Raw genomic sequence first — 98,319 nt, forward strand, 5'->3', positions numbered from 1 at the left:
ATGCCGATGTTGATGGCATTGGTGATCACATCAAATGTGTCGTGCGGTTTCGGGTAGCGGCTGACATGGCTCAGATCAATGGCCACGGTAATACCCGCGCCCATGCTCTCCAGTGGCGAAATCGGGACATTCTCAACCAGCCCTCCGTCCACCAGGGTCCGGCCATCCACTTCCACCGGCACAAACAGACCAGGCACCGCCATGGATGCGCAGACGGCGTCTGCCAGGTTCCCCTTTCTGAAGACCAGCTGTTCACCGGTTTCGATGTCCGTCGCGCAAATGGCCAGCGGAATCCTGGCATCCTCGATCCGGCAATCCCCCAGATCCCGATGGATCATCGCCCGGATGTTATCGGTACTGAACAGGCCGCCGCGTTCGAAGGTGAAGTTGATGATCTTCGACAGGTTCAACGTTGAACAGATCGACAGTATGGACTCTGCCGGGCGGCCGAAGGCGTAGTAACTGGCAATCAGCGCTCCGGCACTGGTGCCCGAAATGCAATGAATCGGGATCTGCTCTTCCTCGAACGCCTTCAGGACGCCAATGTGGGCAATACCCTTGGCCGCACCGCCTCCGAGAGCCAGGCCAATGCGAGTGTTGAAGGGGTTGAGTTTCATGTGCGAGTGCCTGTGAATATGGTGGAGAGAATGTCGATCATGATCGTGTTCGGACTTTGCTATGGTTCGGGAGTTTGTTCAATACTATGCCGGTGATCAAGGAGCGGACTCCACACCCTTTGCATTGATCGGATGTTGGTTACTCGCGCTCTTAAGGGTAAGATCTCAGGCTGCATCGTCAGGGCGCGGATCGCCCGGTTGACGGTGATGCAGTATCAAGGATGACAGCTAACGCAAAGGATGCGACATGAGCAAAGCGATTGTTCTGCTCGGAGACATGGGCTCCGACCACGAGGGTTTTCCTCCCACTCCGGTGATTGCCGGCTCCCCCGATGTTCTCATTAATGGCAAACCCGCTGCCCGTGTGGGGGATCCGTTGGCACCTCATTCCAAACCGAAACACCCCCCGCATCCGCGCACGATTGCCGGTGGCTCCAGTACGGTGATGATTAATGGCAAGCCTGCAGCGATAACCGGCGGTGCGATTTCTTGTGGCGGGGTGACTATTGGTAGCGGCAGCGTTGTTGTTGGTGATTAACTTATGCTGATGACTCACCGGCCAGGGCGGGACTCGATGTCCACAACCTGCCCGTTTCGCAGGGTGACCACCTGCCGAAACTGATTGTCCGAGAAATCATATAACCACTCCTGAATCAGCACCGATTGCAGGGTTTGCCAGGTTTCCGAGCGTTTGCGGAGCGGAGGCGCCTGCCATTCCAGGCGTTTGGATATCGGCTCACCACATCGGGCGATCAGCTCGTGTTCGGTTTTGATATGCCTGAGCATGTTGGGGGTGCATCTGGGGGATTCGGAAGCGTGGAATCCGTACCCGAGGGTATCAACCCGGGCGAGCTTGCCGTTGCGAAAGACCAACCGTTGCATGAAGCGCTGGGGGCCGTGGTTGTAGTACCAGTGCGCCTCGGTTTGCACCACGCCCAGGCCGGGCACCGTCGCGCTGGGGTATTCCGCGACATAGTTCGGCGGCCCGCAGCTTTCCTCCACCTCGATGGGCCAGGCTCCGTCATTGACCAGGGAGCTGCCGCAGCGAAGCGCACCCTGGCTGGCCTGGGCCAGGGTGGCGAGGATGAACAGGGCGAGTAGTCGCTGAAGATTGATCATGGTCTGACTTTGCGCTGGTTCAGCCTTCCGATGCAATGTTACTTGCCCAACGGTTGAATGCCACAGAGCTCTGGCCCTGTTGTTTGTTGACTGTCTACTCAGGCAAAGTCGTATTCTCCACCTTTTTCGAGAGCACGTTGGTACGCCGGTCTGGCGTGCACCCGCTCAACCCAGGCGGTGATGTTAGGCCGGTTCTTGCCGACGATACCCCGAGCCACGGAGGCTTCCAAAGGAAAGCTCATCTGAATATCTGCCCCGCTGAGGTTCTCCCCGAGAAACCAGCTGTTTTTCGCCAGGTGGGCTTCGACGAAATCCAGGTGTGTCTTGATCATCGGACCGATGAAAATCTGATTGGTTTTGTCGGAGATGCCTTTTGCCACTGGCTTGATGAAAAACGGCATGGGGCTGGTTTTCACTTTTTCAAACACCAGGCGCATGACCAGAGGAGGCATCAGGGAACCCTCGGCGTAGTGCAGCCAGTAGGTGTAATCCAGCCAAGCCTGGCCACCGCCTTCCGGCAGCATAGTGTCTTTGCCATAGGTGTGGGCCAGGTATTCGATAATAGCGCCGGACTCGGCCACGACCAGATCACCATCGGTAATCACAGGTGATTTGCCCAGCGGGTGTACCTTCTTGAGGCTTTCCGGCGCCAGCATGGTTTCGGGGTCGCGCTGGTAACGCTGGATCTCGTAGGGCACGCCCAACTCTTCCAGCATCCAGAGTACCCGTTGTGAGCGGGAATTGTTCAGGTGATGAACCGTAATCATGCGCAAACTCCGTTCGCATCAAAAGAATGGATAGCCCTGAAGAGTAGTCTGCAAATGGCTTTTTGGTTCACCGCCATCGTGCTTTGAGTCGCATTTTGGGGAACCTGGATGCTCCTTTATGCTCTACGATTGAACCGGCAACGGTTTTCCGTTAAACCTTCCTGTCTTTCGAATTGGAAGTCAGCCCCCTTAACCCACAGAACCGGAGGTCAACCATGGCGGAATCATCTCTCAAGGAGCAACTGAGCAACGCGGTAAAAGACGCTATGCGGAGCAAGGATAAAATCCGGCTTACCACCCTTCGCATGGCCCAGTCTGCGGTCAAACAGATCGAGATTGATGAGCGTCGCGAGCTGAGTGACGAGGATGTTCTCAAAGTGCTGGACAAGATGCTCAAGCAGCGCCGGGATGCTGCCAGCCAGTACGATGACGCCGGTCGCGAGGAGCTGGGCGACAAGGAGCGGGCGGAAATGGTGATCCTTGAGGAATTCATGCCTGCCGCCCTGAGCGAGGATGACCTGGACGCCCTGATCCGAATGGCCATTAGTTCAACCGATGCCCAGGGCATGCAGGATATGGGGCGTGTCATGAACGAGCTGCGCCCGCAGGTACTTGGCCGGGTCGACATGGGGCATCTGAGCAAGAAGGTGCGAGCGGCGCTGGCGGCCTGATCGGTCGAGCCTGTGAAATGCGTTGTCTTTGCCCTAAGCTTTTAGCGAGATAGTTGCCAGCCCTGGCGGTTCGAGAAGCCTATGTCCGACAAAGAGCTACGCACCAAGTCCGATAAGCAGTCCATCGACCAGTTCATCAACGAGGTCCGCAAGCTGCCCAAGCATGGTGGCGGGCAGGGCAGGCTGATTTTTGCCCTGGATGCCACCGCGAGCCGGGAGGCGACCTGGGATCAGGCCTGCCATTTGCAGAGCGAGCTGTTCCAGGCGACCCGGGACTTGGGTGGGCTGGCCATTCAGCTTTGTTACTACCGTGGCTTTGGCGAGTTCAAGGCTACGAAGTTTGTGACCGAGACCGGTCAGCTGCTGAACCTGATGAACGGCGTTTCCTGCCGGGGTGGCCTCACCCAGATCAGCCGGGTGTTGGCCCACGCCGTTAAGGAAACCCGCGCAAAGCCCGTCAGGGCTGTGGTTTTTATCGGGGATTGTTGCGAGGAGACGGTGGACGAACTCTGCCATACCGCTGGAGAACTGGGCCTGTTGCGAACCCCGGTGTTCATGTTTCACGAGGGCGCAGATCCTCATGCAAGGGCAGTGTTCCAGCAGGTGAGCAAGCTTTCCGGAGGAGCCTACGCGCCCTTTGATCGTAATAGCCCTCAGGTTCTGAAGGATCTTATGGCCGCGGTTGCGGTCTATGCTTCCGGGGGAGCCAAGGCCCTGCAGGACTTCTCGAGCCGCAGCTCCCCGGAGGTCAAGCGCCTGACCCGGCAGATCAGATAGTGCTTGTCATCATCCACCGATGGGCTAATGGGTCCGGGGTATCTGAGTGCCATTAACACTTCTGGTTATTGTGGTGTCGGTTGTTGCCTGGCTCTGGCTGCGCAACCAGCCGGCCAGCCAACGCAAACCGGCCATTCTCAAGCTCGCGTTGATCGCGGGTATCGGGATCGTGGTTCTGCTGGCCGTTACCGGTCGACTGCACTTTGTGTTTGCCGCCTTGGCTTTTCTTTATCCGCTGCTGCGCCGGGTACTGCCGTCGCTGCTGTCCGGGGCCGGTAATGGGGGTGCAGAGGGCAAGTCGGGTAACCAGTCCCGTGTGTCCAGCGAGATCCTCGAGATGAGCCTCGATCACGACTCCGGAACCATGAGTGGAAAGATCCTCAAAGGCCCCATGGCTGGCCGGGAACTGGCGGATCTGAGCGAGAGCGAATTTCTCGAACTGCTACGGTACTGTCGGGCGCAAGATGAGGATTCTGCCCGGCTGCTGGAAACCTATCTGGACCGCCGGTTCGGTGACTCGTGGCGGGCGGACGACGAGGCCAGCAATGACGATGGGGAGTCCCGCGAGCATGCCAGTGCCGGCGGCCCTTTGACCGAGAGCGAAGCCCTGGACATCCTGGGCCTGGCCCCCGGTGCCAGCCGGGAAGAGATCATCCGGGCTCACCGCCGGATGATGCAGAAAGTGCACCCGGACCATGGTGGCAGTAACTATCTGGCTGCCCGGATCAATGAGGCCAAAGAACGTCTGCTAGGCTGATTGAATAAACATACTCCGAACTCCGCTCATTCGACTGAGTCACTTCCACTTAAACCTGTTAAGGAGGATTGGATGAATGTCTCCTTCATCGGCCTCGGCATCATGGGCAGCCGCATGGCCAATAATCTGCTCAAGGAAAACGGGATTTCGCTCACGGTCTTTAACCGCTCTCCAGAGGCAATGACCGCACTGGGAAAAGCTGGCGCAAAGACCGCCGAGTCTGCGCGGGCGGCAGTGGCTGATGCCGATGTTGTGTTCACGATGCTGAGCGCGCCCGAGGTGGTCGAAAAGGTTGCCTTTGGAAGCGACGGGTTTATCGATGCCATGGGTGAGGGAGCACTGTGGGTGAATTGCTCCACCGTGAATCCGTCCTACACCCGCGAATGTGACGAGCGGGTCCGCGGCCGGGGCTTACGATTCCTGGATGCGCCCGTGGCAGGGACGAAAATGCCGGCGGAAACGGGAGAGCTGACTTTTCTGCTCGGCGGTGAATCCGCCGATGTGGAGCAGGTTCGGTCATTGCTCGAGTACATGGGGCAGAAAATTCTTCACGTCGGTCCTGCCGGCCAGGGCAGCGCCTTCAAGATGCTGGTTAACGCCCTGCTGGCCCAGAGCATGCTGGTGTATTCCGAAACCGCGCTACTGGGAGAAAAGTTGGGTTTCAGCCGGGATTTTCTGATGGATACCCTGCCAAACCTGCCGGTGACCGCACCTTTCCTGAAAGGAAAGGCCGGGCTTATCAAAGATGGCGATTATGAAGCCCAGTTTCCGCTGGAGCTAATGCTCAAGGATCTGCACTTGCTGGATATGACCGCATACGAGGAGAAGCAGCCGCTGTTCCTTGCGGGTCTTGCGAAATCCATTTATGGGCAGGCCAACAGCGCCGGTCATGGACGGGATGATTTTGCCGCGGTATTCAAACATCTCGAAAAACCTGGCTAACCTCAACTCCTGTGAATATTGATCAAATTACCTCCGCTTTGCGCCAGCGCCCGTGGTTGAAGGGTTTGCACCGGGTATCCTGTCGTTGCCAACAAAGTTATCCACAGATCCTGTGGGTAATGTCGAGGAGATTTCATGAAGCAACAGCCCAGCGAAGCCCAGAAGCGGGCAACGCTCCTTCGCCTGGAGAAGTTCAGTCGCTTTACGGATAGCAGCATCGGTATTCCGTTTACCCGATTCAAAATAGGGGCAGAGGCTATCATCGGTCTGCTGCCGGGGGTGGGTGATATGGCTGGCCTGGTGTTGTCCGCCTATGTCCTTGTCGAGGCACAGCGCGTGGGCGTAAGCCGGGCGGTGAAGCTGCGAATGTTGCGCAACATGGGCATCGATTTTCTCGGTGGCTTGCTGCCGGTAGTAGGCGATGCCTTTGATGCCATCTACAAGGCCAACACCCGTAACACCCTGTTGCTGAAACGCTATCTGGAGGAACAGCTGGCGGTTGAGCCGCCTCCGCCACCGTTCCCCTGGAAGTTGCTGATGGGGCTGTCTCTGCTGTTTGCCCTGATTACTGGCGGTCTGACGCTGATCTTGTGAAAGCTCACCTGCCGGGTTTACGGTAGACTCCATCATCAACATCCAACTTTCCGGTGGAACCTTAATGAGTGATAACCCGTTAACTGAAGCCCTCAATATGGACGGTGAGGAACGCTATGACTACTTTCTGGACGCAGTAGGCGAGGAGCGTGAGATCTGGATTCTGGTCAATGCTGACAATCACTTTCTGAAGATCGTCTCGGAAGAAGACGGTGTGGCCTATCTGCCAGTCTGGCCAAGCGCGGAATTCGCAACCGAGTATGCCAAAGGCTCAGGCGATCTTTCTCCCAAAGCGATTTCCCTGCCGGACTTCTTCAAGAAGTGGGTGCCGGGATTAACCCGGGACGGGCTCGAAATCGGAGTGTTTCCCGGTGGGCAGGGGGAACTCTGGATCACTGCGCCGGACGAGTTGAAGCGCGACTTAACTGATTTGCCATTCTAGTGTATGCCATCCCTGCCGTTCTTGAGACTTGAACCAATAACAAGAAGGAGAACTGATCAATGAAGGTACTGCGAACCCCTGAGAGCCAGTTTGCGGGGCTGTCCGGTTTTGATTTCGAACCCCATTACCTGCAAGTGGATGACTTCGAGGGCGGAGAGCTGCGCATGCACTATCTGGACGAGGGCCCGCAGAATGGCCAGGTGGTATTGCTGATGCATGGTGAGCCATCCTGGTGTTATCTCTACCGCAAGATGATTCCCATCATTACAGCAGCTGGCTATCGGGCGATCGCGCCTGATCTGATCGGTTTTGGCCGCTCCGATAAACCTGCCGATCGGAACGATTACACTTACGCGCGCCATGTCGATTGGATGCAGTCTTTTCTGGACCAGTTGGATCTCAAGGAGATCAACCTTGTCTGCCAGGATTGGGGTGGCTTGTTGGGATTGCGGCTGGTAGCAGAGAATCCGGATCGTTTCACCTCGGTGGTTGCTGCCAACACTTTTCTGCCTACCGGAGATAATAACCTGGGATCGGCCTTTGAGAAGTGGCGCCAGTTTTCCCAGGAAACACCGGAATTCCATATTGCCGGCGTCATCAAGGGAGGGACCGTCACTCCTTTGTCCGAGGAGGTCATCAAGGCCTACAATGCTCCTTTTCCGGATGAGAGTTACAAGGAGGGAGCCCGTCAATTTCCCATGTTAGTGCCGGCGACCCCGAACGACCCCGCGTCGGAAGCCAATCGAAATGCCTGGGAAGTTCTCCGCCAATGGGACAAACCCTTCCTGACGGCATTCAGTGACTCAGATCCGGTTACGGCCGGTGCAGAAAAGTACCTGCAGAAATTCATTCCCGGCGCGAAGGGGATGGACCACGTAACGATCAAAAATGGCGGCCACTTCCTGCAGGAGGACCAGCCGGAAGCCCTGGCGGAAGTTGTCGTCAGGTTCCTCAAGGCGCAGGTGCCGGCTTGACGATCCACAACCACGATCAACAGGGCATCGGATAATCATCAGGAGCCACCATGAACAACATGCAGATCGACATTGTTTCCGACATAGCCTGCCCCTGGTGTGCCATCGGTTACGCCCGCCTGGAGCGGGCCATGGAACAGTTGGCGCCAGAGTATGATTTCACGGTTCAATGGCACGCATTTGAGCTGAATCCGGACCACAGCGGCCAGGGTGAACCTATCCTGCCGGCATTGGCCCGCAAGTACGGGCGAAGCGAGGATGAAATGCGAGCCGCCCAGAATCAGATGATGACCATTGCGAAGGATCTGGGCCTCAATTTCGAGAAGATGCAGGAGCGATTCACCTGCAATACCTTCGATGCCCACAGACTGGTGAAATGGGCGGGTGAGCAGGGCCGGCAGACGGCCATGAAACAGGCACTGTTTGATGCCTACTTCGGCCGGGCCGAAAACGTCTCGGACCGGGACGTATTACTGAGTTGCGCCGAAAGTGCCGGGCTGGACTCTGCGGAGGCCGCAGAGGTGCTTGATTCGGACCAGTATGCGAAGACTGTGCGCGAAGACGAAGCAACCTACCAGCAGGCAGGCGTTTCGGCGGTGCCTGCCTTCATTATCAACAGAAAATATCTTATATCCGGCGCCCAGGAGCCGGATGCCCTGGTTCAGGCGTTCCGGGAGATTGCGGCAGAATCCGACTGAATGGCGCCTGATTCCGGCTACTCGTTTTAACGGGTAGTTGGAACACGTGATGAGCACGGGACCCAAATGGATCGACGGCGGAGTCTATATATTCGTAATTCTCAGGCACCGACTTGCCTGGGCGGGCAACAATGAAGTGCCTCGGTATAGCTTTCCGCGACCTTACCGGAGACTGCTCTACCCAGAGGTACACGCCTTTGGCGCCGACGAGATATTCGCAAAGCACCACCCGGAAATCCGGCATCAGCATGAGCTCTGTGGGCTCTTGTCCAAAACACAGCAGGTACTTGCTGGTAGTCTTCATACGCCTTCCCTCCATGTGGTCTCAATGCCATATTTACGGGTTGGCGTGGTAAAGAACATCAGGGTTTTTGGTTTTTTTGTTCCGGTTTTTTCGATCAAAACAGAACCGGGATGGAATCACGTGTAGCTCGTTCAGTGTGTGCCATACCGATTACATTCGTAAACCGGCAAAGAAGAGATCCGCGTATGCTCAAAGACCTCACGCTCCACAACCGGGATCAACAGGTCATCCAGGCGATCACCGAGAACAATGCTGATCTGGATGCCGCTGCCCGGGACAAGAAGTTCGCCGCCATGGCCGAGTCCGCGTACCGGTTCTTCCGGGGCACCAGCCATCTGTTCTGGCGGGACATGTACAACGACTGGCGGTTTGCACTTTTTGGCGGTGTGTCGGGAACCCAGACCTGGATACAGGGCGACGCCCACGTGTACAACTTCGGGGCCTTTGCCAACCACGACGGTGAGGTGATCTACGGACTGGATGATTTTGATGATGCCGTGGTATCGGACTATCAGTATGACCTGTGGCGCCTGGCTGTTAGCCTGGTGCTCGACACCCGGGCAAATGGTATCTTCGATGATTCAGCCTGTACCAAGGCCCTGGAAGCACTGGTGAAGGGCTATTTGGGGACCGCGACAGGGTACCAGAAGGATGACCTCACGCGGGAAGTCCACTTCACCGCGGACACCTCTGGCAAGCCGCTGAAGAATTTTTTGCAGAAGGTCGGCAAGAAGAAAGGCCGCAAGCGCATGCTGCGGAAGTGGACTCGCGTCCAGAAAAACGGAAAACGGGTCTTCGACGCCACCCATCCGAAGCTCAAGCGACTTTCGCCTGGTGCGCGGAAACGGTTCATGGAGGCTTTCGAGGCCTATCGCCAGGAACGGGAACAGGAGGGAGCGGATTCCGCCTTCTACCGAATCAAGGATGTGGTGCGCCGTATCAGTGCCGGTACCGGATCGTTGGGTACCCTGCGTTTCTATGTCCTGATCGAGGGTGAGGGCGGGGCCCAGGATGACGACATCATCCTGGATATCAAACAGCAGGGTGGGCCGTCCTTGCTTGATGCCATGTCCGAGGCCGAGCAACAGGCGTACCGGCGGGTCTATCACAACGAGGGCATCCGTCATGAGGCGGCGTTCAAGGCGCTGGCAGAACACCCGGACCGCTACCTCGGCTGGCTGGAATTCGACGGGGTAGTGTTCTCGGTGCGCGAGCGGTCGCCTTTCAAGGACGACTTCCCCACCGATAAACTGGAGAAAAAGAACCACCTGCGCAAGATGGCGGCCATCTGGGGCGAGGTGCTGGCGACGGAGCACAAGCGCGCCAGTCGTGCCCTCAATACAGACCAGCCTTTCCTGTTTGAACAGTCCCTGAATCAACTGACCGAGGGCAGGGAGAGCGAGTTTGTCACTCTGGTGGTGGCCATTGCCACCCACTATGCCGAGTGTGTGGAGCGGGACTTCCAGACGTTTCTGGAAGTTTTCTGATCTGGTCTGTTGTTTCCGGATCACCCGTTCCCGGGCAGCGAGAAACCTGAATACCCTTTAATGCCGGGAAGCTGGGCATTTGACTTGATAGCGGCCACAATCACGCCACGGAACTCACTTGTATGGATCACTAGCCGAGCCGAACATGCCACCACACATGCCCCACGCCCAGCCCTCGGGTGTTCAGGAAGACAAACGCGCACTCTGGTCCTGGGCGCTGTATGACTGGGCCAACAGTGCCTTCTTCACAATCATTCTCACGTTTGTCTTTGCCCAGTACTTCAGCGTTTCTGTGGTGCAGGACGAAGTTGCCGGCACCAATGCCTGGGGCAACATTGTGGGCATCTCCGGTGTGTTTATTGCGATCCTCGCGCCGATGCTGGGGGCCATTGCAGACCAGTCAGGGCGCCGCAAACCCTGGTTGATCAGCTTTACCCTGTTGTGCGTGGTGTCATGTGCCATGCTCTGGACCGTTACTCCGGATCAGGACCAGTTCTGGAACGCTGCGCTATGGGTAGGGTTGGGCACCCTGGGCGCCGAGTTCGCGTTCATTTTCTACAATTCCATGCTGCCGGATATGGCCAGCCAGGAGCGTACAGGCCGTTGGTCCGGCTGGGCCTGGGGGCTGGGTTACGCGGGTGGTGTCACAAGCCTGGTAGTCGCGCTGTACGGCTTTATCGAGACTGACGCAAACCTCTTCAACCTGGACCGGGATCAGGCTGAGCACGTGCGCGCGACCTTCGTGCTCGTGGCTGTCTGGTATCTGGTGTTTGCGCTGCCGGCATTTATCTTCACTCCGGACCGGCCATCTACTGGCCTGAGCCTGACGGCAGCCACCCGTGCCGGGTTCGTACAACTCAAGGAGTCCATCGCCCATGTCCGCCAGTACAAGGACATTGTGCGATTCCTGATTGCCCGCATGCTCTACACCGACGGCCTGGCGACCATTTTTACCTTCGGGGGCGTCTATGCCGCCGGTACCTTCAATATGAGCCCCACCGAAGTGCTGCAATTCGCCATTGCCCTGAACGTGACGGCAGGCCTGGGTGCACTGGGGTTTGCCTGGATTGACGATGCCCTTGGCGGGCGCAACACCATTCTGCTGGCGTTGGTGGGACTGGGTAGCAGTGCTCTGGCCATCCTGCTGGTAGACAGCGCGACGGCCTTCTGGGTTTGGGGCATGATCCTGGGTATTTTTGTCGGGCCTCTGCAATCGGCCAGCCGGTCACATCTGGCCCGGGTGGCTCCACCACACCTGCAGACCCAGATGTTTGGCCTGTTTGCCTTTTCCGGAAAGGCTACGGCTTTCGCAGGCCCCTTGCTGGTCGGCGCGGTGACCGCACTGACCGATAGCCAGCGTTGGGGCATGAGCACCATCCTGGTCTTCCTGTTAGTGGGCTTTGTGCTGATGCTGAAGGTTCCGGCGACCGAGGCCCGGAAAGCTCGCTGATTAAACTTTCCTGGCTTAATGCAAGTCCCGGGAATCACCGCGTTATTCCGCGGGTTGGTTTTTCCTCTTCTGGCTATTCTGGTACCGCCGGTGCAGCTCGCGGATGACCTCCGCCAGTGCCGGGAACGGTCCTTCTGTCGGTAATCCGGGTACAACCTGATTGATTGGCAGGGTTGCCACCGGCGGGGGCGTCAGGTGTAGCTCATCCAGCCAGGCGGACAATTGCTTTGAAGAGCTGGCATAGACAATCCGCCCCAGGCCGACCCAACCATGGGCTGCTGCACACATAGGGCAGTGTTCGCCGGAGGTGTATACCGTCGACGCTGCCCGTTCATCCGGCGTCATATTTGCCGCTGCCCATCGGGCAATCGCGAATTCCGGGTGCCGGGTATCATCTCCGTCGGCGGTCAGGTTATGGCCTTCGTATCTTACCGCTCCTGTTTCATCCACCAGGACCGAGCCGAAGGGGGGATTGCCGGTTTCCAGGGCCTTGGTGGCCAGTTCAACGCAGCGGCCCAGATGCTTCATGTCGGTCTCGTTGATCATGGGAGCCTCCGTCGATATGAGATCAGGGAACTTCCTCAAACAAACGCCCCAGTGCGGCCTGTGGTGTCAGCTTCCCGCATAAACGCAGAGCCTCCCAGAAACTGACCTGGTTCGCTGTCAGCACCGGTTTGCCGGTGGCTTGCTCCAGATCGGTCAGCCAGGCGGCTGAATGGAGGGCGGTGTCGGGAATCAGCAGTGCGTCCGCGTCCTCGCGGGCATTCGCCATGGCGAAGTCGATCACTTCCTCTTTTCCAAGAGTGCCAACCTCGGCGGCGGTCACAATGCCACGGCTGGAAAGATGCACTACGTCGATGTCAAAGTGATTGAGGAGCTGGCGGAATCGCAGCGCTACGTCTTCCGGATAGGTGGCCGCAATGGCAACTTTCTTCGCGTCGATTGCGGTGATGGCCCGGGCAAACGCCATGGCCGTTGTGGATGCCGGAACGCAGAGGGTTTTCTCAAGAGCGTCGATCTGTTGGCGGATGCCGTCCAGTCCAAGTACGAAGCTGGCGCTGGTGGACGTCCACATGACGGATTCAATCCCTGAGCCGGCCAGGGCTTCCGCACCTTTAGACAGCCGCTCGATACTGCCCATTTCACTAAGTGCCTCGATGGTATGGGCGTCTTCAAGAAATTCAGTGTGGATCAGGTGGACCTCGGCTGGTGGGTCGATCATTCCGCCCATCAACGGGTAGTCTTCCTCGGCTGCATGGCCGGGGTAAAGAAAACCGAGTCTTGCGGGAGGTGGTGTCTGGTCCATTGCTGCCATGGCATGCGTGTCGGCGCAGAGCTGAATGTATTTACCAGTTTGCGCGACTGCCTGTGCGGGCGTCAATTCTGTCTTTTCAGGCCTTTGTCCTGGCAGATTGGAACATAATTCAGTCTGCCACGTTGTTCCGGGTTGGTTTCTGATGAATAAAACAAGGAGAAGAACAGATGCCTTCCCTGAAGTGTCCCGGGGTGTTCAGCCCTCGCCTGATTACCGTATTTCTTGCTCTGGCTGTTGCCGGATGCATTGAAACGACGTCTGAAAGCTCACAACCTTCCGCCCAACAAAACCGGGTGTCCCCGGACCAGGCCTGTGCAAATCCGGGCAATGGGGCACCTCCTCAATGTGAGGCTCCACCCGTGTCCTGCGCCGACGATACCCCCAGGGACGGCGGCCGAAGTTACCCGGTAATGCTGACCTCGGCCAGTGGTGAAACCATTGCCTTTCAGGTGCTCGAGCCGATTGGCGGAATTGACTGCAAACAGGGCCACCCGTTGGTACTGCATGGTCATGGTTTCGGTGGGTCACGAAATACCGAAGGGTTTGAAAACTACCGTGAGGCCGGTTTTGCAGTCATCTCGATCGATCAGCGGGGCTTCGGTGAAAGCACCGGCACTGTTCGCGTGATGGATCCCGAGTTCGAGGGGCGCGATCTGATCCAGATTCTCGATTGGGCTGAGGAAAATCTCGATTATCTGCAATACCGTCAGGAGCCTGACCTTCCTCGGGAATTGAGCCCAAACCTTGTGGCCGGCGCGATCGGCGGTAGTTATGGCGGTGGCTTCCAGCTCCTGCTGCACGGACAGGATCCGCGCCAGAGGCTTGATGCTCTTGTTCCGGATATTACCTGGCACGATCTGCGTTACAGCCTGAATCCCGGCAATGTCATCAAAACCGGCTGGGATCTGGCACTTGTTGCCGGCGGCGAAACTGGCTCAACCGGGAATGGTAACGGAGGCCTGGATCCGATCATTCGTGAGATCCTGGCGCAGGGCGCCACACTGAACCGTTTCCCGGAAGCGGGTCTGGACTTCTTCTACTACCATAGCCCCGCATATCGCTGTACGGGAGAACCGGTGTCGGTATCCGAGACCCCGGACTTGCTGAACTATCAGATCAACCCACCAGCATTTGACGTCGAACCAACACCGTACCCGAAAGTGGATGTATTGCTGACCCAGGGTATGAAAGACACGCTGTTCAATTTCAATGAAGCCTGGCGTAACTTTGAGTGCCTGAAAGCGCTGGGCGGGGATGTGCGCCTGCTGACCCACCAGTCCGGTCACATCCTGCCCGTGGAGGCGCCCGACGAGTTGCAGCCAGCTGACTATGTGGATCCGACGGCAGGTTTGCTGGAAATTCCGGGCTTCCAGGGCGCAGCTGGTCAGTTTGCCTGTGGCGATATCTCGATTTCGGACGCTACCCTGAACTGGCTGGAGCACCATCTTCAGGGTAAACCGTTGGCAGGTTACTTTGAGGGAACCGACTCTAAAGTCTGTCTTTCACTGGCTGACGGCGAGTCTGTCATGGTGCCCATGGACGACTTCCCCGCTCCAGACCTTGAGGGAGGAGTGCTCCGGGGTGCGACGGTAGTCGAGCGGAGCGTGGCAACCGAGCTGCCCGTGGCCTCCGGTTACGAAGCCGTCGCAACCGCTACTCAGCCGCCTGCGGCACTGGTTCTTGGCCAAGCAGGAGAGAGTGGAGCGACACTTGGCGGGATTCCCACTGCTACACTCACGGTGTCTGATCTGGCAGGTCGTTCAACCTGTGAGGTAGAACTCGATCCCTACGCTGCCGTTTGTGATCCGATGGTGTTTGTTGGTCTTGGCAAGCGTGCTGGTGGCGAGAGTCGCTGGCAACTGATCGACGATCAGATCAAACCGGTGCGGGGGCTCAAGGACCGGGAAGTCATCGAGCTGGTCGGGGTGGCTGAGGCTCTGGCGCCCGGAGATGAGCTCGCCTTGTTGATCTATGGTTTCCACCCCCAGTACCCAGCGAGCTGGTCGCGGGATGCGCTCGTGCCCTTCGTCAATGTTGAGGGGACGGTGCAGTTGCCGGTGTTGCAGGGAGCGCTGTAAGGCACGATGTGCAGGGGGCCAAGGCGGGACTGGCTTGGCCCGAAGGCACGGAGTCTTTATGATCGCGGACTATCCTCAAAAACCTGGGAGTCCGCCCATGAAGTTCCCGATGGTCACTGTCGCACTGGTTTCTCTTGCGCTGATTTTTGTCCTCTGGGACCAGACCCGGGAAAAGCCCGAGCCGGTAGATGCCAGCCGCTTCTCAAATCTGGCGTCCGATCCGGTTCAGCGGAGCGTGGTCGTAGACTGGCTGGTCACCCAGGTTCCTGCTTTCTGTGAGCAGGCCACCGGCCAGCCTGCGGGCACAGATCTGCATTCAGGTTGCGTGAAGGAGGGCAAGGCACGTAGCTCTTCCTGTCGGCGGGCGATGAACGACCGGTTCCCGAGTATTGTGGCGTCTGATTCCGTCTTTCGGGATCTGTCAATCACCATGATGAATTGCCTGGTGCCGCAGTCTGGCCTGGTCAAATGATGTTTTAAATTGGAAAGATGGAGCTTTGTGGTGTTGAATTAGCTTACCGGGTTTCATAGGGATTTATGGGCCGGTTCTATCCATGTACACGGACTGTAACTGAGAAAATGACCTTGTACAGCCTTTGCCGTGTCTCTGTCTTTCCACTACTTATCGGGCTACTTTACTATTCGGGCGCCTATGTGGGAGTACATTTTGCTGCTCTCGAGAGTGGAATCGTTGTTCTCTGGCCTCCGAATGCAGTCTTGTTGGCTGCTTTACTCAGCCGTCCACCGCGTTACTGGTGGCCTTTGTTGGTGGCTGTCCTGTGCGCGGAAGTTCTTGCAGACGTTCCGGTATTCACCGTTACCCAGGCGCTGCTGTTCGGCGCTATTAACATCACAGAGTGTCTGTTGGCGGCTAGCCTGATTCGTTATTTTCTGAATAGGGAAATGGACTGGTATGAGCCCAAGGACCTCAGTGTTTTTCTGTTTACTGTGTTTTTCATCGCCTCTCCGGTCGCTGCCCTGGGGGGAGCGTCGGTCTATTATTTCCTGTTAACCAACGATACCTCCTTCCTCACGTTCTGGCGTCTTTGGTGGATCGGCGATGCAACTGGATTGATTATCCTGACCCCGTTTCTTCACATGCTGTTCAGCGCCAGGTTTCGGCGACAATCAGCAAACGGGAGATGGCCCCAGCGACTTGAACTGGCGGTGGCGTGGATCGTCAGCCTGATGGCATGTTTTCTGGTTTTCGCCGGGAACCTGCATTCGGAGGATTATCTGGCTTTAACTCCTATTGTGGTCGTTGTAGCGCCAGTATGGGTGGCCATTCGCTTCGGCCCCCTGGCAGGTTCGTGCCTGGCGACTGCGGTAGCCTTGTATGTTGCCTTCACCACGGCTGCGGGGGCGGGGCCGTTTATCCGTGAGTCTGAGTCGCACAGCGCATTGCTCACTCAGGAGTTTACGGTACTTTTTACCGTAATGGTGCTGTACATCGCAGCGTTTGTGCATCAGAACCGTCGGAAATCGAACGAACTTCGCGAGGCTCTCTCTGAGGTTAGGCAACTGAACCAGGCCTTGGAAGAGAGGGTGCGTCTCCGGACCGAGGAGCTGTATGAGGCCAACCAGCGTCTGCAATCACTGGCGCTGACCGATGAGCTGACCGGCATTGCGAATCGTCGAAAGATGAAACTTCTTGGCGAGGATGAAGTAAAACGAAGCGAACGTAGTCAGCGGGCCTTTTCTGTCATATTGCTGGATATAGATTATTTCAAAGGCGTAAACGACCAATACGGACATGCTGTTGGCGACCGTTGCCTGCAAGAGTTTGTGCGGGCCATCGCGTCATCCCTCCGATCGGTGGATCGCTTTGGTCGTTGGGGAGGAGAGGAGTTCATGGTCATCGTGCCCGATTCGGACCATGTAGACCTGGCACACCTGTGTGAAAAGCTCCTTGGATGTGTGCGTGGTGTGGCGGTGCCGATTGATGATCACCACATTACACTGACCGCGTCCGTAGGTGTCGCAGAGTGGGATGGTGCCAGCTTCGATAAACTGGTTTCAGAGGCGGATGATGCGCTATACACGGCTAAGGCGCAGGGCCGGGACAGGGCAGAGTTGAAACGTCGTGGTCTCCTCCCTACCGGTGGTGGAACTCTGGTTTGAGGGGCGCAAGCCCGAGACTAAGGGGTAACAGAGGTTCCCGCCCGGCGTTCAAGAATTGCCAGGGCATCCTCGAGCCTGCCGATACCACTGATACCACCGCTTTCGACGAAATTGCCCGCTGCCGCCATTTTGGGCCCCATGGAGCCGGCAGGCAGGTCCAGCTCGCGGGCCTCGGTGAGAGTGAGTTCATTGATAGGCGCGGCAGTGTCTTTGCCAAAGTCCCGGTAGATGGCATCCACGTCAGTGAGCAGCAGTAAGGCATCTGCCCCCAGTTGTCGGGCCAACAGCGCGCTGGCGGCATCCTTGTCGATGACGGCCTCCACGCCAACCATGCTGCCGTCATCACGGCGAAGAATCGGAATGCCGCCGCCTCCGGCACAGATGACGACGACGTCCTGGTCCAGCAGGAGTTTGAGCACCCGAATGTCTGGTATCTCCAGGGGGGCGGGCGAGGGCACGACCCGCCGCCATTTGTCGCCATCCCGTGCAATCTGCCAGCCTGCGGCGTCGGCTTTGGCCTCTGCTTCCTTCCTGTCGTAAACCGGCCCGACGAATTTCGTGGGCTTTTTGAAGGCGGGATCATCCTTGTCCACCAGTACCTGGGTGAGCAGGGTCGCCACTGGCCGGTCATGGCTCAGGACATTTTCCAGCTCCTGCTCGATGATATACCCGATCATGCCTTCGGTCTCGGCGCCCAGTACGTCCAGCGGGTAGGCTTCGTCCGGCTTGTAGGCGGCCCCCTGCAGAGCCAGCAGACCCACCTGCGGCCCGTTGCCGTGGGTGATGACCAGTTGATGACCGGCCTGGATGATGCCGGCCAGCGCCTCTGCAGCGATCTTCACATTGGCTCGCTGGGCTTCGGCGGTCAGGGGTTCACCGCGCCGCAAAAGGGCGTTGCCGCCCAGGGCTGCTACTACAAGCATGTCAGGTTCCTCCCATCAGCTGCCCAGAGTGGCGACCAGCACTGCCTTGATGGTGTGCATCCGGTTTTCCGCCTGGTCGAATACGATGGATGCCGGGCTCTCAAAGACGTCGTCGGTGACCTCCATGGCCTCAATGCCGAACTCTGCCTGAATTTCCTTGCCGACGGCGGTTTCGGTATTGTGGAACGCCGGCAGGCAGTGCATGAATCTCGCCCGGGGGTTGCCGGTTTTCTCCATCAGGGAAGCATTCACCTGAAAGGGCTGCAACAGTTTGATCCGCTCGGCCCACTTTTCCTTGGGTTCGCCCATGGACACCCACACGTCGGTGTAGACAAAATCCACGCCCTTTACGGCGGCATCAATGTCTTCCGTGATCAGGATTCTGGCGCCCGTGGCACTGGCAATTGACTGGGCCTCGTTCTGAACCTCTTCTCCGGGCCAGCAGGCTTTGGGGGCACACAAGCGCACATCCATACCCATCTTGGCGCCACCAATGAGCAGGCTGTCGCCCATGTTATTGGCGGCGTCCCCGATGAACACAAAGGCCACGTCCCGCAGGGGTTTCTCCACGTTTTCCTGCATGGTCAGGAAATCCGCCAGGATCTGCGTGGGGTGGAATTCATTGGTCAGGCCATTGTAGACCGGTACACCGGCATACTGCGCCAGTTCCTCGACAACCGCCTGGCCGAATCCCCGGTATTCGATGGCGTCATACACGCGGCCCAGCACCCGGGCGGTGTCCTTGACGGATTCCTTATGGCCGATATGAGTGCCAGTCGGCCCCAGATAGGTGACTCGGGCGCCCTGATCGAAGGCTGCAACCTCAAACCCCACCCGGGTTCGGGTGGAGTTCTTTTCGAAAATCAGTGCGATGTCCTTGCCCTTTAGCTGTGGCACTTCGGTGCCAGCGTATTTGGCGGTTTTCAGATCGGCGGAAAGCTTGAGCAAGAAATTGATTTCCCGGGGCGTAAAATCCCGCAGGGTCAGGAAATGCCGGTTCTTGAGATTAAAAGCCATGACTCTGCTCCTTCCTCGTCAGACTGCGTCCCGTATTGTCGGGCAGCTCATACACCGCCCGCCGCCCCGGCCCCGGCCAAGCTCAGCGCCGGGTATTGGAAGCACCTCGATGCCAGCGGCTTCCAGGGCGGCGTTGGTATCGTCATTGCGGTCGTAGCCAATAACCACGCCAGGGCTCAGGGCCAGCACGTTATTGCCATCGTTCCACTGTTCCCGTTCCCGCTCCGCGGGCGTATCGCCACCGGTGGCGATCACCTCCAGGGAAGGGTAGCCAAGTACATCGGCAACAACGTCAAACAGCGGCCGGGGATCCTGTTCAAACGACAGATGCTTGTCGCCCTTGCCCGGGCGCAGGTCGTAACACACCACTTCATCGGCGACTTCCTTGAAGCTGGTCACCACGTTGCCGCCACAGAAGGTGAATACGGTATCGAGGTGCATGGCGGAGCGGGTTTTTGGAATCTGGCAGGCGATCACGCGCTCCGCGGTTCCGCTATCAAAGAGGGCCTTGGCCAACTGGCCGATGGCCTGGGGTGAAGAGCGTTCCCCCATACCAACCAAGACTGCGCCATTGCCCACCGGCATGACATCTCCCCCTTCCAGGGTAGCCAGGGCATGGTCCTTGAGGGGATCACCCCAATGAACGTTAACCTTGCCTGCGAATGCCGGGTGATAACGGTAGATTGCGCTCATCAACAAGGTTTCCGGTTTGCGTGCGGGCCAGTACATGGGGTTCAGGGTGACACCGCCATAAATCCAGGCGCTGTTGTCCCGGGTGAACAAAAAGTTCGGCAGCGGTGGAAGTACGAAGCCGTGAGGCCCCAGGTGGTTGCCAAACAGCCCGGACGGGTCGAAGGGCAGATCTCCCACTTCCAGCCCGCCAATCAGGAACTCCGCCAGGGTCTGGCCCGGAAGTTCATCCATCCAGGCGCGGAGGTCCGATACCATGCCCACGCCGATATGATTCCAGGTAATCCGGTGGTCCAGAATCCAGGCCCGTGCCTCGGGAATATCAAGGGTTTCTGCCAGCAGTTCGTTAACGTCCAGGACGTCCACGCCCCGGGCACGCATCAGCCCGGCGAATACGTCGTGGTCTTTCTGGGCCTGCTTGACCCAGAACACATCGTCAAACAGCAGTGCATCGCAGTTGGAGGGTGTCAGCCTTCGATGGGCAAGTCCCGGGCGGCAGACGATAACCTGCCGGAGGGTGCCGGTTTCGGAGTGAACGCCAAGTGTGTGCTCAACCATGTCGCAGTCTCCTTTGCCGTAGGTCAGAGAAACGCACCGATACTGATTACCGCACTGATGAACACCGTGAGGATCAGCAACAGGGGCCAGATAAATGCCAGCCAGCGGTCATAGGAGACGCGACCAATGGCCAGGCCACCAACCACCACGGCGAAGGTCGGATTGATCAGGTTCACCAGCCCGTTGGCTGACTGGAAGGCGGTCACCACCAGATCTCTGCCCACATTGGCGAAGTCCGCCAGCGGCGCCAGGATGGGCATGGACAGCACCGCAAGGCCGGAGGAGGACGGCACGAAGAAACTCATGCCCACTTCCAGCCAGAACATCACGTTGATGAAGGCCAGTTCCGGCAGGCCACCCAGCGTGGTTTCTGCACTATGGAGAATGGTATCGGCGATCATGCCCTGTTCCATGATCACCACAATGCCCCGTGCCAGGCCGACGACCAGTGCCACGCCCAGCAGGTCGCGGGCGCCGTCGACAAAACTGCCGGTCAGCTTTTTCTCGCCCAACCGGGCGATCAGGCCAATCACGATGGCCGACCCCAGGAAGAGCGCACCCATTCTGGCCATCCACCAGCCCTGGGAGGAGACACCCCAGATCATTACAGCGAACGTCAGTGCGAAAATAACCAGGGCGATTTTCTGGGTACCCGTCAGGGTGAAATCTTCAATCTCTTCATGACCACGAAGAAATATCTTGCGGTGAGCGTCTAGCTGTTTGGCAACCACGGAGCGGGATGGATCCGCCTTGACCCGCTGGGCATAACGCATAACGTAGGCGGCACAAATGACCAGGCCACCCACAAGCAGCACAAACCGCAGTACGATGCCGTCAGTAAAGGGAATCTCAGCGGCATTGGAGGCAATAACGGTGGCAAACGGGTTGATAGTTGACCCTAACACTCCGATACCGGCACCTATGAGGATGATGGCAACCCCAGTGACCGCGTCATACCCCGCCGAGATGATCACCGGAATGAGAATGGCATAGAACGCCAGGGTCTCCTCGGCCATGCCGTAGGTTGTACCTCCGATCGCAAAGAGCGTCATCAGGATCGGGATCATCCAGATCTCCCGACCCTCCAATCTGTGCATGGCACTGCGGATGCCTGTGTCGATGGCGCCGGTGGCATTCATGACACCCAGAAACCCGCCGAGGAAGAGAATGAAGAGGGCAACATCAATAGCGTTGGCCGTGTAACTGTCCGGATCGTAAAAGCCGGCCACCGGCGCCAGCATCACATCCACAAAACCCTGTGGGTTGGGATCTACCGTTTCATAGGTGCCGGGCACGGCAACTTCACGCCCGACCTCTTCGTTCATGACCCGTTCATACTGGCCCGCGGGGATAATCCAGGTGAGCGCTGCAACCAGAATAATCAGTAAAAACAGAATGGTATAGGCGGTGGGAAATCGAGTGGCCAGATCTTCTTCCGGATTCGATGCGGGTTGCTTCTCGTCAGTCATGTTGCCTCCCCTGGCTTCGTGATAAGACTGTCAACCACACCCAGTATAGACGCCAACGTGACTTGCACAGTCGCAATCAGGCTTTAACTTTACCGCGCAGAGCCTTGATCTTCCCCTTCTGGGTTTTTCGGTCCACCCTGCGCCGCTGTGAGCCCTTGGTCGGGCGGGTTGGCCGGCGGGCCTTCTGCTGTTTTACCGCGCCCTGGATCAGCTCCTTCAGGCGCTCGAGAGCATCTTCCTTGTTCTGCTCCAGGTTACGGAAGGATTGCGCCTTGATCACCACGATGCCGTCTTTGCTGATGCGCTGGTCGGATAACGCCATGAGCCGCTCCTTGTAAAAGGGCGGCAGGGTGGAGTGCAGGATATCGAACCGCAGGTGAACCGCCGTGGCCACCTTGTTCACGTTCTGGCCACCGGCACCCTGGGCGCGGATCTGGGTGATCTGGATTTCCCAGTCTGCGAGTTCGACGGCGTTGGAGATTTTCAGCATGGTGTGGTGATGAAGCCTGTTGATGGTTTGAGTGTTTTAGATTTCTGCGCACCAGCGAGCCGAGCTAGCGCCGGAACAGCCTCGGGTTACGCTCGATAAAACCGTCAATCCAGCGCTCAAGAAAGGATTTTGCATCCGGCCTTTTCAGGTAACGCCAGCCCAGAAAAGAGATCACGAGCGCGCCTATCCCATCGACGATCAGGTCCCACATGGTATCGGTAAGCCCGGAGGGATCATCCAGCATCGGTTTCTGCATGTTCATACCGAAGAGAGAGTCCATGGCAAACTCGAAGATCTCCCACATGGCACCGACACCCAAGGCAAACAGGAAGGCGAAAAATGCTACAAAGCCGGGCTTCATGTGGACATGAATCTTTTCGGTTTCGTTCATGATGTGCACCAGCAAAAAGCCAATGATGCCCAACAGAAACCCGGACATGGTGTGAAGCGCCATATCCCACCACCAGAACCGGGTGTAGTAATCCCGAATCTCGCCCAAAAACAGCGAAGCAAATACAAAGGCGATGGCCGCCAACTGCAACTCCGGCGGAATGTGAATCCGGAAGCGTCGCTCGAACAGCACCGGGAAAAAGGTGATCAGGATGATCATCCCGGTCAGGAATGCCGTGAACCAGCGTTGGCCCCAGACTGCAAAAATCGCTTCAGCCAGCAGGACCAGTTGCAGGGCAACAGTGATTCTCTGATGGGTAATTCTGATTCGCATCTGCAGAAGGCTCCCGTGCTCGGTGGAGTTACCCTAACACAACAGCTTACAGAAATGACTTCGGGCCAGGTTGTTGCTCTCAGCGGTCGCTATACTTGAAGCAAGCATGCCTGGTATCAACTTATAAGATCTGAGGTGGCAAGTTCGTGAGTGATGGACGGGCCGTAAATTTCATTCGCCTGCGCCTTGATAGCATCTCCCAGTTGTTCAATTCCCTCGATCCCTCGCCCTTCGTCGGTCGGGACCTGGATGCCAATGCGGAGTCGTTCATCATGGAGTGGGCCGAGGAGCACCCGGCCCACGGGGACTTCCGGTTGGAGATTCTGCTGAACCATTGTGAAGACCTGGCAGCCGCCCGGGACCGGGTACTGCGGGCGGTCCGGACTTATTTCTCGGAACGAGAGCAGTTTGCCCGCCGGGAATTCCGAAGGCTGATGCATGAAGGACGGCTGAGCCTTGTGATTGGTTTGGCGTTCCTGTCCGTGTGTCTCGGGGTGAGTCGCGTGATTGAAAATCAGGTCCCGGACAGTGGCCTGATGATGCTGATCAGCGAAAGCCTCTGGATCGGCGGGTGGGTAGCCATGTGGCGTCCGATGGAGATTTTTCTCTATGACTGGTGGCCCCTGCTTCGTCGTATTCGGCTGTTGCGGAGGTTGGCGGTGATGGAGGTTGAGCTTCAGCTGAGTGGAAGCCCGTGATAGCGATGAATGGCTGAGCCATCGTGGAGCCGATCAGCCAGGATTCCCGGACGCTGATATCGGCAACATCACAGACACTCGCAACCCCCGGCCTTCCGGGCCGGTGTCCAGCTGGATCTCTCCACCCATGCCCCGGATCAGGGTCCGGGCGATGGCCAGTCCCAGGCCGGCTCCGCCGGTGTCGCGGCTGCGGGACTGTTCCAGGCGGTAGAAGGGCTGGAACACGCGGTCCCGTTCCGCCTCCGGGATGCCCGGGCCCTGATCGGTGATGGTGATGATGGCCTCTTTTTCAGGGGCTTCCAGTTTCACGTCGGCTCTTTGCCCATACTTGACGGCGTTCTCGATCAGGTTGCGCAGGGCGCGCTTGACCGCCTCCGGCTGGCCCTGAAGAACGCACCGTGGGCTGTCTTCATAGTCCACCGCCAGTCCCATTTCCCGGAGATCCTCACAGAGGCTTTCCAGCAGGGTAGCCAGGTCATATCGGCGGTGTTTCTCGGTGGTGCTTCCGCGAATGAAGTCCAGAGTGGCTTCCGCCAGATGCTGCATTTCTTGCAGGGAATCGAGCAGCCGGTCCCGGTCCTCACCCTCAGGTAGCATTTCCACCCGCAGCCGCATGGAGGTAATAGGGGTTCGCAGATCGTGGGCCAGGGCAGCCAGCAGACGTTCCCTGTCTTCCTGCGCCCGGCCGACCTGGAGCTGCATCTGGTTGAACGCCCGCGTCACTTCTCGAATATCCTCGGGGCCGCGCTCCGGAATCCGGATTTTCTCACCACGTCCGAAGGCATGGGCGGCCCGGCTCAGTTCGTTCACCGGTTGCAGAATGCGTCGGATTGCCAGCAGAACCGTGAGGATCAGAAGCACTGCAGTAATGCCCACGCTGGTGAGGGTCGCTTTCAGCCAGAGCCAGGAAGGTGCTGGCGGCTGGGCTCGGGCGTTGAACCACTGGCCTGATGACAAGGCCAGGGAAACCCCCAGGATGGGTGGGCACTCGTGCCGGTCCTCCCGGTGCTCGCGGCGATCCTCATCGTCGTGATGCTCGTCGTCATCGTCGTGTTTCTCGCGGTCTTCGTGGTCATCGCCATCCGGTTCCCGGCCCGGCAAGCACTCTGCTTCATCCGCTGCCATGGCTGACCGTATCTGTTCACCGGTCAGGCCCAGTTCCGTAGCCAGTTGCCGGGTCATGACTGAAGCTTCGTCGGCGGGCAGGTGAGGTGCGGGATCAATGGAAAGGTGCAGGGAAGAGCTGGAAAGCGCCCGTAGTATGCGCTCCTGACGCCCCGGGTCTGTGGTGTCGAGCAGGGTGTAGGCGTCGGCTATCCGCTCCAGAACATGCTCAAGGCTGGCACTGCGCAGGGCGCCCTGGCGCTCTCCTGCCAGAATCGCGATGGTAATGATCTGTGCGGCCACCAGCACCAGAATCAGTAACAGGGCGAGCTGTCCGCCGGCACGGCGGGGCCAGAATCTCACTCTCCGCCCCCCTCCACGCTGGCAATCCATTGGTAGCCACCGCCCCAGATGGTCTTGATCAGCCTGGGGTTGCGGGCATCCGGATCGATCTTACGGCGCAGTCGGCTGACATGGTTATCGATACTGCGGTCGAAGGCATCCGCTTCACGGCCCAGGGTCAGGTCCATCAGCTGATCCCGTGACAGCACACGACCGGCATGCTCAAGGAACGCCAGCAGCAACTTGTACTCGGCGGTACTGAGGGACACTTCCACTCCTTCCGGATCGACCAGCTGATGGCGGTTGACATCCAGGGTCCAGCCCTCGAATGACAGGCGTTGCCCGGCCATGGGGCTGCGTTGGGGTGGTAACGCTGTGGTGCGGCGCAGAACAGCCTTGATGCGGGCCAGAAGCTCCCGGGGGTTGAAGGGTTTGGTCAGGTAGTCATCGGCGCCCATTTCCAGGCCGACGATGCGGTCGGTCTCCTCGCTCATGGCGGTCAGAAGAATGACGGGCAACTCGGTGTGTTCCCTGAGGTAGCGGCAGAGGGTGAGGCCATCCTCTCCCGGCATCATGATGTCCAACACGACCAGATCCACAGAGTGGGCTCTCAGCTGCCGCTTCATGGCATCCCCACCGTCTGCCAGCAGCACTCGAAGGCCGTGCTCCTGCAAATAGCGGCCGACCAGATCGCGAATGTCCCGATGGTCGTCGACTACCAGAATGGTGGGAGAAGTGCTCACTCGTTACTCCGTCTGCTTGGCTGTTGCCCCGATTATAGGGGACCTGCCGCGGCACTTGGGCACGATGTTGTCAAAAAACATCCCGATTCCGGCACTTGCGACAATTTGCGACAAAGTCGCCGTCTGACCGAGACAATTCTGCGACGTTTCCTTGGTGCAATGATTCCCGACCAGCAATGACATTTCGTCATGGGTTTCATCAAGCAAGGAGTTCTACCATGAAAAAGACCACCACGATTGCCGCTTTATCCGTCGCCGCTTTGCTCAGTGCCGCACCGCTTCTGGTATCCGCAGACGATGACTACTGGGACGACGACCGCTATGAGCATCGCCGCGACGGTAAGCCCATGAACGCAGATCTCAAGCAGTACAGCACTGAGGAGATGCGCATCATGGCTTATGGCCAGGCGCTTCGCCGGTTTGGTCCGGGAGTGGACGTCTCCGTGGAGGAGACCAAAGACGGTACCTATCTGGTGCAGTTGCGGGATGCCGAACAGAACCTGATCCGGGAGCAGGAGTTTAACCAATATGGCGCACCGGCTCGTGATGCACGCCGGAACTGAGAGTCGATAGTCAGTGCGAGGGCCCCGGGGAGGGCTCTTGCCACCCTGCTGAAGGAGATTGATGATGACGTTGATGGATGCTGAAAACCGTTATGGAGCCGTTTCCCGTGCCGTGCACTGGATTATGGCGGTGTTGCTGTTGCTCATGCTTGCCAGCGAGGTCTGGTTCGAGGCCCTGGAACATAGTCTTTCGGAAGCCTCCTTGATGGCCTGGCACCAGAGCCTGGGCCTGGCATTGTTCGGGCTTGTGCTGTTTCGTGGGCTGTGGCGATGGCTGAACCGTTCGCGCCTCACTCCGCCTGCCCACTGGGCGACCATGGCCAGGTTAGGGCATGTCGCGCTGTACGCACTGATGATTCTGATGCCGTTGTCCGGACTTGCGACGTCGCTGGGGGAAGGGGACCCTGTCACCTTCTTTGGCTGGACGCTGTCTGGCTCGGGCCCGGAGGTGGAATGGCTGGAAGAAAGCGGGGAGGACGTCCATGAGGTTCTCGCCAACGTGCTCTGGCTGATGATTGGCATTCACGTGGCAGCAGCACTGGCGCACCAGCACCTGCTGGGTGACCGTATTCTGAAGCGCATGGCCTGAGTGTCCGGTATCTGTTTCCTTGACTATGCTTTGATCAGCGGTGCCGAGTGCCCGGATGGCAGCGGCACCCCCTGAACGAATGCATGGAGCTTGCTGTGACAGAGCGAAAAGATGTCACCGTTTTCTACGACGAACGGGTGCTTAATCACGCCCCCGATGTGAATGCGGCCTTTCTTCCCGGGCGCCTGGACAAGCGCGTCCGGGCGATCCTGGCGGGCCTGAACGTCCAGTGGAAATACCCTGAACACCCTGGGCGCATTCATGCCATCCTGGATTTGCTCAGGCGTGAGCCGGTGGAAGGTGTTCGGTTTGCAGCGGGTAAAGTCGCCACGAGGGAGCAGCTGGCCCGTGTTCACACCACGTCCTATCTCGATGATGTATTTTCCCTTCGTAACAAGAATGCCTGGCTGGATGTGGATACCACCGCTGTATCTCCCGGTAGTATCGAAGCTGCCGAGGTGGCGGCGGGAACAGCTATTGCAGCGGTTGAGGCCGTGGTTTCAGGCAGTACGCGAAGCGCCTTTGCGCTCGTCAGGCCCCCTGGCCACCATGCAGAACCGGTGCGCGCCAGAGGTTTCTGCCTGTTGAACAACGTAGCCGTTGCGGCCGCCCACGCACTGGCCGAGCTTGGCTGCGAGCGGGTGCTGATCGTCGATTGGGATGCCCACCACGGCAATGGTACCCAGGATATTTTCTGGGCTGACCCGCATGTCATGCTGTTCGATATCCACCGCGCATCACCTTTTTATCCGGGCAGTGGCAATTTGCAGGAGGTAGGGGCGGGGCTGGGCGAGGGTGCGACGGTGAACGTTCCCATGCCGGGCGGTGCCGGTGATGTGGCTTACCTCCGGGCCTTCAACGAGATTCTTGTGCCGGCCGCAGAGTACTTCAAGCCGGATCTCATTCTGGTGTCCGCGGGATTCGACGTTCACTGGTACGATCTTGCGATGAATGTGTCCTTCGAGGGCCTGGCCGCCATGACTGATGTTGTTCAGTCATTGGCAGACCGGCTGTGTGACGGCCGGTTGGCCTTTGTTCTTGAAGGGGGGTACAACACGGAGTCACTGGCCCATGGCGTGCGCTCTGTTCTGGAGGTTCTGGCCGGCGGGGCAGTCCCGGAACCCAAAGAATGTGGCATGGATGCGGTGGAGGAAGCCATCGCGTTTCACCTCAGTGCATTTACAGAGGATCCCGCTGGCGATTGAGTCGTTTCTGGTTCCGGCGGCATCAAATGCGCGTGGACCCGGGATAATATGCTGCAATTCATCCCCCGTGCTTTTTTGCTAGTATCGCGGGCAAATCTGAATGCATTTCTCGAATCTCCGGAGATCAAAGCCCGTGAAATATCCGCTCCTAGTTGCTGTTGCCGCTACCACGCTTTTGTCTGGCTGCCAGACCTCCACCTACATGTCTTCCGCCGCGACGGATGGTGACGGTGTCACCTGCAACGAAATCTACCAGGCCTTCGATGCCTACAGTCGGGACCGGCAATCCGCCAGTGCCTGGGCGCAACTGAGTAGCCTGATCAGCCCGACGGCCAGCAATTACGCTGAGATGGGTGTGAATACCGCATCGAAGTACTACGATCAGATCAGGGCCAGCGCAAACCTGGCGCTCTCAATGCGTGGCTGCCAGCCAATCAGTCAGTGAGTCTAGCGAGCCTTTGAGGCGAAATTGGCAAGGAAGGAGACATGAGCGAGAAACTTGCCAGCTACAAGAAGAAAAGGGATTTCCGTAAAACCGGCGAGCCATCCGGCCAGGATGGTTCCGCCCATACAGGACCACTGTTTGTTATCCAGAAGCACGACGCCAGTACCCTCCACTATGACTTTCGCCTTAACGTTGGCGGTGTGCTCAAGTCCTGGGCGGTGCCCAAAGGACTCTCTACCGCCGCCGGTGAGAAGCGTCTGGCCGTTCGGACCGAGGACCATCCGCTGGAATATGCAGACTTTGAAGGTGTAATCCCCGAGCGGCATTACGGCGCCGGTACGGTGATGGTCTGGGACAGGGGCGAGTTCGCTTCCCTTGAGGAGGACGGTGACGATCCTGGCGCCCTGGAAAAGCACCTTGAGGCGGGCAAGCTCACGATAAGTCTGGCTGGAGAAAAGCTGCAAGGCGGCTATTCCCTGGTAAGAATGGAGACTGGGCAATCCGGAGGGTGTCAGAGATGAGGGCTTTTTCCTGAAACACGCTCCAGAGCATTTCCCGTCCCACGTGGAGCGCATTGAAGTTCCCATGCGCAGCAAGGGCCAGAAAACCATGCTGGTGCAGCAGCTGGCTGAGGAACTCCTGGCCCGCTGCCCGGACATTGCAACCATGGAGCATCGCAAGGAGAAGCGGGGGAGCAAGGTATTTATCGACTACCTGCGCAATGATTACGGTATGACAGCCATCGCCCCATACTCCTTGCGAGCTGTCGAGAGAGCGCCGGTCGCCACGCCGATCTCATGGTCAGAGCTGAAGGACAAAAAGACCGGACCGCAAAGCTGGGGGCTGGCCAACATATTCCGTCGGCTCGGGGCAAAGAAAGACCCGTGGCAGAATTTTAAACGGCATCGGGTGAGTTTGCCGCATGCCTGAGTGCAGTTGATTTTTGCCGGGAGGACGAAGAATGGACTACACGGATGAAGTAAAACGGCTCTGGCGCCACCACGACCTTGGCAGCGGCGATGCCCGGTATCCGGCCATCATTCGCTATGCCACCATGGCGGCCTCCAGCCATAACACCCAGCCCTGGCAGTTCCGGAGAGAGTCGGGCCGGGTCTGGATCCTCCCGGACCTGTCACGGCGATGTCCGGCAGTGGACCCGGATGACCACCACCTTTATGCAAGCCTTGGCTGTGCCCTCGAGAACCTGCTTCAGGCAGGGCGGGCAGCTGGCCTGGAAGGGTATCCCGAATATGACCCGTCGACGACTGGAGTGAAGGTTGACTTTGAGGAAGCGGCCCCTGTCCGGACGGATTTGTTCGAGGCGATTCCGGAGCGGCAATGCAGTCGGGTCGAGTTCGATGGCGAACCGCTGACAGAAAAGGAAACCGAGCTTCTGACGCAAGCAGGCACTGGTGACGGTGTCTCGGTTCTTCTCATCGACAACGACGAGCAGAAAGAGCAGATCGCCCGCTATGTGGCCGAGGGAAACCGGGCCCAGTTTGCGGACGATGCCTGGGCGGATGAGTTGAAATCCTGGATTCGTTTCAGCGCGCTAGAGGCAGCACGCAACCGAGATGGTCTGTACGGCCCGGTGATGGGCAGCCCCTCGGTGCCTCGATGGCTGGGATTGCTGGCAATGAAGTTCGGGTTCTCGGCAAAGGCCCAGAACCGTAAGGACTTCCGGAATATCCGGAGTTCCTCTGCGATTGCCGTGCTCTACTCCGAGCATGATGACAGGCGCCACTGGATTGAAGCGGGACGCTGCTACGAACGTTTGGCCCTTCAGGCTGCAGCCCTGGGTCTGCGCAGTGCGTTCATCAATCAACCGGTGGAGGTTCCTGCAATCAGGCCGGAGTTTGCGCGCTTTCTCGGCATTGGTGAACGGCGGCCGGATCTGGTGGTGAGGATCGGCCACGGTCCGGAAACCCCGCGATCACTGCGTCGGCCGGTAGAGCAGGTGCTGGCCTGACAGTCAGGTTGCCGGGGCCATCTCCCGCGCGACCGCCCCGGGAGCGCCCGAAGCCAGGATAACGGCACCGGTAGAACATGCCAGCATGCTGGCCACGATCGGCAGCAGGGCGTCGCCACCGAACAGCGATGACAGGGCGCTGATGCCGCCGGCGATGGTGAACTGGGAGGCACCCAGCATGGCGGCTGCGGTGCCACCGAGATGCGGGAAGTATTCCAGGGCATTGGCCATGTTGTTGGGTATGATGCCGCCCTGGCACCCGATCGCGGCGATGATGCAGGCTGCGACCAGCCAGAATGGGCCTTCCATGAGTACGACTGCCACCAGTGCCACCAACGCGGCAAACTGCATTGCCACCTGTACCCGTAACAGAATCACCGATGAGAAGCGTCTCAGCAATGGCCGGTTGATCAGGTTGAGAATGGCCATCAAGGCGATATTGGCGGCGAACAGGATGGCAAACATGCCATTGGAGAGGCCGAACCACTCCTGGTAGATAAACGAGGAGTGGGTAATGAACAGCAGCATGGTGCTGAAGCACAGCACCTGGATCCCTACGAAGCGCATGGTGGTCCGGTGGCGGAGTACCAGGATGTAGTTGGTAACCAGTGTTCGTACCGGAGTGGTCGCCGCTGGCCTCGGTTGCAGTTTGGGGAACAGCGCCATATTCAGCGCAAAGACCAGAAACACCGCGTACCCGGCCAGCACCAGGAATATGCTGTGCCAGTCACCCAGGGTCAGCATCAGGGCGCCCATGGAGGGTGCCGCGGCAGGCGCGATAAACATGATCAGACCAATGAGGCCGAACAGCCGCGCCGCTTCCTGCCCGCCAACCTGGTCCCGGACAATGGCGGGAACAGAAACCGCACAGAAAGCTCCGCCAACGCCCTGAATCACCCGCCATAACACCATGTTCGAGAGTGAATCGGCCAGCGAGACCATCACGGCAGCGCCCGCAAAAATGGCGAGCCCACCCACCAGAATCGGTCGCCGGCCATAGCGATCAGACAGCGGCCCGCCGACCAGCTGGGCCAGCCCGAGGGTTGCCACATAGGCGCTGAGGGTCAGGCCCACCTCACTGTGGGCAATGCCTAGACTGTCGGCGATGCTGGGGAATGCCGGCAAATAGGCGTCCAGCGCCAGAGGCCCCAGAGCCACGGTCATTCCGAGTAGTAACGCTAGCTGAAAATGGGACAAAACCTACCTCCTTGGGAAGGTAGAAAGCTAATAATAATTCTCATCTGATGCAATGAGCAGTTTCCGAAAGCGTGATCGGGGGATCTGCAAGTTATTGGTTGTGTGCGCATAATAGTACCCGAATGGCCGCAGCAGTTGCGCGCAACCAGGGAGACAGGTGTGGAAGTATTATTCATCGTTTTTACCGTGGGATTGGCGTTGTTCATTCCTGTTGGCTCGATACTCGGGTTGCTGGCGTTCCGTCAGCGTGGCGCACAATCGAGGCGAATCGAGGGGCTCGAGCGGGAAATCGCAGCGTTACGGGGAGAAATCGCCAGCCTCAGATATCGGACAGGGAGGCAAGAGGCTGATCCGTATACATCGGAATTGCCCCAGCCGGAACCCCGGCCTGAACCGCTGGAGATAACGCCCTATCCGTCGGTGGAGATGGAATCCCCGGCACAGGCCAGGGCTCAAGAGGATGCTCAGTGGCTCTCGGAAGAGCCGGACGAACCGGTCAGGGCTGGTCGTATCCTCACGGCCCTCAGGGAGAACTGGATGGTCTGGCTGGGAGGCCTGAGTGTTGGTCTGGCAGGCATATTCATGGTCAGCCATTCCATCAGTGCAGGTCTCATCGGCCCCACTCAACAGTTCCTTCTGGCCCTCACCAGTGGCCTGGCGTTGCATGGTGCGGCCGAATTCCTCCGTCGCCGCCAGAAAGGCGCGGATGAGGTCTTTGCGGCGCTGGCCGGAGGCGGGAGCATCACTCTGTATGCCGCGCTGCTTGCAGGTGTGCACCACTACGGGCTGATCAGCTCGATGACGGGTCTGGTCGGTTTGGGGATTGTGTCTCTGGGCACCATGGTCATGGCGCTGGTGCACGGGCCATTACTGGCAATCATGGGCTTGAGTGGCGCCTACCTGGTGCCCATGCTCATTGGCGGCGAGGACGGCAGCGTTACCTTCGTGTTGTCTTACAGCTTCCTGGTCACCCTGAGCTCCCTGCTGTTGATGCGCTATGTCTTCCGGGAGTGGCTCTGGTACGCCACCCTGGCGGGTGCTTTGCTGTGGTGGTTGCTGACCAGCTCTGCCGTGCCGGTGGAGGTGTCGACGGCCGGTTACCTGGCCGGGTTGTTCCTGGCTTTTGCGATTCTGCCGGGCAAGGTCCAGCAGGATGCCTGGCGATTGCGCCAGGCCCTTCTGCCCCTGCTCGCACTCTGGGCAATTTCTGTTGCGGGCCAGCCTGCAGATGCTCCGTTTTTCTGGGCCTGGCTGTTGATTCTACCAGTGGCGGCTTTGATCCCGCAGAGCCGAGGCACACTCTGGTTCCTCCCCTGGGGAGCTGTGCTTGCCACTGCCATTGGCTGGCTGATTTATATGAGCCGCACCAGCGCCAATACTGTTTTCCTGGTTCAGTTTTCGGCCGGGCAACGGGCGGCGTTTGTCACCTACCTGGTTTCAGCAACGATCCTCACGGTTGCGCCGGCGCTTTGGCAATGGGTGCGCCACCCCGACCAGCGGCGCTGGCCTTCGCTGATGCTGCTCTCGCCGCTGGTCTGGCTGATCCTGGGGTGGCTCCTGCTGCATGGTTACGAAAGGACGTTGGTGTGGGCCACAGGAACGCTGATCCTGGGTGGCCTCTACGGCATTCTGGCCTGGCAGATGGAGAGGCTCGAGCAATACCGGATCGGTGTGGTCTGGGCAGTGCTGGCCGCCCATATCAGTTATTCCCTCGCTGCCGTAATGACGTTCAGCGAGGCGTCGCTGACCCTGGCGCTGTCAATCCAGTTCATCACTCTGACGTGGCTTGCACGACGGTTCCAGATGCCCGAGCTGTATATTCTGCTCAAGCTGGCTCTGGCATTGGTGGTCGCGAGGCTGACCTTTAATCCTTGGCTGCAGGGTTACGATGCCAGTGTTCACTGGTCGCTATGGACGTACGTTGGAGCGACAGTGGCGGCGGCAATCGCCAGCTGGATTGCGGACAAGCAACATGGCATCCGGCCCTGGCTTGAGGCAGCCACCCTGCACCTGTTGGTGCTGTTCCTCGGCACCGAACTGCGCTACTGGCTGTATGACGGTGATATCTTCGCCCGGGAATACAGTCTGACAGAGGCGACCATCAATATGTTGCTCTGGGGTGCCCTGAGCCTGACCTACCTCTACCGGGCCAGGGCCAGTGAGTCGCTGGCCTGGCTCTACCGGTTGTTCTCGCGAATCCTGCTCGGTTTGTCCTGCCTGAGTTACCTGACTCTGGTTACTGTGCATAACCCGTGGCTGGGAGGCAGCGCCATCAGTGCAACGCCTGTGTCCAACATGCTGCTTCCGGCCTACGGCGGGCCCGTGTTGCTGGCGCTTGTCGTCAGCCGGCTGCCTGATTTCGGTCCCCAGTCGGTTGCACGGTGGTTTGCAGCGGGGAGTTTCCTGCTGTTCACTGCCCTTGAAATCCGGCAGCTCTGGCGAGGGAGCGACATAGCTCTGGTCTCTGGTGCCTCCGAAGGCGAGCTGTACACCTATTCGGTGGTCGGCATGCTGTATGCCATTGCGGCAATTCTCTTCTCCGGTGTCAATCACAGTGTCAGGCTGTACAAGGCGGGGATGGCATTGCTTGGTCTTGTGATCGCCAAGATCTTCCTCATCGATATGGCCGGCCTGCAGGGATTCTGGCGGGTTGCGGCCTTCATGGGGCTGGGGCTCGCCTTGCTGGGGCTGGCGTGGCTGTATCGCAGGACACCTCGCGCGCGCGAACCGGACATGAACTAGTTTGATGGTAACGTAGATAACCTGGTGGGGAAGTCGAGTGCTGGAACATCTGGAAGCTGGTCTGCGGGCATGGTTGATGCCCGGGTTGTCGGCATTGATGGCGGTAGTGGTCACCTACGTGACCTATCGGCTGGCGTTGGCGCTGGTCCGACGCTTTTCCCGATCCAGAACCGTTCCACGCCTGTTCCTTGACGCTTCGGCACGAGCCCTGGGCGTCGTGCTCTGCCTGTTCGTACTGGCTGGCGCACTCAAGGCCGCTCCTGACGATTTACCACTGGTTTCCGCAGTGCGCCATGTCACAACCCTGCTGCTGATTCTTACTCTGACCTGGGCTGCTGTGCGACTCACCTCGGCAATCGGCGATGTGATCGTGGCTCTGAATCCGGTGCTCGAGGGTCAATGGAAGCGTGCCCGCAAGGTGGAAACCCAGACGCGCTTCCTGGTTCGCTGCCTCAATATCCTGATAGTGATCATTGGCCTCGGGGCCGCGCTTATGACCTTCGAGTCGGTGCAGCACATGGGCGCCAGCTTGCTCGCTTCGGCGGGTGTGGGCGGCATTATCCTGGGCTTTGCTGCGCGGCCGGTCCTGAGTAATCTGCTGGCCGGCCTGCAAATCGCACTGACCCAACCCTTTCGCATTGACGATGTCCTGCATGTGCAGGGGGAGTGGTGTTGGGTGGAGGAGGTCACCGCTACCTACGTGGTGCTCAGGGTATGGGATCTGAGAAGACTGGTCGTCCCTTTGCAGTGGTTCATCGAAAACCCCTTCCAGAACTGGTCACGGAACAATTCTGACCTGTTGGGTGCGGTCTTCATCTGGGTGGACTACACCATGCCGGTGGAACCGTTGCGGGAGGAATTCAATCGCCTGCTCCAGGCTTCCAGTCAATGGGATGGAAAACTCGGCACGGTTCAGGTGACCGACGCCAGTGATCAGGCCATGCAGATCCGTTTCCTGATGAGCGCGCCGGATTCCAGTCAGAACTGGGATCTGCGGTGCGCCGTTCGCGAAGGGCTGGTCACCTTCATCCAGAATAACTACCCGGATCACCTGCCCCGTGTTCGGGCCAGGCTGGTTGAAAGCTAGCCCGATCAATTTACCGTCATAATTGCTCAGCGCTGGCCCTGTGCCGGCTGGAGCCATGTTTCCCTGCTCTACTAACACAGTTATCCACAGATAATGTGGGTAACTGTGCCTCTCCTCCTGCCCCACACCGACTACGCCTCCCCTCAGATTCTGCCATTTCCTTACCAAACCCTGTCAGGAAATTGACCATTTCGTAACTAGAAGACCAACAAAGTTAACACCCATAATCCGTCCCGTTTTATACAATTTTACAAATTCGACGATTTAATGGTGTCTATTGACTATGAAAAGCGTCATTAATATGTCAAAGGCATGGATTGCAGCAGTATTTATGGGAATCGTGCTTACAGGGTGTGGAGGCGATTCCAATGTGTCAGCTGGCTCGGCTGACGGCAGTAATGACACAACCAGCTCCTATGATTCCGGTACCAAGTCCAGTGGTGAGAGAGTCAGCTCGGACTCAAGCAGTGACGATACCGTTGTCAGCGACAGCTCGCAGACTGATGGGAGCACTGACGAAACAACCGGGACTGTCGATAGCGGCACAGTGGAAGAGAGCCCGGTAACCAGCGAACCGGCAGTGACCGGTACCGCCAAACTCAGCTGGGTTGCGCCGGCCACCCGTGTGAACGGTGAAGGCCTTGCCATGGGCGAACTGGACAGTTACATCATCAGCTATGGCCAGGATGCATCCGAACTGAGCAAAACCATCGAAATCAACGACGCCAGCACGATGGAATACACCATCGATAACCTGGGCACTGGCGAGTGGTTTTTCTCGATCCAGGTGGTCGACACCGATGGCCTGATCAGTGCACCTTCCGACGTCGTCAGCAAAACAATCTGAACTACCGTCTCGTTTTGGCGCCCGTCTTTCACTTCAGGGATTGAATCTGCCGGGCGCCTCACCGACAATCTTGGCTTCTGCTAAGTTAACAAACACTCACTTTATTCTGGGTGGTCAGAGGAGAGAGGCCGGTGACCGAGCTTGTTAGTTATGAACTGAACGATGGAATTGCAACGATTGTCCTGAACAACGGCAAGGCCAACGCCTTGAGCCATGAGGTGTTCGAGGCGCTGAACAAGGCGCTGGATCAGGCCGAGCAGGACAAGGCAGTGGTTATCCTGACGGGGCAACCCGGTGTGTTTTCCGCCGGCTACGACCTGAAAGAGATGCAGAAGGGGCCGCAAGAGGCCGCGGCGCTGGTGAAGGTCGGCTCGACCCTGACCCGCCGTCTGGCGGCGTTCCCTCTGCCGGTGATTGGTGCCTGCAGCGGTCATGCCATCGCCAAGGGCGCGTTTATCCTGCTGTCGGTGGATCATCGCATCGGCGTTGAGGGGCCGTTCAAGCTGGGCCTGAACGAAGTGGCTATCGGGATGACCATGCATCACGCCGGCATCGAGATTGCCCGCCACCGTCTCCACCCGCCGCACTTCTATCGCTCGGTGGTGAATGCGGAAATCTACAACCCTGAGGGTGCGGTCGAGGCCGGTTATCTGGACGAGGTGGTCGGGCAGGATAGGCTGCTTGAGCGGGCGAGTGCGCTGGCCAACCAGTTCAAGCAACTGAATATGCGCGCGCACCGCGAAACCAAGGTGAAGGCGAAGGCCGAGTATCTGGAGTTGCTCGACCGTTGTATTCAGCAGGACGCCGAGAACCTGGGGCTGAAGGGTTAACTCAGCCCTCAGTCGAGAATTGTGATGCCGGCCGGAACCGGAACAGCTTCGCCAGGATCATGTCCGGAAACGACTGGATCCGCGTGTTGTAGATCATCGCACTTTCGGTGTAGCTGTTTCGCAGCAGGGACAGATAGTTCTCGGTCTCGGCCATGATGGCCATGAACTTGCGGATCACTTCGTTATTCTTGAGGTTCGGGTAGTTCTCGATACGGGCCTGCATGGCCCGGGTTACTTTCTGCTCGAAGCCGATCAGTTTCTCGACATCTTGTCCCGTTTCCATGGTTGCCGGATTGGCTGCCCTTAGCTGTGCGATGGCTTTGAGCAGCTGCTTCTCATGGGCCATGGAGGCCTTCACCACCCTTTCCAGGTTCGGCCAGAGATCGTGCCGCTGTTGCAGGATGGTGTCGATATTGGCCCGCGCGCGGTTTACGCGGTTCTTCAGGAAGACGATGTCGTTGTAGTGCAGGATGCCGATGTATATGCACAGCAACAGTGGCACCGCGAGCGCTGCCATCATCAGGTTGTCCGGGCTGAAAGTGCCGTCGGCCGCGAACACCGTGGTGGCTGCAAACAGGGACAGGCCAAGGCTCAGGGCGATACCGACAAAGCCCCGGGCGCCGCGGTCAAGCACGATGTCCTGTTCTTCCTTGGTGCTGATCAGGAAGGGAGAGTTGTTGTCCTGACTGATGCTCAGCCGGTCTGACTGTTCCTTGTCGAGCCCGGCGAAGCCGAGGCAATAGACGTTCACGAAGGTATCCAGCAGTCTGACGGTGTAGCGCCGGTCACCCCGGGTTTCCTGGTGGAATTTCGGGTATTCGATGGTTGCCCCTTCCGGGTGGACCAGCACCTTGCCGTGAGGATCTTCGAGCCAGAAAGGCACCCGGTCGGAGCGCTCCTCGACCGTCCGCCACTTGTCATCTTTTCCGCCACCCTCGCGTTCCTCCACCTTGTAGTCATAGGCCACGCACTTTTCGTTTTTCAGCGGGTCGCGAATGGGCGGATGCGCGTCATCCACCTCGACCATGCCTTTGAGTTCGGACAGCCCGAAGCTCAAACCCCGGGTATTGCTGGTGGGGACCGCTTCGATCAGGCGCTTGAGCTTGACCGTGCGGATAGCGAGGAAGATCAACAGCACCGAGAGCACCGCACTTCCGGCGGCAAAGATCCAGCTCTTGATGGAATGCTGGTATCGGCCTTGTGGCTGGTTTTCCACAATCTCCCGAACGCGGGCAGTGGTCTGGTCATCCAGGTCCGGGAGCGGCAGGCGCTTTTCCACAAGGCTGCGGAACATCCACCGGTCGAGCCAGCCGCTGGTGCTCTGGCGGATAAGCTGCTGCAGGGCCGCCACGTCAGTGAGCAGCAGGGGGTTGTTCTTGTGACCGTTGAGCTGCTCGTACCTCGCCTCATAAAGCGTGGCGATGGCGGACCATTCCTGCTTGAGCTTGGCGACGCCGAGGACCGAGAGCGTTCCGGTTACAGCCAGGGTCATCGCCAGCACATACACCCAGAACCGGTGTACCTTCAGGGCGGTCAGCCCCAGTGCCAGTCCCAGCGCGAGCAGACCGGTGGCGATGGAAATCCGGATGGCGGCGCCGAACAGGCGGTCACCGCTGTCTGCCTCCAGAGGGCGATCGGAGATCAGCGCTGGCAGGCTGAAGGCCCGGAGGCCGGAGAACATGATGGCCTGGGCTTCGGCGTCGTAACGACCAATAATCCGGGCGGTTTCACCGGGCTGCAGTGCCCACTCCGAGTAGATTTTGTCCCCGGATCGGGTGCGATAGGAGCGGGCAATGTTCCACTCAACCGATGACAGGTTGTGGCCGGGATCCACCAATACGTCCCCGCTTTCGTCCTGGACACGAAAGCTGCCCCCGCGGGCACCGGAGTCCAGGGTGCGAATGCGCCGATCTCCATCGGAATCCCGGTATTCCTCTTCCAGTTTGTAACGGTAATACACAGCCTCGGTGTTGGAGTAGGGCGTAGTAACTGTGCCCGTTGCCACCCCCGCCTCACCGGCAATGACATAGGGCCCTTGCGCCAGGGCACCGATGGGCGTTTCCGGTAACCGCTGCATTTGGCGGGCCTCGGCGAGTTGCCCGAGGCCGGTCTGCATCAGGTGGTAAGTGCCGGCAAGGGCGGCAATTGCGAGCAGGGCCATGACAATCCGGCCGGGAACACTGGCGATATTTAAGCGCCGCATGGCGTTGACAGTCCTTTTATTCGGTGGAGCAAGAGGGGCGGCAGTATACCCTGATCAAATTACCTTCACATTCCGTCAGGTCACACCCTGAAGGGCTTACAGGCACCTGTCCTGACGTTGCCAACAAAGTTATCCACAGAATCTGTGGGAAAAGTTTTTCGTGATGCTGGTCAAAAAAACGGCATTAGACCTTCCGCGATAGGTGCCCTGGTTCACGGTGTGCCGGAGCAATCTGCGGCAAACTCACGTCAGGGTGATGAATTGTTTATCCGCTCGCCCGTTTATCCGGCCACGAATGTGAGGAGAAGTGTCGTGCAAGGATCGTCATCCAGTGATTTCCGCGTGGAGTCTGCAGGTCGCATCCTGGAGGGGTTTTCAACCGAGAAGGTGTCAGAGGCGCTGGCCACCCGGTTTCGCCTGAAGCCTTCGCAAATCGGCCTGATGTTGTCCAGGCGGGTCGTGATCAAGCGGGGGTTGACCCAGGACCGGGCGAAGAAGCTGGAGGCTGCGCTCAGGTCATCGGGGCTGGATGTCTCTGTGCCCGAGCTGAAGTCGGGGCCGGAACCCGCTGACGAGCAGACTGATATCGAGATCTCACTTCCTGATGCGATTCCCCGCATGCCGGTGAGCCTGGCCTATCGTGTCGGACTGATTGCTGTGATGGCCCTGAGCCTGATGGCACCGCTTTTCTACCTCGGACTGATAGCGGCTCTCGCGGTTGGCCTGATCTGGTACCTCACTTTGATCCCCGCGCAGCTGGCGGAGACCGGCTCGATTGCCGGGACGCTTCTCACCGGATCTTTCTCCGTTATCTGCGGTGTGTTTCTGCTGTTCCTGGCCCGCCCCCTGTTTATCCGGTATCCGTCGTCTCCAACGATGCAGCTCGATCGCCAGAAGCACCGGCGATTCTTCAACCTGGTTGATGGTCTGTGCCAGCGGATGGACCTGCCACCTCTGCAGGACATTCGTGTTGATAATCGAGTTACTGCCTCTCTGGGGCCGAGCGAGGGTCTGCGGAGCCTGCGCCGGGGGGAGCTGACCCTGACGGTTGGCATGCCCCTGTTTGCCGCTCTCGATACCCGCCAGATGATCGGTGTGGTCGGCCATGAGCTTGGCCACTTTGCTCACCCGACAGCCATGTCTGCCAATTACCTGGTCAACAGTGTCAATCGCTGGCTTTCCAACCGGGCAAAGGTTGGGGATTCGTGGGATGTCCGCCTGAATCGCTGGCAGGGCAGTGCGCCCGCGCTTGTTGGTCATGTGGTTCTGCGGCCTGCCCAGGCTTTGATGACACTGCCCCGTAATCTGTTCAGGGGCATGCTCCTTTTCAACCTCCGGATCAGTCATCAGGTATCTCGAAAAATGGAATACGAAGCCGACCGTTATGAGTGCTGGCTGACGGGCAGTAAGGAGTTTGAAATCACCGCCGAAAAGCTGCACATGCTGGCGTTTGCCGAGCAGTGCGTGCAAGCCGCCAACACCCGGGCCCTGGAAAATGGAAAACTGATGCGGGACCTGCCGCGTGCGATCGCCGAAAGTGGCGATCACCTGACACCGGACCAGCGCCAGGCGGTTCAGGATGTCATGGGCGACCAGCAGACTTCCCTGTGGGATGCTCACCCCGCGGATGTCGATCGGATCCGCCACGCCCTGGAGCTGGAATTCCCGGGGACGGTGGGGATCAACGAGCCGGCGGCCCGACTGCTGCCGGACTTTGATCATCTTTGTGAGAGCATCACGCGGCAAAGCTATGCGGACTCTGGAATTGCGGACCTGGACCAGTACCTGGTTGATAACGGGGAGATTTTGCAGGTCAGGAAGGTCAGTGACCAGGACGGCGAAGCGCTGGATCAGTACTTCAATGGCCACCTGACCCGGCGTTTCCTCAACCTGGAGGCTGGCCGGGAGGGGCAGCAGACGCTACAGCAGGTCATCGATACCCTGAGAAGCCGGCTGCCGGAATTGTCCGCACTTCAGGACTCCTACGTCCGGGCTGCCCAGCTTCACAGTGATAGGACCCATGGCAGGGTCCTGCTGGCTGAAAAGGTTTCCATCCAGCCGAAGGATTTCGGGCTGACCACCCGGGAACTCCGGGACGCCGACCGCGCGGTCGAGGAGGCATCGAAGGAATGGCGGGATCTGGGCAAGCGGCTCCGGGATATCGACCGTCTGTTTGCCCGGCGGATGCACCTGGCCATCGGCGAGATGCCGGCGGACGACGCCAAGCTTGCCTCAACGGTGTTGGAGAGTCTGTCCTCCTTCCCGATGCTGGTTCTGCCGATGCGCCATCTGAGCAGCTATGCCGCAACGCTGGAGGGTGTGTTGAGAGAAAATGACAGGGCCCGTCTGAAGCGAGCCGAGCCAACGATCGAGCATGCCGCCAATCGCTGTCGGGAATCCATCATCCAGTTCTACAACGCGGCGGCCCGTGTTGCCCTGTCCCTGCCCGGTGATCAGGGCACCCTGAGGGAGCGCGCCGTGGCTTCTGGCCTGCCAGGCAGCAGGAACGGCAGGGACCTGACGGCCCGGGAGCTTGATCCCCATGAAATCCTCCGGGTTGCCCAACGGTGCGAGGAGTTGGCAAATGACGCCTACTACCGTTCCATGGCCATCATGGCGAGGCTCTGCACAGAGCAGGAGGCGCGGATGCAGGTTCGCCCGCTGAAACTGCTTCGTTTCGGCGGTGGGACCATGGATGCGGTGGCCTGAATACGGAGAGGCTGGCCTTTAAATCCAATTCGCATATTCCTTTATTTTTGTGTCTGGAACAGTCTAGCAGAGGGGGTGTTTCCGGTGTGTTGATGAACTAGTCTGGACGGGTGAGGCTGCGTTACAGAAAGGAGTAACGGAGATGAACAATACAGGCTGGAGAATCAAGGGACTGGAGTTTGTGAACTGCAACTGTGATGCCGGATGTCCGTGTCAGTTCATGGCCCGTCCCACCCACGGGGACTGCCATGCTTTTGCGGCAGTCAAAATACAGGATGGCTATTTTGGTGAGACACGACTGGACGGTCTGTCCTTCGCCATGACACTGAAGTGGCCCGGTGCCATTCATGAAGGCAACGGCCAGGCCCAGGCGTTTGTGGACGAGCGGGCGACAGCCGAACAGCGGGATGCCCTGATGGCGATCCTCTCCGGGGACACGTCTGAGCCCGGAGCCACCTTCTTCAATGTGTTTGCCAGCACACTGACCAAAATGTATGACCCGGTTTTCTGCCCGATCGAGATTTCCTGCGATGTCGAGAATCGCAAAGCAAAGGTACGGGTGGCGGATCTGATTGAGGGGAGCGCTGAGCCGATCATCAATCCCATTTCCGGTGAACCGCATCGGGCCCGTATCGATTTGCCCGGAGGGTTCGAGTACGCGGTTGCGGAAGTAGCCAGCGGGCGCACCGAAGCCCGGGCCGACGTACCTATGGGGTTTGATGGTACGCACTGCCACATGTCACACCTGGATATTGGCCCCAGCGGCGTCTACCGATAGCTTCGGGTGAGACACATGGCCGGAATACACGCTCGGGGCATGCCCCGGGCGTCACTCGCTACGCTGGCGGCTTTGCTGGCGATCGCGGGGGTTTGCTGGTGGTATCTGTTTGATATGGCGGCGGACATGTCTGCCATGTCAGCGGGCGGTTCCATGATGCTCAGAGAGTGGACACCTGCCTACTTTGTCATGATGTTCGTGATGTGGAGCGTCATGATGGTGGCCATGATGGTTCCCAGTGCAGCTCCAATGGTCCTGCTTTACCGTCAGGTGGCCAGGACCAACAAACTGGCTCGGGAAGCCCTGGGCACCGGACTGTTTTGCGCCGGTTATTTCGTTCTCTGGACACTGTTCAGCCTGGTGGCCACGACCCTGCAATGGCGACTTGAAGAGTGGGCATTGCTCAGCCCCATGATGCGCAGCCAGAGTGTAGTTCTAAGCGGAATCATCCTGATTGGCGCAGGTCTCTACCAGTTTTCCTCTCTCAAGCAGGCATGCCTGAAGCGTTGCCGGGGCCCCCTGTTTTTCATTACCCGTCATTGGCGTCCGGGCCTGAGCGGGGCATTCAAGATGGGCATTATCCACGGGGCCTACTGTGTGGGGTGCTGTGGCGCATTGATGGCCCTCCTGTTTGTCGGCGGCGTCATGGATCTTTTGGTGATTGCCGCCCTTGCGGTGATTGTTCTGCTTGAGAAAACGGTGCCATACGGAGAGTGGTTGGCGAAGGGGGTGGGGTTGACGGCGATTGTCCTCGGCATTGTGGTTATCGCCTCTGCCTGATGGTCGCTATCGCTTATCGTCCGAAGTCGTGGTATATCAGGCTCCCTAGTTGTCATTTTCTTTCGGGACCATAAGCAATGCCAAAAGCCAGTGAAATCAAAAAGAATCAGGCCGTTGAGTACGAGGGACGGGTTTACTTCGTCAAGGATATCGAGCGCTCCGTGCCCCAGGGGCGGGCCGGAGGCAGCCTGTACCGTATGCGTATGTACGATGTGGTGACCGGCCAGAAGCTGGACGAAACCTTCAAGGACTCCGACATGCTGAACCAGGCAGACCTGGTTCGCCGGCCGGCCACCTTCTCGTACGCCGACGGAGACGAGTACGTCTTCATGGATACTGAGGATTTCACCCAGTACATGCTCAACAAGGAAGCAATCGCCGACGAGCTTCTGTTCATCAACGAGGACACTGAAGGGCTGATGGTTATTCTCGTCAGCGATTCCCCGGTGGCCCTCGACCTGCCGCCGACAGTCGAACTTGAGATCGAAGAAACCGATCCCTCTGTCAAAGGTGGTTCCGCCACCGCCCGGACCAAGCCGGCCAGGCTGACCACGGGCCTCGTAGTTCAGGTGCCCGAGCACATCTCCACCGGTGACCGCATCAAGATCAACGTGGAAGAACGGAAGTTCCTGAGCAGGGCCTGATCTGCACCATCAGGGCCAGGGTGCGTTGCTGTGCCTGGTTTCAACGGCTGGCGATCAGGCACCCGCGCCCTGATTTCGTGTTAGGGTAATAGTGTCATTCCTAACTTTTGGGGGAGGACGCTATGAAGCATTCCTCTGGCAAACTCGTGGTGTACTACGACGGTTCGTGCCCCGCGTGTATCAAGGATCGTCGGTGGTACGAAAAGCTGGCCGGCAAGACCGGAGAGTCCGTTGAGTGGCTGGATATTACCGGCCGTGATGAGGTGTTGCGCCAGGAAGGTATCGATCCCGACAGTGCGCTGCGCGAGCTGCATGTGAAAGACAGTGAAGGCACCATTCACCGGGAGCTGGACGCCTATATCCTGTTGATGTCCCGCGTCCCGGTACTGAAGCCGGTGGCCTGGTTGATCGGCCTGCCAGTGATTCGTCCTCTGCTGGCCCGCCTCTATCATTCCTGGGTTGACCGGAGACTCTCCGGGCAGGGGTGAGCCTCCTTTAATTGCTTTCGAAGGCCTAAAGCGTCAACCCACCGAGCTGATTTCATCGGCGGTCAGAGGTCGAAAGCTGCCAACGGCAAGTTCCGGATCCAGCAGCAGGCTCCCCATTCTCTCCCGATGCAGTGAGGTTACCCGGTTCCCCACCGCATGGAACATGCGCTTGACCTGGTGGTAGCGTCCCTCGTAAATGGTAAGCCTCGCCTCTGTCGGCCCTATCTGTTCCAACCGGGCCGGAGACGTTCTGAGCTGTTCGTAGCCAAACCAGATGCCTTCGGTAAATCGGTCGGCCGTATCCGGAGAAATCGGGTGGGCGGTGGTGACCCGGTAGACCTTGGGGATCTTTATCCTGGGCTCGGTCAATCGCCGCGTCCAAAGGCCGTCGCTACTCAGGATCATCAGTCCGGTGCTGGCACGGTCCAGGCGGCCGCCGATGTGCAGGTGATCGCGCAGGGTGGGCTCGATCAGTTCCATCACGGTGGGATGCACCGGATCTTCGGTAGCACTCAGGTAGCCGGCTGGCTTGTTCAACATCAGGTAATAGGCCGGGTCCGCACGCTGTATGAGCTCCTGATCAATCCAGACCTCCTGGAATCTGCTGATATTGAGGCCGCCCTCCCGGCAGATTTCGCCGTCAACGCGAACGCGCCCGGCGGCAAGCAGGATATTGGCCTGGCGGCGGCTGATGCCGTTCTGGTTGCTGAGGATGCGTGAGAGTTTCATGGGTTCATCATACTAACGATCAGGTAATCTGTAGCCGGTGTTTTGATGCAATGTTGCCCGGTATAGTAATGCCTCGTCACATTCCCAGAAGAGAATGGCATCCATGCCCGGTAAACCTGCCAAGCCCGTTTTAGCCTCTTCCATCGAGAAGCACGTCTGCAATGGCGCGCCGGAGGCCTGACTCCTTGGTTCGAAAAGCCTTCCGCTGGTTGGCCTGGAGCTTTTTGGGGGCTCTCGCCGCCTCGGTACTCCTGCTGCTTCTGTTCCGGTTCGTGAACCCGCCGACCTCAGCCTTCATGATTGGCTACTGGCTGGATCATCCCGATCAGGACATCCGCCAGGAATGGGTCCCCTACGAACAGATCTCAGCCTGGATGCCCCTGGCCGTTGTTGCCAGTGAGGACCAGCGTTTTCCGGAGCATTGGGGCGTGGATTTCAGCGCAATTCACAGTGCTGTCGAGGAATACATCCAGGGTGAGGGGCTGCGTGGTGCCAGCACCATTACCCAGCAGACCGCGAAGAATCTTTTTCTGTGGAATGGCCGGAGTTTTGTCCGGAAAGCCCTGGAGGCGGGGCTTGCGGTTACCCTGGAGGTGTTGTGGCCGAAAGAGCGCATCCTTGAGGTCTACCTCAACATTGCGGAGTTCGGGCCGGGTATCTATGGAGTCGAGGCGGCGAGCCGGGCTTTTTTTGGAATTCCGGCAAACCAGTTGTCCCGAACCGAGGCCGCCATGCTCGCTGCGGTATTGCCTAATCCCAAGGTGTTCCGCGCAGACCAGCCATCGGCTTACGTCTGGGAGCGGGTAAGCTGGGTCAATCAACAGATGGGCCAGTTAGGGCTGGGGTATCTCAGGGGAATATGAAGGCCGCCCGCGGGCGGCCTTACTGCCGGTTCAGGGTGTTACCGGCCCGTTGCAGTACAGCACGTCGCTGACGTCCTCACAGCTCCACTGGAAAATCCAGAGGCCGGTATTGCGATCCGAGCCCAGAATATACTGTTGACCGTCGACTTCGGTGACATGAACACCCCAGAAGTTGGAGCCCTCTGCCTCACCATATTCCTCTCCGGCGATAAAGCGGCCCACCTCATGCATGTTCCAGGAGACGACGCCTTCGCCTTTCAAGTTTTCATGCAGGTGGCCCGGACGCCATTCGACTGCGCGCATGCCGAGGGAATACCAGCTGATGAATGTCCGGTCCGGGTTGGCAGGGTCCACTTCCAGGTTGTGCATGGTCAGGTCTCCGGCTCCGCTGGCCAGTTCCGGATCCGTGAGTTCCGCCGGCGCGTAATAGCCGATTTCCCCGAGGTAGCCCACTTCCACTGATTCCGCGTCTTCTCCCATGCCTCTGGGCACTGTCATGGTGGATCTGACGTTGTTGAGCGCGTGGAAGTAGCCCCAGCCGTCGAAGGTAGCGCCCAGTGTGGCAACCAGGCCCAGGCTGGACGGGGTGGGCAGAGCGGGATTCATGCCGTCGGGGCATGCCGCCGGATCATAGCCGTCAATGCCGAGGATGGCATAGCCGGTGGAACGGGGTACGAACAACATGGGAATGTCCCCTTCAACCAACATGGAGACTGTCGCCTCGCAATTGCCCTCTGCCGCCGAATTGAAGACCACTCCGGCCTCGTAGCCTGCGGCCTGAACCGTCTGGGCCTTGGTGGTAAACGCGCAATCACCTCGCTCGATGACCGCAATCGTGGCTCCCACATCCGCGGCAGTAGGCAATGTCCCGCCACAGGCGCGTCCGACGTAGGCGGTCTGGCCACTCACTTCGTCAACCGCGCCACCGATTTGTGGAACATCGCTGCCCTGGTTGGCTCGATAGTCCTCGCCGGCAACGGTGACCGCGGTAAAGAGGGAGTCGAAGTCCTCGTCACCACCAAAAATCTTGTCGAAATTGGGGCCGGCAAAGACGGCTGCGTGGGCATTACCCTCTGGAGGTAAGGTGCCGTAAACCGGATCGGTGTCCGGGTACGTGGAGTCGGCGAGGAAAACCGGATTGGCCGGGTTGTTGATGTCCAGGGTAATGAACCCGGCATCCCAGTAAGAGAGGACTGCCTGCCAGTTCTCGTTCGGTCCTGGATCCATGTCGTTTACCCAAACGTCGTGCAGCAGCGGTGCTGCAAAACTCCCCATGAAAAGCTGAGCGTCATCGGCGATTTCCGGATTGGTCGCAAGCCAGGTTTCGATCCCCGTCTCGCTGATCAGTGTGGGTGACTGGGGCTTGGAGATGTCGACGATCTTCAAGTCATTCAGGGCGACGTCATCCACAACAAGCATGTAGGTATTGCCCTCAGCTGTTGTCCATGGAAAGACGTTGTGGACCGGGAAGTCGAGGAAGTTCTGCTTGAGTGGGGTCGGGCGGCTCGGGTCGGTCACGTCCCACAGTGAAACACCCACCTGGCCTTGTTGATGACCACCATTTCCCCCGCCGATTGCAAGCCCGTTGCCGAGAGTCGGCCCACAGGGCTCAAGGGAATGGATCAGTACGTCACGACCATCGATTTCGGTCACTTTGACGTCGTTGATCCGGGTCTGGGGCGGGGATTTGATCATACCCACAGTGACCGGGTTAGCCGGATCCCGGATGTCGGAAATGTAAACTCCGGCCCGGGTGCAGTCCGGTTCCTGGAACGTGCCGATGTAAGCGTATCCGTCCTGGGCCCAGACGTCGGTGTAGAGTCCGTCCGAAATGCCGCCCAGCGTGTCCCGGCCGATCACGTTGAAGCCGTAATTCTGGTTGGCAGGTACGTGGCCGTCCGGGAGAGGGGTATCGTGGGCGGGATGTAGGTTGGCGTTTCCGTCCGATACCAGCTGATCGTCCGCCAAGGCGGCGGTCATCAGGGTCGATGAGAGGGCAATGGCGGTCAAAGGCCGCCATAGTGAGACCATAGCCATGATTTGTCCTTTTTCTTTTGGCACGGTGCCATCCCGTGGCTCAGAGCGGGGTCGATGGACCCCTGCGTTGAGGGATGACAATCCCGTGATTGAGTGAGTCCAGGCAGAACGTCGCAGAATCATGCCTTCATCAACCTTAGCAACGACTTGCTGGGAGCATTATTCGATTTGGGCGCAAAGAATGCCTAATCAGTTGTTTTTAATATTAAAATGGGGATTTTAAAGCGACATGTCGGAGGTGTAAGCCGAGCTCTCGAGGATAGTCGGTACAGGCTGTGGTCCGGGCTTTCGGCCCGGACCACAAATTGGCTTACGACAGGTGGTGGACCGGCTGTAATCCATAAACCGGCGTTTCCAGCCCTTCCATGCGGGCCTTCAACTGCAATGCCAGATACAGGGAATAATGCCGTGACTGGTGCAGGTTGCCGCCGTGGAACCACAAACCTTGCTGTTGGGTAGGTTTCCACATATTTCGCAGCTCGCCCTCCCAGGGACCCGGATCCTTGGTGGTGTCCGAGCCCATACCCCAGCACTTGCCAACTTTGTCCGCCACTTCCTGGGATATGATCCGTGCCGCCCAGCCATTCATCGAGCCATAGCCGGTGGCGTAAACGATCAGGTCTGCGGGCAACTCGGTGCCGTCGGTCAGGGTTACCGACCTGGGATTGATCCGTTCAATGGAAACCCCGCTCTTGAGCTTGATCTCTCCCTGGGCGATCAGCTCCGAGGCGCCTACATCGATGTAATAGCCGGAACCGCGCCGGAGGTACTTCATGAACAGACCGGAGCCATCGTCGCCGAAATCCAGCATGAAGCCGGCTTTCCGGAGTCGGTTGTAGAAATCGGCATCCTGCTCCTGGGCCTGCTCGTAAACCGGCTTGTGGAATTCCGGCATGATCCGGTAGGGCAAGGATGCGAAGGTCAGGTCGGCCTTTTCCGTGGTGATCCCGTTCTCGACGGCCTCCTCGGAATAGAGCCCTCCCAACGCGAGATCCATGAGGGTGTCGGATTTGATGATATGGGTGGAGGAGCGCTGAATCATGGTGACATCGGCGTCGTTCTCCCACAGGGCAGCGCAAATGTCGTGGGCCGAGTTGTTGGCCCCCAGTACCACGCACTTCTTTCCCTTGTAGGCTTCGCCACCCGGGTGCTTGCTGGAGTGGTGTTGTTCACCTTCAAAGCTGTCCATGCCGGGTATGTCCGGCACGTTGGGTATGCCGGACATACCTGTAGCGAGCACCAGTTGTTTTGGTCGCAGGGTTACCCGCTCCCCGTCCCGAACCACATCGACAATCCATTCGTGCTTTTCCTCATCGTAACGGGCACCAGTGCATTCGGTGGAATTCCAGTAATTGAGTTCCATGACCTTGGTGTACATCTCCAGCCAGTCCCCGATCTTGTCTTTGGGGCAGAACACCGGCCAGTGCTCGGGGAAGGGGAGGTAGGGCATGTGGTCGTACCACACCGGGTCATGCAGACACAGGGATTTGTAACGATTGCGCCAGGAATCACCGGGCTTGGGATTGCGCTCGATGATGATGGTGGGCACATCCAACTGCCGCAAACGTGCGCCCAGACCAATGCCGCCTTGACCGCCACCGATGATTACACAGTAGGGCTGGCGGCTGTAACCCAGTTCCCGTTGCTCATCCTGCTTGGCCTCCAGCCAGGTTCTACGGGATTTACTGGCACCATGTTGGGCGCCTTTGGGGCGCAGGTGTTTGCGTTTCTCGGGAAACTCCCGCAGTTCCTGCATGGTGGTCAGTAGGGTCCAGGCCTTGCCGTTACGCAGGCGCAGGTGGCCTTTGCCGAGAGCGTCCGCGGTTTCGAAGGTAATCCACGCTTCCAGCACGCCATCCTGTTCGGTGGCTTCTTCAGAAATCTGCCAATTGTGAGGGTGTCTGGCTTTGGCGGTCATGGCCAGCATCTTCCGGATTTCGTCATGGCCTTCCAGAGTCTTTATGTTCCACGTCATTGAGACCAGATCCCGCCAGAACCCGCCTTCCTCGAAGTGCTCTGCAGCTTGCTCCGGGGTTTCCGATTGCAGTGTTTCTGAAAAACCGGCCAGCCACTGTTCGACTTGCTGGGTTGGTGTGAGGTTGGTTTGTGTCATGCTCGTTCTCCACGGTTGCATTGTTTTTGTTCGCAACCGGAGCTTTGCAGGCGCTGTGCCAGGTCGGGAACGTTATAAGTCCTGGCTGGCAGCTCTTTGAAATTGTTGGATGTTTTCCGGGCAAGCCGCGTTGTCCGCCATCAAGAGCGGGCCATCTATTGCGGTTCGGTATTTACAGCTGTCACGTGTTCATCGTCTGTAGGTGTTACAGGTGTAACGACTTGAACAGTACGAAGGGAGGATGCGGGGCAGGGTACGAAAAGTATAAGCTAAAGAGGCGTTGCAGCAGTATCTCTGACAAATGACAACAACAAGAGCCCATTGGTTCGGGAGTCTTGCATGACTACGCAACTTGCCCAGCGTCGGCACATTGACGCCGTTCTGAACTTTGCGGAGGATGATTCGTCTGTTGACGCATCACCGGGAACGGAACTTATCGGTCGATCCTGGAAACGCTGCATCCAGGAATACGGTCTTGATCCGAGCCGGCCGCGTAGCGCCCGTATTGTTACCCAGCAGACTCTGCGTGAGCACCAGGATTCGGTTGACGAATTCCTGAACGTAGCCAGGGCGGGTGTCGAGCAACTGTACGCCATGATTGCCCACCTCGGTTATGTGCTGTTGCTCACTGATCATCGAGGCATCACCGTGCAGTACCTTGGCGACCGGCGTTCGGACCGGCGTTTGCGCCAGGCTGGGCTCTACCTCGGTGCTGATTGGAGCGAGCAGTACGCCGGCACTTGCGCCGTGGGTACCTGCATTCAGGAAGAGCAGGCCCTGACCTGCCATCGGGTGGATCATTTTGATGCCACACACATCAGTCTGACGTGTACATCCGCGCCAATCAGGGATCCGGCCGGTAATCTGCTGGCTGTGCTGGATATTTCCGCATTGGACTCTCCGCAAGCGCGCCATAGTCAGACGTTTGCCCTCAACCTGACCCAGCTCTACGCCCGAATGATCGAGGATGCCTATTTCCTGCGCAAATATCGGAATCAGGTGATTTTCCGTTGCGATGCCTCCCGGGAGTTCGTCCAGGTCAATGGTCAGTATCTGTTCGCGATCGACGAGAGTGGGCGGATCGAGGCGAGCAATACGGCGGGGCGATCATTGATTTCCGGAACTGTGCCTCCCGATTCTGCAAAGGCTGGTCTTGATCTCACCCAGCTTTTTGAATGCCAGATACAGGACATCTGGAGCATTCCTTTTGATCAGGATGATCAGGTACGGGCTTTCCGTCACCAGGTTAGTGGGGAGACGTTCTTTGCCGCGCTGATTCAGCCAAGGGTTGCCTCTCCCAAGCCGATCGACTCTGACACAAACAGCCCCAGCGAACGGGTGCCGAGACTCGACGCGTTGGCGGCTGATGACCCGGTCATGCGTCGCACGCTCGGATTGGCGAAACGACTTCGTAATCGGGATGTTGGCTTACTGATCCTCGGAGAAACCGGCACTGGCAAGGAGGTACTTGCCCGGGCCATTCATGACTCAGGCAACCGAAGCAAACGGGCCTTCGTGGCCGTGAACTGTGCTGCGATTCCGGAATCGCTGATTGAGAGCGAGTTGTTCGGCTACGTTGCCGGTGCCTTCACCGGCGCTCGCTCCAAAGGCATGCGCGGACTGATTCAGCAGGCCGATGGTGGCACGCTCTTCCTTGACGAGATCGGCGACATGCCGCTGCAACTCCAGACCCGTTTGTTGCGGGTGTTGGCGGAAGGGGAAATTCTTCCCATTGGCGCAGACGCGCCGATTCGTGTGAATTGCCGGGTTATTGCCGCTACCCATCAGGACCTGGGCCAGCTTATTGAACGGGGTGACTTCCGCGCCGATCTTTATTACCGCCTGAATGGGGCCAGCCTGAAGTTGCCGCCCTTGAGGCAGCGGGCAGACCGGCAGCATGTGATCCAGAGGGTTCTGGAAAACCTGATTGCTGATGGAACGATGTCGGAGGTACGGTTGCGCGGCGATGCGGTGAGTGCATTGCTGGCCTACGAGTGGCCCGGAAATATCCGGCAACTGGTGAACGCACTGACGTTTGCCGAGGCAACCTGCGAGGGAGGACAGATCACCGCCAACGATCTGCCGGAGGAATGTGTCTCTGACCGGATGCCGCCGGTGGCGGATCAGATGGTTAATAGTGACAGTCAGCAGGATCCGTTACTCGATGCGCTCCGGGCCTGCCAATGGAACATTTCCGAAGTGGCTCGGCATTTCGACGTGTCCCGGCCGACCGTATACCGCTGGATGGATCGGCAGGGGATAACCTTGCCCCGCTTTCTCGGAAACCGTGGAGGTTCCGGAGAAGAGCGGGATTAGTCCTCCACCATCGAAAGCTTCTTCATCAACTTGCGCCAGCCGATGGGCAAGCGTTCTTCCAGTTCCTTCAGGAGCGGCACATCAAGGGGCCAGGGGTAGAAGGGTTCCTTGCAGCCGTAGATGACGGTGTTGTTGGTCTTGCTGTGGAAGTACAAGAGGCAGGGGAACTGACGCACCAGTTCCCGGAACAGGCTGCCGCTTTCATCCGGGACCTTGTGGTAGTTCAGGATCAGCCAGCCATCGTCGGTGAGTGCGGTGCAGCAGTCCTTGATGAACCGCCGCTGGGCCTGGGCAGGGCTCATGCGATCCGCGTTGTACAAATCCGTAAAGATCATATTGGTGCTGCCCGGAGGGAGTTCCGCGACCGCCTTGCGGGCATCGGCGATGGTGACCTCCATCCGGTCGGAATCCGGCAGTGCAAACCACTCCCGCGCCACTTCCAGGACTTTCGGGCGTAGCTCGATTACGTGAACCCGGCACTCCGGAAACAGCCGATAAAGGCCGTGGGCCAGGGCACCTCCCCCAAGGCCAAGCACGGTCACATGGGCCGGCTCGGTGAATGCCGCCGGTATGAGCATGGCGCGGCTGTATTCATGCACTGGCAGGTACGGCGTGGCCCGGGCGATCTTGCTCTGCTCGAAGATGGAGTCAAAGCTCAGTACCCGGTGCTTGCGGTCGTCAATGACCAGGATGTTGCCCAGGGCATCCCGGGTCACGTGGACAATTTCACCCCGGATTTCAGGTATCGGCATCATGAAAATGTATGGTTATCGGCTATGGTGTCAGTAAGGGGCTTATTGCCCGGCCCATGGAGATTATCCGATTGCGAGAGTTCGTGCAGGTCCGCTGTTATGACAATCCTGTCTGAAGGTGCCCGGCACTACGTGCTGATCCTGCTTCCGCGCCTGCTCAAAGACGTGGAGCGTATAGGTCTGCCCGAGATTATCCGGACATCCGGGTTCAGCGAACAGGAAGTCACCACGCTGTATTTCCGGTTTGTCTCCATTGCCCGGGTGTTGCCTGCCGATCCGGAGCGGATCACGACGGAGATCTGGGAACACCTGGTGTATTGCGTGCAGGTCATGACCGGCATGGTGAACGCCGCGTCCCTTGATGACCTGATCGCGGCCCGGGAACGGGCTGTTCGCAAGTATCTGCCCCATGCCCGCAAGAGCCTCGAAGACGAATTCGAGGAGCTGCGCCATGAGGGCACGGTGGATTTCCGGTTGGCCGGCCTGTTACGCCAGGAGGAGTCTCCGGAGCATTCCCGGGATCTGTGCATGGAGGCGATCCGGCGGGAGCGGGAAGAGCGCTTCGAGTCGGTCCGCGCTCTGGACACCCGTGCCCTCGACGCCCATCAGGCGTTCATTGTCGAGTCCGCGAAAGCGTTTGTGATTCGCGAGATGGCGTCGGCGCCGGACGACTTCGATATCCTGGATCTGGTCATCCGGCTTCTGGATCTGCTCAGAATGGTGCTGATCCTGGAAGCCCGGTCAAAACCCGGGGAGAGTCCCGTGTCGGCCGATGTCTCCGTGGAACGGATCGTCCTGGGGCTGGGCAATGTGTTGTACAAGCATGAGCTCGGTCTTGAGGCTGCCGGCTGATCGTTCCCTTCCTGTGTTCAGATGCCGGTGTCCTTCACATTTTCCATGACCACAAAGGTACTGGTCTGCAGCACGTGGGGCAGGCTGGAGATCTGCTCCCCGAGTACCTGCCGGTACTCGGCCATGTTACGTGTCCGGATCTTCAGCAGGTAATCGAAGTTCGCTGCCATCATATGGCACTGCTCCACCAGGGAAACCTGCTTGACGGCCTCGTTGAAGGCGGCGAGGGCACCGCTGCTGGTGTCGGAAAGGGTGACCTGGGCAAAAGCGACATGGCTCAGCCCCAGCTTGGTATGGTTTACCAGGGCGGTGTAGCCGGTGATGTAACCCTGATCTTCCAGTCGCCGCATGCGAACCTGGCAGGGTGTCTTGGAGAGACCCACCCGCGTGGCGAGTTCGGTAATGGTGATCCGGGAATTCTTCTGTAATTCCCTGATGATTGAGTGATCAATTCTATCCAGTTCGACCATAATTTGGTCTCCTGCCAAGCTTAATGTCTATGTCAATATTCGAATATAAGCGAATTGCCTGCGTTTTGAAACTATATGGTCAAAGTGACTTTCGGGTCTTGAGTATACTGGATTGGCATGAATCCGTATCGCCCTGTGGATACCGCCCGGAGAAGATTGATGACCGATTCCCGCTCAGTACAACAACAAAGCCTGCTGGAACAGCTTGCCAACGCCCTTGATGACCAGAATGTCGAAGCCGATGATTCACTCGATCTTCGCCAGGTAGTGGCGAAAATGATGGAGGAATCCCGATCATGGGACGATGACCTCCACAGCCAGCTTGTCGCGACCTTTGGCGACACCCTCGGCGGGCGTTACGCCCAGCTTTTCAGTGGTAGTTTTCCCTCGGCGTATCGGGCCCGCTTTCCGGTGGCTGAAGCCCTGGAAGACATTCGCCAGATCCAGTCCATTGCCATCAGTTCCGATGTGCCCATGGGCTTCTATAATTCCGGCGACAGCGCCGAAGGGCAGCTCAGCTTCAAGCTCTACAGCCAGGGCAGTCCGGTGATCCTGTCGGATGTGATTCCTATCCTTGAAAATCTCGGCATGCGGGTTCTGGGTGAGCATCCCTACTCCATCCGGCGCCGGGATGGGGAGACCTATGGTGTCAGCGACTTTACGGTGGCGTTCCATTCCCGGTGCCGGAATGCCGATTTCAGGACGGCGAAGCCCCTTGTGCAGCAAGCTTTCCGGGAAATCTGGAACGGTTTTGCCGAGAACGACGAGTTCAACCAGCTGATCATGGCGGCGGGTCTGGGCTGGCGGGATGTCGCGTTGCTCCGGGCGTACGCACGCTACATCAAGCAGCTTCGCTTCGGCTTCAGCCAGCCCTTCATCGCCGACACGCTGGCCCGCCATCTCGATATCACCGCTGGTCTGGTCTCCCTGTTCAGGGCCAGATTCGAACCGGAAGATGTGAAGGCCGAAGAGCGAGCCCAGCGTATCGATGCAATCGAGAAGGAGATCCTTGCTGCGCTGGAACAGGTGGAAAGTCTCGACGATGACCGGATCCTGCGTCGATTCCACGCCCTGATTCAGGCCACGGTCAGAACCAACTACTACCAGCCGGAGGAAACCGGCCAGCCAAAGGGCTACCTGTCCTTCAAGGTTGATCCATCCTCGCTGCCGGACATTCCCAAACCCCGGCCCCGTTTCGAGATATTTGTCTATTCGCCCCGGGTGGAAGGTGTTCACCTGCGAGCCGGCCCGGTTGCCCGCGGTGGCTTGCGCTGGTCCGATCGCATCGAGGATTACCGGACCGAGATTCTGGGGCTGGTGAAGGCACAACAGGTCAAGAACTCGGTGATCGTGCCGGTGGGTGCCAAGGGCGGCTTTGTCGTCAAGCAGCCGCCTGATGAGGGAGACCGGGAGTCGCTGCGCGCCGAGGGTATCGTCTGTTATCAGATTTTCATTCGTGGTTTGCTCGATCTGACCGACAATCTCGAGAACGGTGTGGTTGTACCGCCGGTCAATGTGGTCCGCCATGACGACGATGACCCCTACCTGGTGGTGGCCGCAGACAAGGGAACGGCGACGTTTTCCGATATCGCCAACCATCTCGCCGGGGAGTACCGGTTCTGGCTTGGTGACGCCTTTGCCTCCGGCGGCAACGAGGGTTATGACCACAAGAAGATGGGCATTACCGCCCGGGGTGCCTGGGAGTCGGTGAAGCGCCATTTCCTCGAGAAAGGGCTGGACACCCAGTCCGAGGATTTCACCGTGGTGGGTATCGGCGATATGGCCGGAGATGTATTCGGCAACGGCATGTTGCTGTCGGAACATATCCGGTTGGTGGGTGCGTTCAATCACCAGCACATTTTTGTCGACCCGTCCCCGGATGCAGCGGCCTCATTTGCCGAGCGCAAGCGCCTGTTCGAACTGCCGGGCTCCAGCTGGGCGGATTATGACCAAAGCCTCATCAGCAAAGGCGGCGGTATCTTTGCCCGCTCCGCCAAATGGATTCCGGTATCACCCGAAATGCGCTCGCTTCTGGGCATCAGTGCCCAGCGTCTGGCACCCAACGAACTGATCCGGGCGCTGCTCCGGGCTCCGGTGGACATGATCTGGAACGGCGGCATCGGCACCTATATCAAGGCGCCCTCCGAGTCCCACGACGATGTCGGGGACCGGGCCAACGACGGACTCAGGGTCGACAGTCCCGAGTTGCGCTGCCGTGTGCTGGGTGAGGGGGGCAACCTCGGTGTCACCCAGCGGGGTCGGGTCGCCTTTGCCCTGGCTGGTGGTTCAGCGAATTCTGACTTTATCGATAACGCCGGCGGAGTGGACTGCTCCGACCATGAAGTGAATATCAAGATCCTGCTGAACGAACGTGTTGCCCGGGATGAAATGACGCTGGGCGAGCGCAATCAGCTGCTCCGGGCGATGACGCCGGAAGTGGCGGAATTGGTACTGCGCAACAATTATCGGCAGGCCATGGCGCTCAGCCTGGCCTGCACCGGCAAGGTCGGATCACAAGACGGTTATGAGCGTCTGATGCGGCGGCTTGAATCGGATGGGCGGCTGGATCGAGCACTGGAATTCCTGCCGGATGACGATGAGCTGCGTGAACGCTCCGGAGGGCTGACCCGGCCCGAGCTTTCGGTGCTGCTGTCCTATACCAAGATAGAACTCAAGCAGGTACTCATGGCCGCTCCCATTGTCCGGGATCCACGGTTCTCCCGGGCGCTTTTCTCGGCCTTTCCGGAATCCATGCGCGAAGCATTCCCGGAGGCTATCGAGGCGCATCCGCTGCGAGCCGAAATCGTTGCAACCCAGATTGCCAACGACATGGTCAATCGCATGGGCATCACCTGGGTGGAACGGATCCGCAATACCACCGGAGCCGATGCCGGCCGCATCGCCGCCGCCTACCTGATCTCAGTCGAGATCCACAACGTAGACCGGCAATGGGAAGCCATTGAAAAGCTGGATGGCCGGATTGATGCGGCGGTGCAGGCTGACCTTTTCAGCGATGTCATTCACCTGGTCACCCGAAGCACTGTCTGGTTGCTGCACAACCGTCGCAACGATCTGGACCCGGCCGACTGTGAGGCCCGATACCGGGGGGCTTTGTCGGATGTACTGTCCTCCATCGAGCGATTGTCTTCGGTCATACCTGAAAGTCGCTGGTATGGGCACTATGCTGAGTACAGGGAAAAAGACGTGCCGGAAGCGTTAGCCGCTTATTGTGCCTCGGCTGAGAGCCGTTACTGGCTGATGGACATGATCGAGATCTCAAGCCAGCTGGGGCAGGATCTGGAGTCCGTGGCCTGGGTTTACTTCCGGTTAGGGGAGAGCCTGAACCTGACCTGGCTGGACCGGCAGATGCGGGTTTATCGGGCCCATGGGCACTGGCAGGTGCTGGCAACGGTCCATTACCGGGATGAACTGGATCAGCAGTTGCGGGGCCTCACTGCCTCAGTGCTGGCACAGGATGATTCTGCCGAGGGCAATCTCGCTTCTCCGGAAGCAAAGCTGGATTCCTGGCGAAGTGCGAGGCAACCACTTTTGGGTCGTTGGGAGCGGGTACTCGGGGATATGCAGGCGGCCAATGATGTCGATTGTGCCGTGTTTTCGGTGGCGCACAGTGTGCTCAGGGAGCTTTCCAGAGAGGCTTTCTGATTCAAGTTGAAGGGCGATATGGCTATAGCGTGACCTTCCGATGGTTTTTTGATGAATTGTAGTTCAATAAAAAAGTCGTAATGTGTTGCTCCATATATTTTTATGGGCAAATCGTCTTTTTCATTCTCGGTAAAATGCGAGAGATACAAGACAAACAGCGAAGAGGGTACAAATATGACACAGCAATCAGTGAATCCTGACCTCAACGAGCATCGCCAGGCGATCCGGCAGAACTATCTGGCGGACGAGCATGCGGTGATTCACAAGCTGATTGCTGACGCCCAGTTGTCACAGGCTGAGCGGGAGGCGATCTCCGCCCGTGCCGCAGAACTGGTACGTAGCGTCCGCAAGAATGCACGCCCGACCATCATGGAGAAATTCCTGGCGGAATACGGACTCACCACCAAGGAGGGCGTTGCCCTGATGTGTCTGGCCGAGGCCCTGCTTCGGGTACCGGATAACCTCACCATCCACGATCTGATCGAAGACAAGATCACCTCCGGCAACTGGGGCGCCCACGTGGGCAAGGCCCAGTCCGGGATGATCAACTCCGCGACCGTGGCATTGCTGATGACCAGCAACCTGCTGAAGGACTCCGAGCGCCAGAGCGTGGGCGAGACCCTGCGCAAACTGGTCAAGCGCATGGGTGAGCCGGTAGTCCGTACCGTGGCCGGTCAGGCCATGAAGGAGATGGGGCGCCAGTTCGTTCTGGGCCGCGATATCGAGGAAGCCCAGGACCGCGGCAAGTATTACGTTGAGCGTGGCTACACCTATTCCTATGACATGCTCGGCGAAGCCGCCCGCACCGATGCGGATGCCCTGCGTTATTACCAGTCATACTCGGATGCCATCGACAGCATCAGCAAGAACTGCAAGGGCGATGTGCGCACCAACCCGGGTATTTCCGTGAAGTTGTCCGCGCTGCTGGCCCGGTATGAATACGGCCACAAAGAGCGGGTGATGAATGAACTCATGCCCCGCGCCCTGAAACTGGCCAAAAAAGCGGCCGCCTCCAACATGGGCTTCAACATCGACGCCGAGGAACAGGATCGTCTCGACCTGTCCCTGGATGTCATCGAAGCCATTCTTTCCGACCCGGAACTGAAGGACTGGGACGGTTTTGGTGTGGTGGTTCAGGCATTCGGCAAGCGCTCCGCCCAGACCCTGGACTGGCTGTATGCCTTGTCCGAGAAGCTGGATCGTCGGATCATGGTGCGCCTGGTTAAGGGGGCCTACTGGGATGCCGAGATCAAGCGCGCCCAGGTAATGGGTCTGAGCGGTTTTCCGGTATTCACCCGCAAGGCCTGCAGTGACGTTTCCTACCTGTCCTGCGCCAAACAATTGCTGGGCATGACCGACCGCATCTACCCGCAGTTCGCCACCCACAACGCGCACTCCGTATCGGCGGTGCTGGAGCTGGCCAAAGATATCGACCGCTCAAAATTTGAATTCCAGCGCCTGCACGGTATGGGTGAGTCCCTGCACGATCAGGTACTGCAGGACAGTGGTGTCCCTTGCCGGATCTATGCCCCGGTGGGTGCCCACAAGGATCTGCTGGCCTATCTGGTCCGTCGCCTGCTGGAAAACGGCGCCAACAGTTCTTTCGTGAACCAGATTGTCGACACCAACATCACGCCGGAAGAAATCGCCAAGGATCCCATCGATGCGGTGGTGGCCCTGGGCGACAACATCTCCAGCAAGGCCATTGTGCCGCCGGCGAAGATTTTCGGTGACCAGCGTCGCAACTCCAAGGGCTGGGATATTACCGATCCGGTGACCGTCGCAGAGATCGAGGAAGGCCGTGGCAAGTTCCGGGAGCACCAGTGGAAGGGTGGCCCCGTGCTGGCGGTGGAATCCTCCAGCGATGAGGTGCACGAGGTCCGTAACCCGGCCAACCCGGATGATCTGGTGGGGCATATCACCTTCACGTCCGAAGCCGATATCAGCGCGGCCCTCGACGCGGCCCAGGAGGGCTTCAAGGGCTGGTCTGCAAGGTCCGCCGAGGAGCGTGCGGCCTGTGTTCGCAAGGTGGGTGACCTGTACGAGGAGCATGCCTATGAGCTGTTCGCCCTGACCACCCGTGAGGCGGGCAAGTCCCTGCTGGATGCGGTCGCAGAGATCCGCGAGGCGGTTGACTTCGCCATGTTCTACGCCAACGAAGGCATCCGTTACGAAAAGGATGGCGAGGCCCGGGGCGTCATGTGCTGTATCTCGCCGTGGAACTTCCCGCTGGCGATCTTCACCGGCCAGATCCTGGCCAACCTGGCGGCGGGCAATGCGGTCGTCGCCAAGCCGGCCGAGAGCACCTCGCTCCTGGCGGTGCGCGCGGTTGAGCTGATGCATGAGGCGGGTATCCCCCGTGATGCTATCCAGCTGCTGCCGGGTACCGGTGCCACTGTGGGCTCCGCCCTGACATCAGATCCCCGTGTGACCGGGGTCTGCTTCACCGGCTCCACGGCTACCGCCCAGCGCATCAACAAGGCCATGACCGAGCACATGGCTCCGGATGCTCCGCTGGTGGCAGAGACCGGTGGCCTCAACGCGATGATCGTGGATTCCACCGCGCTGCCAGAGCAGGTGGTGCGGGATGTGCTGGCGTCCTCATTCCAGAGTGCCGGCCAGCGCTGCTCTGCGCTGCGCATGCTGTATATCCAGAAAGACATTGCCGATAACCTGTTGGAGATGCTGTACGGCGCCATGGAAGAACTGGGTATTGGCGACCCGTGGCAGTTGTCCACGGACGTAGGCCCGGTGATCGACGAGCCGTCCCAGAAGAAGATCGTCGACCACTGCAGCAAGTTCGAGCAGGCCGGCAAGTTGCTCAAGAAAATGGACGTGCCGAGCAAGGGCCGATTCGTTTCGCCGGCGGTACTCAAGGTCAACGGTATCGAGGATATGGAGGAAGAGATCTTTGGCCCGGTCCTGCACGTGGCTACCTTTGAAGCGAAGGACATCGACAAGGTGGTGGACGCCGTCAATGCCAAGGGCTACGGCCTGACCTTCGGTATCCACAGCCGGGTCGACCGCCGGATAGAGCATATCGCCAGCCGGATCCATGTGGGTAACACGTACGTAAACCGGAACCAGATCGGCGCCATTGTCGGGTCCCAGCCGTTCGGTGGTGAAGGCCTCTCTGGTACCGGCCCGAAGGCGGGTGGCCCACTGTACGTTCGTCGTTTCCTCAAAGGGGAGACTGTCGAGAAGTCGTCCAGCTCCAGCGATAAGGTTATCGGTGCGGACAAGGCTCAGAAGCTGATCAATCAGGTGGCCGCAGTCAAGGCGCCCAGGCCTGAGGAACGTCAGGAAACCCTCAAGCCGTTCTTTGGTGAGGTTCCGGGGCCGATGGACCAGGGTTATCTGGAAATGCCCGGGCCCACCGGCGAGCAGAACCACCTGTCCTTCCATGCCCGGGGTGTGGTCCTGTGTCTGGGGCCAGATGCGGATTCAGCCATGGAACAGGCGGCAACCGCGCTGTCCCAGGGCAACCAGGTGGTGGTCATTGCACCGGATGCCGAGAAGAAGATGGCGGATGCCACCAAGGCCGGCCTGCCCATTGTGGCGGTCAACGGTGTCCTCGATCCGGACGCGCTGACCGAGCTGTCCGGCTTCGAGGCGGTGGTCAGCGTCGCCGAGAAGCCGCTGCTGAAGCAGTACCGCCAGGCTCTGGCCAAGCGCGACGGTGCCCTGCTGCCGATCATCACCGAGCACAAGCTGGATCAGCGTTACGTGATCGAGCGGCACCTGTGTGTGGATACTACTGCAGCGGGTGGTAACGCCAGCCTGATCGCTTCGGCTGAGTAACGCCATCCTGAATGAAAAACGCCGCACGGGCCTGAACCCGCGCGGCGTTTTTTGTTTTGCGGAAGCGGTCAGTTCGCAGCGTAACGCTCGTGAAGGATGCCCACCCGCTCCACGTAGGCCTTGGTCTCGGCATAGGGAGGGACGCCCTTGTAGCGGGTAACGGCGCCTGGGCCAGCGTTGTAGGCAGCGGTTGCCAGGCGAATGTCCCCATTGAAACGCGCCAGCATCCGGGCCAGATAATTTACCCCGCCACGTATGTTTTCGGCCGCCACCATGGCATTGCCTACGCCTAGTTCCCGGGCGGTAGCCGGCATCAGTTGCATCAGGCCCTGGGCGCCCTTGGGAGACAGCGCCTTGGGGTTGAACGCGGATTCGGCGTGAATGACGGCCCGGACCAGGGCCGGGTCGACATCGAACTCACTGGCCGCAGTCCGGATTTCCTTCTGGTAAGGCTGAAGGAACAGCGGCGTCTTGCGCCAGTCGACTTTCGAATTCGGATCACAGGCGTAACAGTGAAAGCGGATGACATCGAACGTGGCATTGTTTGGCTGGATACTGCTGTAGGAAACGACTCCGTTCTCGTCGGTGTAGCGATAGACTGTCTCGTTGCCGGTGGAGGCAATAGGGGCGTCCGTGCTCTTGGTGTTGGTGTACTCGACGGTGCCATCCGGATGCACGATGCGCTTGATGCCATCGGCCAGAGCCGGCATGGCAACCGAGAACATCATTACGGCGAGCGCGAGGGAAGGAGTTCGTGATCGTTTTGCCATGGTCCAGAGTAAGCCGGTAACTGCCAGTAATAATCGAGTGCCTATTATTTCAGTCCCTGGCCCTGTGGCAAAGGGCCAGGGTCCCATTAACTGTAACCCGACTGATGCTATTTGTTGCGGTTATGAATCGGCCGGCGCCGGTTCCGGCGGCAACCGGGTGCCGGACCAGTTTTCCATCAGCCGGCAGGTGACCAGGTCGCCGGTAACGTTAATGGCAGTGCGGCACATGTCCAGAATGCGGTCCACGCCCATGATCAGCGCGATACCGCTTGGCGGTATGCCCACGGTCTGGAGCACCATGGCAAGGATGACGATGCCAACGCCGGGTGTGGCCGGTGAACCGATGGACGCGCCGACCGCCATGGCAACCACCAGCGCCATGCTGCCCCAGCCCAGGTCAATGCCATAGACCTGGGCCAGGAATACGGTTGCCACCGCCTGATAAAGTGCGGTGCCGTTCATGTTGATGGTTGCGCCCAGTGGAATCACAAATTCGGAGATCGATGGCCGCACTCCGAGCTTGTCCTCGGCAGTGCGGATGGAAAGCGGCATGACAGCAGCGGAGCTGGAGGTGGAGAATGCCAGCAGCAGGACATCACGGCTGTCCTTGAGAAACTGCAATGGTCGCTGGCCCACCAGAACCTTGAGAATCAGCAGGTAGAAGCCCAGTAGGACCAACAATCCCAGCAGGACGGTCAGCACGTAGGAGCCCATGCCCAGCATGGCGCGGAAGCCGATGGTGGTGGTGAGCTGGGCCATCAGGCCGAAGACGGCGAAGGGGGCCAGGCGCATGGCCCATTTAACCACGGTCATGCAGACCTGTTGCAGGGAATCGAGCAGGTCCAGCATCGGTCGGGACTTTTCCGGTGCCATGCTGACCAGGGCAACACCGACGATGATCGAGAAGATCACTACCTGCAGCATCTGGCCTTCCACCATGGCATCCAGGGGATTGCCGGGGAGCAGCCCCAACAGGGCCTGGGGAAGATCCTCAACACTGGGTATCGTGGCATTCACCACCTCGCCAGAGGGTTCCGTTGCTGGCGTGGCCAGCCCGGTCAGCATGCGCCCGGGGTTAATCAGGCCACCAACCCAGAGCCCGATGGAAGCGGCGATGGCAGTGGTGATGACGAAGAAAATGGATACGCGCATGCCGAGCTTGCGCAGTTGCGAGAGATCTTCGCTGGAGGCCAGGCCTCGCACCACCGAGGCGATGACGATGGCCACCCGTTTCACGGGATGAATATGTACATCGGTTTAGGTCAGTATTCATAAGGGTTTTAGGTGTTCTGATCAAATTTTATACGCATACACATATATTCTTCTTATGTGTATAAGATTGGGCTCTTTTCATCCCGGTTTTGTACATACGGAAGTTTCGAGTTCATCCGCTTGGTCCCAGTAATTTCAACGCAACATTGCCGTCGTTCCGCCTTCTACAAAGACTCTGAACCCCTGCTGAAAAGGGTATTAAAAGACACGGCGTCAGGGGGCGAGTTCTCGCACTGCGTGCCGCACCAAGCCCTTGATCCCTAAATTTCTTATATTTGAATGCACCCTTAAGACGACCACTATGCGCACACTCGATTTAGCTTGCGTATAGTCAGACCAATAGCGTTCCCTATGACTAAGCTCACAAGTGATCTCAGAGGAAATGTGACCGATTTTCCGATTTGAATTTCGATACAGAAACTAATAAGTGTCAAGAAAGGACGAAGACGTGGAAAAAATGTTGCTCTTGTTAGCAGGCACAGTACTTGGATGGGTGCTGAATACAGCGAGAGAGTTTTGGATAAGGTCGAGAGAGGAGAAGAAGGAATTAGCTTTTATTGACCTGCCCCCTGACTTTAATCCAACTGTTCCCTAGTAATGTCCGTTACTTTCGAATCAGTTTTTCCAAGTCGGAGAGCGGAGGCAAACTCCAGAGGTGTCTGATACCCCAAGGATGAATGCGGCCGCTGCTCATTGTAGTCCAAGCGCCAGTTACTGATTTTTTCCCGGGCGTGAGCAAGATCCCGGAACCAGTGTTCATTCAGGCACTCATCCCGGAATTTTCCGTTAAAGCTCTCGACGTAACCATTTTGCATCGGCTTCCCGGGCTGAATTAGCTTCAATTCAACGCCATGTTGGTAGGCCCATTGGTCGAGTGCTCTGCCAGTGAATTCCGGCCCTTGGTCAGTCCTAACGGCTTTCGGGTAGCCTCGGAAGGCCGCGATGCCATCCAGGGTGCGGACTACCTGTTCACCCGATATTCCCATAGCAACGGGAATATCGAGGCACTCCTTGGTGAAATCATCCACGATCGTCAGGCATTTGATCCTGCGGCCGTTGGCTAAGGAATCCATCACGAAGTCCATGGACCACGTATGATTCGGCGTATCGGGCAGCACCAAGGGCTGCCGTTCGACCATCACGCCTTTACGGCGCTTGCGTTTGCGGACAGCCAGGCCTGCCTCCCGGTAAAGCCGATAAACCTTCTTGTGATTCACCTCGGCACCCTCACGACGCAATAGCTGGTGCACGCGCCGGTACCCGAACCGGCGACGTTCGAATGCAATGGTTTTGATGCGCTCTGTCAGTTCACGCTCCTCTGGAGACCGCTGAGACTGATAACGCATCGTTGCGCGGGATAACCCGACGAGTGAACAGGCTTTGCGCTCGGATATCGTCGTCTCCGACAGCATGGTGCGCACAGCCTCGCGCTTGTTCCCGACGGTCAGTACTTTCGGTTGAGAGCGGCCTTCAGAGCTTCGGTGTCCAGCATGGACTCGGCCAGCAATTTCTTGAGCCGAGCGTTCTCTTCCTCAAGGGCCTTCAAGCGACGGGCTTCAGAGACTTCTAGGCCGCCATATTTCTTGCGCCAGGTGTAGAACGTCGCGTCCGAGATGTTGTACTTCCGGCACAGCTCTTTGACCGGTAAGCCAGCCTCGGCTTCCTTCAGAATGGGAATGATCTGTTCTTCGGTGAATCGCTTCTTCATGTTCATCTTCCTCTCTGGTGATGAACATTACTAAGATCACGCTGGATTAGAAAGTTGGGAGCAGGTCATCCAAGCCAATCACAGCCATTTCATCCAGTATGATTGGCGGGGAAAATTGGCAAGCCCCCGATACAGCCTCGGGATAAACGGAAGAGCTGGATTCTGCCTGTCGTGATACTGAGCAACGCTAAAAAGAGCTTTGTGGCTCAAACCAAATTAGACGAAATGAAAGGCGTGGAGAGCTTGATAACGCGCCTAGAGGCCAGCGAAGAAAGCGTGGCCAACGACAAAATCAGTAAGTGACACGGTAGAAAATTCGATTCTCTTTTTGAGCCCAGCTCAAATCGTTTAAAAGTCTTCCCGGTGGGAAAGTCGTAGAAAATTCATGTACATTGGATCAGTGGCGATCCGTACCGTGCAGGCATTTGTGGAAATGCCGTTGCTCTTTAGACGCCAGCTATCCACTTTACAGAGCTTTGATGATGGCACTTTTGGGCGGGCACAGTTCTAAATCTTATCAATTTTGTCAGTGAGGAACGGAGCATGGCTCATGTTGACCTAACTTCTGCTATAGAGCAGATGGAAATGTTGGAAGAAAAATTGGGAATCACCTTTGGTGGAATGTCTGCCTTCCTAGACCACGACGAAGACGACGACTGGGAGCCAACACTTACAGTCACCGGTGAGATAATTTCAACAAATGGAGATCCTCTGGAAGAAGACATCGAAATAAAAATTGCTGCTTACGATTCACAAGGGCGTGTGGTCGCAAAGGCCAGCGAATACATCGATGAGGAATCATTTGCCGGATTCGACGTATTTGATGTCTCACTAGAAACACCGGTGGCAGATATTGTGAAAATACGGATTTTCCCTGTGAAATAATTGAGCGAGCACTTAATGAGTTTTTCCGAAATTCGGACCTCCCTTTTGGACGAAGCTTTGAAATCACCGCAATTGTTGTCTGATCTTGCGGGATTGGAGCTGTATATATCTGAGACATACAACGCTCGGTCTTTCGTTGAGCTGTTGCAGAACGCGGACGATGCGGAATCGAAAAGATTTTTCGTGTCAATGAGCGACGGCATTCTCTTGGTTGCTAATGACGGAAAGGAATTTTCTGAGGGGGATTTTTATAGCCTCTGTAGGAGCGCTTCGTCCAACAAGCGTAGAGGGGAGAATATTGGTTACAGAGGTATCGGATTTAAATCGGTGGTTTCGTTATCTCAAACTGCGCACCTAATCAGTGGAGAATATGAAGTAACTTTTTCACGAGAACTGTCTAGGCAGGCAGTTCCTGATGCAGACAATGTACCAATTATTAGAATTCCTCATCCGATTGACAGGGCAATTAAGGGAGAAACGGAAAGGCAAGTATCGGGTCTAAGGGCAGAGGGGTTTACTACCTTTTTTATATTTGATGATGTGAACAATGACGCAGTACATACCGAACTTTCCAACTTCGATTCCTCTTTTTTAATATTTTTGTCGTCCATTTCGGAGGTTATACTCAAAGGAACGAGCGTTAGAGAAATTAAAGTTGATCGTACCGGTACCAAGGGAAATAGGCTGGTATCTCTAATAGAGAATGAAAAAACAATCAGCTACAGCATTATGAGTCACCGCAGTATTGTAGTCGCGGCCCCAATGTTAGGCAGTCAGGGGGCTGCAAGTAGTGATCAGAGCGTAGTACACTCATTTTTGCCGACAGCAGATGACTCCGGCATTAAAGCTCGGGTTCAAGGGAATGTTAGTACTGATCCCTCAAGAACTAGAGTTGTTCTCGATGAGTTTACTTACGAGGTTATCCGAGATCTTTCAAACTTTATCACGAACTATTTGAACACTGTCTCTGACTCGATGATACCCAGTGACGCCCGGAAAGCTAGCGCAGACTTTCTTCGAGCCATAGAGCCCACAATTGATCCTAGAACCTCGGCCTTTACTAAAAAAGATTTCCGAAGTGAATTGTACAAGCAACTTAAGACCGATTCGAATGCGATCTGCGAGACCATTCGGCGCAAGCCAAGTTGGTTGAACTTGGATGACTTCCATAAATTACTGGAAATCAGTGATTTTAGCTCGTTCCCCAGCTTTTTTGTTGGCTCAACCAATGGAAACGCTTTGCTATCGCACCTTAACGTCAAAGAGCTTTCTTTAGAAGAAGTGTTGAGCCTCATAGGCAGCGTAAATCTGTCTAACCTGGGCCTTTCCGAGATATGCGGACGGATAATAAAGTCGGCAACGTTCTCAAAAGACATTAGTGAAAGTGCTATAAAGTCTTCTCGATTTTGGGTAAGTAATAGTCGGCGAGTGTCGATCAATGAAATTGTATCAGAATCGCTCCAAATAGATGATGATTATATAAGGCTCGTACTGGAGAAAGTAGGGTCTCCGGTACAAACAAAGGTGTTTTTTGAGCGTTTTCTTGGTGAAAATATAGGTGACATGGCTCAGGCGACGACTAGCGGAAGTCCTCCGCTAAGATCGTCAGTTCCAACTAAACCGAGCGCCATTGAGTCCGAGAGGCCAGCCAAGGCTAACATCAGTTCCCTATTTGTGGAAAAGTGGAGGTCTGCGGAAGAGACGGTCGCAGAAATTTTTCGCCTCAAAGGATATAAAGTTGAGGATGTTTCTAAACAAAATGTTGGATATGACTATTACTGCGTAAATGGTGATGGTGATGTGATTTATCTGGAGGTGAAAAAGATAGGTAGGGAAAATGAGGCGTTCACGCTTACAACCAATGAGGAGGTTGTGGCGCGGGAAAAAGGAAAAGAGTATACAATTGCTTTGTTGAGAGAATCTGGTAATAAAGTTGAGCTTTCTTTAATTAGCGAGCCACTTAAGAAGATAAAGCTAACCAGGCAGTGCAGACAATGGGTCTGGCTATGCGAAGATTATCCTTATGATCCTGAGCTTTTTGAGTTCAAATCGGTCTGAAATCTTGATTAGGGTTACATAGCGCCCAAGTTCATCCTGATCGAAATTACGACTTAATGAACGGGTTCTAAGATCGCTTCGGGTGAGTTTGCCTGGTCTGTGTAGATCAACGACAAATATCGCAAAACTTCGTCTATTTTCATTACCTGAGCTTACAAGCCTATAAAAGTTATGAAATAGTGAGTTTCATAAGGTGCGCGATAAGCAATCAGATGGTCCGTCCGAATTGGACATTTTGCGTTTATGCGCCATTAGCTGATGGAAGCTCGTACTCTAATATTCTGAAATAGAACGATAATAAAAGATAGGTGACACTGTTTGGCGCGGATAAGCGCTTGGAGGACAGATGTCATTTGTCGTTGAATTAGCTGTTACATTTAAGGAGTTCCTGCTTGCGGATCATTCTTCCCGTATTCGGTGCAATACTGTTTTTTTCCAGCGTTGCATTGGGCTATTGCCTTCTTGACGACGGAGCATTGTCGGGATCTGAGTTTGTTAGCCTGATTGTGGCTTTCGCGGTTATTGGCTTGATTATTTCCTTTGCCTCTGAGGTTCAGGAATTCTCAGTCGCAGGAAACATCGTCAAGCTTAAAGAAGTTAAACGTGATGCAGAAAGGTCAATATCGGAATTGAAGTCTGCCCGAACTGAAACATTTCGCTTTCTTTTGAGCTTAGCGAAAAGGCACCCAGGCGGCTTCGCTGGTATTGGACCTGTGGACGAAAGAATTCCTGACTTTTGGGCCTTGTACAAACAGATCAAAAAATTTGGATGCCAAGGCGAACTGACGGATGCTCTTCTGGACGTTTCCGAGACCTTAGCCAAAGGCCAAATCAGCACTATTGGGAATTTGAGTGGCCGGATTGGAACTAAATACCGTCGAGTAGACCGTTTGCCGTTACCCTCCGAGCTATTAATGGAGGCGCTAGATGATGAATCAATCGCTGAGGCGGAGAAGCGGGGCTTGCATCGTGGCGACACCCGTAAAATCAAAGAGTCGGTTGTCCAAGCTATAGAAGAATACACAAAGCTCTACGAGCTTTATCAAAACTACGAGTCCAAGATGTAACAATACGCGTCACTCGGATTCCCTTTACACCGCTTCGCGCTGTAAAGGCCACCGGTGCGCTCCGCGTTAGCTTAAAAGCAGGAATCAAGAAATATGACCCAAGTCGGCATATGCAAGCTCTGCTTAAAGGAGAGGGAGCTTCAGAATTCTCACGCCATCCCGAACGCCTACTTTCGCAGAATTTTTAGAGAAAGCAGTGGCAACGCAATCAGAATCGTAGGCGATGAATTCACAGAAATTGATTATACAAATGACAGCGGAAAGGAACTTCAGCTTTGCAGGAGTTGTGAGTCGCTACTAAATAAAGAGTACGAGAACTATACACTTAATATTCTTTCTGGAAAATCTCATGCTGTGACCAGGCTAGGCTCAGGAGTCAGTTACGGACGGGTTAATGGCGAAAGGCTAATACTATTTTTTATATCAATAGTGTGGAGAGCCGCCAATTCAAGTCAGAGTATTTACGAAAAAGTGCATCTTACGGACTCGATATCTGAGGACTTTCGCCGCTCTATACTATATAGAAAAGCACCCAGTTCTAGGCTTGTAGGTGTTCGCTGTCAGAGATTGATAGACAAAACTCCAGGCGGATTTTTTCGAAGTAATCTGGCAAATTTTATAGCAGCTCCCTTTCCACGTCTTGGAAAGCACTACGCTAGCTATATTTTGGTTTTTGCTGGCTTAATAGCTGAGGTGAGGATCGGAGGATTTCGCATTAAGCAGAGGTCTAATCGAGGCATGTTATCCAAAAAGGGTATGGTGCTTTTCGTTCCGGATATAGATGTACTGTCTGTGCCAGAAATAAACGAAGTTCTAGTTCGTGGCTTCGGCAAACATTTTAACGGTAGATCAAGAGTCAGCTGACAATGCAAGTGACTGTTGTGCCAGCGCCATTTTATGCATCACCTTTGATAGACCCGAATGTCCGCTTTGCGACCGTACCGAACCATCGGCCCGAGCCGATCTGCTTAAACAGATCGGGCGCTGGGCCGGCTCTAAAGTGGCGGCGCTGGCCCGGTATCGCTGCGAACGGATTCGGGCTCTGACGGATCAAGCTGCCGACAAGTTCCAGATAGGTAGTTTTATGGAGCCGATACCGAGAGGTTCTGGGGTAAGGAGTTCTGTGGAGCCGTTCGGCAACGCCTTCACAATTGTGTTGCCGCAAAACCGACGCTGGCCTGGTGCCGCTGCGAACGGATCCCGTCTCTGGAGGATCAAACCGCTGAACGCTTCGAGGCAGGTAGTTTTATGGAGCCGACGCCAGGAAGCTAACTGAGTCATAGTGATGAACCCAGTAAACCTCGACCGAATACATGACCTCATGCAAAACGGGCTCTATTCCGGGTGTGTTGCGATCATCAAAAACGAGGAGGTAGGGGAAGCTACCCTAAATCACCTGAGCGAGAAGGCACGGCAATGGTATCGCTCAGTACGCGTATTTAACTTGGACAAGGAAAGCCCTGAGCAACTGCTCTTGTGTGACTCTGAGCTTGTTGTTGTGCATGGTTTTGAACAATGCTCTTCCCAAAGGCCTGAAACCTACGCGGCGCGGTCGGCACTGGAGAACAGAAGGTACAAGGGGTTATTTGCGATCCTATGCCTGAACAGGGAGGCGTTCCGGCACCACTTTTGTAATCCCGCCCATCCCTTTTACCATTTCTGTGGCGAAATTGAGGAGGGACAAATAAGTGATCTCATTGACGGCGGGTAGGCGTAACCGGGGCGGCTTGATCGCACCCTCGATAGAGCCTATCCATGCCTCTGGTGTAATCCGGATCGCAGTACTCCCTCATGCGAACCGTGTTTTTGTGAGTGGCCCGGCGAGCGAAGAAGCCTTCAGCATCGTCTGGCTGTAGCAGTAAGCGCTATTCTGCGTTGGCTCATAAGCATCGCTCCGGAAAACACTAGATTGAACGAACGGTTCTGGGTTGGGTAGTTGGGTGAAACCGTTCGGCAACGTCTTCACAATTGTGTTGCCGCCGAGCGGACGCTGGTTTGGTACCGCTGCCAACGGATTCTTTCTCTGGAGCGGGTTAAAACCGCTGAACGGTTCCAGGCAGGTAGTTTTATGGAACCGATGCCGGACGGTTCCAGGGCAGGGAGTTCTGTGGAGCCGTTCGGCAACGCCTTCACAATGTTGTTGCCGTTGCGCCCAGCCACGGCAACCGGTAGGACAACCAATACCAGGAGCGGGCATGGACCTCACCAAAGAACAGATCCGGACGGACATTCTCAAGCGTGTGCAGCGCTGGGCCGACTCCGACGCCGCCGCGTTGGCCTGGTACCGGTCGGAAAGGATTCCGTCTCTGGGCGATCGCACCCCGGAAGAACTGGTCAACCAGGGCCGGAGCGACGAGGTACGCGCCTACCTGGCGCATCTGTCGGACGGCGGGTATGCGTGACCGAGACGGTCAGAACCGCCGACGACCGCGCCGGGGTGGTTTGATCGCGCCATTGAAGAGCGCGTCCATGCCTCTGGCGTAATCCGGATCGCGATACTCCCTCATGCGAACCGCGTCCTTGTGCGCGGCCCGGCGAGCGAAGAAACCTTCAGCGTCGTCTGGAGAGGCGGGTGCTTTCTTGCATTGGGCCATAAAAATCACTCCCGAATGAAAGGGCGTTTTCCGTCACCGGACAGGATACCGCGTCAAAAGGACACTTTCAGGGTACCGAATGAACCATTGGGACAGATTTAAGGGTCCCGATGAACCAAAGGGACAGTTTCAGGGTGCCGGATGAACCATCGTTACTGTGACATAATAGGGTAAAGCCGGCAAAAAGCGCGGTTTTGGGGTGGTAACAGGCCACCGGTTCACTGCCCCTGGGTCAATCTGGTTCGTCCTTTGGTTCGCGACTAGGGACCGCCCGGAAGGAAATGCCATGAATAAAAAACGCCTAACTGAAAAAGACCTGCTCGAAGGCCTGGATGCCCATACAGCCCACGCCGACGAGCTGGCGCAACCGCTTCCGCAGGAACTGACGCCGCTGGAGCGGCTGAAAGGCTCCGTCAAACGCTACGAGCGCCCCTGGATCCGGTTTGGGGCGAGTGGTTTGAGTCGGAGGAGCGCCGAGGTTCGCGCCTACCTGGCGCACCTGACGGACGGCGGATATGCGTGAAAGGGCAACGTATTATCAGAGTACACCCACCTCGTCAGATATGGGGTGGTATACACTGGCAGGAAATGCAGGGAGCTCCACAATGGCAACAAAATACTCAATCGAACCAGACGCCAAGCTCGCCAGCCTGGCCAAAGATATGTTCCACGGAGATGACGAAGGGGCAAGGCGCTGGCTTAAAAGTCCCGCCCGCCAGTTTAACGGCGAGAGCCCCGTAGAGCACGCGCAGACTGAGCAAGGTGCTCGGGAAGTAGAAGCGCTGATTGGCCGCATCCGACACGGAGTGCTTTCGTGAAATTGGCTAGGGGTGCCTGAACTCCAATTGAAAAGCTGATTTTATTGAAAGGGCTCTCAGTCTGTCTGACACCTACGGGCAGGAAATACGGAGTACGCCACCATGCCACTAAAGCGCCCAACCGAAAAAGACCTGCTGGACGGCCTCGATGCCCACACGGCCCACGCCGACGAGCTGGCGCAACCGCTTCCGCAGGAACTGACACCATTGGAACGACTGAAAGGTTCCGTCAAACGCTACGAGCGCCCCCTGGATCCGGTCTGGGAGGAATGGTTTGAGTCGGAGGAGCACGTGACCGGCGATTTCATGGACGACCGGGATCAGCCACCGAAAGGCCGTAAGGAATGAGCGCCTATATCACGGGCCTTGCCGCTCTGTGCATTCCGCACGAGGGCAGAATCAAACCGTTCTGGCACAGTCTTCGTGCACCGGATACCAACTGGAGTGTCGCCGGCCGGAATTACCCGGATACCTCAAACCTGTTCGGGGACCGGGAGCTCGTCGATGTGTCGGAGTACCTGGTCCTGGCCGGGATTCAGACCACCCTGTTCCGGTGTGCCAGCTATGAGCGGGCGGTGTTCGATCTGCTGTACCACCACATCGAACAGAACAACCGACCCGTGCCGAATGTGCAGCCGTCGGACCTGGATGATGTAGTGGACTTTGAGGTGATTCAGGGCTGGATCCGGGAGTGGGAACGGGCTGGGCGACTGAAACAAGGGAAGGCCATGCGGAGCTGGCTTAACATTGAAGATCCGTAGGTGGAAATTCAGCATGAACACACAACCCAGCATCAGGTCCTATATCACAGACTTGGCCGATCAACTCGGTATACGGTATCAGGCTACGCCCGAAGATGCGTTGGCTGTCATCGCTGCACGGCTGGCTGGTGATGGGGTGGTGACCGATGAGACCGAAGATCTGATTGTCGCGCTTAAACGAGCTGGGGCGATCAATGGCAGAGAAATGGTTGCTCTACTGGGTCGGCATTTGGATGAGAAGTTTCCAGCGCAGTAATTAAGCACTCCAAAGAACAACACCCTCTCGGGTGATGTTCTGAAGCAGGGCCGGGTTGGAGTAGCCAGTTGGATTAGCCCATTCACTCTCCCAAACCGGCAGAGCCTGAATTGAGCCCTTCTGCCGTCATTTTTGTTACTCGTTCCGGGTTAAAGGGTTGGATCCTACTGTGTCCTCATCATACCGCCCCAACTCCTGATCCAAGGCTGTTAATTCGTCCAGCGCGGCAAGACGTGCGTTATAGTCGATGCTCTCGAAACCGGGCGGAGTAAGAAGCTCGTGTTCGAGCGCCCAATCCATAAAGGGCAGCAATCGTGCAATGTTCCGGGCGTCATCCACACCGCGATGCGGCCGCCCCTCAAAGGCCAGGTCATGGAACGCCAACGCACTGGCCAGCCCCGTTTTTTTCTTCTGGCCGGTGGATCGCCGCCAGATTCGTTTCAGATTCAGGTGCGGACAGGCCAGGAAGCGCGGGGCGATGCCGTGGGTTTCGCTTTCGGCCTGGATATGGTGTCGATCGTAGTTGCCCCAACTGCACCAGACCAGGGACTCGGCAGGCCGACCTAACCACTCATCCAAGGCGCGAACCACCTCGGGGTAGACTTGGGCAGCATTCACCATGGCCTGAGTAATCCCGGTCAGAGAACGGCAAAACGCGCTGAGATCCGGGTTCCGGACTGGCCGCACCAGGAACGACCGGCTATCCATTAGCTCGCCGGCACGGGTCGCCAGCGCACACCCGAATTCGATGATTTCCATGTTCCCGATGCTCTGGCGTTCGCCATTTGGCAACCGGGAGTTTTCCCAGCAGGTGGCTTCCAGGTCCACGATCAAAAGGGGGTTGTCGTTGGATGCGGTCATAGGAAGTTACATGCGATAGCTAGGGCAGTGAAAGGCAACAAAATTGTGAATCTGTTGCCGAAGCGAGCGGCGTCAGGCCGCCTTCACTATACCGAGGGCAGCTATCGAATGGCATAGGAAGTTTGATGCGATGGGGAATGTTCCGCGTGTACCTATCTCCACGCCTAAGGTAGTCCGTGTGTACCTACCTCGAAGGCCTGAAAGTGAGCGCAAATCCCGAAAAAACAAAGAAATACGGCTAGAGTCATCCGGGGAATCTACACCAATTCAGCTTGAAGGTAGGTACAGACGGATTATTACAAAGTGCCTAATGTGTGCGCCCAATACCAGAAGAGCAGTATATGAGGTAGGGAGTTTCATGCGATAACTGGGGACGAGCGGCAACCTCATTCACTATTACGAGGTGCGTTACCAGGTGGGATAGGTAGGTTTATGCGAAAGTTAATGCTCCGCGTGTACCTACCTTCCCACACTAGATAGCCCGCATGTACCTACCTTTACAAATTTAAAGCCCCAGTGGGCTGGACCTAACTCTCTGGTTGATCTGCTCACACCCACGATTTTTTACTTTCTTTCTTTTTCCTTTCTTTCTTTCTTTCTGCATATAATCCCGGACTACGTTTATCATTGGAGCTGACCTATGCGACCGGCCGAAATAGCGAATCAAGAAATCATTGAAGCTGGAAAAAAACTGCAGTCCACAGGAAAGAATATCACTGGCTACGGGCTTCGCCGTGTTCTCGGCGCGGGAGATCCGAAGCGCCTGAAGTTCGTTTGGGATGAATATGTCAGCAAGGACAAAAGTGAAACAAACGATGATTTGCGCCTTCCGGCCGAGCTTGAGGACCTGGTAATTGAGCTTGAGAAGAACATTGTAGAACAGGTTCGTCCTATAGCGATTCAGCTCTATGACGGTGCTCTAAAGGCAGCGCAACGGCAGGTGTCGGAGACATCTCGTGAGCTCAAGCAATTAAAGTCCGAAATAGAGGCCGAGATTCTCGATGCGAACGCCATTATTGAAGACCTCGAGCAACGGCTTACGGATGCGTCTCAGCGACTTGCAGCAACGTCTGAAGAGCTGAAGCAATCGCAGGAAGCTCGGTATGAGTTCGAGCGACAAGCGATTACTTTGGAAGCTGAGGTGAAACACCTCAGGGAGAACTCAACGTATGAAGAGTTGATGAAGCGAATTGTTGCGCTTGAAAGCAGAGGTCATAATGGTTGACCCTTTTCGATATGTCGGTGGCTATCATCGGAACATTACTACTTTACCCTTCTGAGTTGTGAAGCAAACTGGGCTAAATTGGAGAACGATTTACGCTTGGATTATTTCAGCACCAAGTGACAGGAGGTACGGATTGAATGCTTTGCTCTGTCCCCATGACGAGGTTTTAGTACAAATCTTTAGTATGGGTACTAAAATTAAGTGGTTGATAGGAAAAGATAGGGCATGGGTCTGGTATAGTTTTCCTGGTAGTAGCTGCGAGATCTCGTCTTGAGCCTGTCGTTGTTGTTGGACCCATGGATTTACCAGTTTGGTACACTAAAAGATAATCTTGAAGCGAGAGGTCCCCATGCAAAAGAAACGACCAACCGAGCAGGAGCTACTTAAAGACCCAGATGCCTTCGGAGCCCACGCAGACGAGTTGGCAGGGCCGCTTCCCCACGAGTCCGAACCCTTGGAGAGACTGAAAGGGTCAGTGAAGAAATTCGAGCGACCCACGGACCCCGTTACTGATCCAGAAGATTGGGATGCTTGGTTTGACGGAGAAGGTGTTTCAGGAGATTTCATGAAAGACCATGGAGAGAAGCAAGAAATTGGTCAGAACCCGGACAACCCTCCTCCCAAGTTTCATTTTTGATCTGGTGTGAGCCGGGTGCATTTTGACTTATAGATCTTTCATACGGGTCTTGCCTCACTTATTACGGTCGCCCTGACTCTTATAGGCAAATCGCCTAGCGTAACCAGATCAATCTTTACTTTTAGCAGTGACTGAAGCTCATCCTGAAGGCCGCCCAAATCCAACAACGTGGCACCGGGTAGTGGGTCCACCAGTAAATCTAGATCACTGGTATCGCCGTCATCTCCGCGAGCAACTGAGCCAAACACGCGTACATTTGTCACTGGGTAACGACGGGTAATTTCTCGAATTTCATTTCTGTACCGGCTAAAAACCTTGGAAGTCCTGCCCATATCATTTCGCCTTGAATGCTCGCGTCTAATGCAATACTTGGTAGCCGTAAAACGTTCACACTTTGCTAGTAATAGCCTGCTTCCAGTTATGGGGCAATAGCTGGTTCATGCTAAGTGTCCACTAGAAAATAAGTGGACACTAACCTGACGACGGTAGCGCCAGGCTCAAGATGTAATTACCGGGCGGTTACGAATCACTGCGCAGTGGTCACCGGTTTTCTGTTATGATGACACTGATCCAGCATCCCCCATTTAGTAGATTTTAGCAGCGAAACTTACTGATCACGAATAACGGACATTACTAGGGAGTAGCTCGATTAAATAGCTGAGGCAGGTCATGACAAGTAAGTGAGTGCGTCGAGACTCATTGCATTTTTTCTTCGAGAATTGAAATCGACCTAGCGCTACCAAACTTTGGAACTTGGATGTTGTGCTTTTGAATCAGGTTCGCCATCTCATAATTCTGATATAGCAGCGACATATAGCGAGTTTTGAGGATTTCGTTCTCTCTTCTAAGCGCGCCGATCTCTGCGTCTTTCTTGGCAACCTGTTTACCAGCTATCTCTTTAGGTGTGCGTTTAGCGATGGCTTCACTAGCTTTTTCAATATCATCGATTAGCTGCTCAAACCCTGGTCTCTTACGTATGGATCCGCGCTTTTTGCCAGCCTCCATCGCAACAGTATCTTTGTTTATCGCGGTGCCCTTCGGGACGTTTACAGGCTTGTTTTTCTTGAGTCTTTCGAGGGCCGCATAGTAGTCATCAACTGCACCCATTACGCCCATCCTCCGTCGCTGAGTATTGTCTTTATCTTTTCAAGCTCGCGCAAAACCTCATGGAATTCTGGAGAATTCTCATCCATGTTTTTAAGGCTGTTTTCCAGGCCTTCTGAGTGAGCTTTGAGTTTCTCTGCACTGTCGGCACAAATATCAGGAACGATGTGGCTGGTGCTTTCTACGACCTCGTTTTTGCCACCTGTCGAGCAAACATCTGCACTCATGCAGCTACCCAGATTGGTTCCTACGTATTTTTCGTCTTTGACCCCAGTCATAGCTCGATACCTTCCTCTTCCAGAAGTTTCACTTTGATTTTCTTCAGCTCCGATTCTGTGGTTCTGTAAGCAGGTGAGTTCCTGTCGAGGTCTTCCAGACCCCATTCAAGATCCTCTGCATATGCTTTTAGCTTTTTGCCTCCGTCACCACCAATAATGGAATCTGGGCAGCCGAACACGCATGGGACAACTTCGTCTATGCCGTAGGAGTCGCAAACTTCTTTTCTCGTGCAGCCTCCTACCACGGTATCTCTGTATGCAATTCTTCCTTCTCTGATTCCTTTCTCTGTTTCTTTACGACTTTTCATAACCTTGGGTAGGTTGGACTCATCCTTATCCTTTTGAATATGTTTTCCAGCGCCTCCGCTCAACCTTGTACTAGCCGCAATTACGTTCTCGTGAAAAGCCAATGCCATGTTAAATACTTGTTGCTCTCTAAAGTCTTTAACCAATGCATGTTCGTCGGGAATGCTCCCATCCTCATTTAATATAAGGTTTTCGGCGAACGATGAGTTCTCGGAGTACAGAGCCGTCATCATTAGGCTCAAATGCTTGAGCTGGCTACCAAGTGACGGAAGGGAGACCATTCCCGATCTTGATGCGTACACAACGAGCGCTCTTCGATACTGGTGATTTGCGAATGGCCAGGCTTGACCAACTTCATATTCCCAGTCTCTCAGCGCATCGAAGGTTTCAAGCTCATCAACGTCTTCTTGTTCTATCTCAAAGTTCGATATTAGCTTGGCTGAAGAAACAACGCCTGCCATTACGGTCGTCGGGTAGTCATAGTGCACAAACCGCTTTTGCGTAGTTGGATGTGACGAAAACCATAGCGGCATTTTCGATCGATCAGGCAATGCAGAAGACCCAGTCATATACATGTGAAAACAATCCGCTAGAACTTGCGCTATTCGTACTGCTTTCTCAGCAACATCATTGGTTACCCAATACATTGCTTTGGAGTACTCACCACCATTGAGCTTTGAGGTGTGAGTTTTCAAAACCGTTACGTCACCAAACCCCTTGATGTGGACGCGTTCAATGCAATCGTAAGGGAGAACATCTAACTCATGAGTTCTCATACCAGAGAAAACCAGGCAAGCTAGACCACAGATCTTTTGGACCTCGGCCAGGTAACTACGTAGGGAAAAAAAAGAGATATTAGAACAGCGCGTATCGAATAAATCGGAAAGTCCTGATTCCTCTTTTGCGATCTCAGCTGATTGGAGTTTGACTTGCCCTTTTGACGGGAATTTTTCACGACAATCTATGCCGGAAGCTATTCTTTTATTCCGAATGCGTCTCTTTTTACTTTCGAACGCATCTCCTTTGAATGCGAAATAGTCCATTTCGGTAAAGTATCGAGCAAAAAACTCATTTATTTGCGGTAGGTAAGACCCAACGTAGTCTAACTCACTAGTAATTGTATTGATAAGTCGTGCATAAAGTCTGCTTGGAACAAGTGGAGTTCTTTTGCCGTCACCTCTTGTATAAGCTTTTGACAGTAACGTCATTAAGTAGTCATAGTCATCAGGACTAAATAGCGAAAGACCAAGAATATCTCTGGTGTCGGGCCTGTTTAAAACGTAATTTATCCGATAAAAAACTACGCGAGCAGATGACCCCCTGATATTGTCAATATCATCCAAAGTATTTGCTACGGATTGCCTCAGGGCCGCCTGAAAGAATGAGTTCTCACTTGCGTTTGCCAGAGAGCATCCAGTCCTGTGTGCCAACCTAGCCAACTTTCGAAGCACGGAAAAATAATTCGGAAATGTTTTTACGTTCTCTCTCATCCGAGCTTCTGGTGTAGCGATGAGGGTGAAAAAAATCTTCTTCAGTTGAAGTTTAATTTCGTAATACAAAGCATCCGGTTGCTTATCAAACCAAGAGGCGAAATTTAGAGGTTTCAAGCCCTGTTCGTAGGAGAAATCCCATGTGTCATCCTCAAATCGATGCCACGGCAAGCCGTCAGCATCTACCGTAATTACTGTAGAGGGGTCTATTCCCGTTCGTTGGATCTCTTTGAGATCTACACTTTTACGTAGCAACATAGTTAAGCCTCTAGCGCGTTCATGAAGGCATCAATCTTATTTCTCCAGTATTTTGAGTAGTTACCGGCTTCTACCTCCGAAAGTGCTTTATCGTAAACCAAACCATGCTCTTCGCTTGTGTTTCTAAAATCGTCAATGATGTCGTCAATTCGCTCCATTATCGGAAGAAACTTTTCAACATGCTCATCGATATTTCGCGATACTTCCTTAGTTTGCTTCCTAAGCCAGGCCTTCGCAGAAAGAATTAGCTTAATATCTTGAATATCTGCATGGTGACCAAAGTGAACGCAGAAAAAACAGGTTAACGGCGCACTACAGCGTGGCTGTGGGGCAAACTCAGTCACGCCTTGTATTTGAGCAGGAGCCTCTTCATTGGCTTCACAACTTCCTGTGTGTATTCGTGCCCCAGAGGTATGTATCGGTACTGAGGCTGAGTAGGTTTTAGCTTTAATTGAGACAGCCTTTGTAAGAGCGTCAAAAAAGGACGTAAGCTCTCTGGCTGAGTCTTCGAACGACTTATAATTGTAGTTCTTTCGGGTGACTTCAGGAGAGCGTCCCATTATTTTTGAAACCTTACTGATATCACCATTTGTAAGATCAAGAAAGTTAATGGTTTTGAAATCTCTTCCAGATTTACTTAACGGTGTTTCTGCATTTGGCGGGAAGCCAACTTGATTTGTGTTACTAATTCTCAGAAGATTTGCATTAGCTTGGGATAACTGGAATGACCGATTGGTCTGATATGACTTTTCACTGACTAGAGGGATGCCGAGATTACCGAAATCTTGGTCATACTTATCAACAGTAAGCTTTCTTATCTTCAAATATTTTCGCCAAAGCGGTAAAAACTTGGCAGAAAAACGCATAGGCTTTTTAGAGTATCCAGCTCTAGCCTTTGTTACTGCTTGACGTTTTGCGTCAGACGATTTGCTCAATGGTAATGAAAAATCAACACCCTCAAGCTGTTCAATATTACAACCTGAAGCCATCAGTAGAAGGTGGGAAAAATGTATTCCCGCCTTTCGGAAAAGATGCAAAGTGAAAAATTCATCTTCACTGATAAGCTGAGCACAATATTTTCGATGATTAACGCCCAAATATCTTCTGTGTCCGAGTTCTTTCACTCTTTTTTTTACCGCTTCAGCATCGAAAATAAAGTTATCGTTTTCGTCGAAAAACTGATCTTGGCCACTATCTCGCCCACTCGATCTAGAATCTTCAAGGCTTAGAGAGTCTAGCCGAAAGGTCCACTGCTTATAGTCTTGGAATCCAATATCCTGCCTTGGAACTATCAGGGGACGTTCTTGATTGTTTAAGAGGAATGATGCGATTGCTTCAAAATGACGCAGGTTGAGTTTCCAAAAAATCTTCACATCGTTTTCGGAGGCCCGCCGTGTTTGGGGATCGCTATACGCGCCTTTTTGGTCTATCTTGAGCGCACTATTTTTTAGCGTCTCCATCTTCAACCCACTTGATATCGATAGAAAAAACTGCATGCCATATTGAATCTTCTTGAGACTCCCCCTTGTTCGCGACTTGCCTTTAATTGCAGAACCGCGAGCCTCTCGATATAAATACTCTGTAAAACGATAGTATGTTTCAAAGGCATCTTTATGAGAATAGATAAAATTCATTCTTTCATGTTCTTCTAGCCAGTCGAAAATCGAGAGTATATGAACGATATAGCCTTTTGATACCTTGCGGCAGCGACGGATATACTCTTCAACAATCTTACATCTAGCCGGAGATAAGCTTGATTTAACTACTGAACCAGCCGAAGTTATATATTTGGCCCTTTCATGGTAGCACGCGGCATAAATATGAAAGTTGTGGTTTTTATAAGCAATTGTGGTGCGTTCAGGATATACATCCTTAATTGGAACCGACTCATCATACGCATCAATATAAATTGGATCGTCAATGGTCTCATAAATAGACTGCACTTCTTTGGTCATGTAGGGAAAGTCCCATTTAGAATCGCGTAATGATCGTCTTCAAGCTTGTTTATTTCTTCCACTTCAGAAGCATAGTTTAAATATTGATAGGTCGTTTGTATAGAGCTATGTCCTAGCCTTACTTTCAACTGGCCAACCCCAACATTTGGATTTTTGCCTGCATTTATCCAGTTTCTCATAAAGTTCATTCCATAAGTCGCCCTCAAATCGTGAAACTTAAAATCCCTGAAGTCTGGGTGCTGAGCACCAATGAACTCTTTCAATCTATTCATGAGAGTATTTATTGCCTGTCCCTCAGCAATTGGAAAGTCAACTCGGTCCTGTAAACTTAACCTCTTACTATAAGAAGGGTCAGATCTATCTTTAAGTTCTTTATGGCTTGTGTAAAAAGGCCTTCCTTCGGTGTTAAGGAAAAGGTAGTTTTCGTCGCATTCCCCATAAAAACTATGTTTTCGTTTTTCTTTCGCAGAGTCTGAGTCTGCATAACCAAGTAATTCTATTACCAGGTCCACTGGGAAAAATAGGGATGAACGCTTGCCATATTTCATTTCGCCTTTTAGGTCAGTAAGACATCCTGCGCCAATAGAAAGTATTACTTCTCCATATTTATTTGGCTTCTTCCTTGAAAGATCGCGCAAATCAGAAATTCTTAGGGTGGCTATTGATTGTAATCTTGCACCTGTTCGCAGTGCAGTATGTGCCATTAACTCAAAAACCCTATTTCCATAGTTTGAAATAGATTCGAGTAAAATCGCTTGGTCATTAAGGTTTAATGGAATGAGATTGTCGCCATCTTGTATAACGTTCGGATCATCATCTTGTGAGTTTGAGACTCGGAACGATATATCAGTGGTTACAGCACTCATGATCGCTTGAATGCCTTTAGAGTTTATATATCGGACGCTTACTGAGAATTCCTTGAATGGATCATTTTCTATTAGACTCTCCTCAACGAGCCCCCACTCCAAAGCCTTCCTGTAAAGCTGGATTACCTGAGACATCCTCTCTTTTACAGTGCTCAGACCGATTACCTGGGGTGTTTTTCTTAGTAAATTTTGTAGGTAGCGCTTATAAACGTATGTAACACGGTCATCAGGGTCTTCCGGGAAATGAAGATCATGAATGTTGTGGCCGACTTTCTGCATTGACTCTATCCACCGCAAGTAAGCACTTAAATGTTTAGCTTTCGAATGCAACGTTTTGATGGACGGCTCAGAAGTTTTTGCAGCTTCGTAGAAATATCTTTGCAAGTAGAGGTTGCCTAGATCCCAGGGCTCTCCAGAGTCTTTGAAGATCATAGGAAAATTTCTGATCAGTCGTTCCTGTTGAGGAATGATTCCTTCTCTAAAATCAATATACTTGATCGGCCTGAAGGTGGCGGTGGGCGTTTTGCTGGATAAATCCCAAGTAACAATCTTCGGATTAAAGAAGTCAATCTTAGATAGTCGACTTTTGGCCGTTAGACCTTCCTTTGATTTTTGACCTCTACCCATTTTGTTTCCCTAAACGTTTTGTACATAATGTGGTGCGTTTAGGTTGAGATGTCAATAGGCATGCGTTTAGGGTGTAGCGGGATGACAATCATCTGGATGGTGGCGAGGAAGAGGTGGCCGGGAAACGCCAGCCAGTTACCGATCAACCTCCCTTTTTCCGGCTCGATCAGGCCGACCGAGGGGCCGAGAAGGGTTCCGACCACCAGGCCGGCCCCCATCCCGATCAATACCTTGAGCCATAGTCGTCCCTTCACTAGCCCGGAAAGGTACACGTTCAGGTGTCGAAGTGGGCGCAGGTAATAATTCGGGAAGTCTTCGCTGTTATTTGTCATGCTGGCGTCGTCCCTGTGCTTGCCAAGTGCTGACCTGAGCCTAGACTGAAAACAGATCGATCATAAAAAGAGGAATTGCCATGCCATTCTCGCCGAACCACCTTGCAGAGCTCAATCTGTTACTGCAGTTTCCCTCCACCTCCATGCAGGAGGGTATCAAGGTGCATGCCCATTCCGCCGCGCCGGAAACGGTCCGGGCCGCCGAGAGCCTGTTCGCCAAGGGGCTGATCAGCCAGAAGGACGGCGGCTACCTGACACCAATGGGGACCGAGGCGGTAGAACTGACCCACAAGCTGCAGTCCATACTGACCAGCAAGTGAGTCAGCCTGAAACGATGGTACGTACCATCCGAGGGTATTCCGCTTTGGGACCAGTTGCGCCGCCGGGTTAGGGTAAGGACTGGACCGGGTGGTTATTTGCGCCCGAAACTTCAGTTCTGGCAAGGAGTTGAGCGTTTGGTGTCTGCCTCCGAACCGAAACAACGAGCCAACTGGACCCGATCGCCGCTGCTGTGGATGGCTGGCAGTGTTGCCGGTGTCGGTCTTATTGTCGGGATACTGTATGCCCTGGGTGTACACCAGCAGATCGTCGACCTGTTGCGTTGGTTTGATGAGCAGGGTGCCTGGGCGGCGCTTTTCTTCATCGCGATCATGATCGCCGCCATGGTCCTGCTGTTGCCGGGTGTTTTATTGACCACGGGGGCCGGCTTTGTGTTCGGTGTCGTTGAGGGCACGGTCTACGTGGTAATCGGCACCACCGTCGGGGCCGGGCTTGCGTTTCTGATTGCCCGGTATTTTTTTGGCGAGACCGCCCACATCTACATCCGTAACCGGGCAAAGCTGTCGGTGGTGACCGATGAGATGGCACCCCATGGCTGGAAGATCGTATTGCTGACGCGGCTGATCCCGTTTTTCCCGGGCAAGGTATCCAACTACCTGTTCGGCCTGACCAGCTTTTCATTTCCCGGTTTTGTTGCGGGCACCTTTCTCGGGGTGATTCCTTTCTCACTGCATAACGTTTACCTGGGCTCGCTGGCGGCGGACATCTCCACCCTGGGGGTTCGGGAAAGTGCCCGTACGCCCCTGGAATGGACCATTTACGGTGCCGGCTTTGTCGGTACCGTATTGGCGGTGGTGTTCCTGAACCGACTGGCCAGGCGGGCTCTGGCCCGTTACCGGATGGAAACCGAACCCATGGAACAGGAGGATACTGAATGAGCTGGATGAACTGGTTGCCCTGGCGTTACATCATCAAACGGGTGGCGCGCAGGCATGGTTTCCTTGATCCGATCACGCTGCTGGGCAAGTTGCACGGCTTTGCCCAACCCTCGGAGGTGGGCGAGCCCATCGAGCTGCTCCGGGCCGGGGTGGTGTTTCACGCCCGGGGACTGATCAACAGCCGGGTCATCCAGCACAACCTGGACTGGGTCTGGCCATACTGGGTGGAGCGCCAGTTTGATCCGACCGATACGGCCTTTGTTCCCAGAGCTTTTTCCATCACCCATATCAACCTCACCAACCGGAACTGGACTGCCATCGGGCAGCCCGACGTGGATGAGTTGCCGATCGTCGATCCCCGGGGATTGGTGACCCCGTTGTACGATGGCTGGTCTCTTGACGGATGGTTACTGGCGGAGGATGGTCGCTGCCTGCTGCCTTCCAGGGCAAAGCAGGCCCGTCAGTGGCAGGAACTGGGCGATAGCCCGGCCGTTGTCACTGAAACGGTCCACGATGGCCTGAAGCTGACCAGCCGTAGCCGCGTGGCCATCGAGAATGGGCGGCCGGTGTGCAAGTTTACCTTGCGGGCCGAATCGGAGGTGAAGGCCTCATTGGTGCTGTCCCTGCGGCCGGCCAATCCGGAGGGCATCAGCTTTATCCAGCAGGTTCAGCTGGAGGAGGACGGCCGCGGCTGGCTGGTGGACGGCACGCAGTCCGTTAAATTCGACCGTACCCCCGAATCGCACCATGTGTCTGATTACAAACAGGGGGACGTTCACATTCACCTCATGGATCGGCAGCAGGAGACCGAAGGCAAGTGTGACGTGGGGATGGTCACCGCCGCAGCCCTGTTCCCGGTAGCCGCCGATGAGCCCTCGGAACTGACGGTCAGCATTCCCCTCGAAGTAGCCGGCCTTACGCCGGCCGGACCGGACGCCTGGCACCGGGTCCGGGAGGACACCGCGCGCCTGGAGTGCCCGGATGAGAAATACCAGTTCCTGTATGACGCCGCAGTGGCCTCGCTGGTTCTCCATTCCCCCAAGGATGTCTATCCGGGACCCTATACCTACAAGCGGTTCTGGTTCCGGGACGCGGCCTTCATCATCCATGCGCTGTTGAGCGTGGGGTTGACCGAAAGGGCCGAGCGGGCCCTGAACCAGTTTCCGGATCGACAGATGCGCGATGGCTATTTCCGCTCCCAGGAAGGTGAGTGGGATGCCAACGGCGAAGTGCTCTGGATTCTGGATCGTTTTTGCCAGCTGACAGGGCGTGACTTGCCGGAACGCTGGGAGGGGCCAGTCATGAAAGGCGCGCGCTGGATCCAGAAGAAACGGCTCAGCGAAAACCTGACTTCGCCCCACGCTGGACTGCTGCCGGCTGGATTCAGTGCCGAACATCTGGGACCGAACGATTATTACTACTGGGATGACTTCTGGGGCATTGTCGGCCTGAACTCTGCGGCGAATCTGCTGCGGGATCAGGACCGGGAGGCCAGCGAGAGCTTTGCCGCCGGAGCCCGGGAATTCAATCAGGCAGTGGAGCGTAGCCTGGCCAGTTGTGAGCAGCGTCTGAAGCGGCCCGGCATGCCGGCATCACCTTACCGCCGGCTGGATGCCGGCGCCATTGGCTCGCTGGCCGCAGGCTATCCGACCCAGCTGATGAAACCGGATGACCAGCGCCTGCTGGATTGTGCCGATTTCCTGATCGACCGGTGCTTTGTCCATGGCGCGTTCTATCAGGACATGATTCATTCAGGGCTGAACGCTTACCTGACACTTCATGTGGCCCAGGTTCTGCTGCGCGCCGGTGATCGGCGCCATGTGGAGCTGATGGATGCCGTGGCTGATATGGCGTCCCCGACCGGTCAGTGGCCGGAGGCCATTCATCCGGGCACCGGGGGCGGCTGCATGGGGGATGGTCATCATGTCTGGGCGGCGGCCGAGTGGGTACTGATGATCCGCAACTGTTTTATCCGGGAGGAGGGTAATCGTCTGATTATCGCTTCCGGCATCCCGGAGCGTTGGCTGTCCCAGGAAAAGCCAATCCGCTTCGGCCCCGCACCAACCCGCTTTGGCACCGTGACCGTGGCCATCGAGCCACGGCCCGGTGCCGAGCCCAAAGTGAGCTGGGATGCCGACTGGCATGGGGAGGCTCCGGAAGTGGAGATTCGCCTCGCCGGGTGACCTCATCTGTACCGGTTGGTCTGTCCAGTGCCTGTATCTGTTTTGTTTGTCTGCTAACTTCTAGAGTATTGCCAAAGCAGATACTGGAGACCGGAACCTGACCATGCCCCCCATTTTCTACAATTTTTGCGTTCCAGCGCTATTTGTCTGGCTTTGGAGTACAGGGTTTATCGGTGGCAAGTTCGGACTGCCTTACGCTGAACCGTTCACCATGCTGCTGATCCGGATGCTGCTGACCCTGATCCCCCTCGGCATCCTGGCCCTGGTACTTAAAGCCCGTTGGCCCGGCTTTCGTGGGGCAGGGCACCTGGCAGTTACGGGAATTCTGGTGCACGGCTTTTACCTGGGTGGCGTTTTCTACGCCATCGACCAGGGCATGTCGGCCGGGGTGGTTTCCCTGCTTGTCGGGCTTCAGCCGCTGGTAACGGCATTGGCGGCGGTGATCTTCCTGAAGGAATCGGTCAGCGTGCGCCAGTGGATTGGTCTTGTCCTCGGTCTGGTTGGTGTGGCACTGGTGCTGACAGAAAAGCTTGGGGCGTCCTCAGCAGATGTGGGCATTCCGCCCCAAACCCTGATCTGGGCCCTGCTGGCGTTACTGGGTATTTCCCTGGGCACGGTCTATCAGAAACGGTATGGAACCAGTGTGGATCTGGTTTCCGGAACCATGATCCAGTACGCAGCAGCAGGCACCTTGTTTGCGATCGGGGCGTTCACCCTGGAAACCCGCGAGGTGCAGTGGACATTGGAGTTCAAGCTGGCCCTCGGCTGGCTGGTGTTCGGCCTGTCGGTCAGTGCAATACTGATCCTGATGTGGCTGATCCGGCGGGGCGCCGCATCCCAGGTGGCCAGCCTGTTTTACCTGGTGCCGCCGGTAACCGCGCTGGAGGCCTATCTTCTGTTTGGTGAACGTCTCGGGCCGCTGGCGATTGCCGGAGGGCTTGTGGCGATTACCGGGGTGGCCCTGGTGACCGTGAAGGCCCCGGGGAAAGCCTGAGGAGATCTGTCTCATGACCTACTGGCTGCTGGCAAATTCAGAGGCAGGTGACGGTCAGAGAGGCCGGAACTTCTGGCTCGACCACCTTGTAGGGGCGGGGTTGGAGTGCCCTGAGTGCCGGGACATCGGTGACGGTCGTTGGCCATCCGAGATTCAGCCGGGGGACGTGGTGATGATGGCCGGTGGTGACGGTTCAGCGAACTATGGTGCCAGGGTCTGCGTTGAGAAACGGGCCGTACTTGCGGTCCTGCCTTCGGGAACCGCCAACGACTTCGCCCGGAATATCGGGCTGCCGGAGGATCCCGACGAGCTGTGCCGGCTTATTGCTCGCGGTCCCCGCCGGCACGTGGACGTTGCCCGTTTGGGTGACCGGATTTTTCTGAATGTCGCCCATGTCGGGCTGGGAACACTTCCGGCCCGGGAGTCCGGAGGGCCAAAGAAAAAACTCTTGGGGCGTTTCACCTATGTGGTTGAACTGCTTCGGCGCGTGAATGCCCGACGAGGCTTCCGGGCCGAGATCCGCTGCGGCAAAGGCTATGTGCGTGGGCGGTGGTTGTCGATCGCCGTGGCCAACGGCACCAGTTTCGGCGGTGGTCACGAGATTCCCGAGGCCGCCCCGGATGACGGCTATCTTGAGGTGATTGCAGTCCGGCCCCGGCCACTGGCCCAGCTGTTGCTGACCTTCGTGATGGTTCGGCTCAACCGTGAGGCCCCGACCCGAACCAGTACGCTGGTGCATCTGAAGGGCAAACACTGCACCGTTTCAACGCGTAAGCCCAAAACAGTGACGGCGGACGGGGACATCGTCGGCAAGACGCCGCTGGATGTATCCTGCCAGCACCAATCCCTTAAGGTGATTGCTCCGTAGATACGTTTTGTCACTGACTTTTCGGGCCGAAAGGGCGATGATAAAGGCCTAAGTGGCATAAACTACCAGACTGACTGGCGAAAACCTCCAGTCGCACCCCTATCGCACTATCCAACGAGAATCGCCGAGAAGGATAAGAGAATGCGCGTCATGACTGTATCCACCATGGGCTTCCTGTTGCGGGCTGCCAGGTCTGCGCTGTTGACCCTGGTGTTGGCCGGCACAGCATCATCGGCACTGGCGGCCGAGCGTCTGTATATCTTTACCGAGAACTATCCTCCCTATAATGCCTCCAAATCCGGTGAGGGCTTTGCCCATAACGAGGATGAGATTACCGGCATCTGCACCGACATGGTCAAGGCCATGATGGCGCGGGTGGACTATGACTATGTCATGAAGATGAGGGTCTGGAGCTACGCCTACGACTGGGTTCAGGGCCGCAAGAACCATGGTCTGTTCTGCACGGCCCGCACCGATGAGCGGGAAGACCAGTTCCAGTGGGTTGGTCCATTGGCTTCCATCAAGTGGACCCTGTTTGCGGCACCGGATTCCGATATCACCCTGTCCACTCTGGAAGACGCCAAAGACCTGCGCATCGCCGGCTACAAGGGTGACGTGATGTCAGATTATCTGGTGAGCAAGGGCTTCAATGTGGTCATGGGTCAGTCCGGGGATGTGAATGCCCGGCGCCTGGTGCTTGGCCAGGCCGATTTGTGGGTTACCGATGGTCTGGTTGGCCCGCTCGTCGCGAAAGAAGAGCATGACATCGAGGGTCTGAAGCCGGTACTGGTTTTCCGGGAAACGCCCATGTACCTGGCGGTGAGCAAGGAGACCTCGCCGGAGGTAGTCCAAGACCTCCAGAACGCGCTTGATGCTGCTCGCAGTGCGGGAGAGATTGATTCGATTGTTGCAAGTTACCAATGACCGGGGTGAGATGATCTGGAGTCGGCAGGCCATGGATTTTGGTTCCGGGGTTGAATGATCAAAAAATGACCTAAGTTTTGGGGTATAGGGCAAGCACAAATGAAATTCGTGCTCGACGCTGACCAGCCGAACCGGAGGTTCCTATGGAAGATCCGAAAACGGTTGTTAAACATGAGCCCCGAAAGAGTCTGATTATTCTGTTCCTGTCGGCAATGTACAGTATCGTAATCGGCATCGTTGTCTTGATCGGCTTGAGCAGCGGCGATACAGACATGGCTGAAGGTGCCGGGTGGATTCTTGTGATCTGCGGCGTGATCAGCCTGATCTATTATTTCCTCGCGAGAAAGCAGACGCCACCCGCGAAATAGCCGCTATTCAGAACCACAACCCGATCTCCGGATCGGGTTGTTTTCGTTCCGCAATCAAACCGTGGGACTCAAGGGTTTTGATCAGTCTCTGCGTGTCCTCCACGTTTAGAAATCCGCCGAGGGGTACGCGATGATCGCGGTGGCTCAGGAATAATTTGGCTGGCGCGAATGGATGCACGGGCTCGTTCAGCTGTAAGCGGGTGTAGGGGCGTGGCAGGCTCCACTGGGCATTTCTCTGTTTTCGACCCTTTTCCAGCAGGATATTGTCTCCCTCCATGGTCAGGACTTCCTTGCGCTGGCAATCGCGGGAAGTGATGTAGATACCGGCAGCTACCGCAATCAGCTCCAGGCCGGCAAACGGCAGGATGACCCAGGCGCCTGCGAGCGCCCAGCCGATTCCGATGATTGCCGAGAGCACAACCAGTCCGATCCAGATCCGGACATTGTCTTTCCAGCTCAATGAACGGTTGGGGGTCAGTAACAACCGGGTGCCGCCGGGATGATCCAGTTTTTCAACCATGCCTGATGCCTCGCCATTTCACTCAGGAAATTACGCTGGCTGTTTATTTATTGATCATAGTCAAGAATGGTCAGGATGGAGAAATTGTCTTCACGGGTTGCAGTCTGCGGGCTCTGCCGCCTGGAAAAGCTGATTCGCCGATTCCATACGGGCGCTCAGATCGGCAATGCGGGTGTCATGGTTGGGATGGGTCGAGAGAAACTCCAGGGGCTGCTCGCCCGAGGCCCGGGCCATATTGCGCCAGAGTTCCACGCTCTGCTGTGGATTGAAACCTGCCCGGGCCATGATGGCCAGCCCCATCAGATCCGCCTCGGATTCGTGGGCACGACTGAAGGGCAGGGTGATACCCAGTTGGGCGCCAATGCCCAAGGCATTCTGGAGCTGGTCTTCCGCGATTTCGCTTTCGGTGAACAGGCCGACGACAAACAGGGCGGCCTTGAGACCGAGTTCCTGGGTCAGTCGTTCATTACCGTGGTCGGCGAGCACGTGAGCCACTTCGTGGCCGATGACCGTGGCCAGTTGCGCCGGAGTCTCTGCCACCCGGAGCAGGCCGGTATGAACGCCGATCTTCCCGCCGGGCAGGGCGAAGGCATTCGGCGTGTCGTTACGGAAAACCACCACTTCCCAGCTTCTTGGCATGTCTACCGAGGGGAACTGGGCGGAAGCCGCCTGCACCAGTTCGTCGGCGATGCACTGCACCAGGCGATTGCCCCCAGGGTCTTCCAGGACCGGGTTCTGTTCTTTCATCTGGGCAAAGCTCTGTTGGCCGATGTCGGCCATCACGGCATCGGGCACGAGGGCAAGTTGGTTGCGGCCGGTCGGGGATTCCTGACAGCCGGTGAGCAGGAAAAGGGCGAGAAGGCCCAGGATCAGTGGTCTCAAGGTGTGTGTCCTGATAACAACAAAAACGGCGGCTAGGTTTTCAGGCAGTAACGCCGCTCCGGTCGTCCCACAGTACCATAGCTTACCTCGGCGCTCAGCTCTCCGGTACCGACCAGATATTCCAGGTAGCGTCGGGCGGTTGTTCGTGATGCGCCAATCCGGGCTCCCATTTCCTCCGCGCTCCAGTGCCCGCCGCCGGCGACAACGTCGCGGATTTTGTCCAGGGTAAGACCATCAATACCCTTGGGCAGACGTTCCTGATGCGGCTGGTCGGTGTCGTGAGTGCCCCGGGGTAGCAGGGCGTCCACCTCCCTCTGTGCCAGTTGGTTGAGGGCGGAAAGCTTCTCCAGATGCTTACGGTAACGGTTTACAGCCTCTTGCAGGCGTTCAAACACCAGGGGTTTGAGGATGTAATCGAAGACGCCTGCGCGCAGTGCGCTGCGAAGGGTTTCCACCTCCTTGGCTGCCGTGATCAGGATGACGTCGCAGCCGCTGTCCCGGGCCCGCAGTTCTCGCAGCAACTCGAGACCATTACCGTCCGGGAAATAGACGTCCAGCAATATGAGCTCCGGTTCCATGACATCCACAAGATCCCGGGCGTCGGCCAGGGTGTGGGCGATTCCACACAGCTCGACGTTGTCCAGGCGTTCAACGAAGCGCCGCTGGATCTCTGCGATCCTGTGGTCATCTTCAACAATCAGAAGCCGAATCGGTGTCAAAAGCGGTTTCTCTCTTCCTGTCGTTTGGGTAGATAGAGCGTGAACCGGCTGCCTCCTTCCTGCAGATTCTCGACCGTGACCGATCCTCCCCACCGGTTCAGAAACTGCTGGACGAGATGCAGGCCAATGCCATGCTCCTCGCCCTTGGTACTGACTCCGCGCTCGAAGATTCTGCGCTGGGCGTCTTCCGGCACACCGGGGCCCTGGTCCTCAACCTCGAAGATCAGCTCTGCGCCCAGATCGGTCATGGACAATCGAACCCGGCCACCACCCCCGACCTTCTGCCGGGTTGCCTCCAGGGCATTATCGATCAGGTTGCCCAGAACACTCACCAGTTGGTCCCGGGGCAGGGTATCCGGAATATCCACCATCTGGCTGTCTGGATCAATGTCCAGGTGCAGCCCCATTTCCCGCGCACGATTGTACTTGCCCAGCAGACAGCCGGCGATGACCGGATCGGGCACAGCCTCCAGCAACAGGTGTAACAGGGCCTGGTGGTCACTGACCTCGTTCCCGATAAGGTTCAGTGCCTCCTCATTGGCGCCGATCTGGATCAGGCCGGCGATGGTGTGCAGTTTGTTGGAATACTCGTGGGTCTGGCTGCGCAGGGTGTCCGCGTACTGCTGGATCCGGGTGAGCTGGCGGCTGACCTGGTCCAGTTCGTTCCGCAGCCGGAAACTGGCCACGACGCCGATGATTTCATCGCCCTGGCGCACCGGCAAACGGTTGACCACCATCTGCCGGCCACGCAACCAGATTTCCCGGTCGAAGTCCGGCTTGCCCGATTCCAGGACAGACATCAGGGCACTTTCGGGAAGTATGTCCAGGATGGGCTTGCCTGCCAGGGGCTCATCGTCGGGAAGGTTGAGGGTCTCGTAGGCCGCCCGGTTTACCGTGGTGATAATGCCGTTCCGGTTGACTGCAATGATGCCCTCACGTACCGATTGCAGAGTGGCTTCCCGTTCCCGGAAAAGGCCCGCTATTTCCTCCGGCTCCAGCCCGAATATTGCCCGCTTGAAGCGGCCGGCAATAACGATGGCGGAGATAACCGTGACCAGAAGCATCAAGCCAACCACGCCGTAAAGTACGAAGTTGTAGCGGCTAATGGTTGCCTCCACCTGTCCAAGGCTGTAGCCCACGGACACGATCCCTATGATGTCGCCGGTTGCAGGATCAATGACGGGAGCCTTACCCCGCATGGACTCGCCGAGGCTGCCCTTGGCCCTGGCGACATAGGCTTTGCCTTCAATCAACGCTTTGCGGCCATAGTCACCGTCATCGTCGCCCATGGAAAAACCGATTCGGTCAGGGTCCGGATGGGCGAGCCGGATCGCCTCATGGTCCCCGATAACGATGAACAGGGCTTCGTTGGTGTCGGCCAGGTGCCGGGCGAGGCGGTTGAGCTCCGGAATATCCCGGGATCTGACACCCGTGATGACCGTGGGTGAGGCGGCTACGGTCTTGGAGACCATCAGGGCACGTTGGCCGATTTCCTCATACAGGGACTCACTGAGGTAGTAGCCGGCGAAGCCGCCGATTAGAATGGTCTGCAGCGCGCCGAGCAACCCCAGGGTGAGGATCATTCGGGTTTTCAGCTTGGTTTTTTGCAACACGGGCCAGGAATTTAGTTGTTTTCGTTCGTTTTCAGGGTACTGGATCGCCAAGGCACATGCCCGTGATTTTTATGCACAAAATGGGCTTTACGCTTTTAAAAGGCTTTACGTTCACAAGCTTCAGTGTATCGGGTTTTACCTATTAACCTGCGTTCAATCACTCCTCTGGTACTCCAATGCCAGGGACCCGGCCAACACGGGCCTGCCTCAGGAGTGGTGACAAAAACAAGTTGATGAGGTGACAACCATGTTTATCAAGCGAACTCTGTCTTTTGTGGCGGCGGCAGCCGTCTCCATGTCAGCCCTGGCGTGGGAACCTTCCGGAAAAGTCGAATGCCTGGCACCGGCCGATCCCGGCGGCGGTTGGGATTTTACCTGCCGTAGCGTGGGTAACGTGCTGCAGGAGCTGGGCATGGTGGATGGCTCCGTGCAGACCGTGAATATGGCGGGCGCCGGTGGTGGCGTGGCCTTCGCCCACACCGTGAGCAAACGCTCCGAGGATAATAATCTGCTGGTCGCCGCGTCTACCGCGACCACCACACGTCTGGCCCAGAAGCAGTTCCCCGGCATGAATGCCGATATGGTGACCTGGGTGGGCGCCCTGGGTGCTGATTACGGCATCATCGCCGTGGGCAAGGACTCCGAGTACAAGGATCTGAACGACCTGATGGATGCCGTCAGCGAGGATCCCCGGTCCGTCAAGTTTGCCGGTGGCAGTGCCCGGGGTGGCTGGGATCACCTGAAAGTGCTGATTACCGCCAAAGCCGCAGGCGCTGACGATTTGCCCCGCATTCCCTACCTGTCCTACAACAACGGTGGTGAGGCCATGACCCAGGTGGTCGGCGGCCAGGTCGACGCCTTCACCGGCGACATCTCCGAGGCCACGGGCTTCATGGAATCCGGCGATCTGCGGGTTCTTGCAGTGCTGGCCGAGGAACGCCTGCCCGGCAAGTTCGGTGATATTCCGACCGCCCGGGAGCAGGGGATCGATTCCGTGGGTCCGAACTGGCGTGGCTTCTACATGCCCAAGGGTGCTGATGAGGCGGCCAAGGAGTACTGGATCAATGCCATCGACAAGCTGTACGCCAGCGAGGAATGGAAAAAAGTGATGAAGAGCAATGGCCTGATTCCGTTCCATCCGCCCGCGGACAAGTTTGATGAATTTGTCAGCAAGCAGGTCCAGGACATCGAACAGCTGTCCCGTGAAATCGGACTGCTGAAATGACCAGCTTTGGTGATCGCATTCTCGGCCTGGGCCTTCTGGTCCTCGCCGTTGCCTATGGCTGGGCCGCCCAACAGTGGCCCGAGCCATTCGGCGGCGCCGAGGGCGTGGGCCCGGAAACCTTCCCCACCATCCTGTCGGTCGTATTGGTGGCGGGAAGCCTGTACCTGATGATCAAGCCGGACCCCGATGCCCAGTGGCCGGTGGGCAAATCCGCCCTGGAGCTGGTGATTGCCCTGGTGGTGCTGGTGGTTTACACCCTGCTGCTGGAGCCCCTCGGCTTTGTGATTTCCACCACTCTGGCGGTGGGGACCCTTAGCTGGCGAATGGGCGGTTCTCTACTGCGGGCCTTTCTGACCGGCCTGATCAGTGCTGTGGTGGTGTTCGTGCTGTTCAACTACGGTCTGTCCCTGAGCCTGCCCGGCGGTCTGCTGGAGGTGCACTGATGGAGACGCTTGGCTTTCTGATGGACGGGTTTGCGGTTGCGCTGACCCCCTACAACCTGATGTTTGCGCTGTTTGGCGCCTTCGTGGGTACCCTCATTGGCTGCCTGCCGGGCCTTGGCCCGGCCAACGGTGTGGCTATCCTGATCCCCCTGGCCTTTACCCTGGGCCTGCCCCCTGAAACGGCGATGATCCTGCTGACGGCGGTCTATGCCGGCGCCATGTACGGTGGACGGATCTCGTCCATCCTGCTGAATATTCCGGGTGATGAACCGGCCATGATGACCTGCCTGGACGGCTATCCCATGGCCCAGAAGGGCCGGGCGGCGGACGCCCTGGCGATTTCGGCCATAGCGTCTTTCACCGGAGGTCTGATCGGCACCATTGGCCTGATCATGCTGGCGCCGATTCTGGCGAGGTTTGCCCTCACGTTCGGTCCGGCGGAGTACTTTGCCCTGTTCATGCTGGCGTTCGCCACCCTCGGTGGTATTACCGGCAAGAACCCCATGAAAACGGTGATTGCGGCGACTCTGGGTATCATGGTGTCCACCGTCGGCATTGATATCTCCACCGGCACCCAGCGCTACACCTTTGGCATTCTGGAGCTGTACGAGGGTATCGACTTCATCCTTGCTATTGTCGGCCTGTTTGCGATTTCCGAGCTGCTGTTCTTTGTGGAAGCGCGTATTGGTGGCGGGCGCAAGAAGATGAGCGTCGGCAAGATCACCCTGAGCTTCAAGGAACTGATCAGTACCATCCCGACCCAGTTCCGCGGAGGAATTCTGGGCTTTATCGCCGGTGTTCTGCCGGGCGCCGGAGCATCTCTGGGCAGCTTTATCAGCTACACGCTGGAGAAGCAGGCGCTGGGCAAGAAGGGAACCTTCGGTGACGGCGATATCCGGGGTGTGGCCGCTCCGGAGGCTGGCAATAACGGGGCCTCGTCCGGCGCTCTGGTGCCCATGCTGACCCTGGGTGTGCCGGGCAGTGGAACCACCGCGGTGCTGCTGGCGATGCTGATCTCCCTGAATATCACGCCGGGCCCGTTGATGTTCACCCAGAACGCCGACATTGTCTGGGGCGTCATTGCCGCCCTGCTGATCGGCAACGTGCTGCTGCTGGTGCTCAACATTCCGCTCGTGGGTTTCTTTGTGAAGCTGCTGTCGGTGCCTCCCATGTATCTGTTGCCCATCGTGACCATGGTGGCGTTCGTGGGGGTTTACTCGATCAGCCACAGCACGTTTGATCTGTACTTCATGGTGGCCTTCGGTGTTGCCGGCTACTTCCTGCGCAAGTTGGAAATTCCGCTGGTACCGATCATCCTCGGATTGCTGCTGGGACCGGAGATGGAGAAGAACCTGGGGCATGCCCTGGTACTGTCGGACGGGAACTGGAGCATATTGTGGTCCAGCCCGCTGGCCATCGGGCTTTGGCTGGTAGCCGGCCTGGGACTGTTGCTGCCGGTGGTGGTTGGTCCGATTCTCCGTCGCCGCATGCACGCGGCCATGAAGGAAAGCCCGGTCAGTGACTGACGTTGTTTGAATTGCTCCCACCTGACGATCTGTTGTCAGTCTTTGCACCGGGCCAGGCCCGGTGCTTTTTTAGGGTATACGGATTTAATGGTTGATGGGGCACCTTCACCCCATCAATCTGATACCACCCTCAGATGGTTGATAGATCGACTCCGTAGTTGAGTTC

At 56.7% G+C, this 98,319-nt stretch carries 95 protein-coding genes (1 of these 95 cut by a window edge); 58 read left to right on the forward strand and 37 right to left on the reverse strand.

From position 1 onward, the window contains the following. A protein-coding gene (locus DET50_RS08385; protein ID WP_113862416.1) for a patatin-like phospholipase family protein crosses the window boundary here: on the reverse strand, window positions 1-617 show its 5' portion. It extends 277 nt beyond the left edge of the window; only the first 617 of its 894 coding nucleotides appear in the window; it begins with the start codon at window positions 615-617; its stop codon lies beyond the left edge, outside the window. 247 nt (window positions 618-864) lie between these two features. Between DET50_RS08385 and DET50_RS08390 the strand changes: the two genes are divergently transcribed. Beyond that, window positions 865-1,155 (forward strand): type VI secretion system PAAR protein, encoded by a 291-nt coding sequence (locus DET50_RS08390; RefSeq protein ID WP_113862417.1) that lies wholly within the window; start codon window positions 865-867, stop codon window positions 1,153-1,155. Window positions 1,156-1,169: 14 nt separating this feature from the next. Here the strand turns inward: DET50_RS08390 and DET50_RS08395 are convergent, their stop codons facing one another. Both DET50_RS08395 and DET50_RS08400 read right to left on the reverse strand, forming a co-directional pair. After that, window positions 1,170-1,736 carry a DUF2845 domain-containing protein gene (locus DET50_RS08395; protein WP_113862418.1) on the reverse strand — a complete coding sequence of 189 codons (567 nt, stop codon included), beginning with the start codon at window positions 1,734-1,736 and terminating at the stop codon, window positions 1,170-1,172. Between the two features lie 98 nt (window positions 1,737-1,834). Continuing rightward, entirely contained in the window at window positions 1,835-2,503 is a 669-nt protein-coding gene (locus DET50_RS08400; RefSeq protein ID WP_113862419.1) for a glutathione S-transferase family protein, read from the reverse strand. A gap of 215 nt (window positions 2,504-2,718) precedes the next feature. On the opposite strand from DET50_RS08400, the gene DET50_RS08405 reads away from it, so the two are divergent. The 8 genes from DET50_RS08405 to DET50_RS08440 all read left to right on the forward strand — a co-directional run bounded on the left by DET50_RS08405 (window position 2,719) and on the right by DET50_RS08440 (window position 8,358). Continuing rightward, entirely contained in the window at window positions 2,719-3,174 is a 456-nt protein-coding gene (locus DET50_RS08405; RefSeq protein ID WP_113862420.1) for a GatB/YqeY domain-containing protein, read from the forward strand. Window positions 3,175-3,255: 81 nt separating this feature from the next. Further along, a complete protein-coding gene (locus tag DET50_RS08410) occupies window positions 3,256-3,951 on the forward strand; it encodes a VWA domain-containing protein (RefSeq protein WP_113862421.1) in 696 nt (231 codons plus the stop codon). A 46-nt stretch (window positions 3,952-3,997) separates the two neighbouring features. Further along, window positions 3,998-4,708 carry a J domain-containing protein gene (locus DET50_RS08415; RefSeq protein ID WP_113862422.1) on the forward strand — a complete coding sequence of 237 codons (711 nt, stop codon included), beginning with the start codon at window positions 3,998-4,000 and terminating at the stop codon, window positions 4,706-4,708. Next, window positions 4,709-5,650: an NAD(P)-dependent oxidoreductase gene (locus DET50_RS08420; protein WP_258546083.1), complete on the forward strand. Its 942-nt coding sequence runs from the start codon at window positions 4,709-4,711 to the stop codon at window positions 5,648-5,650. 135 nt (window positions 5,651-5,785) lie between these two features. Next, complete coding sequence (locus DET50_RS08425) at window positions 5,786-6,244, forward strand: DUF4112 domain-containing protein (protein WP_113862424.1); 459 nt, start codon at window positions 5,786-5,788, stop codon at window positions 6,242-6,244. Between the two features lie 64 nt (window positions 6,245-6,308). Further along, window positions 6,309-6,686 carry a DUF2750 domain-containing protein gene (locus DET50_RS08430; RefSeq protein WP_113862425.1) on the forward strand — a complete coding sequence of 126 codons (378 nt, stop codon included), beginning with the start codon at window positions 6,309-6,311 and terminating at the stop codon, window positions 6,684-6,686. 59 nt (window positions 6,687-6,745) lie between these two features. Beyond that, window positions 6,746-7,660 carry a haloalkane dehalogenase gene (locus DET50_RS08435; RefSeq protein ID WP_113862426.1) on the forward strand — a complete coding sequence of 305 codons (915 nt, stop codon included), beginning with the start codon at window positions 6,746-6,748 and terminating at the stop codon, window positions 7,658-7,660. Window positions 7,661-7,710: 50 nt separating this feature from the next. After that, window positions 7,711-8,358 (forward strand): DsbA family oxidoreductase, encoded by a 648-nt coding sequence (locus DET50_RS08440; RefSeq protein ID WP_113862427.1) that lies wholly within the window; start codon window positions 7,711-7,713, stop codon window positions 8,356-8,358. On the opposite strand, the gene DET50_RS19825 is transcribed toward DET50_RS08440, so the two are convergent. Continuing rightward, window positions 8,288-8,677, reverse strand: coding sequence for a DUF7352 domain-containing protein (locus DET50_RS19825; RefSeq protein ID WP_473741715.1), 390 nt, complete (start codon window positions 8,675-8,677; stop codon window positions 8,288-8,290). The two genes, DET50_RS08440 and DET50_RS19825, sit on opposite strands and share 71 nt — an antisense overlap. Before the next feature lie 170 nt (window positions 8,678-8,847). Here DET50_RS19825 and DET50_RS08445 point away from each other — a divergent pair, with 170 nt between their 5' ends. Continuing rightward, the gene (locus tag DET50_RS08445) at window positions 8,848-10,149 is read left to right on the forward strand and encodes a DUF2252 domain-containing protein (RefSeq protein ID WP_113862428.1); all 1,302 of its coding nucleotides are present in this window, start codon (window positions 8,848-8,850) and stop codon (window positions 10,147-10,149) included. Window positions 10,150-10,294: 145 nt separating this feature from the next. After that, complete coding sequence (locus DET50_RS08450; RefSeq protein ID WP_258546084.1) at window positions 10,295-11,599, forward strand: MFS transporter; 1,305 nt, start codon at window positions 10,295-10,297, stop codon at window positions 11,597-11,599. A 42-nt stretch (window positions 11,600-11,641) separates the two neighbouring features. Here DET50_RS08450 and DET50_RS08455 read toward each other — a convergent pair whose 3' ends face one another. Both DET50_RS08455 and DET50_RS08460 read right to left on the reverse strand, forming a co-directional pair. After that, the gene (locus DET50_RS08455) at window positions 11,642-12,145 is read right to left on the reverse strand and encodes a nucleoside deaminase (protein ID WP_181799953.1); all 504 of its coding nucleotides are present in this window, start codon (window positions 12,143-12,145) and stop codon (window positions 11,642-11,644) included. A gap of 22 nt (window positions 12,146-12,167) precedes the next feature. Then, a complete protein-coding gene (locus tag DET50_RS08460; RefSeq protein ID WP_258546085.1) occupies window positions 12,168-12,914 on the reverse strand; it encodes a maleate cis-trans isomerase family protein in 747 nt (248 codons plus the stop codon). A 359-nt stretch (window positions 12,915-13,273) separates the two neighbouring features. On the opposite strand from DET50_RS08460, the gene DET50_RS08465 reads away from it, so the two are divergent. The 3 genes from DET50_RS08465 (at window position 13,274) to DET50_RS08475 (ending at window position 17,113) form a co-directional block, all read left to right on the forward strand. Further along, window positions 13,274-14,992 carry an alpha/beta fold hydrolase gene (locus DET50_RS08465; protein WP_181799954.1) on the forward strand — a complete coding sequence of 573 codons (1,719 nt, stop codon included), beginning with the start codon at window positions 13,274-13,276 and terminating at the stop codon, window positions 14,990-14,992. Between the two features lie 97 nt (window positions 14,993-15,089). Next, window positions 15,090-15,464, forward strand: coding sequence for a hypothetical protein (locus tag DET50_RS08470; RefSeq protein WP_113862431.1), 375 nt, complete (start codon window positions 15,090-15,092; stop codon window positions 15,462-15,464). 107 nt (window positions 15,465-15,571) lie between these two features. Further along, window positions 15,572-17,113, forward strand: a complete 1,542-nt coding sequence (locus tag DET50_RS08475) for a sensor domain-containing diguanylate cyclase (RefSeq protein ID WP_181799955.1) — start codon at window positions 15,572-15,574, stop codon at window positions 17,111-17,113. A gap of 17 nt (window positions 17,114-17,130) precedes the next feature. Here the strand turns inward: DET50_RS08475 and arcC are convergent, their stop codons facing one another. The 6 genes from arcC to DET50_RS08505 form a co-directional block, all read right to left on the reverse strand. Further along, a complete protein-coding gene (gene arcC / locus DET50_RS08480) occupies window positions 17,131-18,036 on the reverse strand; it encodes a carbamate kinase (RefSeq protein ID WP_113862433.1) in 906 nt (301 codons plus the stop codon). 15 nt (window positions 18,037-18,051) lie between these two features. Then, window positions 18,052-19,053, reverse strand: coding sequence for an ornithine carbamoyltransferase (locus DET50_RS08485; RefSeq protein WP_113862434.1), 1,002 nt, complete (start codon window positions 19,051-19,053; stop codon window positions 18,052-18,054). An 18-nt stretch (window positions 19,054-19,071) separates the two neighbouring features. After that, complete coding sequence (locus tag DET50_RS08490) at window positions 19,072-20,301, reverse strand: arginine deiminase (RefSeq protein WP_113862435.1); 1,230 nt, start codon at window positions 20,299-20,301, stop codon at window positions 19,072-19,074. 23 nt (window positions 20,302-20,324) lie between these two features. Further along, entirely contained in the window at window positions 20,325-21,770 is a 1,446-nt protein-coding gene (locus DET50_RS08495; protein ID WP_113862436.1) for a YfcC family protein, read from the reverse strand. 76 nt (window positions 21,771-21,846) lie between these two features. Further along, window positions 21,847-22,260, reverse strand: a complete 414-nt coding sequence (gene arfB / locus DET50_RS08500) for an alternative ribosome rescue aminoacyl-tRNA hydrolase ArfB (RefSeq protein WP_113862437.1) — start codon at window positions 22,258-22,260, stop codon at window positions 21,847-21,849. A gap of 64 nt (window positions 22,261-22,324) precedes the next feature. Next, window positions 22,325-22,984 (reverse strand): DUF2238 domain-containing protein, encoded by a 660-nt coding sequence (locus DET50_RS08505; RefSeq protein WP_113862438.1) that lies wholly within the window; start codon window positions 22,982-22,984, stop codon window positions 22,325-22,327. 146 nt (window positions 22,985-23,130) lie between these two features. On the opposite strand from DET50_RS08505, the gene DET50_RS08510 reads away from it, so the two are divergent. Then, complete coding sequence (locus DET50_RS08510; protein WP_113862439.1) at window positions 23,131-23,682, forward strand: hypothetical protein; 552 nt, start codon at window positions 23,131-23,133, stop codon at window positions 23,680-23,682. 33 nt (window positions 23,683-23,715) lie between these two features. Here DET50_RS08510 and DET50_RS08515 read toward each other — a convergent pair whose 3' ends face one another. Both DET50_RS08515 and DET50_RS08520 read right to left on the reverse strand, forming a co-directional pair. After that, window positions 23,716-25,149 (reverse strand): sensor histidine kinase, encoded by a 1,434-nt coding sequence (locus tag DET50_RS08515; RefSeq protein ID WP_113862440.1) that lies wholly within the window; start codon window positions 25,147-25,149, stop codon window positions 23,716-23,718. Beyond that, a complete protein-coding gene (locus DET50_RS08520; protein ID WP_113862441.1) occupies window positions 25,146-25,871 on the reverse strand; it encodes a response regulator in 726 nt (241 codons plus the stop codon). The genes DET50_RS08515 and DET50_RS08520 overlap by 4 nt, the downstream gene beginning before the upstream one ends. A gap of 218 nt (window positions 25,872-26,089) precedes the next feature. Here DET50_RS08520 and DET50_RS08525 point away from each other — a divergent pair, with 218 nt between their 5' ends. The 7 genes from DET50_RS08525 to DET50_RS08555 all read left to right on the forward strand — a co-directional run bounded on the left by DET50_RS08525 (window position 26,090) and on the right by DET50_RS08555 (window position 30,642). Next, window positions 26,090-26,434 (forward strand): hypothetical protein, encoded by a 345-nt coding sequence (locus tag DET50_RS08525; protein WP_113862442.1) that lies wholly within the window; start codon window positions 26,090-26,092, stop codon window positions 26,432-26,434. A 64-nt stretch (window positions 26,435-26,498) separates the two neighbouring features. Continuing rightward, window positions 26,499-27,023: a cytochrome b gene (locus DET50_RS08530; protein ID WP_113862443.1), complete on the forward strand. Its 525-nt coding sequence runs from the start codon at window positions 26,499-26,501 to the stop codon at window positions 27,021-27,023. Between the two features lie 83 nt (window positions 27,024-27,106). Beyond that, entirely contained in the window at window positions 27,107-28,228 is a 1,122-nt protein-coding gene (locus DET50_RS08535) for a histone deacetylase family protein (protein WP_113862444.1), read from the forward strand. 133 nt (window positions 28,229-28,361) lie between these two features. After that, on the forward strand, window positions 28,362-28,673 hold the full coding sequence (locus DET50_RS08540) for a hypothetical protein (protein ID WP_258546086.1): 312 nt from the start codon (window positions 28,362-28,364) through the stop codon (window positions 28,671-28,673). Window positions 28,674-28,714: 41 nt separating this feature from the next. Beyond that, window positions 28,715-29,194 (forward strand): DNA polymerase ligase N-terminal domain-containing protein, encoded by a 480-nt coding sequence (locus DET50_RS08545; RefSeq protein ID WP_113862445.1) that lies wholly within the window; start codon window positions 28,715-28,717, stop codon window positions 29,192-29,194. 64 nt (window positions 29,195-29,258) lie between these two features. Continuing rightward, window positions 29,259-29,603, forward strand: coding sequence for a non-homologous end-joining DNA ligase LigD (gene ligD, locus DET50_RS08550; RefSeq protein ID WP_113862446.1), 345 nt, complete (start codon window positions 29,259-29,261; stop codon window positions 29,601-29,603). Window positions 29,604-29,634: 31 nt separating this feature from the next. Then, the gene (locus tag DET50_RS08555; RefSeq protein WP_113862447.1) at window positions 29,635-30,642 is read left to right on the forward strand and encodes an Acg family FMN-binding oxidoreductase; all 1,008 of its coding nucleotides are present in this window, start codon (window positions 29,635-29,637) and stop codon (window positions 30,640-30,642) included. A gap of 3 nt (window positions 30,643-30,645) precedes the next feature. On the opposite strand, the gene DET50_RS08560 is transcribed toward DET50_RS08555, so the two are convergent. Further along, complete coding sequence (locus DET50_RS08560; RefSeq protein WP_113862448.1) at window positions 30,646-31,839, reverse strand: multidrug effflux MFS transporter; 1,194 nt, start codon at window positions 31,837-31,839, stop codon at window positions 30,646-30,648. Window positions 31,840-31,998: 159 nt separating this feature from the next. Between DET50_RS08560 and DET50_RS08565 the strand changes: the two genes are divergently transcribed. The 4 genes from DET50_RS08565 (at window position 31,999) to DET50_RS08580 (ending at window position 37,345) form a co-directional block, all read left to right on the forward strand. Continuing rightward, complete coding sequence (locus DET50_RS08565; protein ID WP_113862449.1) at window positions 31,999-34,581, forward strand: DUF2339 domain-containing protein; 2,583 nt, start codon at window positions 31,999-32,001, stop codon at window positions 34,579-34,581. Between the two features lie 37 nt (window positions 34,582-34,618). Next, on the forward strand, window positions 34,619-35,668 hold the full coding sequence (locus DET50_RS08570) for a mechanosensitive ion channel family protein (RefSeq protein ID WP_113862450.1): 1,050 nt from the start codon (window positions 34,619-34,621) through the stop codon (window positions 35,666-35,668). 370 nt (window positions 35,669-36,038) lie between these two features. Further along, window positions 36,039-36,515 (forward strand): fibronectin type III domain-containing protein, encoded by a 477-nt coding sequence (locus tag DET50_RS19610; RefSeq protein WP_258546087.1) that lies wholly within the window; start codon window positions 36,039-36,041, stop codon window positions 36,513-36,515. Between the two features lie 131 nt (window positions 36,516-36,646). Next, entirely contained in the window at window positions 36,647-37,345 is a 699-nt protein-coding gene (locus DET50_RS08580; protein WP_113862451.1) for a crotonase/enoyl-CoA hydratase family protein, read from the forward strand. A gap of 1 nt (window position 37,346) precedes the next feature. Here DET50_RS08580 and DET50_RS08585 read toward each other — a convergent pair whose 3' ends face one another. Then, window positions 37,347-39,548 (reverse strand): LemA family protein, encoded by a 2,202-nt coding sequence (locus DET50_RS08585; RefSeq protein WP_113862452.1) that lies wholly within the window; start codon window positions 39,546-39,548, stop codon window positions 37,347-37,349. A 312-nt stretch (window positions 39,549-39,860) separates the two neighbouring features. On the opposite strand from DET50_RS08585, the gene DET50_RS08590 reads away from it, so the two are divergent. The 5 genes from DET50_RS08590 (at window position 39,861) to DET50_RS08610 (ending at window position 44,947) form a co-directional block, all read left to right on the forward strand. Beyond that, window positions 39,861-42,257 carry a M48 family metallopeptidase gene (locus DET50_RS08590; protein WP_147252202.1) on the forward strand — a complete coding sequence of 799 codons (2,397 nt, stop codon included), beginning with the start codon at window positions 39,861-39,863 and terminating at the stop codon, window positions 42,255-42,257. Between the two features lie 142 nt (window positions 42,258-42,399). Next, a complete protein-coding gene (locus DET50_RS08595) occupies window positions 42,400-43,035 on the forward strand; it encodes a DUF1326 domain-containing protein (RefSeq protein ID WP_113862454.1) in 636 nt (211 codons plus the stop codon). 15 nt (window positions 43,036-43,050) lie between these two features. Further along, on the forward strand, window positions 43,051-43,815 hold the full coding sequence (locus DET50_RS08600; RefSeq protein ID WP_113862455.1) for a DUF2182 domain-containing protein: 765 nt from the start codon (window positions 43,051-43,053) through the stop codon (window positions 43,813-43,815). A gap of 77 nt (window positions 43,816-43,892) precedes the next feature. Next, window positions 43,893-44,459, forward strand: a complete 567-nt coding sequence (gene efpL, locus DET50_RS08605) for an elongation factor P-like protein EfpL (RefSeq protein WP_113862456.1) — start codon at window positions 43,893-43,895, stop codon at window positions 44,457-44,459. A 122-nt stretch (window positions 44,460-44,581) separates the two neighbouring features. Further along, window positions 44,582-44,947, forward strand: a complete 366-nt coding sequence (locus tag DET50_RS08610) for a thiol-disulfide oxidoreductase DCC family protein (protein WP_113862457.1) — start codon at window positions 44,582-44,584, stop codon at window positions 44,945-44,947. Window positions 44,948-44,980: 33 nt separating this feature from the next. Here the strand turns inward: DET50_RS08610 and DET50_RS08615 are convergent, their stop codons facing one another. Then, window positions 44,981-45,676 (reverse strand): pseudouridine synthase, encoded by a 696-nt coding sequence (locus DET50_RS08615; protein WP_113862458.1) that lies wholly within the window; start codon window positions 45,674-45,676, stop codon window positions 44,981-44,983. A gap of 161 nt (window positions 45,677-45,837) precedes the next feature. Between DET50_RS08615 and mtgA the strand changes: the two genes are divergently transcribed. After that, window positions 45,838-46,539, forward strand: a complete 702-nt coding sequence (gene mtgA / locus DET50_RS08620) for a monofunctional biosynthetic peptidoglycan transglycosylase (RefSeq protein WP_113862459.1) — start codon at window positions 45,838-45,840, stop codon at window positions 46,537-46,539. Window positions 46,540-46,569: 30 nt separating this feature from the next. Here mtgA and DET50_RS08625 read toward each other — a convergent pair whose 3' ends face one another. Further along, window positions 46,570-48,576 (reverse strand): PA domain-containing protein, encoded by a 2,007-nt coding sequence (locus tag DET50_RS08625; RefSeq protein ID WP_181799956.1) that lies wholly within the window; start codon window positions 48,574-48,576, stop codon window positions 46,570-46,572. Between the two features lie 310 nt (window positions 48,577-48,886). Then, entirely contained in the window at window positions 48,887-50,689 is a 1,803-nt protein-coding gene (locus DET50_RS08630) for a flavin-containing monooxygenase (RefSeq protein WP_113862461.1), read from the reverse strand. Between the two features lie 339 nt (window positions 50,690-51,028). On the opposite strand from DET50_RS08630, the gene DET50_RS08635 reads away from it, so the two are divergent. Then, entirely contained in the window at window positions 51,029-53,005 is a 1,977-nt protein-coding gene (locus DET50_RS08635) for a sigma-54-dependent Fis family transcriptional regulator (RefSeq protein ID WP_113862462.1), read from the forward strand. Here DET50_RS08635 and DET50_RS08640 read toward each other — a convergent pair. Continuing rightward, window positions 53,002-53,757: a spermidine synthase gene (locus tag DET50_RS08640; protein ID WP_113862504.1), complete on the reverse strand. Its 756-nt coding sequence runs from the start codon at window positions 53,755-53,757 to the stop codon at window positions 53,002-53,004. The two genes, DET50_RS08635 and DET50_RS08640, sit on opposite strands and share 4 nt — an antisense overlap. Window positions 53,758-53,856: 99 nt before the next feature. Here DET50_RS08640 and DET50_RS08645 point away from each other — a divergent pair, with 99 nt between their 5' ends. Next, complete coding sequence (locus tag DET50_RS08645) at window positions 53,857-54,609, forward strand: hypothetical protein (protein WP_113862463.1); 753 nt, start codon at window positions 53,857-53,859, stop codon at window positions 54,607-54,609. A 17-nt stretch (window positions 54,610-54,626) separates the two neighbouring features. Here the strand turns inward: DET50_RS08645 and DET50_RS08650 are convergent, their stop codons facing one another. Further along, window positions 54,627-55,079: a winged helix-turn-helix transcriptional regulator gene (locus tag DET50_RS08650; protein ID WP_113862464.1), complete on the reverse strand. Its 453-nt coding sequence runs from the start codon at window positions 55,077-55,079 to the stop codon at window positions 54,627-54,629. Window positions 55,080-55,238: 159 nt separating this feature from the next. On the opposite strand from DET50_RS08650, the gene DET50_RS08655 reads away from it, so the two are divergent. Both DET50_RS08655 and putA read left to right on the forward strand, forming a co-directional pair. Then, complete coding sequence (locus DET50_RS08655; protein ID WP_113862465.1) at window positions 55,239-58,742, forward strand: NAD-glutamate dehydrogenase; 3,504 nt, start codon at window positions 55,239-55,241, stop codon at window positions 58,740-58,742. A gap of 174 nt (window positions 58,743-58,916) precedes the next feature. Beyond that, window positions 58,917-62,543 (forward strand): bifunctional proline dehydrogenase/L-glutamate gamma-semialdehyde dehydrogenase PutA, encoded by a 3,627-nt coding sequence (putA, locus tag DET50_RS08660; protein ID WP_113862466.1) that lies wholly within the window; start codon window positions 58,917-58,919, stop codon window positions 62,541-62,543. A gap of 68 nt (window positions 62,544-62,611) precedes the next feature. Here the strand turns inward: putA and DET50_RS08665 are convergent, their stop codons facing one another. From DET50_RS08665 to DET50_RS08675, 3 genes are all read right to left on the reverse strand, one after another. Continuing rightward, on the reverse strand, window positions 62,612-63,271 hold the full coding sequence (locus tag DET50_RS08665) for a lytic transglycosylase domain-containing protein (RefSeq protein WP_258546093.1): 660 nt from the start codon (window positions 63,269-63,271) through the stop codon (window positions 62,612-62,614). Window positions 63,272-63,433: 162 nt separating this feature from the next. Next, window positions 63,434-64,540, reverse strand: a complete 1,107-nt coding sequence (locus DET50_RS08670; RefSeq protein ID WP_258546088.1) for a dicarboxylate/amino acid:cation symporter — start codon at window positions 64,538-64,540, stop codon at window positions 63,434-63,436. 620 nt (window positions 64,541-65,160) lie between these two features. Then, a protein-coding gene (locus DET50_RS08675) for an IS3 family transposase (protein ID WP_220150133.1) occupies window positions 65,161-66,293 on the reverse strand; the annotation gives its coding sequence in 2 pieces (ribosomal slippage) (window positions 65,161-66,035 and window positions 66,035-66,293; 1,134 coding nt in all). A gap of 543 nt (window positions 66,294-66,836) precedes the next feature. On the opposite strand from DET50_RS08675, the gene DET50_RS08680 reads away from it, so the two are divergent. The 5 genes from DET50_RS08680 to DET50_RS08700 all read left to right on the forward strand — a co-directional run bounded on the left by DET50_RS08680 (window position 66,837) and on the right by DET50_RS08700 (window position 72,705). Further along, window positions 66,837-67,178, forward strand: a complete 342-nt coding sequence (locus DET50_RS08680; RefSeq protein WP_113862469.1) for a hypothetical protein — start codon at window positions 66,837-66,839, stop codon at window positions 67,176-67,178. Between the two features lie 15 nt (window positions 67,179-67,193). Next, window positions 67,194-69,236, forward strand: a complete 2,043-nt coding sequence (locus DET50_RS08685) for a protein NO VEIN domain-containing protein (RefSeq protein WP_113862470.1) — start codon at window positions 67,194-67,196, stop codon at window positions 69,234-69,236. 392 nt (window positions 69,237-69,628) lie between these two features. Beyond that, the gene (locus DET50_RS08690; RefSeq protein WP_113862471.1) at window positions 69,629-70,303 is read left to right on the forward strand and encodes a hypothetical protein; all 675 of its coding nucleotides are present in this window, start codon (window positions 69,629-69,631) and stop codon (window positions 70,301-70,303) included. Between the two features lie 93 nt (window positions 70,304-70,396). Further along, a complete protein-coding gene (locus DET50_RS19340; RefSeq protein ID WP_147252203.1) occupies window positions 70,397-71,167 on the forward strand; it encodes a hypothetical protein in 771 nt (256 codons plus the stop codon). 1,331 nt (window positions 71,168-72,498) lie between these two features. Beyond that, window positions 72,499-72,705, forward strand: coding sequence for a DUF2384 domain-containing protein (locus tag DET50_RS08700; protein ID WP_113862473.1), 207 nt, complete (start codon window positions 72,499-72,501; stop codon window positions 72,703-72,705). 9 nt (window positions 72,706-72,714) lie between these two features. Here DET50_RS08700 and DET50_RS08705 read toward each other — a convergent pair whose 3' ends face one another. Continuing rightward, window positions 72,715-72,897: a hypothetical protein gene (locus DET50_RS08705; protein WP_113862474.1), complete on the reverse strand. Its 183-nt coding sequence runs from the start codon at window positions 72,895-72,897 to the stop codon at window positions 72,715-72,717. A 286-nt stretch (window positions 72,898-73,183) separates the two neighbouring features. Here DET50_RS08705 and DET50_RS08710 point away from each other — a divergent pair, with 286 nt between their 5' ends. From DET50_RS08710 to DET50_RS08730, 5 genes are all read left to right on the forward strand, one after another. After that, window positions 73,184-73,420: a hypothetical protein gene (locus DET50_RS08710; protein ID WP_113862475.1), complete on the forward strand. Its 237-nt coding sequence runs from the start codon at window positions 73,184-73,186 to the stop codon at window positions 73,418-73,420. Window positions 73,421-73,502: 82 nt separating this feature from the next. Beyond that, window positions 73,503-73,715, forward strand: coding sequence for an MbcA/ParS/Xre antitoxin family protein (locus tag DET50_RS08715; protein WP_181799957.1), 213 nt, complete (start codon window positions 73,503-73,505; stop codon window positions 73,713-73,715). 102 nt (window positions 73,716-73,817) lie between these two features. Further along, window positions 73,818-74,063 (forward strand): AbrB/MazE/SpoVT family DNA-binding domain-containing protein, encoded by a 246-nt coding sequence (locus DET50_RS08720; RefSeq protein ID WP_113862477.1) that lies wholly within the window; start codon window positions 73,818-73,820, stop codon window positions 74,061-74,063. Next, complete coding sequence (locus DET50_RS08725) at window positions 74,060-74,476, forward strand: hypothetical protein (RefSeq protein ID WP_113862478.1); 417 nt, start codon at window positions 74,060-74,062, stop codon at window positions 74,474-74,476. The genes DET50_RS08720 and DET50_RS08725 overlap by 4 nt, the downstream gene beginning before the upstream one ends. 13 nt (window positions 74,477-74,489) lie before the next feature. Next, window positions 74,490-74,732 (forward strand): hypothetical protein, encoded by a 243-nt coding sequence (locus tag DET50_RS08730; protein WP_113862479.1) that lies wholly within the window; start codon window positions 74,490-74,492, stop codon window positions 74,730-74,732. Between the two features lie 135 nt (window positions 74,733-74,867). On the opposite strand, the gene DET50_RS08735 is transcribed toward DET50_RS08730, so the two are convergent. Continuing rightward, on the reverse strand, window positions 74,868-75,593 hold the full coding sequence (locus DET50_RS08735) for a 3'-5' exonuclease (protein WP_113862480.1): 726 nt from the start codon (window positions 75,591-75,593) through the stop codon (window positions 74,868-74,870). A 640-nt stretch (window positions 75,594-76,233) separates the two neighbouring features. On the opposite strand from DET50_RS08735, the gene DET50_RS08740 reads away from it, so the two are divergent. Further along, entirely contained in the window at window positions 76,234-76,818 is a 585-nt protein-coding gene (locus tag DET50_RS08740) for a DNA-binding protein (protein ID WP_113862481.1), read from the forward strand. Between the two features lie 349 nt (window positions 76,819-77,167). After that, complete coding sequence (locus tag DET50_RS08745) at window positions 77,168-77,455, forward strand: AbrB/MazE/SpoVT family DNA-binding domain-containing protein (protein WP_113862482.1); 288 nt, start codon at window positions 77,168-77,170, stop codon at window positions 77,453-77,455. 38 nt (window positions 77,456-77,493) lie between these two features. On the opposite strand, the gene DET50_RS08750 is transcribed toward DET50_RS08745, so the two are convergent. From DET50_RS08750 to DET50_RS08780, 7 genes are all read right to left on the reverse strand, one after another. Next, on the reverse strand, window positions 77,494-77,787 hold the full coding sequence (locus tag DET50_RS08750; protein ID WP_113862483.1) for a nucleotidyltransferase family protein: 294 nt from the start codon (window positions 77,785-77,787) through the stop codon (window positions 77,494-77,496). Between the two features lie 364 nt (window positions 77,788-78,151). Then, on the reverse strand, window positions 78,152-78,562 hold the full coding sequence (locus DET50_RS08755) for a hypothetical protein (RefSeq protein ID WP_181799958.1): 411 nt from the start codon (window positions 78,560-78,562) through the stop codon (window positions 78,152-78,154). After that, a complete protein-coding gene (locus tag DET50_RS08760) occupies window positions 78,562-78,837 on the reverse strand; it encodes a hypothetical protein (protein ID WP_113862484.1) in 276 nt (91 codons plus the stop codon). The genes DET50_RS08755 and DET50_RS08760 overlap by 1 nt, the downstream gene beginning before the upstream one ends. Beyond that, window positions 78,834-80,891: a hypothetical protein gene (locus tag DET50_RS08765; protein WP_113862485.1), complete on the reverse strand. Its 2,058-nt coding sequence runs from the start codon at window positions 80,889-80,891 to the stop codon at window positions 78,834-78,836. Before DET50_RS08765 ends, DET50_RS08760 begins: the two co-directional genes overlap by 4 nt. Before the next feature lie 2 nt (window positions 80,892-80,893). After that, window positions 80,894-82,846: a hypothetical protein gene (locus tag DET50_RS08770; RefSeq protein ID WP_113862486.1), complete on the reverse strand. Its 1,953-nt coding sequence runs from the start codon at window positions 82,844-82,846 to the stop codon at window positions 80,894-80,896. Beyond that, window positions 82,843-84,339: a site-specific integrase gene (locus DET50_RS08775; RefSeq protein ID WP_113862487.1), complete on the reverse strand. Its 1,497-nt coding sequence runs from the start codon at window positions 84,337-84,339 to the stop codon at window positions 82,843-82,845. Before DET50_RS08775 ends, DET50_RS08770 begins: the two co-directional genes overlap by 4 nt. A gap of 38 nt (window positions 84,340-84,377) precedes the next feature. Beyond that, entirely contained in the window at window positions 84,378-84,671 is a 294-nt protein-coding gene (locus DET50_RS08780) for a dicarboxylate/amino acid:cation symporter (RefSeq protein WP_258546089.1), read from the reverse strand. A gap of 80 nt (window positions 84,672-84,751) precedes the next feature. On the opposite strand from DET50_RS08780, the gene DET50_RS08785 reads away from it, so the two are divergent. From DET50_RS08785 to DET50_RS08815, 7 genes are all read left to right on the forward strand, one after another. Beyond that, window positions 84,752-84,991 carry a TIGR02647 family protein gene (locus DET50_RS08785; RefSeq protein WP_092001511.1) on the forward strand — a complete coding sequence of 80 codons (240 nt, stop codon included), beginning with the start codon at window positions 84,752-84,754 and terminating at the stop codon, window positions 84,989-84,991. A 138-nt stretch (window positions 84,992-85,129) separates the two neighbouring features. After that, window positions 85,130-85,888: a TVP38/TMEM64 family protein gene (locus DET50_RS08790; protein ID WP_258546090.1), complete on the forward strand. Its 759-nt coding sequence runs from the start codon at window positions 85,130-85,132 to the stop codon at window positions 85,886-85,888. Continuing rightward, window positions 85,885-88,071, forward strand: a complete 2,187-nt coding sequence (locus tag DET50_RS08795) for a hypothetical protein (protein ID WP_113862488.1) — start codon at window positions 85,885-85,887, stop codon at window positions 88,069-88,071. The genes DET50_RS08790 and DET50_RS08795 overlap by 4 nt, the downstream gene beginning before the upstream one ends. A 103-nt stretch (window positions 88,072-88,174) precedes the next feature. After that, on the forward strand, window positions 88,175-89,065 hold the full coding sequence (locus tag DET50_RS08800; protein WP_113862489.1) for a DMT family transporter: 891 nt from the start codon (window positions 88,175-88,177) through the stop codon (window positions 89,063-89,065). Between the two features lie 13 nt (window positions 89,066-89,078). Next, window positions 89,079-89,933 carry a diacylglycerol/lipid kinase family protein gene (locus DET50_RS08805; protein ID WP_113862490.1) on the forward strand — a complete coding sequence of 285 codons (855 nt, stop codon included), beginning with the start codon at window positions 89,079-89,081 and terminating at the stop codon, window positions 89,931-89,933. 150 nt (window positions 89,934-90,083) lie between these two features. Then, window positions 90,084-90,857 (forward strand): substrate-binding periplasmic protein, encoded by a 774-nt coding sequence (locus tag DET50_RS08810; RefSeq protein ID WP_404932730.1) that lies wholly within the window; start codon window positions 90,084-90,086, stop codon window positions 90,855-90,857. A 143-nt stretch (window positions 90,858-91,000) separates the two neighbouring features. Next, window positions 91,001-91,225 carry a hypothetical protein gene (locus DET50_RS08815; protein WP_113862492.1) on the forward strand — a complete coding sequence of 75 codons (225 nt, stop codon included), beginning with the start codon at window positions 91,001-91,003 and terminating at the stop codon, window positions 91,223-91,225. A 7-nt stretch (window positions 91,226-91,232) separates the two neighbouring features. On the opposite strand, the gene DET50_RS08820 is transcribed toward DET50_RS08815, so the two are convergent. The 4 genes from DET50_RS08820 to DET50_RS08835 form a co-directional block, all read right to left on the reverse strand. Beyond that, window positions 91,233-91,745, reverse strand: a complete 513-nt coding sequence (locus tag DET50_RS08820; RefSeq protein ID WP_113862493.1) for a DUF2244 domain-containing protein — start codon at window positions 91,743-91,745, stop codon at window positions 91,233-91,235. Window positions 91,746-91,835: 90 nt separating this feature from the next. Further along, window positions 91,836-92,627, reverse strand: a complete 792-nt coding sequence (locus tag DET50_RS08825) for a M48 family metallopeptidase (RefSeq protein ID WP_113862494.1) — start codon at window positions 92,625-92,627, stop codon at window positions 91,836-91,838. A gap of 32 nt (window positions 92,628-92,659) precedes the next feature. Then, window positions 92,660-93,346 (reverse strand): response regulator, encoded by a 687-nt coding sequence (locus tag DET50_RS08830; protein WP_113862495.1) that lies wholly within the window; start codon window positions 93,344-93,346, stop codon window positions 92,660-92,662. Further along, the gene (locus DET50_RS08835; RefSeq protein ID WP_113862506.1) at window positions 93,343-94,929 is read right to left on the reverse strand and encodes an ATP-binding protein; all 1,587 of its coding nucleotides are present in this window, start codon (window positions 94,927-94,929) and stop codon (window positions 93,343-93,345) included. Before DET50_RS08835 ends, DET50_RS08830 begins: the two co-directional genes overlap by 4 nt. Before the next feature lie 277 nt (window positions 94,930-95,206). Here DET50_RS08835 and DET50_RS08840 point away from each other — a divergent pair, with 277 nt between their 5' ends. From DET50_RS08840 to DET50_RS08850, 3 genes are read left to right on the forward strand one after another with little or no spacing between them, the layout of a single operon-like run. Further along, window positions 95,207-96,184 (forward strand): Bug family tripartite tricarboxylate transporter substrate binding protein, encoded by a 978-nt coding sequence (locus DET50_RS08840; RefSeq protein WP_113862496.1) that lies wholly within the window; start codon window positions 95,207-95,209, stop codon window positions 96,182-96,184. Continuing rightward, complete coding sequence (locus tag DET50_RS08845; protein WP_113862497.1) at window positions 96,181-96,627, forward strand: tripartite tricarboxylate transporter TctB family protein; 447 nt, start codon at window positions 96,181-96,183, stop codon at window positions 96,625-96,627. The genes DET50_RS08840 and DET50_RS08845 overlap by 4 nt, the downstream gene beginning before the upstream one ends. Further along, complete coding sequence (locus tag DET50_RS08850) at window positions 96,627-98,153, forward strand: tripartite tricarboxylate transporter permease (RefSeq protein ID WP_113862498.1); 1,527 nt, start codon at window positions 96,627-96,629, stop codon at window positions 98,151-98,153. The genes DET50_RS08845 and DET50_RS08850 overlap by 1 nt, the downstream gene beginning before the upstream one ends. Window positions 98,154-98,319 lie beyond the last annotated feature (166 nt).

This window comes from Marinobacter pelagius, from assembly GCF_003315345.1.
Taxonomy (GTDB): Bacteria; Pseudomonadota; Gammaproteobacteria; order Pseudomonadales; family Oleiphilaceae; genus Marinobacter; species Marinobacter pelagius_A.

What these genes read in the sequence shown, in the direction of transcription:
- DET50_RS08555 (WP_113862447.1), top strand. Translation starts at nt 29,635, where the DNA reads ATGGACTACACGGATGAAGTAAAACGGCTCTGGCGCCACCACGACCTT.
- DET50_RS08715 (WP_181799957.1), top strand. Translation starts at nt 73,503, where the DNA reads ATGGCAACAAAATACTCAATCGAACCAGACGCCAAGCTCGCCAGCCTG.
- DET50_RS08845 (WP_113862497.1), top strand. Translation starts at nt 96,181, where the DNA reads ATGACCAGCTTTGGTGATCGCATTCTCGGCCTGGGCCTTCTGGTCCTC.
- DET50_RS08730 (WP_113862479.1), top strand. Translation starts at nt 74,490, where the DNA reads ATGAACACACAACCCAGCATCAGGTCCTATATCACAGACTTGGCCGAT.
- DET50_RS08635 (WP_113862462.1), top strand. Translation starts at nt 51,029, where the DNA reads ATGACTACGCAACTTGCCCAGCGTCGGCACATTGACGCCGTTCTGAAC.
- DET50_RS08640 (WP_113862504.1), bottom strand. Translation starts at nt 53,757, where the DNA reads ATGCCGATACCTGAAATCCGGGGTGAAATTGTCCACGTGACCCGGGAT.
- DET50_RS08430 (WP_113862425.1), top strand. Translation starts at nt 6,309, where the DNA reads ATGAGTGATAACCCGTTAACTGAAGCCCTCAATATGGACGGTGAGGAA.
- DET50_RS08770 (WP_113862486.1), bottom strand. Translation starts at nt 82,846, where the DNA reads ATGACCAAAGAAGTGCAGTCTATTTATGAGACCATTGACGATCCAATT.
- DET50_RS08470 (WP_113862431.1), top strand. Translation starts at nt 15,090, where the DNA reads ATGAAGTTCCCGATGGTCACTGTCGCACTGGTTTCTCTTGCGCTGATT.
- DET50_RS08795 (WP_113862488.1), top strand. Translation starts at nt 85,885, where the DNA reads ATGAGCTGGATGAACTGGTTGCCCTGGCGTTACATCATCAAACGGGTG.
- DET50_RS08750 (WP_113862483.1), bottom strand. Translation starts at nt 77,787, where the DNA reads ATGGGCAGGACTTCCAAGGTTTTTAGCCGGTACAGAAATGAAATTCGA.
- DET50_RS08505 (WP_113862438.1), bottom strand. Translation starts at nt 22,984, where the DNA reads ATGCGAATCAGAATTACCCATCAGAGAATCACTGTTGCCCTGCAACTG.
- arfB (WP_113862437.1), bottom strand. Translation starts at nt 22,260, where the DNA reads ATGCTGAAAATCTCCAACGCCGTCGAACTCGCAGACTGGGAAATCCAG.
- DET50_RS08805 (WP_113862490.1), top strand. Translation starts at nt 89,079, where the DNA reads ATGACCTACTGGCTGCTGGCAAATTCAGAGGCAGGTGACGGTCAGAGA.
- DET50_RS08655 (WP_113862465.1), top strand. Translation starts at nt 55,239, where the DNA reads ATGACCGATTCCCGCTCAGTACAACAACAAAGCCTGCTGGAACAGCTT.
- DET50_RS08585 (WP_113862452.1), bottom strand. Translation starts at nt 39,548, where the DNA reads ATGCGGCGCTTAAATATCGCCAGTGTTCCCGGCCGGATTGTCATGGCC.
- DET50_RS08615 (WP_113862458.1), bottom strand. Translation starts at nt 45,676, where the DNA reads ATGAAACTCTCACGCATCCTCAGCAACCAGAACGGCATCAGCCGCCGC.
- putA (WP_113862466.1), top strand. Translation starts at nt 58,917, where the DNA reads ATGACACAGCAATCAGTGAATCCTGACCTCAACGAGCATCGCCAGGCG.
- DET50_RS08680 (WP_113862469.1), top strand. Translation starts at nt 66,837, where the DNA reads ATGGCTCATGTTGACCTAACTTCTGCTATAGAGCAGATGGAAATGTTG.
- DET50_RS08405 (WP_113862420.1), top strand. Translation starts at nt 2,719, where the DNA reads ATGGCGGAATCATCTCTCAAGGAGCAACTGAGCAACGCGGTAAAAGAC.
- DET50_RS08535 (WP_113862444.1), top strand. Translation starts at nt 27,107, where the DNA reads ATGGAGCTTGCTGTGACAGAGCGAAAAGATGTCACCGTTTTCTACGAC.
- DET50_RS08425 (WP_113862424.1), top strand. Translation starts at nt 5,786, where the DNA reads ATGAAGCAACAGCCCAGCGAAGCCCAGAAGCGGGCAACGCTCCTTCGC.
- DET50_RS08740 (WP_113862481.1), top strand. Translation starts at nt 76,234, where the DNA reads ATGCGACCGGCCGAAATAGCGAATCAAGAAATCATTGAAGCTGGAAAA.
- DET50_RS08610 (WP_113862457.1), top strand. Translation starts at nt 44,582, where the DNA reads ATGAAGCATTCCTCTGGCAAACTCGTGGTGTACTACGACGGTTCGTGC.
- DET50_RS08735 (WP_113862480.1), bottom strand. Translation starts at nt 75,593, where the DNA reads ATGACCGCATCCAACGACAACCCCCTTTTGATCGTGGACCTGGAAGCC.
- DET50_RS08810 (WP_404932730.1), top strand. Translation starts at nt 90,084, where the DNA reads ATGACTGTATCCACCATGGGCTTCCTGTTGCGGGCTGCCAGGTCTGCG.
- DET50_RS08490 (WP_113862435.1), bottom strand. Translation starts at nt 20,301, where the DNA reads ATGGTTGAGCACACACTTGGCGTTCACTCCGAAACCGGCACCCTCCGG.
- DET50_RS08685 (WP_113862470.1), top strand. Translation starts at nt 67,194, where the DNA reads ATGAGTTTTTCCGAAATTCGGACCTCCCTTTTGGACGAAGCTTTGAAA.
- efpL (WP_113862456.1), top strand. Translation starts at nt 43,893, where the DNA reads ATGCCAAAAGCCAGTGAAATCAAAAAGAATCAGGCCGTTGAGTACGAG.
- DET50_RS08705 (WP_113862474.1), bottom strand. Translation starts at nt 72,897, where the DNA reads ATGGCCCAATGCAAGAAAGCACCCGCCTCTCCAGACGACGCTGAAGGT.
- DET50_RS08645 (WP_113862463.1), top strand. Translation starts at nt 53,857, where the DNA reads ATGACAATCCTGTCTGAAGGTGCCCGGCACTACGTGCTGATCCTGCTT.
- DET50_RS19340 (WP_147252203.1), top strand. Translation starts at nt 70,397, where the DNA reads ATGACCCAAGTCGGCATATGCAAGCTCTGCTTAAAGGAGAGGGAGCTT.
- DET50_RS08395 (WP_113862418.1), bottom strand. Translation starts at nt 1,736, where the DNA reads ATGATCAATCTTCAGCGACTACTCGCCCTGTTCATCCTCGCCACCCTG.
- DET50_RS08665 (WP_258546093.1), bottom strand. Translation starts at nt 63,271, where the DNA reads ATGATGTTCTCGGTTGCCATGCCGGCTCTGGCCGATGGCATCAAGCGC.
- DET50_RS08710 (WP_113862475.1), top strand. Translation starts at nt 73,184, where the DNA reads ATGAATAAAAAACGCCTAACTGAAAAAGACCTGCTCGAAGGCCTGGAT.
- DET50_RS08775 (WP_113862487.1), bottom strand. Translation starts at nt 84,339, where the DNA reads ATGGGTAGAGGTCAAAAATCAAAGGAAGGTCTAACGGCCAAAAGTCGA.
- DET50_RS08745 (WP_113862482.1), top strand. Translation starts at nt 77,168, where the DNA reads ATGCAAAAGAAACGACCAACCGAGCAGGAGCTACTTAAAGACCCAGAT.
- DET50_RS08485 (WP_113862434.1), bottom strand. Translation starts at nt 19,053, where the DNA reads ATGGCTTTTAATCTCAAGAACCGGCATTTCCTGACCCTGCGGGATTTT.
- DET50_RS08840 (WP_113862496.1), top strand. Translation starts at nt 95,207, where the DNA reads ATGTTTATCAAGCGAACTCTGTCTTTTGTGGCGGCGGCAGCCGTCTCC.
- DET50_RS08785 (WP_092001511.1), top strand. Translation starts at nt 84,752, where the DNA reads ATGCCATTCTCGCCGAACCACCTTGCAGAGCTCAATCTGTTACTGCAG.
- ligD (WP_113862446.1), top strand. Translation starts at nt 29,259, where the DNA reads ATGCGCAGCAAGGGCCAGAAAACCATGCTGGTGCAGCAGCTGGCTGAG.
- DET50_RS08835 (WP_113862506.1), bottom strand. Translation starts at nt 94,929, where the DNA reads ATGATCCTCACCCTGGGGTTGCTCGGCGCGCTGCAGACCATTCTAATC.
- DET50_RS08780 (WP_258546089.1), bottom strand. Translation starts at nt 84,671, where the DNA reads ATGACAAATAACAGCGAAGACTTCCCGAATTATTACCTGCGCCCACTT.
- DET50_RS08800 (WP_113862489.1), top strand. Translation starts at nt 88,175, where the DNA reads ATGCCCCCCATTTTCTACAATTTTTGCGTTCCAGCGCTATTTGTCTGG.
- DET50_RS08460 (WP_258546085.1), bottom strand. Translation starts at nt 12,914, where the DNA reads ATGGCAGCAATGGACCAGACACCACCTCCCGCAAGACTCGGTTTTCTT.
- DET50_RS08625 (WP_181799956.1), bottom strand. Translation starts at nt 48,576, where the DNA reads ATGGCTATGGTCTCACTATGGCGGCCTTTGACCGCCATTGCCCTCTCA.
- DET50_RS08700 (WP_113862473.1), top strand. Translation starts at nt 72,499, where the DNA reads ATGGACCTCACCAAAGAACAGATCCGGACGGACATTCTCAAGCGTGTG.
- DET50_RS08720 (WP_113862477.1), top strand. Translation starts at nt 73,818, where the DNA reads ATGCCACTAAAGCGCCCAACCGAAAAAGACCTGCTGGACGGCCTCGAT.
- DET50_RS08545 (WP_113862445.1), top strand. Translation starts at nt 28,715, where the DNA reads ATGAGCGAGAAACTTGCCAGCTACAAGAAGAAAAGGGATTTCCGTAAA.
- DET50_RS08450 (WP_258546084.1), top strand. Translation starts at nt 10,295, where the DNA reads ATGCCACCACACATGCCCCACGCCCAGCCCTCGGGTGTTCAGGAAGAC.
- DET50_RS08445 (WP_113862428.1), top strand. Translation starts at nt 8,848, where the DNA reads ATGCTCAAAGACCTCACGCTCCACAACCGGGATCAACAGGTCATCCAG.
- DET50_RS08755 (WP_181799958.1), bottom strand. Translation starts at nt 78,562, where the DNA reads ATGGGTGCAGTTGATGACTACTATGCGGCCCTCGAAAGACTCAAGAAA.
- DET50_RS08435 (WP_113862426.1), top strand. Translation starts at nt 6,746, where the DNA reads ATGAAGGTACTGCGAACCCCTGAGAGCCAGTTTGCGGGGCTGTCCGGT.
- DET50_RS08815 (WP_113862492.1), top strand. Translation starts at nt 91,001, where the DNA reads ATGGAAGATCCGAAAACGGTTGTTAAACATGAGCCCCGAAAGAGTCTG.
- DET50_RS08400 (WP_113862419.1), bottom strand. Translation starts at nt 2,503, where the DNA reads ATGATTACGGTTCATCACCTGAACAATTCCCGCTCACAACGGGTACTC.
- DET50_RS08650 (WP_113862464.1), bottom strand. Translation starts at nt 55,079, where the DNA reads ATGGTCGAACTGGATAGAATTGATCACTCAATCATCAGGGAATTACAG.
- DET50_RS08495 (WP_113862436.1), bottom strand. Translation starts at nt 21,770, where the DNA reads ATGACTGACGAGAAGCAACCCGCATCGAATCCGGAAGAAGATCTGGCC.
- DET50_RS08600 (WP_113862455.1), top strand. Translation starts at nt 43,051, where the DNA reads ATGGCCGGAATACACGCTCGGGGCATGCCCCGGGCGTCACTCGCTACG.
- arcC (WP_113862433.1), bottom strand. Translation starts at nt 18,036, where the DNA reads ATGCTTGTAGTAGCAGCCCTGGGCGGCAACGCCCTTTTGCGGCGCGGT.
- DET50_RS08850 (WP_113862498.1), top strand. Translation starts at nt 96,627, where the DNA reads ATGGAGACGCTTGGCTTTCTGATGGACGGGTTTGCGGTTGCGCTGACC.
- DET50_RS08410 (WP_113862421.1), top strand. Translation starts at nt 3,256, where the DNA reads ATGTCCGACAAAGAGCTACGCACCAAGTCCGATAAGCAGTCCATCGAC.
- DET50_RS08525 (WP_113862442.1), top strand. Translation starts at nt 26,090, where the DNA reads ATGAAAAAGACCACCACGATTGCCGCTTTATCCGTCGCCGCTTTGCTC.
- DET50_RS08760 (WP_113862484.1), bottom strand. Translation starts at nt 78,837, where the DNA reads ATGACTGGGGTCAAAGACGAAAAATACGTAGGAACCAATCTGGGTAGC.
- DET50_RS08475 (WP_181799955.1), top strand. Translation starts at nt 15,572, where the DNA reads ATGACCTTGTACAGCCTTTGCCGTGTCTCTGTCTTTCCACTACTTATC.
- DET50_RS08530 (WP_113862443.1), top strand. Translation starts at nt 26,499, where the DNA reads ATGACGTTGATGGATGCTGAAAACCGTTATGGAGCCGTTTCCCGTGCC.
- DET50_RS19825 (WP_473741715.1), bottom strand. Translation starts at nt 8,677, where the DNA reads ATGGAGGGAAGGCGTATGAAGACTACCAGCAAGTACCTGCTGTGTTTT.
- DET50_RS08455 (WP_181799953.1), bottom strand. Translation starts at nt 12,145, where the DNA reads ATGATCAACGAGACCGACATGAAGCATCTGGGCCGCTGCGTTGAACTG.
- DET50_RS08820 (WP_113862493.1), bottom strand. Translation starts at nt 91,745, where the DNA reads ATGGTTGAAAAACTGGATCATCCCGGCGGCACCCGGTTGTTACTGACC.
- DET50_RS08630 (WP_113862461.1), bottom strand. Translation starts at nt 50,689, where the DNA reads ATGACACAAACCAACCTCACACCAACCCAGCAAGTCGAACAGTGGCTG.
- DET50_RS08390 (WP_113862417.1), top strand. Translation starts at nt 865, where the DNA reads ATGAGCAAAGCGATTGTTCTGCTCGGAGACATGGGCTCCGACCACGAG.
- mtgA (WP_113862459.1), top strand. Translation starts at nt 45,838, where the DNA reads ATGGCGCGCCGGAGGCCTGACTCCTTGGTTCGAAAAGCCTTCCGCTGG.
- DET50_RS08765 (WP_113862485.1), bottom strand. Translation starts at nt 80,891, where the DNA reads ATGTTGCTACGTAAAAGTGTAGATCTCAAAGAGATCCAACGAACGGGA.
- DET50_RS08440 (WP_113862427.1), top strand. Translation starts at nt 7,711, where the DNA reads ATGAACAACATGCAGATCGACATTGTTTCCGACATAGCCTGCCCCTGG.
- DET50_RS08725 (WP_113862478.1), top strand. Translation starts at nt 74,060, where the DNA reads ATGAGCGCCTATATCACGGGCCTTGCCGCTCTGTGCATTCCGCACGAG.
- DET50_RS08595 (WP_113862454.1), top strand. Translation starts at nt 42,400, where the DNA reads ATGAACAATACAGGCTGGAGAATCAAGGGACTGGAGTTTGTGAACTGC.